Genomic DNA, 109658 nt, shown 5'->3' on the forward strand with positions numbered 1-109658 from the left:
TCATGCCGAGAAGCTGCGGGCCGATGAAGAGGTAGCCCCAGCGCCGGTCTCGTCGGCGCCAGGCCGACTCCCTCCTGGGAGTGGTCGCGGGCGGGGCGGATGCCGCAGGCAGTGCCTGCGGCATCCGCTCGCCGGTGGCGAGGTCGCTCACGCTACTTCCCCGACTTCTCCGCGAGGGCTGCGGCCGCGTCGAGCGTCTGCTGCGCGTCGGCCTTGCCCTGGTAGAGCTTCAGGAACTCGTCGCTGATGCCCGTCGAGAGGCCGGGCACGCGCGCCTCGGCGGCGTAGTTGGTGAAGCCGATGTCGCGCATGTCGAGGAACGTCTGGGCGTGCGCCGGGTAGCCGTCTTCGAGCACCACGTCATCGGCGCCCTTGATCGACGGCACGGCGTTGCCGCCGCCCTCGAGGCGGAACGTCTGCCCCTCCGCCGAGAGGAACTCGGTCCAGAAGGTGAACGCGGCGTCCTTCGCCTTCGTCTTGCCGTTGATCGCGAGGAACGACACGGCGACGCCGGTCGGCGCGGCCTGGCCGTCCAGGGTCGGCCAGCGCACGATGTCGTACGCGTCGGGCTCGCCCGCGGTCTGCACGGTGCCGATCGTGTAGCGGCCCTGCACGAAGAAGCCGGCCTTGTGCGTCACGAAGACGCTGTCGGCGCCGGCGCCGTCGGGCAGGGTGTCGGCCACGACGAAGGTGCCGTCCTGGAACTGCGCGCCGAGCTCGCCGATGGCGGCCACGCTCGCCGGGTCGCTGTTCGCGGTGAACGCGCCCGACTCGTCGTACGGTGCGGGCAGGCCCTGCGACGAGAGCCAGCTCCAGTGCGTCGCCCAGTAGTTCCAGAACATCGAGCCGGTGAGCCCGGCGTCCTTCAGCTTGGCGTTCATCTCGAGGTACTTCTCGGTCGTCCACTCCCCCTGCTCCGCGAGCTCGGCGGGGTCCTCGGTGATGCCGGCCGCCGCGAGCGCGGTCTTGTCGTACCAGAGCACGTCGGGGTTCGAGTCGTTCGGGGCGCCGTAGTACTCGCCGTCCTGCTCGGCCGCGCCGAACAGGCCGGGGAAGAAGTCGTCGGGCTTCGTCTGGCTGTCCTTCGACTCCATCAGCTCCTTGAGCGGCATGAGCCGGCCGGAGTCGACGAACTGCCCCATCTTGTCGTCCCCGACGTAGAAGACGTCGGGGGCCGTGTTGCTCGCGAGCTGGGCGAGGAGCTTCGAGTGATACTCCTCGTAGCTTGCGACCGGCTGGAGCTTGACCGTGATGTCGGGGTGACGCTTCATGAACTCTTTGTTGAAGTCCTGGTACCGGGTGAGCTCCTCGGCGGTTCCCCAGGTCGACCACACGACGGTGTTCGCGTCCGTTCCACCTCCCCCGCCGCTGCACGCTGCCAGGCCGATGGTGAGGGCGCTCGCTGCGCCGATCGCCAACAGCCGCCTCATCTTCGAGTTCGCGCGGGCCATTCCGCTACCTCTTTCGTCATTGCAGGAGGGAGCCGGCGACGGGCGCCGGTCGGGGGAACTGCTACCCAGTATTCTGTATACAAAACTCAGCTGCGTCAAGATCCCCACTCTCTCGCCTCCCACAACTCAGGAACATCCGGCAGTTATGGGCGTCGAGGGATTCGGAGATCGGCGGGAAGACGCGGATGCCGGTCGGGTTCTTCCTGAGTTGTGAGCGTGGGAGGCGGGAGGCGGGAGGTGGACGCACGAACGCCCCGGGGCCGGGAGGCCTCGGGGCGTTCGAACAGCGCGGTTCAGACGGCGGCGGGCAGCTTCGCGGCGACGAGCTCGGCGATCTGCACGGCGTTCAGCGCGGCGCCCTTGCGCAGGTTGTCGTTCGAGACGAAGAGCACGAGGCCCTTGCCCTCGGGCGCGGACTGGTCGGCACGGATGCGGCCCACGTAGCTCGGGTCGCTGCCGGCGGCCTGGAGCGGCGTCGGCACGTCGCTGAGCTCCACGCCGGGAGCCGCGGCGAGCAGCTCGGTCGCCCGCTCGGGGGTGAGCTCGTTCGCGAACTCCGCGTGGATCGAGAGCGAGTGCCCGGTGAACACCGGCACGCGCACGCAGGTGCCCGCGACGCGCAGGCCCGGCAGCTCGAGGATCTTGCGGCTCTCGTTGCGCAGCTTCTTCTCCTCGTCGGTCTCGTTGTCGCCGTCGTCGACGATCGAGCCGGCGAGCGGGATCACGTCGAAGGCGATCGGCCGGGGGAACTTCACCGCCTCGGGGAAACGCACCGCGTCGCCGCCGTGCACGAGCCCGATCGCGTCCTGCGCGACGACGGCGCGGGCCTGCTCGAGCAGCTCCTCGCCGCCGGCGAGGCCCGCGCCGGAGACCGCCTGGTAGGTCGAGATCATGAGCCGCTCGAGGCCGGCCTCCTCGTGCAGCACCTTCAGCACGGGCATCGCGGCCATCGTCGTGCAGTTCGGGTTCGCGATGATGCCCTTGCGCGCCTCGTCGATGGCGTGCGGGTTCACCTCGCTCACGACGAGCGGCACGTCGGGGTCCATCCGCCAGCCGCTCGAGTTGTCGATCACGGTGACGCCGGCCGCGGCGAAGCGCGGCGCCTGGGCCTTCGAGAGCGTGGCGCCCGCGGAGAAGATCGCGAGGTCGAGGCCCGTCGGGTCGGCCGTCGAGGCGTCCTCGACGACGATCTCCTCGCCCTTGAACGGCAGGGTCGTGCCCGCCGAGCGCGCGGAGGCGAAGAAGCGGATGCTCGCGACCGGGAAGTCCCGCTCCTCGAGCAGGCGGCGCACGACCGCGCCGACCTGACCGGTGGCGCCGACGACGCCGATGTTCACACCGTTGCTCATGTTGTCCCTCTTACTCGTGGCTCTTCAAGTGTGCCCGACATCGGGCGGCTGCCGGCCGGAAATCCGCCATCACCGGCGGGATTGGCAGGAACGTCACGCATTCCGGCCGGATGCTTCGGCTGGATGCCCCGGCGTGGCGCCGCGGCATCCGAGCCGAACGCCGGAGCTCAGCGGCCGGTGCCCGCGTGCACGACGGCGTCCTCGGCGGCGTCGAGGCCGAACGCCGTGTGCACGGCGATGGCGGCCTGGTTGACGCTGTCGGCGCGGGTGACGACCGAGATGCGGATCTCGGAGGTCGAGATCATCTCGATGTTGATACCGGCCTCGTAGAGGGCCTCGAAGAGCTTCGCCGAAACGCCGGAGGCGTTGCGCATCGCGTTGCCGACGATCGAGAGCTTGCCGATCTGGTCGTCATACTGCAGCGAGCCGAAGCCGATAGCCTCCTGGGCGCCGGCGAGGGCGGTGAGCGCCTTCTCGCCGTCCGCCTTCGGCAGCGTGAAGGAGATGTCGGTCTTGCCGGTGGCGGCCGCCGAGACGTTCTGCACGATGACGTCGACGTTCGCGTTCGTGGCGGCGACGATCTTGAAGATCTTCGCGGCGACGCCCGGCTTGTCGGGCACGCCGACGACCGTGATCTTGGCCTCGGAGAGGTCGACGGCGACGCCGGCGATGACGGATTCTTCCACTTCGGCTCCTTCGGGGGCGCGCGAGGGGTCGTACACGACGGTCCCCTCGGTGTTGTTGAACGACGAGCGCACGTGCAGGGTCACGCCGTGGCGGCGCGCGTACTCGACGGCGCGGATGTGCAGCACCTTGGCGCCGGAGGCGGCGAGCTCGAGCATCTCCTCGCTCGTCACCCGGCCGAGCTTGTGCGCGCGCTTCACGACGCGGGGGTCGGCCGTGAAGACGCCGTCGACGTCGGTGTAGATCTCGCAGACATCGGCCTCGAGCGCGGCCGCGAGCGCGACGGCGGTGGTGTCGCTGCCGCCGCGGCCGAGCGTCGTGATGTCGCGCGATTCGCGGCTGAAGCCCTGGAAGCCGGCGACGATGACGATGGCGCCGTCGTCGAGCGCTTCGCGCAGTCGCACCGGGGTCACGTCGACGATGCGGGCGGCGCCGTGCGTGGCATCCGTGATCATGCCGGCCTGGCTGCCGGTGAAGCTGCGCGCGTCGTGGCCCATGCTCTTGATCGCCATCGCGAGGAGCGCCATCGAGATCCGCTCACCCGCCGAGAGGAGCATGTCAAGCTCGCGCGGCGCCTGGATCGGCGTGACCTCGTTCGCGAGGTCGAGCAGCTCGTCGGTGCTGTCGCCCATGGCGGAGACGGCGACGACCACGTCGTTGCCCGCCTTGCGCGTCTCGACGATGCGCTTCGCGACCCGCTTGATGCTCTCGGCGTCGGCGACGGACGATCCGCCGAACTTCTGCACGATCAAGCTCACGTGGCCTCCCGGGGTTCTGGGCGCGCGCGGGCCGACGGGCCCGTCGTCGGAGTCTTCATCATACGGCTGGCGGCATTCCCCGATCGCCATGTGACACCGCCGGCGGGCGGCGGGCCCCGGGGCGCGACCGCCGGCGCGTCACCCCTCGTGCGGGCGCGCCAGGTACCACTCGGTGAACTCCTCGGCCCGGCCGTCGTCGGCGAATCGGATGACCCAGAGGTTCAAGTAGTCGCGCTCCGCGGGGTACTCGGTGCGCCCCTGCACGAACGCGATGTCGGGTCCTTCGTGCAGCACCCACCAGTCGAACGTCCACTCCCCCGGCGCGTCGGCGTCCTCGAGCCAGCCCGCGACGATCGCCTCGCGGCCGCGCCTCGGTTCCGCGTCGGGCGCGGTCAGGTACACCGCGTCGTCGCTGAACAGCGCACCGATGTCTGCCGCGTCGTTGCCGCGCCAGGCGCGCAGGTAGCCCGCCATCCATTCGGCCAGCCGATCGCTCGGCGCCGTCCGCTCCCCTGCCGCTCGTTCGTTCATCTCTCGTCCCCCTTCGACGCTCAGCCCACGACGCGGCGGCCCTCGAAGGCGCGGCCCAGGGTGACCTCGTCGGCGTACTCGAGGTCGCCGCCGACGGGGAGTCCGGAGGCGAGGCGCGTCACCCGGATCTCGAGCGTCGTGAGCAAGCGGCTCAAGTAGGTCGCGGTCGCCTCGCCCTCGAGGTTCGGGTCGGTCGCGATGATGACCTCGCGAACGGTGCCATCGGCGAGCCGCTGCATGAGCTGCCGGATGCGCAGCTCGTCGGGGCCGATGCCGTCGATCGGGCTGATCGCGCCGCCGAGCACGTGGTACAGCCCACGGAACTCCCGGGTGCGCTCGATCGCGACGACGTCCTTCGCCTCTTCGACGACGCAGATCAGGGTGCCGTCGCGTCGCGGGTCGCGGCAGATCGAGCACGTCGCCTGCTCGGACACGTTGCCGCAGATGTCGCAGAACCGCACCTTGTCGCGCACTTCGAGCAGCACCTCGGCGAGCCGGGTGACGTCGAAGTGCTCGGTCTGCACGATGTGGAACGCGATGCGCTGCGCCGACTTCGGCCCGATGCCGGGCAGGCGGCCGAGCTCGTCGATCAGTTCTTGGACGATGCCTTCGTACACGGGCTAGCCACGCTCCCCGTAGCCGCCGCGGCCGGGGGGCGGCGGCGCCTCGACCTCTTCGAGGAACGTCGCGCCGAGCACCTCGCGGACGACGGCCTCGCCGTAGCGCTGGAAGCCGCCGGAGGAACCGCCGGCACGCCCGCCGCGCGCCGCGGCGGAGGGGCGCTGGGCGGCGGGCGCGGGCGGCGCCTCGCCTGCCCGGGCCCCGGGCGCGCTCGACGCGGCCGCCTGCTCGGTGCCGGCGCGGTGCGGGGTCGGCTGGCTCGGCGTGGTCGCCTCACGCACCGGGGTGGCGTCGAGCTCGGGCTCGGGGCCCGGGTCGAACGGCGGCTCGTGGTCTTCCGGCGGCGCGTCGGCGTCGTCGGGGGCCGGGGGCTCGTCGTCGCGCGTCGTCGCCGGGGTCGCGGCCGGCCGCGCGGCGGGCGCGGGGAGCGACGCCGCGACGGCGCCGATCGGGGCGGGCTCGACCGTTGCGGGCTCTTCGCGCGGGATCGCCACCGTCGCCCAGGAATCGACGGGACCCGAGTCGACGGGCCCTGCGTCGACGGGCCCTGTGCCTGCGGGTGCTGCGACAGCGGATGCCGGGCGTGCGGCCGACTTCGGCGCGGGAGCGGCGACGGTCGTGGACGTCGCGGACAGCGAGGACGAGGCTGGCTGACGTGCACCGTCCGGCGCCGTGGCGGGCGCCCGCTCGGCCGGCGCCGCGGCGGGCGGGCGCTCGGCCGGCGCCGGTTCGCCCGCGAACGCGGCCTCGGGCTTCGCGATGTACTTCACGCGCACGCCGAGCACGTGCTCGATGGCCTCGCGCAGCAACTCGGCGACGCTCTGCCCGGGCGGGCCTCCGCGGAAGCCCTCGACGTCTTGCACGCTCGGGAACGAGAGCACAAGCACGTCGCCGTCGCGGTAGTCGCGCACCTTGGCGGTGAACGCGACCATCCAGGCCGTGCGCTTGCGGCTCTGCAGCACCGACAGCACCTCGGGCCACGCGTCGCGGAACTGCGGCAGCGAGATCGGGCCGCTCGGCTTGGGCGCGGGTGCCGTCGCCGCAGGAGCGGCGGACGACGCGGCGGCAGGCGACGCGGCGGCAGAGGCCTCGGCCGCAGCGGCCGGCTCGGCGGGCGACGCGGGCTCCGGTCGAGCCGGCTCACGCCTCGGAGCGGCAGCAGGAGAGGCAGCAGGAGCAGGAGAGGCAGCGGGAGCAGCGGCGGCAGCAGCGGCGGCAGCAGCGGCGGGAGCAGTAGCAGGAGCTGCGGCGGGCGCGGCCGCTTGCGCAGACGCGGCAACAGGCGCGCCGCCCACGGCGGCCGGCGGCACGAGCACGCGGGCGAGCATGAGCTCGAGGTGCAGCCTGGGCGAGGTGGCCCCGGTCATCTCGGTGAGCGTCTGGTTGACGAGGTCGGCGACGCGCGACAGCTCGGCCGGCCCGAAGGCACGGGCCTGCACGGCCATGCGCGCGAGCTCGTCGTCGGGTACCCCACGGAGCACCGCGGCGGCGGCCTCGGGCGACGACGCCGCGACCACGATGAGGTCGCGCAGGCGCTCGAGCAGGTCTTCGACGAAACGGCGCGGGTCTTGCCCCGTCTGCACGACGCGGTCGGCGGCGGCGAACGCCCCCGCGGAGTCGCGGGCGCCGATCGCGTCGATGACCTCGTCGAGCAACGCGCCGTGGGTGTAGCCCAGCAGCGCGACGGCGCGCTCGTAGTCGATGGTGGAGCCCTCAGACCCGGCGATGAGCTGGTCGAGGAGCGACAGGGTGTCGCGCGGAGAACCGCCGCCGGCCCGCACGACGAGGGCGAGCACGCCGGGCTCGACCTGGATGCCCTCTTCGGCGCAGAGCTGCTGCACGTACTCGAGCATCGGCGCGGGCGGCACGAGGCGGAACGGGTAGTGGTGAGTGCGCGAGCGGATGGTGCCGAGCACCTTCTCGGGCTCGGTGGTCGCGAAGACGAACTTGACGTGCTCGGGCGGCTCTTCGACGATCTTCAGCAGCGCGTTGAAGCCGCCGGAGGTCACCATGTGCGCCTCGTCGATGATGAAGATCTTGAAGCGGTCGCGCGCCGGGGCGAAGATGGCGCGCTCACGCAGGTCGCGCGCATCGTCGACGCCGCCGTGGCTGGCCGCGTCGATCTCGACCACATCGAGCGAACCGCCGCCGCCACGGGCGAGCTCGACGCAGCTCGGGCAGACCCCGCACGGCGAGTCGGTGGGACCCTCGGCGCAGTTCAGGCAGCGGGCGAGGATACGGGCCGAGGTGGTCTTGCCGCAGCCGCGTGGGCCGCTGAAGAGGTAGGCGTGGTTCACGCGATCGGTGCGCAGCGCGGTCATCAACGGCTCGGTGACCTGCGATTGGCCGATCATCTCGGCGAAGGTCTCGGGCCGGTAGCGGCGATAGAGGGCGGTGACCACCACACAATCGTAGCCACCCCCGCCGACACGCCTCCCGCATCGAGGCATCCGGCGGGCGTACCATGCCAGGACGCCGGATGCCATCGCCGGACCGGCGGAGAGGGGCGACGATGACCAGGCACTTCAGCGACTCCCGGCTGGCGAAGATCGAGGAGGCGCTCCGGGCCGAGCGCACCGAGGCCGAGGCCCGCCTCGCCGAGCATCGCGAGGGCATGGCCGAGGTCCGCAGCGCGCGATCGGATGCGTCGGCCGACGACGAGCACGACCCCGAGGGCCCGACGATGACGCAGGAGTGGTCGCAGCGGACGGCCGTGCTCGCCGACGCGGAAGTCGAGCTCGCCGAGGTCGACCGGGCCCTCGCCCGGCTTGCGGACGGCAGCTACGGCGTCTGCACGAACTGCGGCAAGCCGATCGCGGTCGCGCGCCTCGAGGCGCGGCCCACGGCCACCCTCTGCATCGACTGCGCCCGGCTGGCCGGCTGAGCGACACCGGCACGGCCTTGCGCCCCTGCCCGGGCATGAGAGCGGGGGCCGGCGCCGCGGCACCGACCCCCGATCCCGCTCCTGCTAGGCGCGGCGCCGCTTGCCTCGGAGCGCCACCAGGAGCGCACCGAACCCGGCGATCAGCGCCGCCACCCCGCCGAGCACCGCGGGGGCGGCGTCGAACCCGGTGGAGGCCATCGCGCCCGATCGGTACGTGTAGGCCTTCGCGAGCGTCGCCGTGCCGCAGTCGGCGCTGCCGACCACGGTGACGTCGACGACGCCGGTTCCGGCCGGGGCGACGGCGACGATCGTGCGGTCGTCGACCACCCGGAACGAGCTCGCGGGCTTGGAGCCGAACTTCACGGCGGTCGCGCCGGTGAAGCACTGCCCACTGATCGTCACCTCGGTGCCGCCGGTCGACGGTCCGCCGGGCGGGGTCACCGTGTCGATGCCGGCCGGCGTGTAGGTGTACGTCAGCGGCTCGCTCGTGCCGCCGGCCGCGGTGACCGTCACCTCGACGGGACCGACGGCGTGCGGCGGGGTCACGAAGTCGACCCGGCTGTCGCTCACCTGGGTGAACGGCACCGACTCGCCGTCGAGCAGCAGCTCGGTCGCGCCGCCGAGGCCCGTTCCGGTCACCTGCACGGCCGTTCCGCCGCTCGCCGGGCCGCGGTCGGGCATGAGCGCGAGCGCGTTCACCGGCGGCAGGTAGCTGTAGCCGTCGGGCAGCGTGCCGGTGCCGCAGTCCCCGACGCCGACGACGCTCACGTCGACGACGCCGGTGCCGGCGGGCACCACGGCCGTGATCTCGGTGTCGCTCACCACGGTGAAGCTCGTGGCCGAGGTCCCGCCGAACCGCACGTCCGTCGCTCCGGTGAAGCAGGAGCCGGTGATCGTCACCTCGGTGCCGCCCGCCTCGGGCCCGGTCGGCGGGTCGACCTCGTCGACCGTCGTGACCGGGTTGTAGGTGAACGGCAGCGACTCGGAGCCGAGCGGGTTGGTCACCACGACCTCCACCAGCCCGGGGGCGTGCGGCGGGGTGACGAACGTCACCGTGCCGTCGTCCTCGATCGTGAACGGCACCGACTCGCCGTCGACCGTGACCCCGGTCGTGGAGTCGAGGCCCGCCCCCGAGATCGTCACCGTGGTCCCGCCGGTCTCCGGCCCGTGGTCGGGGCTGAGCGCGGCGAGGCCGAGCGGGGGGACGAAGGTGAACGTCATCGCTTCGCTCTCGCCGCCGGCCGTCGTGATCGTGACGTCGGCGGGCCCGGCGGCGTGCGCGGCCGTCGTGAAGGTCACCTCGGTCCCGCTCACCTGGGTGAAGGGCAGGGATGCCCCGTCGACGGCGACCTCGGTCGCCCCCGCGAGGTCGGTGCCCGTGATGGTCACGGGCGTGCCGCCGGTGGTCGGGCCGTGATCGGGCGCGAGCGAGGTGATCGCCGGCGCCGGGACGAAGGTGAACGGCATCCCGTCGCTCTCCCCGCCCGCCGTCGTGATCGTGACGTCCACCGTCCCGGCCGCGTGCGGCTCGGTCGTGAACGTCACCTCGGTGCCGCTCACCTGGGTGAAGTCCACGGACGTCCCGTCCACCGACACTTCGCTCGCCCCCGCGAGGTCCGTGCCGGTGATCGTGACGAGCGTGCCGCCCGCCGTCGGCCCCTCGTCCGGAGCCAGCGAGGTGATCGCGGGCGCCGGGACGAAGGTGAACGTCATCGGGGCGCTCTCACCGCCCGCGGTCGTGACGGTCACGTCCACCGGGCCGGCGGCGTGCGCCGCCGTGGTGAACGTCACCTGCGTGCCGCTCAGCTGGGTGAAGGCGAGCGAGGCGCCGTCGACCGAGACCTCGGTGGCGCCGGCGAGCGCGGTGCCCGTGATCGTCACGAGCGTGCCGCCCGCCGTCGGCCCCTCGTCCGGGGCCAGCGAGGTGATCGCCGGCGCCGGGACGAAGGTGAACGGCAGCGCGTTGCTCGGCCCGCCGGTGGTGGTGACGACGACGTTCACGGTGCCGGCCGCGTGCGGCTCGGTCGTGAAGGACACCTCGGTGCCGCTCACCTGCGAGAAGGGCAGCGACGCGCCGTCGACCGTCACCTCCGTGGTACCCGCGAGGTCCGTGCCCGTGATCGTCACCACCGTGCCGCCGGCCGTCGGCCCCTCGTCGGGGTCGAGCGCGGTGAGCACCGGCGCCGGCACGTACGTGAAGGGCATCGCGTTGCTCGCCCCGCCCGGCGTCGTCACGATCACGTCGACCTGGCCCGCGGCGTGCGCCGGGGTGAGGAAGGTGAGCTGCGTCCCGCTCACCTGGGTGAACGGCACCGAGGCCCCGTCCACCGTGAGCCCTGTCGCACCGGCGAGGTTCGTGCCGTCGACCGTGACGAGCGTGAGCCCCGACGTCGGCCCGGCGGAGGGCGTGAGCGAGGCGATCACGGGCACGTCGTAGTAGGTGAACGTGAGCGGGTTGCTGACGCCCGTCGGAGTCGTCACGACGACGTCGACCGGCCCGGCGGCGTGCGGCGGGGTCACGATCGTGATCTCGCTCGATGTGACGCCGGTGAACGCCACCGGCACCCCGTCGACCGTCACCTCACTGGCATCCCCGAGGTCACTGCCCGTGATCGTCACGGGCGTACCGCCCGCGGTCGGCCCGGCGTCCGGGTCGAGCTCGGTGAGGAGCGGCGCGGGCAGGTAGGTGAAGGTGAGCGGGCCGCTCGTGCCGCCCGGGGTCGTGACGGTCACGTCGACCGGTCCGGCCGCGTGCGGCGGCGTCGTGAAGCTCAGCTGCGTGCCGCTCACCTGGGTGAAGGGCACCGTCGCGCCGTCGACCGTGACCGCGGTCGCACCCGCGAGATCCGTGCCATCGATCGTGACCGGCGTGCCGCCGGAAGCCGGCCCCTCGTCCGGGGTCAGCGTCGTGATCACGGGCGCCGGGACGTAGGTAAACGTCATCGGGGCGCTCGTGCCGCCCGGCGTCGTGATCGTCACGTCGACCGGTCCCGCGGCGTGCGGCGCGGTCGTGAACGTCACCTGCGTGCCGCTCACCTGGGTGAAGGCGACGGATGCCCCGTCCACCGACACCTCACTGGCATCCCCGAGGTCGGTGCCCGTGATCGTGACGGGCGTGCCGCCGGCGGTCGGGCCCTGGTTCGGCGCGAGCGAGGTGATCGTCGGTGCCGGCACGTAGGTGAACGTCATCGGGGCGCTCGTGCCGCCCGGCGTCGTGATCGTCACGTCGACCGGTCCCGCGGCGTGCGGTGCGGTCGTGAACGTCACCTCGGTGCCGCTGACCTGGCTGAAGGCGACGGACGTCCCGTCCACCGAGACGTCAGTGGCGCCGCCGAGGTCGGTGCCCGTGATCGTCACGGGCGTACCGCCCGCGGTGGGGCCGGAATCCGGTGCGAGGGAGGTGATCTCCGGCGCCGGGATGAACGTGAACGGCAGTGCATTGCTCGTGCCGCCCGGCGTCGTGATCGTCACGTTCACCGGACCGGGCGCGTGCGCCGCGGTGGTGAACGTCACCTGGGTGCCGCTCAGCTGCGTGAAGGGCACGGATGCGCCGTCCACGGTGATCTGGCTGGCATCGGCGAGGTCGGTGCCCGTGATCGTCACGAGCGTGCCGCCGCCCTCTGGCCCCTGGTTCGGCGAGAGGGTCGTGATGACCGGCGGCAGGGCCGCGGCCAGCACGGTCGAGGAGGCGAGGTCGAGCTTGGCGAGATCCGAGTCCGCGACGTTCGGCAGCAGCGTGACGCTGAGCGCTCGCACGGTGAACGAGCCCGGCCCGAGGTCGCCGCCGGATTCGTTCAGCGGGGCCTCGGTGGGTTGTTCGTTGATGCGGATGACGACGAGGTTCGCGAGCAGCCCGTCGAGGGCGGGCTCGAGGAGCGTGAGCACCGCGTCGACGACCCCGTCGAGCGCCGTCGTGATCTCCCCGCTCGTGCTGGTGAGCAGCGTCTGGATCGGGGCGACGACCCCGGCGAGGATGGTCGGCACGATCGTGTTCGTCACGGTGGTGAGCACCGAGGCGAGCAGCGTGTTGATGTCGACGCCCGTGCAGATCCCGCCGACCTCGACGCCGAGGCAGGTGGGCACGCCCGGCAGCAGCTGCAGCTGGGACAGGTCGGCGGTGGCGGTGCCGTTCAGGAACTGCGTGAGCGTGCCGTTGATGATGATCGGCGCGTTCACGAGCTGCAGGCCGCCGAGGGCGGGCAGGGCGACGACGCTGAGCCCGACGTTGAGCGAGATCTGGGTCGATTCGAGCAGCGCGTCGAGGCCGCCGGTGAGGTGACCGACGAGCTTGCCGAGGGCCTGATTGACGCCGTCGGTGATCATCCCGATGACCTCGGGCGTGAGCACGCTGGTGTTCGGGGGCAGCCCGTTCAGATTCGGCCCGCCAGGGTTGACCAGTTCGGCGAGGTCGACCGAGATCGTGCCGTCGGTGAGGTTCACCGAGACGGCCCCGTCGTCGCTGTACAGGATCGCGTTGGGCCCGCCGAGGAGCTGGTCCACGAGCTGGCTCAGGTTCGGCGGCGTCACGGCGATCGTGGCGTCGCCGAGACTCACGTTCGCGACCCCGAGGAGCTGGATGTCGGCGATCGCGTCGACCACGCCTTGCACGGCACCGCCCGGCCCGGCGAGCGCTTCGAGGTCGCTGGTGAGCTCGGTGGTCGCGGTGTTCAGCGTGCCGCGCAGCTGGGTCGCGAGGCCCGCGACCGCGGGGCTCGACAGCTCGAGGCCGAGGTCGGTGACGCGGTAGTCGCTCGTGATGCCGATGCCGCCGTTCTTCGCGGCGCGGGTGGCGAGAGCCCCGACTTCCAGGGATGCCTCGTCGATGAGCTCGTCGGTGACGGCGGCGACGCCGAGCTGGTCGAGCAGATCGGTCAGGTTCACCGTCGCGTTGCCGAAGTCCGCGGGGTCGGCGTCCTCGGACACGGAGATCGTGCCGTCGTCGGCGACCGCGCCGCTCGCGGCGACGGAGTCGGTCGTGGAAGCGGTGCCGGCGTAGCTGTTGACGACCCCGATCTCGCCGAGGTTCAGCAGGCCGGGCCCCGTGCCGTCGGTCAGCAGCGGCACCTGCACGAGCCCGTTGCCGATGAGGTCGAGCTGCAGCCCCAGGGCTTGCAGCACCGCGAGATCGAACGGGTCGGCCTCACTCGGCGGGCCGCCCGGATCGGAGGCGTAGGCGTAGGCCAGGTCCGCCGCCTGCAGTTGCAGCAGATCGGCTCCCAGGAACTGGCCGAGGGCTTGGGACGGATCCTCCGGCGCGGCCTGCGCACCGAGTGCGCCACCGCCCCCGACGACGAGCAGGGCCACGGTGCCGGCGGCAAGTCCGCGCACCACCCCCGCCCGCCCAGATCTTGACGAGGCATCCCCCCGTCGAAGCTTCCCGAACCCGGACATGCGTGTACGCGGACGCGACATTTTCCCTCCCCCGTGGGCGAAGCCGTTCCCCTCGGCTTCGTCGCCTTCCGACCCAGCGTGTCGATCGCTGCGGTCGATGGCGCACACGCTGCCACAGGAGCTGAGTCGGATTCAAGACTTGTCTGAAAAATCCTCGGCATCCCCCCGAATTGGGGTGAGCATCGCTCATCTCCACGCGCGCGGGCGCCCTCGCGCGGGCGCGCGCACGCCTCCGCACGCGTCCACGCGCACCCCCGCGCGAGGCGTCCACCCCGGGACCGCGTGGCCTCCGAAAGGGGGACACCAGTCCGACTGGCGAAGGAGTACGTTTCGGCGCAAGGGAAACCGTCGCGAATGCGGCACATCGGGGGAAACATGCATCAGGACACTGTTGCGACCGCTCCGGCGGCGGCTCGGGCTGGGGGGCCCGAGCAGCCGCCGGACGGCGCGGACGGGGCGCGGGGGCGCCGGAAGATCATGGCGATACTGGCCGGAGGGCTGGTGCTCGGCGTCGGCGCGGCGATCACGCTCGCCGCGTGGACGGATCGGGAGTTCGCGAGCGGCGCCTTCGGCTCCGGAGCGTTCTCACTCGTCGGAAGTCCGGACGGGACCGCGTTCAGCGAACATCCGACCGCGCCCGGCGCGGCACTCACCTTCGCCGTCGGGGCCGACCGTCTGACGCCGAACGCGACGGTGTACCACCTGTTCTCGCTGAAGCTCGGCACGGGATCGAACTACGGCGCCGACCTCACACTCACCTCGAGCGGCACCGGGACCATCGCACCCAATGTCAGCTACGGCATCGTCGACGTCGGCTCGGGAACCGACTGCGACGCCACGGCGTTCGCGGCGGGCACCTCGGTCGTGCCGAACGCGACCCCGCCCACGCTGACGACGCCCGCCGCGATCGGCACGCTCGCCTCGCTGACCGAACAGCGCAACTACTGCATCGCGGTCACCGCGAGCAGCGCGCTCGGCCAGTCGCAGACGGGCTCGATCACGTGGGAGTTCCTCGGCACCTCAGCGGCCCCGATCCCGTAGGCCGATCGTGCCGCGGCACCGCAACCGGCGCGGGCCGCACGGCGTCGCCCGCCGTCGGCTCCTCGCCATCCTCGCCTCCGGGCTCGTGCTCGGCGTCGGCGCCACCGCGACCCTGGCCGCGTGGAACGACGCCGAGGTCGGCACCGGCGGGTTCAGCGCGAGCGTCTTCGTCTCCGAGGCGAAGGACACCGCGTCGTCGAGCTACGCCCAGACGAGCGACGCCGCGCCGGCGACGCTGACCTTCGCCGTCGCCGGGCTCTCGCCGTCGGCGACCGCGACCGCCGGGCTCGACGTCCGGACGACCGCCGCGACGACCGTCGACGGCCAGGCCGTGCTGACGGCGATCGCGGCCGGCGGCGCAGGCACGCTCACGGCGCAGCTCGACTACAAGGTCGCGGTACTGGCCGGCACCGGCACGGCGTGCAGCGACTCCACGATCTACACCGACGCCACCTTCACCGACACGACGGCGGCCGTGCCGGCCGGCAAGTCCGCGGCGATCACCAAGGCCGCGGGCAACGTCGTGCGGTTCTGCTTCCAGGTGCGGATGAAACCGACCGCACCGAGCACGATCCAGGGGCAGAGCGGCACATTGAAGTGGACGGTCACGGCCACCTCGAACCAGTGAATCGCAGACCTCGACGGGGGACGGGGGCAGGAATGACGGGGACGACGTGAGCGCCGGGCGGGTCGGGCGCGCGGCGGGCGATGCGGTGCTGTTCCTGCTCGCCGCGGCGGGGGCGGTCTGCATCGCCCTCGTGGTCGCCGCGCTCGCGTTCAACGTCACGATCATGCTCTTCGCGACCGGCTCGATGAGCCCGACGATTCCGGCCGGCTCGGCCGCGCTCGTCCGTGAGATCCCGGTCGCCGAGGTGCGGCTCGGCGACGTCGTCACCGTCGAGCGCGACGGCCGGCTGCCCGTCACGCACCGCGTCGTCGGCATCGACGCCTCGCCGAGCGGCGACGGCGAGCGGCGGGCGCTCACGCTGCGGGGCGACGCGAATCCGGTCGACGATCCATCGCCGTACGACGTCGCCACCGTGCGGATCGTGCTGTGGTCGGTGCCGGGCGTCGCGGGCGTCATCACGGCGCTCCAGCAGCCGGTCGCGCTCGGCGGGCTCACGCTCGGGCTCACCGCACTCGTGCTCTGGGCGTTCTGGCCGCGCGGCCCCCGGGCGCCCCGGCCACCGCGACGACGCACCGGCGCGCCAGGTTCCGAGGCTTCGGTCCCGCGTGCACGGATCGGGGCCCTCGGCGCCGTCGCCGCGCTCGCGGTCGCGTCCGCCACGGCGCTCGGCGGCGCGCCCGCGCAGGCGGCGCCGGTCGAGCGGGTGGTGCAGGGCGAGTTCCTTCGGCTCGCGATCATCGGCGATCCGCTCGCCCTCGCGCGGATCGCCCCCGGGCAGTCCGCCACGCTGCTCCTCGGCGCGTCCACGGTCGCGCGCGCCACCGGCACGATCGAGCTCCGGCTCGACGTCGCGGTGCCGCAGCCGACGCCCCTGCTGCTGCGGGTGCTCGCCTGCGACGGCGCCCCCGTCGACGGCAGCTGCGCGCCCGGCCGCGAGCTCGTGTCCGAGCGCCGGCTCGACGCCTCGTTCACCGGTCTCGCCCTCGGCGAGGTCCCGGGTCACCCGGGCGGCTGGCTTCGCTTCGACGTGCGGATGCCGGAGCAGGACGCCGTGGCGGGCGCCCGCGCCGAGTGGCGGGTGCAGGCGGACGGCTTCGGGGAGCTGCTCGATACCGGGAGCGACGGCGGGCCCGGAGCGGCGAGCCCGGGGAGCGGGCTGGCGGCGAGCGGGGCCGCGCCCGAGCTCCGGCTGCTGCTGGCGGCCGGGCTCCTCGCGCTCGGGGCGGCGCTCAGCCTCCTCGGCGCGCAGGCGCGTCGACGACGAGGGCGGCCGTCGTGACCCGGCTCGGCGCGGCGCGGTCCCGGGCGGCGGTGGGACTCGCCGCCGTGGCCGTGCTCGCGCTGCTGGCCTTCCCCGCGCGGCCGACCGAGGCCGCCTGGAGCGACGCCGAGGCCGGCATCGGCACCGTCACGGCGGCGACGATCCCGGCCCCGACGGCCCTCGCGACCGCCTGCACCTCCTCGAACGTGCTGGGCTCCGCGCGCATCTCGATCACCTGGCAGCTGCCCGCCGGATACGCGATCGGCGAGGCCGTCTACAAGGCCGGGACGAACCCCCTGCTGCTCGAGGTCGTGCTGCTCGGCAGCACGCTCACCACGACCGGACCGAGCGGCGGCTCGTACACGACGACGTACACGGGCGGCCTGCTGAACGCCGCCCTGGGCGGCACCGGCTACCTCTCGGTCTCGATGCAGCGCTCCGGTTGGACCTCCGCGCAGCGGCTCGTCACGGCGAGCCTGCCCGCGCTGATCGGCACGGGCACGTGCACGGTCACGTGAGGGCTCAGGCGTCGCCCGCCGCCGCTCGGGCGTTCGCCGCGCGCAGCCCGCCGAAGGCCCGCAGGTAGAGCGGGCTCGACGCGAGCACGAGGTAGAGCGCGGCGCAGCCCGCCATCGTGCCGACGACGCCCAGCTGCTCGGCGGCGAGTCCGCCGAGGAACGCGCCGAGCGGCATCGTCGCGGTGACGCCCGCCGTGGTGACGCCGAAGACGCGCGCCCGCATGCCGTCGGGGATCAGGCCGTACATCGCCGTGGCGATCATCGGGTTGATCGCGCCCGCGGCGAAGCCCGAGACGGCGAGCACGGGCAGGAGCACCGGCGCGGGGGCGCCGAGCGCCATCGCCGCATACGGCACGGTGCCGGCGAGCATGAAGCAGGCGGCGAACAGCGCTCGCCCCGACCAACGATGGCCGACCGCGGCGAACACCGTCGAGCCGAGGAGCGCGCCGCCCGCGAAGCAGCCCACCATGAAGCCGAGCAGCGCCGGATCGCCGAGCACCTCCGTCGCGTAGAGCGGCTTCAGCACCATCATCCCGGCCGCGTCGATCGCGTTCGTCAGCGTCACGAGCAGCACGATCGCGCGCAGCAGCGGCGACCGCACGACGAAGCGCAGACCGGCGACGAAGCCGCGGCTGCCGGTGCCGTCCTCCTCGGTGGCCGAACTCGCCTCGCCCGACTCCCCCGCCGCGCCGGCCCCCGCTCGCAGCCGCCGCGGCACGAACAGCAGCACGAGCGCCGCCGAGATCACGAACCCGGCGGCGTCGACGAGCAGCGCCGGCATCGGCCCGAGGAACGCGATGAGCGCACCGGCGGTGGCCGCGCCGAGCATCGTCGCCGTGCGCTGGACGGCAGATTGGATGCCGGCGGCGCGCGCGATCGGCATCCCGGCGAGGGCGGCGAGATCCGGCGTGAGCGCGGTCTTCGCGGTGTCGCCGGGCGGGTCGAGCAGCCCGCCGAGGAAGACGAGCGCGAGCATCACCCCGAATTCGAGGCCGACCGTCGCGTGGAGGATCGGCAGGGCGAGCACGGTGACGGCGCTCGCGAGATCGGCAACGATGCTCGACGCGCGGTAGCCGAAACGGTCGACGAGCACACCGCCGAATGCGCCGCCGATGACGAGCGGCACCGTGGCGAAGACGCCCACGACGCCGGCCGCGAGCGGAGAACCGGTCTGCTGCAGCGCGATGATCGGGATCGCGACGAGTGCGATCGCGTTGCCGCCGAGCGAGAAGAGCGCGGCCGCGAAGGTCGCGAAGAGCGGGGCTCGTCGCCTCCGCGAGGGCGCGTCGACCACCGCATCGAGCGCGGCCGGGTCCGGCCCGCTCACGGCTCGCTCCGCACGAAGGTGTGGGTGATGATGCGCACGGGCCGGGTTCCGTCGCGGCGCTCGCGACCGCGGCGGAACCAGCGGTCGCGCACGGCGGCGAGCTCCGCCGAGAGCTCGGCGAGCTCCGGCGCGGTGAGGTGGGCGGCGGCGTCGGCCGACTCGGATGCCTCGACCCAATCCGTCTCGAGCCCCGGCTCGGCCGCGAGCGCGTCGAGCAGCTCCCGGTGATAGCCGTCGAGCACCTGGCGACGGAACTCGTCGAGGCCGGCCCGCGTCGCCGGGTCGTCGCGGAAGGCGAGCGGGTTCCAGCTGGTGTAGTCGTGGGCGGCGCGCCACCACCGCTCCCGGCGGTCGCGGGCGAGTTCCGGCGCCTCCTCGACGAAGCCGTGCTTGGCGAGGGTCTGCAGGTGGTAGCTCACCGAGCCCGGCGCCTCGCCGAGACGCTCGGCCAGCGCGCCCACGGTCGCGGGGCCGTCGAGTCGCAGCATCCCGAGCACCTGCATGCGCACGGGGTTCGCGAGCGCCCGCATTCGGCCGAGGTCGCGCAGTTCGATGCGGCTCGGTTCGCGGCCCGCGCTCTCATCACTCATATCGGCAGCCTAGTTCCACAAGAAGTGTTGCGCAATGGTTCTTGTGGAACTCGGGACGCAAACGCGGAACCGGCTGGACCGGCGCGGAACCGGCTGGACCGGCGCGGGACCAGCGCAGGCTCAGCCGATGCGGCCTGGCGCGACCACCTCGGCCGTCTGCCTGGCGATCTCGAGCTCCTCGTTCGTCGGCACCACGAGCACCTCGACGCGGGAATCGTCGGCAGAGATGCGACGTGCACCGCGCCCCGCAGCCCGGTTGCGGCCGGGATCGACGATGACGCCGAAGCCCTCGAGCCCCGCGAGGCACCACTCCCGCACGAGTGCGGCGTTCTCGCCGACCCCGGCGGTGAAGACGATCGCGTCGACCCGGCCGAGCTGGGCGGCGTACGCCCCGACGTAGGAACGCACCCGGTGCGCGTAGACCTCGAGCGCGAGCGCCGCCGCCTGCTCGCCGCCCTCGGCCGCGGCGACGAGGTCGCGCATGTCGGCGTGCCCGCCGAGGCCGAGCACCCCGCTGCGCTGGTTCAGCAGCTCGTCGACCTCGGCCACCGAGTAGCCGGCGCGCCGCTGCAGGTGCAGCAGCACCGCCGGATCGAGGTCGCCCGAGCGCGTGCCCATGACGAGCCCCTCCAGCGGCGTCATCCCCATGCTCGTCTCGACCGAGCGTCCGCCCGAGACGGCGCAGGCCGAGGCCCCGTTGCCGAGATGCAGCACGATGGTGCGCAGCTCCTCGAGCGGCCGGCCGAGGAACTCGGCGGTCGCGCGCGAGACGAAGCGGTGCGAGGTGCCGTGGAAGCCGTAGCGGCGGATGCGGTACTTGGCCGCCACCTCGCGGTCGATCGCGTAGCTGTAGGCGGCCGGCGGCATGGTCTGGTGGAACGCGGTATCGAACACCGCGACGTGCGGCACGTCCGGGAAGGCCCGCTGCGCCGCCTCGATGCCTGCGAGGTTCGCCGGGTTGTGCAGCGGCGCGAGCGACGACAGCTCGTCGATGTTGATCTTCACGAGCTCGGTGATGACGGTCGGCTCGAAGAAGCGCGCCCCGCCCTGCACCACACGGTGCCCGATCGCGACGGGCGGGAACTCCTCGAGCGACGGCCCGTGCGCGGCGAAGCCCTCGAGCATCACCGCGAAGGCCGCGAAGTGGTCCGGCACCTCGAACGCACCGTCCCAGTTCGAGCCGTGGCTCGTGTTCTCCGGGCCCCCGTGCCGGTGCTGGGCGTGTCCGACGCCGGCCCCGATGCGCTCCACGATGCCGCTCGCGAGCGTCTCCGAGCGGGCGACGTCGATGAGCTGGTACTTGAAGGAGGACGAACCGGAGTTGCAGACGAGCACGACGCTCATCGCACGTCGCCCTCGGCCGCCTGGATCGCGGTGATCGCCACGGTGTTCACGATGTCCTGCACCGTGGCGCCGCGGGAGAGGTCGTTGACCGGCTTGTTGAGCCCCTGCAGCACCGGGCCGATCGCGACGGCGCCGGCCGAGCGCTGCACCGCCTTGTAGGTGTTGTTGCCGGTGTTGAGGTCGGGGAACACGAAGACCGTGGCCCGCCCGGCCACCTCCGATTCGGGCAGCTTGGTGCGCGCGACCGCCGCATCGACCGCCGCGTCGTACTGGATGGGCCCCTCCACGGCGAGCGCGGGCTCCCGCAACCGCACGAGTTCGGTGGCCTTGCGCACCTTGTCGACGTCGGCGCCTTCGCCCGAGCCGCCTGTCGAGTACGAGAGCATCGCCACCCGCGGCTCGATGCCGAACTGCTCGGCCGTGCGCGCCGAGGAGATCGCGATGTCGGCGAGCTGGGCCGCCGTCGGATCGGGCACGATGGCGCAGTCGCCGTAGACGAGCACCCGGTCGGCGAGCGCCATCAGGAACACGCTCGACACGATGTCGACGTTCGGCCGCGTCTTCACGATCTCGAAGGACGGCCGGATGGTGTGCGCCGTCGTGTGCGCCGCGCCGGACACCATGCCGTCGGCCATGCCGAGCTCGACCATCATCGTGCCGAAGTACGAGACGTCCTGCACCCGCTCCCGCGCCTGCTCGAGCGTGACGCCCTTGTGCGCGCGACGGCGCTGGTACTCCTCCGCGAAGCGGGTGACGTAGACGAAGTCGTGGTTCGAGAGCACCGCCGCCCGGGAGATGTCGAGGCCGAGCCCGATCGCCCGCGAGCGGATCTCGATCTCCTCGCCGAGGATCGTGAGCTCCGCGACCTCGCGCGCGAGGAGGGTCGCGGCGGCGCGGAGGATGCGGTCGTCGTAGCCCTCGGGCAGCACGATGTGCTTCTTCGCCCGGCGAGCCCGTTCGAGCAGCCCGTACTCGAACATGAGCGGGGTGACGACGTCGGTGCGGGCGACGTCGAGGAGCTCGAGCAGGGCTTCGGCGTCGATGTGCTTCTCGAACAGCGCGAGCGCGGTGTCGCGCTTGCGCTGCGACTCGGCGGCGAGGCGGCCGCGGGTGCGCGTGATCGCGAGGGCCGTCTCGTAGCTCGACATCGGCGTGCGGATGATGGGCAGGCCGGCCTTCAGGCCCTGCACGAGGCGTTCGACCTGTTCCGAGAGCGGGAAGCCGCCGTTCAGCACGATGCCGGAGATCGACGGGAACGCCTGGCTGGAGTGCGCGGTGAGCACGCCGAGCAGTACCTCGCTGCGGTCGCCCGGCACGATCACGACCGCGCCCTCGGTGAGCCAGTTGAGCACATTCTCCATCGACATCGCGGCGATGACGACGCCGAGCGCCTCGCGGTCGAGCAGGTCGGGATCGCCGACGTAGAGCTCGCCGCCGACCGCCTCCATCACGGTGCGCATCGAGGGCGCGACGAGGTAGCGGTCCTCGGGGATCGCCCAGACCGCGGTCGGCGCCTCGCCGGCGACGGATGCCGCGGGCCGGCCGTGCCGACCCGGACCGCGCTGCACGGCGGTGCGCACCTCGGCGACGATGGCGTCGAGCTCGCCGGGGTCGGCGCGGTTCACGACGATGCCGAGGAGGCTCGCGTGCTCCCGCTCGAGCTCCTCGACCGCGAGCTCGGCGAGCTGCGCGAGCTCGGGCGCCGTGCGCGCCTCATCGCCCACGGCGTGGTCGGCGTGCCCGATGCGGTCGGCGCCCTGGAGCCCGGCGCGGCCGCCGAGCACGAGCAGCACCGGCGCGCCGAGATTCGCGGCGATGCGGGCGTTGAAGGCGAGCTCCGTCGGGCTCGCGACGTCGGTGTAGTCGGAGCCGAGGATGACGACGGTGTCGCAGCGCGCCTCGATGGCCTTGAAGCGCTGCACGATCGTCGCGAGCGCGCCGTCGGGGTCGGCGTGGACGTCGTCGTAGCCGACGCCGATCGCGTCTTCGTACGCGAGGTCGACGACGCCGTCGTGGCCGAGCAGCAGCTCGAGCACGTAGTCGCGTTCCGCGGTCGAACGCGCGACCGGACGGAACACGCCGACCCGGGTCGCCCGGTGGATGAGTGTGTCGAGGGTCCCGAGCGCGACGGTCGACTTGCCCGTGTTCCCCTCGGCGGAGCAGATGTAGATGCTGTGCGCCACGAACCCAGCCTATTGCGCGAGGCTGAGAGCCCGCGTTCATCGGGAGCCGTTCGCTCGGGTAGACTGTCCGAGGCTCCTCACGTGGCGCCATCCAGGCCAACTCCCCCAGGGCGGAAACGCAGCAAGGGTAACCGGGCTCTGGCGGGTGCGTGAGGGGTCTTTGGAGGATTCGCCTAGTGGCCTATGGCGCACGCTTGGAAAGCGTGTTGGGTGAAAGCCCTCGGGGGTTCGAATCCCCCATCCTCCGCCAGCACCACCGAACGCCCGCCCCGACCGGCGGGCGTTCGTGCATTGGTGACGCACGCACCACCGGGAAGCCCGAATCCCCCATCCTCCGCCAGCACCACCGAACGCCCGCCCCGACCGGCGGGCGTTCGTGCATTGGTGCAGGATGCAGCCGCACCTCCCGCGCCTAGGCTGGTCGCGAACGAACGGAGGGCTCCGATGACCGATTCCACCGTCGACGAGGTGCTCGCCGAACTGGCGGTACTCGAGGATCCGCGCATGCGCGAGGTGAACGCCCGGCACGGCGACGACCACGGCGTGAACCTCACGAAGCTCCGCGGCGTGGCCAAGCGCCTGAAGTCCGACCACGAGCTCGCGCTCCGACTCTGGGCCACCGGCGACACCGCCGCCCGCCTGGTCGCCATCCTGATCTCGAAGCCACGCGCCTTCACGCCGGCCGAACTCGACGAGATGCTGCGCGAGGCCCGGGCGGCGAAGGTGCACGACTGGCTCGTGAACTACGTCGTGAAGAAGGGGCCGCACGCCGAGGAGCTGCGGAAGGCCTGGCTCGCCGACGCCGACCCGATCGTGGCGAGCGCGGGCTGGGCGCTCACCTCCGACGCCGTGGCGAAGCGGCCAGAGGTGCTCGACCTTCCCGCCCTCCTCGACACGATCGAGGCGGAGATGCGGGATGCCCCGGACCGCCTGCAGTGGGAGATGAACACCTGCCTCGCCACGATCGGCATCCGCCGCCCCGAGCTGCGGGCGCGGGCGCTCGACATCGGCGAACGCCTCGAGGTGCTGAAGGACTACCCCACCCCGCCGAACTGCACCTCGCCCTACGCGCCGATCTGGATCGGCGAGATGGTGCGCCGGGAGCAGCAGGCGGGCTGAGCGCGCCGCGCGGCTCAGCCCTCGGCGCCCGCGGCGTAGGCCGCGAGGAACTCCTCGCTCGGCGGGATCGGCTGGATGACGTCGAGCAGCACGCCGTCCGGGGCGGCGACGATGAAGTGCCGCTGGCCGAATTCCTCGTCGCGGAGCGCGAGCACCGGTTCGAGGCCGCGTTCCCCCACGAGCCGGGCGTGCACGGCGTCCACGTCGTCGACCTCCAGATTCAGCAGCACCCCGGCGGCGGCCGCGCCGAAGCCGGCGGGGATCGTCTCGTGCGTGCGGTCGAGCACCGCGAGCTCCCACGCACCGAGCCGGAGGCTCACGTACCAGTCGCTCTCGAACGTCACCTCGAAGCCGAGTTCCTCCCGGTAGAAGCGGGCGGCGGCGACGACGTCGTCGCTCATCAGCACCGGATAGCAGCTCGTGACGGTCATGGCGCACTCCTTTACGTACACTAAGAATGTTTAACTCCAGTTTTACATACACAACGTACGTAAGGGAAGCCCCATGCCTCGCGCCTCCGCCGAAGACGCCGCCCGCACGGCCCGCTCGATCGTCGAGACCGCGACCGTGCTGTTCGCCGAGTCCGGCTTCGCCGCCGTCGCCCTCGAGGACGTCGCCGCCGCCGCCGGCGTCACGCGCGGCGCCGTCTACCACCACTACGGCAGCAAGCGCGGGCTCTTCACCGCGGTGGTCGCGCGCCTGCAGGAGCGGGTCGCCTCCGCCGTCGTCGCGTCCGCCGATCAGGCGGGACCGGATGCCGCAGCGCAATTGCGTGCGGGCTGCCTCGCCTTCCTCGATGCCGTGACCGATGCCGCAGCGGTGCGCACGCTGCTGGTCGACGCGCCCGCCGTGATCGGCTGGGCCGAATGGCGCCGGCTCGACGCCGAGCATTCGGTCGTGCACCTTCGCGATGCGCTCGCGGCGGCCGGCATCACGGGTTCACTGCTGGACCCACTCACTGCGATGCTGTCGGGGGCGATGAACGACGCGGTCCTGTGGCTGGCGGAGCATCCCGCCAACGCCGCCGCCCGAGCTGCCGCGCGTCGGAGCCTCGATCTCCTCGTCGACGCGGCGATCGCGCAGGCGAACGCCGGCGACCGCTGACGGCGACTCGGGCGAGGCTCAGTCGAGCAGGCCGGCGGCTCGGAAGGCGCGCTGGTAGATCTCCTGAATCACCTCGGCCTTGCGGGCGTTGTACTGCATGATCGTCTCCCCCGCCTCCGTCGCGGCCAGCGCCGCCCTGAACTTCACCTCGGCGTAGCGAGCGCGGTCCTCGGCGTCGCCGCGCAACCAGTCGCGGAAGATCCGGTGCTTGTACAGCTCGGGGCTCGTGGGGCCGAAGACGTGCAGGTTCGCGCGCGGCGAGTCCAGGGACAGGCAGCGATGGCCGTGCCACCACGGCTCCCGCACCGTGAGCTCGAACCCGGCGGCCTCGAGCTGCGGCAGCCACGCCTCCTCGCGGTCGGGGTCGGCGACGGTGAGGTCGAAGTCGATGACGGGCTTCGCCGGCAACCCCGGCACCGAGGTGGAGCCGACATGATCGAGCTGGATCGCCCGCGCGCCGAGCGCCCGGCGGATGCGCGCGTCGAGCTCCGCCGCGACCGCCGGCCAGCGCTCGTCGTATGCGACGACCTCGACGGGCGCGACGCGCTGCGGCCGTACGAACGGGGACCGCCCCTCGGGAGCCGGCGGCTCCGTGAAGTCGACGATCTGCTGCGGCGTGGGCACCCGGGCTCCTCTGTTCGGCGAAACGGCGGAGCCACCACCTTACGCTGGACCCGTGACCAGCTACGTCTTCTCGAACGCCACCGACCGCCTCGATCGCGAGCTCGTGCACCGCTGGCTCAGCGAGCTCTCCTACTGGGCGAAGGGCCGCAGCCGGGAGAAGCAGGACGCCGCGATCGACGCATCGCGCAACTACGGCGTCTACGACGAGGCGGACGGCACGCAGCTCGCCTACGCCCGAGTCGTGACGGACGGCGCGACCTTCGCCTGGCTCTGCGACGTCTTCGTCAGCCCGGAGGCCCGGGGCACCGGGATCGGCAAGCTCCTCATGTCGGGGGTGGTCGCCGACCTCGATGCGCTCGGCCTCCGGCGCACGCTGCTCGCGACCGCCGACGCGCACGGCCTCTACGAGCAGTACGGCTTCACCGGCCTCGCCGAGCCGCAGAAGTACATGGTGCGCGGCGCCGCCTGAACGCATCGGGCGATCCGACGCGGTTCAGGTGCTCCGACGCGCGGTTCAGGCGATTCGGCGAAGCGACGAGTCATCCACGCCCCCGCCGCCTCGGGGCATCCAGCTCTCCGGCGACTCGGCGATGTCCCACAGCACGCCGGCGATGATCGCGAGCCCCTCCTGCAGGACAGGGAGCAGCGCGTGCTCGTCCGGCGCGTGCTGCGCGGAGTCCGGGTACGAGTGCGGGATCCAGAGCGTCGGCAGGCCGAGGGTCTCGGCGAACACGGCGTTCGGGATGGTGCCGCCGATGTTCGGCAGTACCGCGGGGGTGCGCCCGGTGGTCCGCGCGACGGACTCCACGACGGTGCGCACGACGGGTGCGTCGGGCGAAAGGCGGGAGGCCGGAACGTCGCTGCCCGCGAGGATCTTGACGTCCGCGAGCCCGAGCTCGTCGAGCCTCGCCCGCATGGCCTGGAACGCGCGCCCGACGTCGGTGCCGGTGACGTAGCGGAGATGCAGATGCGCCCACGCCGCTCCTGGGATCGAGCTCACAGGCGCCGCGGGCTGGCCGGCGTCCAACGCGATCACCTCGAGCGTATTCCAGGCGAACACCCGCTCGTCCGGCGTCAATCCGGGTGCGCCCCAGCCCGGATCGGCGAGCGCCTGGCTCGGCGGCAGCGCGGCGATCGCCTCGCGCACGGCGGCGGGGATCTCCCCCGCGGGCAGCAGTTCCGGCACCTGGATGACGCCGCGCCCGTCGACGAGGGCGGAGATGGCCGCCGCGATCATCGTCGCGGGATTCCGCAGCCGCCCGCCCCAGTTGCCGGAGTGCGCGTCCTCTTCGCGCAGGTCGCACTCGAGCACGAACGCCGCGCAGCCGCGCGAGCCGAGGAAGACCGTCGGGTCCGTGCGCGTATAGCGCGGCCCGTCGGATCCGATGAACAGGTCCGCCGCCAGCAACTCGCGGTTCGCGGCCACCGTCTCCTCGAGCCCGATGGAACCGGTCTCCTCCCCCGATTCGAGCAGGACCGTCACGTTGTACCCGAGCACGGGTCGGCTCCGCAGCACCGAGCGCAGGGCGAGGAGGTTCACCGTGTGCTGGCCCTTGTTGTCGGCGGTGCCGCGCCCGTAGAGCCGCTCACCGGCGCGGGTCAGCTCCCACGGGTGCAGCCCCTCGCTCCAATTGGCCTCGTGGGCGAACTGCACGTCGGAGTGCCCGTACAGCAGCAGCGTCGGCAACGACTCGTCCTCGATCCTGCGAGCGACGAAGAGCGGATGGTCCGCGGAGACCACGTTCTCGAGCACCATCGCGACGAAGCCCAGCTCGGTGAGTTCGGGGCCCACGTCCTCGAGGAAGTACCGCTGCTGGGCGGCCCGGTTGCCCGGCGCCTGACTCTGCGTCCGGTGGGCGATGCGGCGCTTCAGGATGTGCTCGAGCTCGCCGCTCTCGATGCTGTGCTGCGCATCGGCCACGGCCTGCGCTCGCGTGCTCTGCATGGTTGGCTCCGTTTCGATCGTCCGGCGCTGCGTGCGCCACTGAGGGGGCTAGTCGAGGGGGACGCCCCGGGTCTCGGGCATGACGAAAGCGACGACGAGGAAGGCGAGCGCCCCGGCGATCGCGACGTACCAGAAGAAGAGCTGACCGAGCCCCTCGCCGCCGAGCCAGGTCATCACGAGGCCCGCGGTGCCGCCGAACGTCGCGACGGTGAGGTTGTACCAGGAGCCGATGCCCACGGCACGCACCTTCGTCGGGAACAGCTCGGACATGAACGCCGGGTTCAGCGCGGCGTGGCCGGCGTACAGGGTGAGCAGCACCCCGAAGACGAAGAGCATGCTCCAGAACCCGGGTGCCTCGACCAGCAGCGAGAGCGGCACGGTGAGCAGGGCGTACCCGCCGGTCATCACGAGCAGCGGGGGCTTGCGACCGATCCGGTCGGAGAGCGCGCCGATGGGGTACTGCAGCGCCACGAAGAGCGCCGTCGCGATCGAGAGCGCCCAGAACACCTGGGCCTTGTCGGCGTCGAAGAAGTTGATGACGTACGGGGTGAGCGCCGAGAAGTTCGTGTAGTACGCGAGCGTGCCGATCATGGTCAGAGCGACGATGATGAGCACCGAGCGCGGGTACTGGCGGAGCGTGGTCAGGAGCGGATGCCGCACCGCCCTGGCCGCGTCCTTGTGCGACTCGTAGTGGGCCGACTCGCGCAGGCTCCGACGCAGCCAGAGCCCGATGAACCCGAGCAGCGCTCCGACGAGGAACGGGATGCGCCACCCCCAGTCGGCGAGCGCCTGCTCGCTCAGCGTCGTCGTCATGAACGCGCCGAGCAGCGAGGCGAGGAGCACCATGCTGCCGGTGGAGATGTAGAAGAACGCCGAGTACCGGCCGCACCGCTCGGGTGGCGCGATCTCCGCGAGGTAGGAGGCGGCGTTCGACACCTCGCCCCCGAGCGACAGCGCCTGCGCGATCCGCGCCAGGAACAGCAGCGCGGGCGCGAGCCAGCCGACGGTCTCGAACGTGGGCAGCACGGCGATGAGCAGCGAGCCCACCGCCATCAGGGTGATCGTGAGCAGCATGCCGCTCTTACGACCCCGGAGGTCGGCGAAGCGGCCGATCAGGATGCCGCCGAGCGGGCGGAAGAAGAACGCGACCGCGTAGATGAGGAACGTCGACAGCAGCGCGCCCGTCGCATCGCCCGGGAACATCTGCGTGGCGAAGAAGACGGCGAACGTCGCGTAGATCGTCCAGTCGAACCACTCGACCGCGTTGCCGATGCTCGCCGCGGCGATGGTTCTGATCGGCATCCGGTGGCGGGTCGCCGGCGGGTGCTGCTGGCTCGTCTGACTCATGTGACCTCCTCGTCACTGCTGGGTTCGGGGTGAATCGGGGGAATCGGCGCGGCGGTCGCTCAGCGGGGCCGCCCGATCCCGACGTAGGTGGTCTCGAGGTATTCGTCGATGCCCTCGGCCCCGCCCTCGCGGCCGAGCCCGGACTCCTTCACACCTCCGAAGGGCGCGGCGGGATTTGCGATGACGCCCGCGTTCAGTCCGAGCATGCCGACCTCGAGCGCCTCGGCGAGGCGGAGTCCGCGGTCGAGGTCGCGCGTGAAGGCGTAGGCGATGAGGCCGAACTCGGTATCGTTCGCCAGGGCGATCGCCTCCGCCTCGCTCGCGAACGGGACGACCGGGGCGACCGGGCCGAAGACCTCCTCGGCGAGGATCCGCGCGTCGCGGGGCACGTTCGTGAGCACAGTGGGCGGATAGAAGGTTCCGGCGCCCTCGAGGCGCTCGCCGCCCGTGACGATGCTCGCGCCGCGCTCCACCGCGTCGCGCACCAGCGACTCGACCTTCTGCCTGGCCCGCTCATCGATCAGGGGGCCGAGCCGGGTGCCCTCGTCGAGTCCGTGCCCGATGGGCAGCGCCGACATCCGCTCGGCGAGGGCGCGCACGAAGTCCGCCACGATCGCCTCGTGCACGTACAGGCGATTGGCGGAGGTGCACACCTGTCCCGCATTGCGCGCCTTCGCGAGCATCGCCCCGTCGACGGCGGCGTCGAGATCGGCGTCGTCGAAGACGAGGAACGGCGCGTTGCCGCCGAGCTCCATGGACGTGCGCAGCACCCGGGTGCTCGCCTGGGCGAGCAGCATGCGGCCCACGGGCGTCGAGCCCGTGAAGGACAGCTTGCGCAAGCGCCCGTCGCCGAGCATCGGCTCGACGAGCGCGCCCGGCGTCGAGGTCGGCAGCACGCTGAGGACGCCGTCCGGCAGCCCGGCCTCGAGCAGCACCTCGCCGAACAGCAGCGCGGTGAGTGGCGTCGCCTCGGCGGGCTTGAGGATCGCGGTGCATCCCGCGGCGAGCGCCGGTGCCACCTTGCGCGCCGCCATCGCCAGCGGGAAGTTCCATGGCGAGATGAGCAGCGACGGCCCGACCGGCCGGCGGGTCACGAGGAACCGCGACGCGCCGTCGGGGGCCACCGTGTAGCGCCCGTCGATCCGCACCGCCTCCTCGGAGAACCAGCGCAGGAACTCGGCGGCGTAGCTCACCTCGCCCCGAGCCTCGGCCAGCGGCTTGCCCATCTCGAGGGTGATCACCGTGGCGAACTGCTCCGTCCGCTCGAGCAGCAGCTCGAAGGCCCGCCGGAGCACCTCGCTGCGCACGCGCGGCGGTGTGGCCGCCCATGCCGCCTGCGCGTCGTCGGCGAGCGCGAGCGCCACGGCTCCCTCCGCCGGGCCGGCGTCGGCGACCTCCGCCAGGACGGAGCCGGTCGCCGGATCGAGGACCGGGAACACCCGGCCGTCGCGGGCGTCCCGCCAGGAGCCGCCCAGCAGGAGGCGGGTCGGGGCGTCGGGCAGTCCGGTCGACGCGGTCGAATTCGTGGTCACGCGGCGAGAGTACCCACGCGCCCCGCTCGGGGGCCATCGATGTGTTCGATCGAGAACACGGCGATGCCGATTCGACAACGGCGACCCGCGCCTCCCGGCGGGTGCGCGTCGGCGCGCGGCGGCCCCCTATGCGCCGGAGGCCTGCTCCAGGGTCTCCACGACCAGACCGGCGAGCACTTCGGCCGCCGGATGCAGCGCCCGGCCGACCGGGATCTGCACCTGGATGCTGCGCGCCTGGAACTCGGGCTCGCGCATCGGCACCGTCGCCACCGCCGCGGCATCGAGCGCACCGAGGCTGACGCGGCTCAGCAGCGCGACGGCGTCCGTCGCGGTGACGAAGCGGATGGTGGCGGCGGTGTCGTCCGTCTCGAACACCGGGTCGATGCTCGTCTCGATCCGCGCGGCGAACGCATCGACCAGTGCCCGGCTCGTCGCCCCCTGCGGGCTGAGCACGAGCGGGAACGCCGAGAGCTCCTGGAAGGACAGCCCCGCTTTCCCGGCGAGCGGATGTCCCGGACGCAGGAGGGCGTGCACGGGCGCACCGAACGCGTGCCGCACCTGCACGCCGGCCGCGAGGCTCAGGTTGAACGTGACGCCGAGGTCGACGACGCCGTCGCGCACCATCTCGCTCACGGCGCTCGCCGTCGCGCGCCGCAGCCGGATTCGGAGCTTCGGGTAGCGCAGGGACGCGCGCGCGGCGACGGCCGGGAGGAGTTCATGCACGGTCCCCTCCGACCCCGCGATCGAGACGATCGAGCTCGCCTCACCGGCCCGCAGCTCCGAGGCGATCTCCGCCGCCTCCGCGATGGTCCGCCGCGCGTAGGCGGCGAAGGCGTTGCCCGCCGCCGTGGCCTTGAGCCCGGTCGGCAGCCGCTCGAAGAGAGCCGTGTCGAGCTCCCGCTCGAGACGCGCGAGCTGCCGGCTGATCGCGGAGCCCGCGATGAAGAGGCGCCGGGCGGCCCCGTTGACCGACCCGGTCTCGTAGACGGCGACGAAGTACTCCAGCGCCGGATCGACGAGCCCCATGCCGCACCTCCGCCCCCGGAGTTCGATCGAGGCCGCTTCGGCGGCCGGCGCGGGGAGCAGCACCAGTATGCCTTGCCGGGCTCGGTGACGACGGCATGGAAAAGGCTCGAACCCCGGCCGATGTTTCCATCGACCGGGGTTCGAGCCTTGCGTGGTGGACCCAGGGGGATTCGAACCCCCGACCTTCTCATTGCGAACGAGACGCGCTACCAACTGCGCCATGGGCCCGAGCCGTGAACGAGCCTATCACTTCTGGAAGCGTGGTGGTGACCACCGCGGTCGCGGGTCGAGCAGCGCGATCAGACCGCGCGGCGACGCCGCAGCACCGTGTCGAGATCGTTGAATCCGGGCTCCGCGCTGCCGACGATCCCCATCGCGGCGTACGGGTTCGGCGCGGACTCCTCGCGGGCCCGGTCGGATGCCGCGGGCCGGGCGGCCTCGGCCACCGGACGCAGCACGGGCACCTTGGGCGCCATCCGCTCGGCCTTCGCCGCCATCGCCTCGCCCGCTGCGGCGCGCTGCAGCTTGGCCGCAGCCTCCACGGAGGCCATCGCCGTCGCCGCGATCGTGCCCCGCGACAGGTGCAGCGGACGGGGCAGCGGCTGCGGCGTCCACTCGGCCGAACGCGGCGTCGCCGTCGGCAGCTCAATCGGTTCGAACGCCGGAGCGGCGGGAGGCGTCGTGACGGCGCCCACGGCGGGCGCCGGGGTCGGCACCGCGGGCCGCGCCAGCCGAACGAGCCCTGTGGCCGCCGCGATCCCCGCAGCGGCCGCCACGAGCACCGTCACGATCGGCCAGGCCAGCGCGAGACCGGCGAGCACGACGGCGGTCGCGATGAGGACGACCGAGGAGCAGAAGGCACGGCCCCGGCGACGGGCCGCTCGAGCCGCAGCGCTGGAGAGCGGCGCGGCCGGTGCACCGTTCTCGGCCTGCGCGACGGCCGGCATCGACTGCGTGATCGCGAGGCGCGTGGCACGCTCACGGGCGGCGGCGACGGCTTCCTCGGCCGCGCGGCGCTCGACGAGCGCGATCTGCGCCTCCGCCTCCGCGGCGAGACGCGCAGCCTCGGCCTGATGCGCGGCGGCCTGCTCCTGCGCCGCGAGGATCCGCCGCTGAGCCACGACCTCTCGCGCCGTGGCCTCGAGGCGCACCGCCTCGGGCGTCTCGGCGGTCTCGGCCAGCACCCGGAGGGTCTGCTGGAGCCGGATCGCGTGCCGTTCGCTCGCCTCGTACTGGCGCCGCCGGAACCAGTTGGGCAGCAGATAGACGATCCACAGCGCGGCGGCCACCGCCACCAGCACGCCCCCGCCCACCACGTCCATGCATCAACGGTAGGGCACAGACACCCGAGGTCCCGCGAGATTCGCGGGTGTGTCAGCGAGGGATGCCAGAGCGAGCGGACGCGCGCGGCATCCGCGCTCAGCGTCCGTCGAGCTGGAGCGGATGCAGCGCCGCGACCCGGTCGGCCGGGTGCACCTCGGCGGCGCCGAGCGGGACCCGCCCGTCGCGCCAGCGCTGCAGCACGCCGCGCGGCACCTCCTCGGCGACGAGGCCGAACGCGAAGTGATCGCGCCAGTCGCCGTCGATGTGGATGTACCGGCGGCGCAACCCCTCGTAGCGGAAGCCGAGCTTCTCGACGACCCGGAGCGAGGGCCCGTTCTCCGGGCGGATGCAGATCTCCATCCGGTGCAGGCGCAGCGTGCGGAAGCAGTAGTCGGTCGCGAGCGCGACCGCGGCGGGTGTGAGCCCTCGTCCGGCGACCCCCTGAGCGACCCAGTATCCGATCGTCGCGGACGACAGCGAGCCGTAGGAGATCGAGGACACGTTCAGCTGGCCGACGAGCTGTCCGTCGACCTCGAGCACGAACGGCAGGCCGTGCCCGGCCCTGGCGTGCGAGAGCAGGTTGCGGATCGAGCTCTTCACGTCGATGGCGAAGCCACCGCCGGGATAGCTCGCTTCCCAGCGGCGCAGCCACGCCCGGTTCTCGACGAGGACGCGCTCGAGTGCGCGCGCGTCGCGCACCCGGATGCCTCGGAGCACGAGCTCGCCGTCGCGGAGCGTGGGAAGGGCGGCTGCAGCCATGCTCAGAGAGTAGCGGCCCGGCGGGCGCGTCGGCGGTCAGAGCGGGTCAACGCGGCGCCCGGAACGCCGGAACCGCTACTTGTCGAGCCCGGCGACGTAGCCGCGCAGCCAGTCCTTGAGCTCGGCGCCCAGGTCGTCGCGGTCGCTGGCGAGCTGCACGACGGCCTTGATGTAGTCGAGCTTGTCGCCCGTGTCGTAGCGACGGCCACGGAACACGACGCCGTAGACGCCGCCGGTGGCCTCCACGTCGCCCGCCATCTCCATGAGCGCGTCGGTGAGCTGGATCTCGCCGCCCTTGCCGGGCTCGGTGCGCTCGAGCACCTCGAAGACCTCGGGCTTCAGCACGTAGCGGCCGATGACGGCGTAGTTCGAGGGCGCGACCTCCTTGGCCGGCTTCTCGACGAGCCCGGTGATGCGCACCACCTCGGGGTCGTCGGTGGGCTCGACCTCGGCCGCGCCGTAGAGGTGGATGCTGTCGGGATCGACCTCGAGGAGGGCGACGATCGAGGCGTCGCGCTTGCCCTGTTCGACGAGCATGCGGGTGAGCAGCTCGTCACGGGCGTCGATGATGTCGTCACCGAGCAGCACGGCGAACGGCTCGTCGCCGACGTGCATGCTCGCGCGCAGCACCGCGTGCCCGAGCCCGAGCGGGTCGCCCTGGCGCACGTAGTGCATGTCGGCGAGGTCGGTCGACTCGTTGACCTTCTCGAGCTTGGCGGTGTCGCCCTTCGCCTCGAGGGTGGCTTCGAGCTCGGCGACCCGGTCGAAGTGGTTCTCGAGCGCGTACTTGTTGCGGCCGGTCACCATGAGCACATCGGTGAGCCCGGCGTTCACGGCCTCTTCGACGACGTACTGGATCGCCGGCTTGTCGACGACCGGGAGCATCTCCTTCGGCATCGCCTTGGTCGCCGGCAGGAAGCGAGTTCCCAGACCGGCCGCGGGAATCACGGCCTTCGTAATACGCTCGGTCATCCGCCAAGCCTATCCGAACGCCCGCGCTGTCTAGGATGTTGAACATGCCCGACGACCCGGACGTCCAGAAGCGCATCCTCCGCGCCGAGCTCCGCGAGCGCCGGCAGAACCGCTCGAACCATGAGCGCGAGCTCGCCACCGAGGGGTTCACCGCCCGCCTCCAGGAGCTCGTCGCCCAGACCGGCGCGACCTCGCTCTCGTGCTACCTCTCGATGCCGAGCGAGCCGAACACCCGCCCGTTCGTGAACTGGGCCGAGGCGCGAGGCATCCGCGTGCTGTTCCCGGTCACGCGTGAGGACGGGCTCCTCGACTGGACCGTCGGCGAGGACGACACCGAGCAGCTCGGCCTGCACGGCACCCCCGAGGCGGTCGGCGAGCTGCTCGGCCCCATGGCGATCAACGACGTCGACCTCATCGTCGTCCCCGCCGCGGCGGTCGACGCGAGCGGCATGCGGCTCGGCTGGGGCCGGGGCTACTTCGACAAGACCCTCGGTTCGATGGCAAAATGCCCCCCGGTGTACGCCGTCGTCTACGACAGCGAATTCGTCGAGCGCGTGCCGCACGAGCGCCACGACCAAGGCGTGAACGGCGTCATCACCCCCACCCGCATCGTCGCCTTCTGAGCGTCGGCGCCCCGCACCATCCGGAGACCCCCATGCCCACCTATTCCTACCGCTGCACCGAGTGCGGGAACGCCTTCGACATCCACCAGGCCTTCAGCGACGACGCGCTGACGGTCTGCGAGGTCTGCGGCGGCAAGCTGCGCAAGCTCTTCAACACCATCGGGGTGACGTTCAACGGCTCCGGCTTCTACCGCACCGATTCCCGCTCCGGCTCCGGCTCCGGCTCCGGTGACGGGAGCTCGTCGAAGGCCGCGGCTGCGAGCAGCGGCAGCTCGACGACGGCGGGCAGTTCGTCGGGCGGCAGCGGCGCCGCCAAGTCCGCTTCGACGAGCCAGGGAACCGGCGGCGGCACCTCCTCGGCATCCGCCTGAGCCTGCGTTATCGTGGCGACGACCAGCCACCCCGGAGGGAGCGAGCCATGATCAACGGCTTCAAAGAATTCATCATGCGCGGCAACGTCATCGACCTCGCCGTCGCCGTCGTCATCGGCGCCGCGTTCACGGCCGTCGTGAACTCGATCGTCGAGAACCTCATCAACCCGCTGCTCGGCCTGCTCTTCAAGGCCGACAGCCTGAACAACGCCCTCGTCTGGCAGGTCGGCGACGCGAAGTTCTCCTTCGGTGCCATCATCGGCGCGATCATCTCCTTCCTCGCCGTCGCGGCCGTCGTGTACTTCGTCTTCGTGATGCCGATGAACCATTTCAAGGCGCGCGCCGAGGCGAAGCGCAAGGCCGGCCAGCCCGACCCCGAGACGCCCGAGACCGAGCTCGACGTGCTCGCCGAGATCCGCGACCTGCTCGCGGCGCAGAACGGCGGCGCCCCGGCTCCCGGCGGTTCGGGCCGTCACAGCGGCTGACGGGCCTTCGCCCGACGCGTCGAACGCCCGCTGCACCTCGGTGCAGCGGGCGTTGCTCGTGCCTCGGATGCCTCGCCGCTCACCAGTGCGGCGGGCGCTCCCTCGTGATCCGCTCGTCGTCGGGGCCGGCAGGCCGAATGGCCTCCCGTTCCACCGGCGACTCCGGCGAGGGGTCGCTGCCCGGCGCCGGCGTGAGCTTCGCCCGCCGGGCGCCCCGGGCGCGAACGACGCGCTGACGCCCCGGCTTCGGGGACTCCTCGACCTCGTCGTCAGTCCCGGCCGCCTCCGGCCGCTCCCCCGACGTCGGCGGCGGCGTCCCGGTCACCGGCTCGCGCCCGTCACCGCTGGGCGGCGGCGCGGCGCGGGCTCGGCTTGCCGAGCAGCGTCGCGACCCGCTCGGCCACGGCGTCGGGGTTGCTGAACAGTTCGAAGCTGTGCACGCGGAGGTAGTGCCAGCCGAGTCGGCGCAGCACCTCGGGGCGGAGTCGCAGCGACTCCCGGAGGCTCATCCCGCCGAGCGAGGCATCCGTCTCAACGACGACCGCCTTGCCGGCGTTCGCCGCCGCGAGGGCGAGGCTGCCGCGGTGGCCGACGCTCACCCGGATGCCGCGCCGCTCGAGCCGGGCGCCGAGGTCGGCCAGCATCGCATCGCCCGTCTCGGACTCCGCGGGGGCGGCCTGCCGCTCCTCGGTCTGCGCGAGCACGTTCGCGAGTGCGAGCACGCCGTGCGACTGCCGGTCCTCGTCGATGTGCTCGGGCCGGAACGCCGACACGATGTCCATCGAGCGACGGGCCCGCGTCATGCCGACGGCGAGCAGGCGGTCGCCGCCGGGCTCGCCGAGCGCGCCGAAGTTCGACAGCAGCCGGCCGTGCGGCGTGCGGCCGTAGCCGACCGAGAAGATCACCCGGTCGCGGCTCTGCGCGACGGCCTGCTCGAGCGTGAGCACGGTGAACGGTTCGGCCCGGTCCTTTAGGATGAAGTCGGAGAGGTCGCTGCGCTTCGCGAACGCCGCGAGCACCGCCTGGTAGACGCGGGAGGCGTGGCGCTGGCTCGCGGTGATCACCATGAGCGACTCGCGGGGCCGCTTGACGGCGTGCTCCATGACGAGCTCGACGACCTTCGCGACCTCGGTGTCGATCGACTCGACCGTGCCGGTCACTGGGTCGGGCAGCCCGTTGCCCGGCACGTAGTGCAGGCCCAGGCTGCCGTGTCCGAGGAAGCTCCCCGCCCACGGCATGGACACGATGCGCCCGCCGTAGAACCAGGTGTTCACGAGCTCGGCGAGGTCCTCGCCGCCGGCACGGTAGCTGCGGGTCAGGGTCATCGTCGGCAGCAGCTCGCCGAGCCGTGCCAGCGCGGAGTCCGCGTGCGCGGCGTCGACGCCGTGCTCGGGCGCCCCCTGCTGGTCGCGGTCGAAGATGCCCGTCTCGAAGAGCGTGGGCGTCTGCGTCACCGGATCGCCGAACGCGACGATCTGCTTCGCCCGCCGGATCGCCCCGAGGTTCTCGGCGATCGTCGTCGCGCCGGCGTCCACGAGGATGACCGTGTCGAAGCCGATGCCGTCGTCGATCGTCGGCACCTCGTACGGGGAGGCGAGCCAGACGGGCGCCAGCACCCGGAACAGCGTCGGCGCCTCGGCCTGCAGCTGCTGGGACCGCACGCGGTCGCTGCGCAGCAGCTTCTTCAGCCGCTCGGCCTCGTCGGGGTGGTCGACGAGCGCGACCTTCCAGTTCTCGGCGAGGCGCCAGGCGGCGAGCGGCCCGGCGGCGGCGGCGTGCGCCTCGTCGACGAGCCGGAAGTCCGCCTCGAGCCGGTCGAGCACGGTCGTGTTCGCGCCGAGCAGGGCCTTCTCGCGGGCCAGCATCGTCTCGAGCACCGACTGCCACCAGGCGAGCTCGAGCTCCGCTGCGACCCGGAGCTCCGGCACGTGCCGCTTCGACAGGTCGAGCAGCAACGGGTCGAGCCCGAGGTCGCGGAGGCGCGACAGCAGCGCCGTGCGCTCCTGCAGGTTCAGCAGCACCTCCGACTCCTCGGCGAGACCCGCGAGGGTGGACTGCAGTTCGCGGATGGGGCGGGCGGCGAGCTGACGCGGCGTGCCCGCCACGCCGAGCGGACCGTCGAGCGAGGCCAGGTCGGCCGCCACCGTGCGGTACGCGACGTGCACGTCGTCGATGCCGGCGGGCACGCCGGGGATCGCGCCGGCCTCGGAGTAGCGCTGCCAGAGCGTGCGCTGCTGCTGGATGCCGCGGAGCGCCGCGTTCAGGTCGGACACGTGCACGCCCGGCCGGAGGAACTCGCTCGCGTGCCGGCGGAGTCGGCGGCGGTTCGCGGCGCTCATCCCCTCCGAGTCGCGCCGGGAGCCGGTCGCCGCGATGAGCTCGCCGAGCGGCCGGTCGTAGACCGAGGGCTGGAACTTGTCGAGCGTCTCGCGCACGTCGAGCAGCAGCCGCAGGAAGACGCCGAGCTCGGCCACCGACTCGAAGGGGCGCAGCCGGGTCTGGGCGATGAGCGCGCGGCCGCGCTCGAGCAGGCGCGGCACGTCGCTGCGGCTCAGCCGCTTCGCGAGCTCGTGGGCCTGCGCGGCGTCCTCGGAGTTCGAGAAGGAGGCGCCGTACCACGGCGAGTCGCCCGGACCGTAGCGGAACTCGCCCAGCGCGGCCGCGCGGGCGAGGTCCTGCGCGGCGCGGGAGCGGTCGCCGGAGAGTGCGACGAGCGCGGCATGGTCGAGCCGCGCCGTCGTGTCGGGCGCGGCGGGCAGCGCAGCGAGATCGGCGAGCGCGCTCAGCGCCTCGAGCACGGACGCGCCGAACTCGGGATCGCGCCGGGTCAGCGCGCTGCGGTAGTCGAGCAGCACCTTGCGGAGGCGGACGAGCGCGTCGTCGACGTCGGTGACGCGCGGGCGCTCGGCCTTCTCGTTGCGGGAGATGGACTGGATGAGCTCGCGCCGGAGCCCCTCGCTCGTGACCGCCATGCCGCCGAGGCCGACCTGGCCGAGCCGGTGCGCGATGCCGTCGAGGCTGGCCTTGCGGGCGCCGGCGACGAGCACGCGCTTGTCGGCGGCGACGAGCGCCCCGATCGCGTTGACGATGGTCTGCGTGCCGCCCGTGCCGGGCAGGGTCTTCACGACGATGGAGGCCCCGGCGGCGACGGCCGCGACGACCTGCTCCTGCTCCTGGTCGGCGTCGAGGAGGAGCACGTCGGTGGACGGCGGTCGCTCGTCCTGCGGCACCGGACGCGGCAGCTCCGGCAGCGCGGCGAGCGAGGCGCGGGCCGCCTTGTTGCCGGCGATCGCGTCGACCACGGGATGCCCCGTGCCGTCGACGTCCGCGGCGAGCGCCGGGCCGACCTCGGCGAAGGAGGAGACGACGAGCCGCGGGGCGACGCTGAACCACGGCAGGTGCGAGGTCAGGCCGCGCAGGCGGTCGATGACCGGCTGCGGCTTGAACACGCCGTTGGTGATCGCGAGCGCGACGAACGCGTCGGCGTCGAGCGTGATCTTGAACTGCTCGTGGAGCTCGCGCGCGAGCGCCGGGTTGAGGAACGGCTGGCCCTTGAGCTTCAGCTCGAAGTCGCGCCCGTAGCGCCGGATGGCGAGCGGGCGCAGCAGCACGGGGGCGGTGTACTCCTGGCCGTTGTGCCGCCACGAGGCGAGCCCGATGGCGAGGTGCACCGACTCGATGCCGCGCACCGAGCGCAGCTCGATGCCCTTCTGGGTGATCTCGGCGGCGGCCAGGCGCGCGTTGCGCAGGGCGAGCTCGTCGCGGATGAGGCTCGACAGCAGCGTCGACTTGCCGGTGATGAACTGCGGCAGGCCGCCGGGGTGCGTCGTCGAGAGCTCGATGCGGGTGCGCGGCGTGTCCTCGAAGCGCACGAGCGGGGAGCGTCCGCCCGCGGCGCGCAGCTCCTCCTGCCATCTCCGCCAGGTGGGCTCGGCGACATTGCCCGCGACGAGGGCGGGATCACCGAGGCTGAGGCTCGTGGGCCGCCCGGCCTCGTGGGGAACGGGGTCGGGGGTGAGCTCGTCGGCCGCGGCATCCGTCTCGCGCGCGAGCAGTTGCTCGTCTCCTTGATCGCGTTCCAGCCGTTGCACAGGGCCACCTTATGTCGCACCTCCCCGGATTCCCCGCAGCGACGCCCGGAACCTCGCGGTTTGCCGCGGCTCGGGTATCGTGACGGGGGTCGAGAGGCCCATCATGCAGTCCAGCTCCCCCGCCGAGGTCCACGCCACGGCCGACGCCTACCTGATCGACGTGCGCGAGGCCGCAGAGCTCGCGCAGGCGCGGGTCGAGGGCGCGCACCACGTCCCACTCGGCGAGCTCGTCGCCCGGCTCGACGAGGTGCCCCGCGATCGCACGGTCTACGTCATGTGCCACGTCGGCGGTCGCAGCGCGCAGGCGGTGCAGTACCTGGAGCAGCAGGGCATCGACGCGGTGAACGTCGAGGGCGGCATCCTCGCCTGGTATCAGAGCGGGCTGCCCGTCGTCCTCGGCGACGACTGACCCGCGAGCGGGCCGGGTCCGGAACGGACGGATGCCCCGACCGCATCGTGTGCAGTCGGGGCATCCGGTCGCGGCGGGCGCTGGGAGTCGGCCCGTCGCGACGTTCCGTCACCCCTCGCGACCGCGCGAGGCGGTCGATCGGCTGCGAGGGGCGAGGTCGTGCGGCGCGGTTCAGCGCGCCTGGTAGTCGATCCCGAGGGCGACGGCGACGGGCTCGTTCGTGAGCTTGCCCGCGGTCGCGTTGAGGCCCTTGGCGAGCGCCGGGTCGGCGTCGAGGGCGGCCTCCCAGCCGAGGTCGGCGATCTTCAGCGCGTACGGCAGCGTCGCGTTCGTGAGCGCGGGCGCCGAGGTCGCGGGGACCGCACCGGGCATGTTCGCGACGCAGTAGAAGATCGCGTCGTGCACCTTGAAGGTGGGGTCGGCGTGCGTCGTCGGGCGCGAGCCCTCGAAGCAGCCGCCCTGGTCGATCGCGATGTCGACGAGCACGGCGCCCGGCTTCATCGTGGCGACCATCTCGTCGGTGACGACCTTCGGCGCCGCGGCGCCCGGGATCAGCACGGCGCCGACGACGAGGTCGGCATCCTTCACCTGGCGGGCGATCTCGTAGGGCGAGGAGGCGAGGGTCTTGATGCGGCCCTGGTAGCGCGCGTCGATCTCGCGCAGCTTCGGCAGCGAGATGTCGAAGACGGTGACGTCGGCACCGAGGCCGAGCGCGGTCGCGGCCGCCTGCTCACCGGCGACGCCGCCGCCGATGACGACGACCTTCGCGGGGCTCGTGCCGGGCACGCCCGCGAGGAGCACGCCGCGGCCGCCCTTCGAGGCGTGCAGCGAGGCGGCGCCCACCTGCGGGGCGAGCCGGCCGGCGACCTCGCTCATCGGGGTGAGCAGCGGCAGCGAGCGGTCGGCGAGCTGCACGGTCTCGTAGGCGATCGCCGTGACGCCCGAGGCGAGGATCGCGTCGGTGAGCGGGCGGTCGGCCGCGAGGTGGAGGTAGGTGAACAGCGTGAGGTCGCTACGGAGGTAGCCGTACTCCGGCTCGATGGGCTCCTTGACCTTGAGGACGAGCTCGGCGCTCCAGGCCTCGTCGGCGGTCGCGACGATCGTCGCCCCGGCCTCGCGGTAGTCCTCGTCGGTGTAACCGGCACCGACGCCGGCCCCCGCCTGCACGTCGACGCGGTGACCGCGCTGCGCGAAGGCGTGGACGCCGGCCGGGGTGATGGCGACGCGGAATTCGTTGTTCTTGATCTCAGCGGGCACGCCGATGTGCATTTCAGACTCCGAATGCTGTTGGGTGGGTACGCTCAATGGTCGCCGCTTATTCGTCGGAACGAAAGCTCTTCCGCACAGAATTCGGTAGTCTTGATGACTGCTGAGCATTCATGCGATTCGGAGGCCGATCATGAGCGATGCGCCGCAGATCCGCGACCAGGGGCCCGTCGCGCTCGACGAGCTCGACCGGGCGATCATCGCCCGACTGCACGAGAACGCCCGCATCCCGAACGTCGACCTCGCCCGGGCGGTGGGCATCTCGCCGTCCACGTGCCTCGCCCGCGTGCGCTCGCTGCGCGAACGGGGCGTCATCACCCGCTACACGGCGGAGATCGACCCGGTGGCCCTCGGCTTCACCCTGCAAGCGCTCGTCAGCGTGCGCATCCGCCCCGGCGCGCGCCACCTCATGGAGCAGATCTCCGACGAGCTCCGCCGTGAGCCCGAGGTCGCGCAGCTGTTCTTCCTCGGCGGCACCGAGGACTTCCTCATCCACGTCCGCGTCCGCGACAGCGCGCACGTGCGCCAGTTCGTGCTGAAGAACCTCTCGGCGAACCCCGCGGTCGCGCTCACCGAGACGAACCTCGTGTTCGAGCACCACACCGCGCTCTCCGCCGGCATCGGCGTCGTGCTCTGAGCCGGGCGCTCAGCTCCTGAGCGGCAGGATCTCGCCAAGCTCGAGCGCGCCGGGCGTCTCCAGCTGGCCGTAGTCGCAGCTCGCCGGGTCGCGGTCGGGCCGCCAGCGGCGGAACTGCGCCGTGTGCCGGAACCGCTCGCCCTCCATGTGGTCGTACGCGACCTCGACGACGCGCTCGGGTCGCAGCAGCACGAACGACAGGTTCTTGCCGGCGCTCCAGCGGCTCACCGCCCCCGGCATCCGCGTCTGCTCGTGCGCGGACTGCTCGGCCCACTCGCCCCAGGGATGCCGGGACGGATCCGTCTCGACGAGCGGCTCCAGCTCCGCGACGAGCTCGGCGCGCCTCGCCATCGAGAACGCGGCCACGACACCGACGTGATGCAGTCGCCCGTCGTCGCCGTAGAGGCCGAGCAGCAGCGAGCCGACCACGTCGCCGCTCTTGTGCCAACGGAAGCCCGCCACGACGCAGTCCGCCGTGCGTTCGTGCTTGATCTTGAACATCGCGCGCTTGTCCGGCTGGTAGACGCCGTCGAGCGGCTTCGCGACGACGCCGTCGAGGCCGGCGCCCTCGAAGCGTTCGAACCAGTCGCGGGCCTCGGCCGGATCGGTGGTCGCCGGGGTGAGGAACACCGGGTCGGATGCCCCGGCCAGCACCTCCTCGAGCCGACGACGCCGCTCGCGGAAGGCGACACCGGTGAGGTCCTCGTCGCCGATCGCGAGCAGGTCGAACGCGACGAAGGAGGCGGGCGTCTCCCCCGCGAGCAGCTGCACCCGGCTCGCGGCGGGATGGATCCGCTGCTGCAGGGCCTCGAAGTCGAGCCGGCCGTCGCGCATCAGCACGATCTCGCCGTCGAGCACGCAGCGATCGGGCAGCTCCCGGCGGAGCGCTTCGACGAGCTCCGGGAAGTACCGCGTCATCGGCTTCTCGTTGCGGCTGCCGAGCTCGACCTCGTCGCCGTCGCGGAAGACGATGGTGCGGAAGCCGTCCCACTTCGGCTCCACGTGCCCGATATCGGGGATCTCCTTGACCGACTTCGCGAGCATCGGCGCGACGGGCGGCATCACCGGCAGGTCCATGCGACCCATCATGCTCCGGCGGAACCGGCGGCACCAGCGGCTTGCGGCGTGGCCGACGGTGTCGAAGTGAGGCGCAGCCGTTCGTGGTCTTGATAGCCGGACGCACCGATTCCGGCCAGATCCGGAAGGACATCCTCCATGCACATCGATCCGCTGGTGCTGCTCGGCTCCCAGCAGGCCGAGCAGCAGCGGGCCGCGGTCGAGGCGGAACGCCATCGCATCGCCGCCGAACGCCGGGAGGCCGACGAGGCCGAGGGCTCGCTGCGGACGGCCTCCGACCGCGCGCCGTTCCGACGCCGTTTCCGAAAGACTGTCGAAAGTTGAACCGCCCATTCGTAGCGCAGACGGAGAGAGGAGCGATGCCCATGCCCACACGTCGGGACGACACCCGGGAGGTCGCGACCATGCTCTCGCGCACGCATCGCGAGGAGTGGGCGCGGATCGTCGCGGGACTCGCGCGGCGGTTCGGGGACCTCGACCTGGCCGAGGAGATGACCGCGGAGGCGTTCGCGATCGCCGTCGAGCAGTGGCCGGCGCACGGCATCCCGCCGAACCCGGCCGGGTGGGTGACCACGACCGCGAACCGCAGGGCGATCGACCGGCTGCGACGCGAGGCGCGCCGGGACGAGAAGCACCGCGAGGCGCTGACGATGCCCGATCCCGATCCCGCCGGCCCGACCGGCGCCGTCGAGGACGACCGCCTCCGGCTGCTCTTCATCTGCTGCCACCCGGTGCTCTCCCTCGACGCGCGCGTCGCGCTCACCTTGCGGATCGTCGGCGGGCTCACCGTCGCCGAGATCGCCCATGCCTTCCTCGTGCAGGACACGACCATGGGACAGCGGATCAGCCGGGCGAAGGCGAGGATCAAGGCGGCCGGCGTCCCCTTCGCGGTGCCCGCGGCGGAGGACCTTCCCGCGCGCCTCGACGCCGTCCTCGCGGTGCTGTACCTCGTCTTCAACGAGGGGTACCTCGCGTCCGGTCCCGACTCGCCCGTGATCCGGCGCGAGCTGACCGCGGAGGCGATCCGTCTCACCCGGCTCGCCCGCGAGCTCCAGCCCGACGACGGCGAAGTCGCCGGCCTGCTCGCGGTGATGCTGCTGACGGAGGCCCGTGCCCCGGCCCGCCTCTCGGCCGACGGCGAACTGCTGCGGCTCGACGAGCAGGATCGCGGGTCCTGGGACCGGGAGCTCATCGCCGAGGGCGTGCAGCTGCTCGCATCGCGGGAAACCGATGAGCCCCCAGGCCGGTACCGGCTGCTCGCGGAGATCAACGCCGCGCACGTCACCGCTCCGCATGCGCGCGACACCGATTGGGCGCGCATCGCGAGCCTCTACTCCCGGCTCGAGGAGCTCGACCCGAATCCGCTCGTCAGCCTCAACAAGGCCATCGCGGTCTCCGAGCACGACTCCCCCGAGCTCGCGCTCGCGATCGTCGAGCGGCTCAGCGAGCAGCTCGACGGCCACCACGCCTTCCACGTCACCCGGGCGGAACTGCTGCGCGCCATCGGCCGCTCAGCCGATGCCCGGGCGGCCTACGACCGCGCGATCGAACTGGCCGGCACCACCGCCGAGACCAGACACCTCATCCGCCGACGAAATCAGCTCGCACCATCGAAAGGACCACGCTCATGAGCAACACGTACCTCGTCATCCACATGTCCGACCCCACCGGCACCGAGCTGCCCCAGTCCGAGGACCGGGCGATGCTCGAGCGCTGGGCGGCCGAGGGCGAGCACGCCGAGCGGCTCACGCTGGGCGGCCCGGTCGCCGGCCCGGAACTGGCGAGGTCCGTCGCCGTCCGCGACGGCCGGATCCTCGTCACCGACGGCCCGTTCCCCGAGTTCAAGGAGTGGTTCGCCGGCTACGACCTGATCACCGCCGAGTCGATCGACGAAGCAGCCGAGTACATGGCGAAGCATCCGGTCGCCGTCCTCGGCCGGATCTACATCCTCCCGTTGGTGGAGCTCCCGTGGGACCAGGAGTGACCGCTCGGAGCAGTCGAATCGTGCCCCCGACAGGACTCGAACCTGCGACGCACGGTTTAGGAAACCGACGCTCTATCCTCTGAGCTACGGGGGCGGCCTAGCGAGTCTACCGGCTCGCGATACCCTGGCGGTCGGCGCCGGGAGCGCCCCGACAGCGGTCCGCCGCGGAATGGAGCAGCATGCGCGGCGAAGCGACGGTCTTCTGGGTGGGCGCGTCGACGACGGGCGGCCTCGGCAGCCCGGCGGCGGGCGTCCGCCGCCTCGAGGTCGACGCGCAGGGCGGCTGGGAGCTCGACGAGCCGATCCCGGTCGGCGGGAACCCGATGTTCCTGGCGCTCCGCGGCGATCGCCTCGCCGTCGCCCACGAGCTCGCGCCGGGCGGCGTCTCCGCGTGGTCCGTGCAGGCCGACGGGCGCCGCCTCGCCCCGCTCGCCGAACTCGGCCCCGCCGACGGCGACCCCTGCCACCTCGCGATCAGCCCCGGCGGCACCTGGGCGCTCGCCGCGAACTACTCCGGCGGTTCGGTGACGTCCCATCCGATCGGCGGCCCCGCGGCCGCCGGCGCGGTCGGGCGCGCCGCGTTCACCGGCCGAGGCCCGGACACCGGGCGGCAGGAGGCGTCCCACCTGCACCAGCTCGTCTTCGACGGTGCGACGGCGCTCGGCCCCGATCTCGGGGCCGACCGCATCCGGCTGCTCGAGCTCGACGAGACGAGCGGCGCCCTCGGCGAGCTCGGCGAGATCGCCGTGCACGCCGGGGCCGGCCCGCGCCACCTCGTGGTGAGCGGTCGGCTCGCCCTCGTCGCGAACGAGCTCGACCGCACGGTCTCGGTCCTCGACCTCGACGCACGCGAGGAGCTCGGCTGGTACCCGGTGGACGGACGGGTCACCCCGCGAGCCCTCGGCGTCTCCGCCATCCGGCTGACGCGCGGCGACGTCGTGCTCGTCGGCGACCGCGACGCCGACGCGCTCGCCGGGCTGCGGTTCGACCGTGCGGCGCGGACGCTCCTGCACGTGGCGAGCGTGCCGACCGGCGGCATCCATCCCCGCGACCTGGAGCTCACGCACGACGAGCGGTTCGCGCTCGTCGCCGATCAGGGCTCCGACTCGATCGCGATCGTCGCCCTCGACGCCGAGGGCGTGCCGCAGGAGCTCGTCGACACCGTGCCGACGCCCGCGCCAGCCTGCCTCGCCCGCGTGCCCCGCTGAGGCGCCGCCGGCCCGCAGCAGCAGCGTCGGACCGGTCTCAGGCCGGCGGGTAGAGGTACAGCGCCTCGCCCGCCGGGATGGTGCGCCGGTGGTACGAGTGGTCGGAGTTCTGGTTGTACTCCTCGATGTTGACGCTGCCGTCGCCGTTGATCGACTGCACGTAGGCCACATGGTTGTACGGGAACCACGCGACGGCGCCCACGACGGGCGTCGAGGAGGTGGGCCAGCCCTTGGCCGCCCACTCGTCGGCCCAGACGTAGGCGCTGCCCGAGGCGAGGTTCGACCAGTCCCACTTCCACGGGGCGCTCGTCACGCCCGCGTCGCGGTTGAGCCGCCACGCGACGAAGTCGACACACTCCCGGTAGTAGTAGCGGAGCGGCGAGAGGCCGCCGCCGTAGTCGTCGGGGAGCTGGTCCCACCACGGGTAGTCGTCGCCCTCGGCCTTCACCGTGTAGACGGCGTAGTCGCCGTTGCCCGCGCGGGAGGCGAGCTCCGCGGCCCAGGCGGCCTGCTGGGCCTCCTCGGCCTCGCGGGCCGCGCGGTCGATCTCTTCCTTGGTGGTGACCTCGTAGCTGTCGGCCGCGACCGTCGCCTGGTTCACGAGGCCCGGCACCACGAGGTCCTGCGCCTCGCTCTGCGTCAGGCTGTAGTTCGCCGAACTCACGTGGTCCTCGACGCCCGGCATCATCGCGTAGGCGGGAATCGCGACCGTTCCGATGATCGCCGGCACCACCACGACGGTGCCGAGCACCCGGAGGGGGCCGCGCCGGCGCACTCGGCCGGCGGTCGACGGAGCGGGGTGAGCCTCGGGGGCCGTCGGCGCGCTGCGCCGACGGTCGCGCGGCCGCTGGAGCGCGTCGCGCGTGGTGTCACCGTTCACGTGAAGTTCCTCCGGATCCCGCAGGGAAAGGGGGGTCTGCGGGGTGGTCTCGGGCGACCGGAGGGCGTGCACCCCACCGGACTCGTTCCACCATAGGGCACGCTGTGCCGGATGTCACGATCAGATCACGGAGCACCTGGACGAGCCGAGCGGCAACGACCGCTCACCCGGCCAGGAGCGTCGGCTGCGGCATCGATCCGAGGTACTGCGCCCACTCCGGGTGGCGCGCCGACCAGAGCCCGGCGCGCGCCTGGGGCGTCGGGTTCGGCTCCGTCAGCTCGAACGGCAGCCGCCAGCCGATCTCGGCCAGCATCTTGTCGGCCTTCTTGTGGTTGCAGCGACGGCAGGCGACGACGACGTTGCCCCAGCTGTGGCCGCCGCCCCGGGATCGCGGCACGACGTGGTCGAGCGTGTCGCCGTAGCCGCGGCAGTACGCGCAGCGGTAGCCGTAGCGCTGCAGTGCCGCGCGGCGGGTGAGCGGAACGGGCCGCAAGGGGATGCGGACGTAGTGCTGCAGCAGCACCACGCTCGGCACGGCGTACCGCGCCGACCGCGAGTGCAACCAGCCCTCGGCCGCCTCGACGACCGAGGCCTTGCCGTTCAGCACCAGGAGCATCGCCCGGCGCATCGGGACCACGGCGAGCGGTTCGTAGCTCGCGTTCAGGATGAGGGTGCCGCTCATGACGTCACCTTTCGTACGGGGCCGGGTGGCTTCCGGCCGCGGGATACGGGACGGCGAATCGAGGCCTGCGGGGGTCGCTGGAACGAAAAACGGGCACCGTCCAGAGGACAGTGCCCGTGCAGCGCGTCGGCGCTCAGGTCGTTCGGCTGATGACTCGACCGTTGGTGGACGTGCGCGCGCGCGTTCCTGGCATGGACGCGCTCGCGCTGCACCATCGGCCTCCCCGTTCGGTTCGGTTCGTCAGGCCTCCAGGGTACGACAGGAAACGGCGCGCAGGATGCCTCCGGCGCGCCGTTTCCTCGGGCGGTCACCCGACGTTCATCTCAGATGCCGATGCGGACGATCGAGTAGTCGCTCGTCCAGATGGGCTGCACGCGCACCGAGGCGCCCTCGTACGGCGCATGCAGGATCATGCCGTCGCCGGCGTAGAAGCCGTCGTGGCCGGACATGATGACGAGGTCGCCCGGCACGGCGTCCGCCTCGGAGATGGGCGTGCCCATCGCGCCCTGCCCGGAGGAGGAGTGCGGCATCGAGACGCCGAACTGGGCGTACACGTACATGACGAAGCCGGAGCAGTCGAAACCCGCGGGCGTCGCGCCGCCGTAGACGTACGGCACGCCGATGTACTGCGTCGCGACGTTGTACACGCTCGCGAGGTCGAAGTTCGGGTACGGCGGGCTGGCGAGCAGCTCGCCGACCGACGGCCCGTCGTAGGAGGCGGCGTAGGAGGCCATCTCGGCCTGCGCGGCCTGGCGGGCGGCCTCGGCTTCGGCCGCCTCGCGGATCGACGCACCGGTCGTGACCGCGAGGGAGTCCTGCGAGACCGGGGCGGCCGAGGCATCCGCGTCGACGGCGACCGACTGCGGGTCGGCCTTGGTGAGGGCCGCGCTCGCGCTCGTGGCGAACTCCGGGTCTTCGCTGCCCGGGGTGAACGCGTAAGCGGGGATCGCGAGCGTGCCGACGATGCCGGCCGAGATCGTCATGACGACCAGGTTCGCGACGCCGCCGCGGCGGAACCGACGGCTGGAGATCGTCGAGACCGGCGCGATGGCCGACTCGGAATCCTCCGCCCTGGTCTTCGCCTGCACGATGGCCTTGGTCGCAGCTTTGCTGACGCGACCGCCGGGAAGACGACGCTTGGGGGAACGAGCCAAAACACTACCTCCGTCGCCCACGGCCGGAAGCGGCGTTCCACCTGGCTGCGCCGGAGCGCTTCACGGGTTTCAGGATCGAGCGGTGGACGTCGGGGGCGTCTCGATCTCGGTTCCGCCGACTGGCTTCTCGCCAGCGGACTCGAACGAGAATACGCGAGGGCTTTGGGAATGTCACATTCCGATCACGACGGACGCCGACTCACAGCGAATCCCAAGCTCCGCCCGCGGAACTCCGCGGGTGCGGCCGATGCGCTCAGTCGCCGATGCGCTCAGTCGCCGATGAAGAGGTGCGCGGCGACCTCGACCGGGAGCTCGAGCCCGCCGTCGACGTCGTCGACCTGCACGAGCACGTAGCCGCCGTTGACGCTGAACGTCGCCGTCGCGCCGGGCATGATGCCGGCCTGCTTGAGCTGGGCGAGCAGCTCTGGGTCGAACTGGACGGGCTCGCCCAGCCGGCGGACGACGCCGCGAATGGGCTCCGTGGTGTCGCCGAGGGCCTGCACGAGGTTGCGGACCCCGGTCATGAAGGGGGCCGCGGCGGGGACGCCGAGCTCCTCGAGGCCGGGGATCGGGTTGCCGTAGGGCGACTCGGTGGGCTGGCCGAGGAGCTCGATGAGCCGGCGCTCGACCTGCTCGCTCATGACGTGCTCCCAGCGGCAGGCCTCGTCGTGCACGTACTCCCACTCGAGCCCGATGACGTCGGAGAGGAGGCGTTCGGCGAGCCGGTGCTTGCGCATGACGTGCACCGCCTTGCTGCGCCCTTCCGGCGTGAGCTCGAGGTGTCGGTCGCCGGAGACGACGACGAGCCCGTCGCGCTCCATGCGCGCCACGGTCTGCGAGACGGTCGGGCCGGAGTGGCCGAGGCGCTCGGAGATGCGAGCGCGCAGCGGCACGATGTTCTCCTCCTCGAGGTCGAGGATCGTGCGGAGGTACATCTCCGTCGTGTCGATGAGGTCGGTCACGCTGCTTCCTCCCCGTGTCGTCACAGCCCGCCTTCCAGCCTAGTGGGCCCGCCGCCATCGATAGACTCATCGGCATGCCGAGCCTCGTGATCCCCGCTGAACTCCTGCCCGCCGACGGTCGATTCGGCTGCGGCCCCTCCAAGGTGCGGCCCGAGCAGCTCGCCCACCTCGCCGAGTTCGGCCCGGCCATCCTCGGCACCTCGCACCGCCAGGCCCCCGTGAAGGACCTCGTCGGCCGCGTCCGTTCGGGCCTGTCCGAGCTGTTCTCGCTGCCCGACGGCTACGAGGTCGTGCTCGGCAACGGCGGCTCGACCGCCTTCTGGGACGCCGCCGCCGTCTCGCTCGTCGAGCGCCGCGCGCAGCTCGCCGCCTTCGGCGAGTTCGGCGCGAAGTTCGCCAAGGCCGCCGCCGCCCCCTGGCTCGAGGCGCCCGACGTGCGCACCGCCGCGCCCGGCACGAGCGCCCGCGCCGAGGCCGTCGCCGGCGTCGACGTCTACGCCTGGCCGCAGAACGAGACCTCGACCGGCGTGCAGGCCCCCGTCCGCCGCGTCACCGGCGACGCGGGCGCGCTCACCGTCATCGACGCCACGAGCGCCGCGGGCGGCATCGCCGTCGACCCGAACGAGTTCGACGTCTACTACTTCGCTCCGCAGAAGAACTTCGCCGCCGACGGCGGCCTCTGGTTCGCCATCCTCTCCCCCGCCGCCATCGAGCGGGTCGAGCGCATCGCTGCGAGCGATCGATACATCCCCGAGTTCCTCTCGCTGAAGAACGCGGTCGACAACTCGCGCCTCAACCAGACGCTGAACACGCCCGCGCTCGCGACGCTGCTGCTGATGGAGAACCAGATCGACTGGATGAACGCCTCGGGCGGCCTCGCCTGGGCCGACGCGCGCACCCGCGAGTCGTCGTCGGTGCTCTACGACTGGGCCGCCGCCTCGCCGGTCGCGACGCCGTTCGTCGCCGACCCGGCCGATCGCTCGCAGGTCGTCGTCACGATCGACTTCGACGAATCGACGGATGCCTCCGCCATCTCGAAGGCGCTCCGGGCGAACGGCGTCGTCGACACCGAGCCGTACCGCAAGCTCGGCCGCAACCAGCTGCGCATCGCGACGTTCACCGCCATCGAGCCCGACGACGTCCGCGCCCTCACCTCGGCGATCGACTACGTGCTCGGAGAGCTGGGCTGACGTGCGGCTCTGGCTGCCCGAGCAGGAGCGTCGGCCCGACCCGGCGCCCGCCCGGGCCGATGCGCGGAAGGCGCTGCTCGTCGGCACGGTCGGCTGGCTCGTCGCCCTCGGCGTCGTGCTCGCCCTCGGCGGCACGCTCGACGCGCGCGCGAGCGCGCTGCTCGTGCCGACCACGCTGATCGGCGCCGGGCTGGGCGTCGCCGGCCTCGTCGCCGTGCAACTGCTCAGGCGGCGTCAGTCGCGCTCGTGATCCGCGGAGTCCTCGTCGTCGTCGCCTGACTCGTCGTCGGCGTCGTCCTCGTCCGACTCGTCCTCGTCCGCGTCGTCGCCGGGCTCCTCGCTGAGCGCGTCGATCTCGATGCCGTCGAAGGCGTCGTCGTGATCGTCGTGATCGTCGTGGTCGTCGAAGCCGTCGTCGTCCGAGTCCTCGTCGGAATCGTCGTCGTCCTCGAAGTCTTCGTCGTCGAGTTCGTCCCCGGCGTCCTCGCCGGCCAGCGCCGCCGCCTCGGCCGCGGCGGCCTGCGCGGCCCGGTACTCGGCGAGCCGCTCGGACCACGGCACCCACTCAGGGGCGAGCAGGGCACGCTCGCCCGGCATGAGCTCGGTCTCGAGCACGGTCGGCTCGGCGTCCTCGACCCGGGCGATCGTCACGCTCCAGTGCCAGCCGGGATAGCCGGCGAGGTCGGCAGCGAAGAGCAGCGACAGCACGTGCTCGCCCTCGACGATGTGCCCGACGACGGAGCCGACCGTCTCGGGCGGGGTGACCTCGAGCAGCGCCCGCTGCGCGAGCGCGGCGGAGGCGAGCAGCACCTCGTCGGCGACGAACGCCGGCTCCTCGGCGACGGTCGATTCCTCTGCGGCGGTCGACTCGTCGACCAACGCGAGCTCGGTCTCGCTCGTCCCGGTTCCGGCCGCGGTGGGCTCGGTTTCAGCTTCGGTCGACTCAGGCATCCAGCTCGTCAGCCACCTTCCGCAGCAGCGTCGCGATCTGCCGGCCGCGCGCCTTGTCGGGGTAGCGGCCGCGGCGCAGGTCGCTGCCCGCCGCATCGAGCCACTTCACCAGGTCTTCGACCACGACCGCCATGTCGTCGGCGGAGCGGCGGTTGATGCGGGCGAGGCTCGGCGGCGTCTCGAGCACGCGCACCGAGAGGGCCTGCGGCCCGCGCTTGCCGTCGGCGATGCCGTACTCGACCTTCGACCCGGCCCGGACCACGGCCCCGGCGGGGAGTGCGGAGGCGTGCAGGAAGACCTCCTGGCCGTCATCACCACTGATGAAGCCGAACCCCTTCTCCTCGTCGTAGAACTTGACCTTGCCGCTGGGCATCGCGTGACCTCGCTCGTGTCCATGCGGGCGCGCCGGAACGCGTCGCCCTCGGGTCCCCAGTCTAGTTGCGGCCGACGCACTCGGCTCGCCCTGGCTATCCTGGGAGGGTGAGCACCGATCGCCCCACCTCCGAGAACCGCCTCGAGCGCGTCCTCGCCTTCATGGTCGCCGGCTCGGTCGGCCTGTCGGTGCTGTGCATCTTCGCCGTACTGATCGCGACCGCCGCCGGCGCCGGAGCCGGCGACGGCTTCAGTCGCGGCGTCTGGCCGGTCGTCTTCTTCATCCCGGTCGTCGGGCTGCCGCTCGGCTTCCTCCTGCTCGTCGTCCTCCTCATCGTCAACGCCGTGCGCCGCTCGCGCGAGGCGCGAACCGGGAGCTGAGCGGGCCTATGCTGCAGCTCGCCGCACAGCTCCGGGGCATGGGCCGCGACGAGCTGCGCGACGCGCTCGCCCTCCGCGAGTTCTCGACCGACGGCATCGCCGACCTCTTCGACCTGGCCGAGGCGCTCCTGCACCAGGACTCGCTCGATCACGTCATCGGCCGCCTCGACCGGCCGCACCTCGCGGTGCTCGCCGCGCTCGCGAGCGCCGAGCATCAGCTCGACGAGCACGGGCTCGCCGACCGCGTCGCCGAGCTCGGCGCCTCCGCGGAGCTCCGGCGCGGGCTGCCCACCCTCCTCGCCGGGCTGCGCGCGCGCCTGCTCGTCGTCGACGCGGAGGGCGGCCCGGAAGGCGCCCTGCACGTGCCGGCGGCGGTCACGGCCCGGCTCGTGCCCCGCCTCGGCGACGAGCTGCCGAGCATCGAGGAGCTCCTCGCCCCGGCGCCCCCCGTGCTGCACGCCGTCGACGAGGTCGACCGCTCCCTGCTGGCGCGGCGCGCCTCGGAGCAGGCGTACGCGACCGTCGCCGCCACCGCCGAGCTGCTCGCCGCCCTCGGCGCCCAGCCCGCGCGGGAGCTCGCGAAGGGCGGGCTCGCCCTGCCCGACGCGCGCCGCCTCGCCGAGGTCGCCGGCGTCGCCCTCGACGAGGTGCCGCGCCTGTTCGGCCGCGCGGTCGAAGCCGGCCTGGTCGTGCGCGACGGCGCGTACTGGCTCGAGTCCGACGCGGGCGCGGCCTGGTCGCTCTCCGGCCCGGCGGAGCGCTGGGCCGCCCTCGCCGAGTGCTGGCGCGAGCGGGTGCCCGCCGCCCTGCGCGAACTCGTGACCCGTCGCAGCGAGACGCTCTCCGCGGCGGCGTTCCGCGAGGACGTCCGCTGGCTCTACCCCGTCGGCGGCGACTGGCTCGACGCGGGCCTCGCCAGGCTCGCGGGCGAGGCGGAGGCCCTCGGGCTCGCGGTCGCCGGCGAGCCCGTGGAGCCGGGCCGGCTCGTGCTCAGCGGGCGGCTCGACGAGGCCGCCGCCCTGCTCAGAGCGCACTTCCCGGCGCAGGTCGACCGGGTCTACGTGCAGCACGACCTCACGATCGTCTCGCCCGGGCCCCTCGAGCCCGCGCTCGACGCCAGGCTGCGGGGGTTCGCCGACGTCGAGGGCCGCGACCTCGCCTCGAGCTACCGGGTCACCGCGGCGTCCGTGAACCGCGGCCTCGCGGCCGGCGAGACCGCGGAGTCGATCCGCGAGTTCCTCGGCGTGCTCTCGCTCACCGGCATCCCCCAGCCCCTCGAGTACCTCGTCGCCGAGGCGGCGGCGCGCTTCGGCGCGGTGCGGGTCTCCGCCGCCGACGACGGCGACGCGCCGGCGAAGAGCTCGGTGCGCTCCGACGACGAGCAGTTGATCGGCACCCTCGAGGTCGACCAGTCGCTGAGCGCGATCGGGCTGCGGCGCACCGGCCCGCACCGGCTGCTGTCGAGGTTCGCGCCGGACGTCGTGTTCTGGGCCCTCTCCGACGCCAGGTACCCGGTCGCCGCGGAAGACGCGGACGGGCGCATCCTCCGCCTGCAGCGGCACCGTCTCGCCCCGGCCCCGACGCCCGCCCCGGCCGGCGATCCGGTCGGCAAGCTGCTCGACGTGCTGCTCGCCGCACCGAGCGACGGCCCGGCGACCGAGCAGGCGTGGCTCGCCCGGCAGCTCGAGGCCGCAGCCCGGGCGAAGGAGACGCTGACCGTGACGGTCCGGATGCCCGGCGGCCAGACCGCCGACTACCTGCTCGCGCCGGCGAGCGTCGCGAACGGCCGGCTGCGCGCGCGCGACCGCAAGGCCGACATCGAGCGCACGCTGCCGATCTCCGCCATCGCCTCGGTCGCCCCCGCGCCGGAGTTCTGAGCGCCTGTTCCGGCGATGCGGCCGTGGGATGCCGGAACGGGCGTAGACTTGACGGTCATGTCAGACGGCCCCCTCATCGTGCAGAGCGACCGCACCGTGCTGCTCGAGGTCGCGAACCCGCTCGCCGAGGATGCGCGGCACGACCTCGCAGTCTTCGCGGAGCTCGAGCGCGCCCCCGAGCACATCCACACGTACCGCATCACGAGGCTCGGCCTCTGGAACGCGCGGGCCGCGGGGCACACCGCCGACGACATGCTCGGCACGCTCGAGCGCTACGCGAAGTTCCCGGTGCCGCAGACTGTCTCGGTCGACATGCGCGAGACCGTCGGCCGCTACGGCCGGCTCGTGATCGACCGCACCGACGACGGCGAGCTGCGTCTGCGCAGCGACGACCTCGCGGTGCTGACCGAGGTCGTCGGCGCGAAGCGCATCTCCCCGCTGATCGGGGAGCGCATCGACGACACGAGCTTCCTCGTCGAGCCCTGGGCGCGCGGACAGCTGAAGCAGGAGCTCGTGAAGCTCGGCTGGCCGGCCGAAGACCTCGCCGGCTACACGCCCGGCACCCCGCACGTCATCGACCTGGCCGAGAACGGCTGGCACCTGCGCGACTACCAGCAGAAGGCGGTCGACAACTTCTTCGACGGCGGCTCCGGCGTCGTCGTGCTCCCCTGCGGCGCGGGCAAGACGCTCGTCGGCGCGGGCGCGATGGCCACCGCGAAGACCACGACGCTCATCCTCGTCACCAACACGGTCTCCGCCCGGCAGTGGCGCGACGAACTGCTGCGCCGCACGAGCCTCACCCCCGAGGAGATCGGCGAGTACTCGGGCCAGACCAAGGAGATCAAGCCGGTCACGATCGCGACGTACCAGATCCTCACCGCCAAGCGGAAGGGCGAGTACGCCCACCTCTCGCTGCTCGACGCGCTCGACTGGGGCCTCATCGTCTACGACGAGGTGCACCTGCTGCCGGCGCCCGTGTTCAAGCTGACGGCCGAGCTGCAGGCCCGCCGCCGGCTCGGGCTCACCGCGACGCTCGTCCGCGAGGACGGCCGCGAGGGCGACGTGTTCAGCCTGATCGGCCCGAAGCGCTTCGACGCCCCGTGGAAGGAGATCGAGGCGCAGGGCTTCATCTCCCCGGCAGCCTGCTACGAGGTGCGCATCGACCTGCCGCAGTCCGAGCGGCTCGCGTACGCGGCATCCGCCGACGACGAGCGTTACCGGCTCGCCGCGACCGCGCCCGCGAAGCTCGGCGTCGTGAAGCAGCTCGTCGAGCGGCACGCGGGCGAGCGCATCCTCGTCATCGGGCAGTACCTCGATCAGATCGACGAGCTCGCCGAGACGCTCGGCGCCCCGCAGCTCACGGGCGCCACGCCGGTCGACGAGCGCGAGCGGCTGTTCCAGGCGTTCCGCGACGGCCGCACGCCGGTGCTCGTCGTGTCGAAGGTCGCGAACTTCTCCGTCGACCTCCCCGAGGCGACCGTGGCGATCCAGGTGTCCGGCTCGTACGGCTCGCGCCAGGAGGAGGCGCAGCGGCTCGGCCGGCTGCTGCGGCCGAAGGAGTCCGGGCTCTCGGCGAACTTCTACACCCTCGTCTCGCGCGACACCGTCGATCAGGACTTCGCCCAGAACCGGCAGCGCTTCCTCGCCGAGCAGGGCTACTCGTACACGATCCTCGACGCGCACGCCCTCGACGCCGCCGCCTGAGCTCGCGGCCGGGGTCGCCGCCCGATCCGGCTAGCGTGCGCTCGCGTACCTGAGCAGGAGCAGGTCGCCCGCCGGGATCGCGTGCACGAGGTGCATCCGCCGGGCGTGCTGGGTGAGGCCCTGCGCGATGCGCCCGGCGCTGCCGGACACGAGCAGCGGGCTGAGACTCAGGCAGAGTTCGTCGACGAGGTCGGCGTCGAGCAGCGCCCCGAACAGGTGCGGCCCGCCCTCGCAGAGGATCTGCGGCATCCCCCGATCGGCGAGCGCGTCGCGCACGAGCGCGGGCTCCACCCGCTCGGCCCCGCAGTCGACGAGCTCGGCGACGTCGGCGAGGGCCGCGCGACGAGCGGGGTCGGATGCCTCGTGCGTGAGCACGAGGGGCCGCCCCTCGGCCTCGGTGAACACCTCGTGGGCCGGGTCGAGCTCGAGCGCCGAGGACACGATCGCGATGCGGGGCGCGTCGGGCAGCCCGTGCTCGCGGCGCCAGGCGCGGTTCTCGGCGCGCAGCCGCAGCCCGCCGTAGCCCTCGGCCCGCACCGTGCCCGCCCCGACGAGCACGACGTCGGCGAGCGTGCGCAGCACGCCCATCGCGAGCCGGTCGGCGGGATCGCCGAGCCCGCCGCTGCGGCCGTCGAGGGTGACGGCCCCGTCGAGGCTCATCACGAAGTTCATCCGGATCCTGGGCGTCGCCCGCTCGGGGAGCGCGTAGGCGTCGAGCAGCTGCGCGCGGGTCACGCCGGGGTTCTCGCTCATGCGCTCTCCTCGTTCGGACCGTCGACCAGGTTGTGCTTCAGGTAGGCGGGCTCGCGCCAGCCCATGATCGCCTCGACCATCCGGGCCGCGTCGACCGACTCGGCCACGTTGTGCATGCGCAGGATGCGCGCGCCCTGCGCCGCGCAGAACACGGCGGCGGCGATCGAGCCGGCCAGCCGTCCGTCGCGCGGGCGGTCGAGCGACTCCCCGATGAAGTCCTTGTTCGAGACGGCGGCGACGAGCGGGAAGCCGAGGGCCGCGAACTCGCCGAAGCGACGGGTGAGCTCGAGCGTGTGCCGGGTGTTCTTGTTCAGGTCGTGCCCCGGGTCGAGCACGATCCGCTCCTCGGGCACCCCGAGCGAGACGGCGAGCGCGACGCGCTGCTCGAGGAAGGCGCGGACCTCGTCCACCACATCGGCGTACTCGGGCTTGGGGAACCACTGCCGGGGCTCGGCCCGGCTGTGCGTGATCACGAGGGTCGCGTCGGAGGCGGCGACCGCTTCGGCGAGCGCGGGGTCGTGGATGCCTGTGGTGTCGTTGATGACGTGCGCGCCCGCCGCGATGGCCGCCCGCGCGACCGCGCCGTGGAAGGTGTCGACGGAGAGGGCGGCGCCCTCGTCGCGGAGCGCCTCGACGACGGGCACGACCCGGTCGATCTCCTCGGCGACCGGGATGGCCGGGCCGGGCCCGAACTTCGCGCCGCCGATGTCGATCCACGCGGCGCCGGCGGCGATCGCGCGGCGGCCGGCTTCGACCGCCGCGTCGAGCCCGAACGTGGCGCCGCGGTCGTAGAACGAGTCGGGGGTGCGGTTCACGACCGCCATGATCTGGATCTCGCGCCGGTAGTCGACGTCGCGCCCGGCGATGCGGCGCACGGGGTGGCGGTACTGGGGCTCGACCCAGCCGAGCGCTCGAGTCGAGGGGGCAGCCATACCCCGAATCGTAGCCCGGCACGGGCGCGCAACTGACTCCCAGGCAGCTTCCAGCGAACGCTAAGAGAATGTGGCCATGAGCGACGGACCCCGAATTCTCATCGTCGACGACGAGCCCAACATCCGCGACCTGCTGACCACGAGCCTGCGTTTCGCCGGCTTCGCCGTCCGGGCGGTCGGCAACGGCGCCCAGACCATCTCCGCCGTGCTCGAAGAAGAGCCCGACCTCATCATCCTCGACGTCATGCTGCCCGACATGAACGGCTTCGGCGTCACCAAGCGCCTGCGCTCCGCGGGCTACACCGCGCCCATCCTGTTCCTCACCGCGAAGGACGACACGGAGGACAAGATCACCGGCCTCACGGTCGGGGGCGACGACTACGTGACGAAGCCCTTCTCCCTCGACGAGATCGTCGCCCGCATCAAGGCGATCCTCCGCCGCACCATGCACGCCGAGGAGGACGCGGTCATCCGCACCGGCGAGCTCACCATGGACCAGGACACGCACGAGGTGCTCGTCGGCGACGTGCCCGTCGAGCTGTCCCCGACCGAGTTCAAGCTGCTGCGCTACCTCATGCTGAACCCGAACCGGGTGCTCTCGAAGGCGCAGATCCTCGATCACGTGTGGGAGTACGACTTCAACGGCGACGCCGGCATCGTCGAGAGCTACATCTCCTACCTGCGCCGCAAGCTCGATCAGCACTCGGCCGAACCGCTCATCCAGACCAAGCGCGGCTTCGGCTACATGCTGAAGAGCTCCAAGCCGTGATCAGCGCTCGGCCAGGCTCGTCGGCGTAGGCTCGTCGTGCCATGAACCAGACGATCTTCGAGCGGTGGAACCGCATCTCGCTGCGCACGAAGATCACGGGCGTGACGGTGCTGATGCTCACCCTCGGGCTCCTGGTCTCCGGCATCGGCACGGCCGCGATGCTGCGCAGCTACGCCGAGCAGCAGCTCGAGAGCCGACTGCGCACGATCGCCTCCGGCGACGTGGTCTCGCGCTACTTCTACGGCGAGGACGGCGACTCGAGCGCCGACGGCCTCGACGTGCGCCCCTCCGACGACGTGTTCGTCGCGAAGTACGACCCCGAGACCGGCGACTTCCTGGCGCACAACTGGGAGGGGCGGCCCCGCGACGAGGTGCCGCTGTTTCCCTCGCAGCTCAGCATCGCCAAGGTCAACGAGATGAACGCCAACGGCTACGTCGTGCTGCCGTTGCCCGACCAGCACGGCGACCAGACCTTCCGCGCGGTGACGGCCCTCATCGACACGCACGGCAGCTTCATGCCGATCCTCATCGCGGTCTCGACCGCCGAGACCGAACGGCTCCTCGCCGCCTACCTCACGATCTTCCTCGGCTTCGGCCTCGGCGTCGTCATCGTCGGCGCGCTGCTCACCCGCATGCTCGTGACCTCGACGTTCACCCCGCTGCGAGAGGTCGAGCGCACCGCCGCGGCGATCGCCGACGGCGACTTCAGCCAGCGCCTCGACGGGGCGACCCCGAACACGGAGGTCGGCCGGCTGAACCGCTCGCTCAACACGATGCTGAACCGCATCGACCGGGCCTTCCGCGACCGCGCCCGCACCATCGACCAGATGCGCCGTTTCGTCGGGGATGCCTCGCACGAACTGCGCACCCCGCTCGTCTCCGTCCGCGGCTACGCCGAGCTCTACCGCATGGGTGCGCTGCAGACCCCGGAGGACGTCGGCCAGGCGATGGACCGCATCGAGAAGGAGGCCATCCGCATGGGCCTCCTCGTCGAGGATCTGCTCGCGCTCGCGCGCCTCGACGAGGCGAAGCCGCTCACCCTGAGCGAGGTCGATCTCGTCCCGCTCGCGCGCGACGCCGCCCTCGACGCCATGGCGGCGGCGCCCGCACGCACCGTCACCGTGATCGCCCCCGAGGCGAACGGCGACGAGCGCGGCGAGGAGCCCGCCGAGCTCGCGGTCGACCTCGACTCGCCGAACATGCGGGCCACGGGGCCGATCGCCTTCGCCGGCGCGACGCTCGCGCGCCTCCGGGGCCGGCGACTCTCCCAGCCGGCCCGGCGCCCGGCGGCGAAGCAGCCCGCCCGCGAGACGCGCGAGGCGCAGCGCCGACGCCAGCTCGACGCCGCGAGCGACCGCGGCGTGGTCGTCGATCCGGCCCCGACCGTGCCCGTGCCGATCGGCTCCGGCACGCCCGCCCCGGTGCAGCGCGCGATCGTGCTCGCCGAGGAGAACAAACTGCGCCAGGTCATCACGAACCTCATGGGCAACGCCATGCGCTTCACCGCCGACGACTCGCCGATCGAGATCCGGGTGAGTCTGGATGCCGCCGCCGAACGCGCCATGCTCGAGGTCGTCGACCACGGCGAGGGCATTCCGCCGCAGATCCGGGAGAAGATCTTCCAGCGCTTCTGGCGCGCCGACACCTCGCGAGCGCGCGAGACGGGCGGCACGGGCCTCGGGCTCGCGATCGTGTCCTCGATCGTGGCCGCGCACAACGGCACCGTCGACGTCGTCGAGACGCCGGGCGGCGGCGCCACCTTCCGCGTCTCGCTGCCGCTCGCCGATTCGGCCGCGGCACCGCAGCGCGTCGGCGCCCCCTGAGCACTGCGCGCACGGCCGGAGCGGGCGGGCCCGCGCAACGCCCCTCCTCCCCCGCCCCGTTCGGCGCCCGGGCATCCACCGTTCGCGGGCTCCGAGCCCCCGAGCCCTGCCGACGCGCCTACCGTCGAATCGCGTCCGGCGGCATCCCGCCGTCGGCGTCCGACCGGAGGGAGCACGATGACCAGTTACGCCGTCGACAGCGGCCAGGTGCTCGGCGCCACGCACGTGGTGCAGGGGACGATCGATCGCCTGCAGGGCGAGGTGGGCGCCCTGATGGGCCAGCTCACCGGACTGCAGTCGGTGTGGAGCGGGGCGGCGTCGGCCGCGTTCCAGGGTGCGGTCGCCGATTGGCGCGCCACCCAGCAGCAGGTCGAGGCGAACCTCGCCGCCCTGCGTCAGGCGCTGGCGCACGCCGGCGCCGCCTACGCCGAGGCCGAGCAGGCGAACACCAGGCTGTTCCTGCGCTGAGCCGGACGCGCAGCCGCGCCGCGAGCGGGAACGACGAAGGGCGCCTCCGGAACGGAGGCGCCCTTCGCGCGCTGCGGGGTGCTGGCACCCCGGTGCGGTGCGCTCGCAGTGAGCGCCCGCGTTCGGACTAGAAGTCCATGCCGCCCGTCGGGTCGGCGACCGGAGCGGCCGCCTTCTCGGGCTTGTCGGCGACGACGGCCTCGGTCGTAAGGAAGAGGCCGGCGATCGACGCGGCGTTCTGCAGCGCCGAACGGGTCACCTTGGCGGGGTCGATGATGCCCTGGGCGAGCAGGTCGCCGTACTCGCCGGTCGCGGCGTTGAGGCCGTGACCCGCGGGCAGCTCCGAGACCTTGTTCGCGACGACGCCCGGCTCGAGGCCCGCGTTGAGGGCGATCTGCTTGAGCGGCGCCTCGATCGCGACCTTGACGATGTTCGCACCGGTCGCCTCGTCGCCGACGAGCTCGAGCTTCTCGAACGCCGCCTTGCCGGCCTGGATGAGCGCGACGCCACCACCGGCGACGATGCCCTCCTCGACGGCCGCCTTCGCGTTGCGGACGGCGTCCTCGATGCGGTGCTTGCGCTCCTTGAGCTCGACCTCGGTCGCCGCGCCCGCCTTGATGACGGCGACGCCGCCGGCGAGCTTGGCGAGGCGCTCCTGGAGCTTCTCGCGGTCGTAGTCGGAGTCGGTGTTCTCGATCTCCTGGCGGATCTGCGCGACACGGCCGGCGATCTGCTCGGCGTCGCCCGCGCCCTCGACGATGGTCGTCTCGTCCTTGGTGATGACGACCTTGCGCGCCTGACCGAGCAGGTCGAGCGTGACGTTCTCGAGCTTGAGGCCGAGCTCCTCGCTGATGACCTGGCCACCGGTGAGGATGGCGATGTCCTGCAGCTGGGCCTTGCGGCGGTCGCCGAAGCCGGGAGCCTTGACGGCGACCGACTTGAAGATGCCGCGGACCTTGTTGACGATCAGGGTCGCGAGCGCCTCGCCGTCGACGTCCTCGGCGATGATGAGCAGCTGCTTGCCGGTCTGGATCACCTTGTCGACGATGGGCAGCAGGTCCTTGATGTTCGAGACCTTGCTGTTCGCGATGAGGATGTACGGGTCCTCGAAGACCGCTTCCTGGCGCTCGGGGTCGGTGACGAAGTACGCCGACAGGTAGCCCTTGTCGAAGCGCATGCCCTCGGTCAGCTCGAGCTCGGTGCCGAAGGTGTTCGACTCCTCGACGGTGACGACGCCCTCCTTGCCGACCTTGTCGATCGCCTCGGCGATGATCTCGCCGATCTGGGGGTCGGCGGCGGAGATCGACGCGGTGGCGGCGATCTCGTCCTTGGTCTCGATCTCCTTCGCGGCGGAGAGGAGCTCCTCCGAGACGGCCGAGACGGCCTTCTCGATGCCGCGCTTCAGCGAGATGGGGTCGGCGCCGGCGGCAACGTTGCGGAGACCCTCGCGCACGAGCGCCTGGGCGAGGACGACCGAGGTGGTCGTGCCGTCACCGGCGACGTCGTCGGTCTTCTTCGCGACCTCCTTGACGAGCTCCGCACCGATCTTCTCGTACGGGTCGTCGAGCTCGATCTCCTTCGCGATCGAGACGCCGTCGTTCGTGATCGTGGGGGCGCCCCACTTCTTCTCGAGGACCACGTTGCGGCCGCGCGGGCCGAGGGTGACCTTGACCGCGTCGGCGAGCGTGTTCAGGCCGCGCTCGAGCCCACGACGGGCTTCCTCGTCGAAAGCGATGATCTTTGCCATGAGTTTCCTCTCGTCCCTTCACGGACGTCAAAAGAATGGTGGTTAGCACTCGAAACGACTGAGTGCTAAGACGATTCTGGCACTCTGCGTTCGAGAGTGCAAGGCGAGCGGATCACCGCCGACATCCCGCCGGGCGGACACGACAGAACGCGCCCCCGCCGACCGGGAGCGCGTTCTGGAACGGTCGCGACTCAGACGGCGCGCACCGATTCGGCCTGCGGGCCCTTCGATCCGGTGCCGAGCTCGAAGGCGACCTGCTGGCCCTCCTCGAGCACCTTGTACCCGCTCATGTCGATCGCGGAGTAGTGGACGAAGACGTCCTGCCCACCTCCATCGACCGTGATGAAGCCGTACCCCTTCTCAGCGTTGAACCACTTGACGGTTCCGTTCGCCATGCTCACTCCCAGATTCGCACTCGAACGACGGCAGAGTTGCGCGTCGGCTCAGCATGCTCACAGAGCCGGCGGGCGCGCGCAAGAGCCTGAATGGCGGGAAAGGTCGCAGAATGGCAACGATTCTCCGCTTCAGCCGGGACCCGGCAGCCGGCGTCCGCCAGGTCAGCCGGCGTTCGCCGCCGCGTAGTCCGCGCCGAGGACGACGGTAATCGTGCCGCCGGTCTCCGCGATGGAGGGATCGAGCCCGACGTCGCCGACTCCGAGCGCGCCGAGCACGCCGCGCGCCGCGCCCTCGAGCTCCTCGCTCGCGTAGTAGACGATCGTCGTCTCGATGGTGTCCTCGCTCGCGTTCGCCGCCGAGGACACGGGCACACCGGCGGCCTGCAGCGCCTCGGAGGCCGTCGCGGCGAGCCCGCTCGTGTCCGTGCCGTTCAGCACGAGCACCGGCACATCGGGGGCGACGGTCGGCGCGGCGGTCTCGACCGGCTGATCCGACTGGGGCGGCGTCGAGGGCTCGGCGAAGTCGAGGCGGCCGTTGAAGATCATGAGGCCGATGATCCCCGCCGCGACGAGGACCAGGGTCACCAGTGCGGCGATGCCGAAGGCGAGCCATCCGCGGCCGCGCCGCTCGGGAGCACGGTGGGCGCCGACGCGGTCGATGCCGTTCGGCAGGCTGTCGAATCGGTCGCGGGGAAAGTTCTGCGCCATGGGTCCAGTTCGATCGTCGGGGCCGCGCTCAGTCGAGCGGCCGGCCGGGCGTGGGAGTCCGGAGCGCCCGTGCGGCGACGCGGGCGTCGCGCAGGCGCAGGAGGCGGTTCACGAGGAGCGGATCGTGTCGCAGCGCGGCGGGCTGCTCGATGATCCCGCTGAGGAGCCGGTAGTACCTGGCGCCGCTCAGCCCGAGCTCGTGGCGGATGGCCTCGCTCTTGGCGTCGGCGTCGGGCCAGGACCGCGCCTCGAAGGCGAGGATGCGCACGGAGCGGTCGTCGAGCGCGGCGTCCGCGCCCGTCGTGCCGCTTGCGCCCATCGTCTCGCCTCCAGCTCTCGCCGCGCGGTGCGCGCCTCGAAGCACATCCTAGGCTCGGGCCGCCGAGAGGAGGCCGCGCGCACGGCGTGTGTTCGGCATCCAGCGGCCCTCGGGGCGCCGGGAACAGCACCGCACCCGCGCACGTTGTATGACGATGCCGGGTTTGCCCGGCGCGCCGAGCCTGCCACGATGGAGCTGGCGGCGATCGCGCGAGCCACCCCGGCTCGCGGATCCGCCCGGCGCGGAACGAATCGAGAGGATTCCGAGAATGAGCTATCGGGTCGACAAGAGCGACGAGCAGTGGCGCCAGGAGCTCGACCCCGAGCAGTACTCCGTGCTGCGCGAGGCGGCGACCGAGCGTCCGTGGACGGGCGAGCTGCTCGACGAGCACCGCGCCGGGGTCTACCAGTGCGCCGCGTGCGGCGCCGAGCTGTTCAAGAGCGGCACGAAGTTCGACTCCGGCTGCGGATGGCCGAGCTTCTACGAGTCCGTCCGGCCGGAGGCGGTCGAGCTGATCGAGGACACGAGCCTCGGCATGGTGCGCACCGAGGTGCGCTGCGCGAGCTGCGGCTCCCACCTGGGGCACGTCTTCCCCGACGGCTTCGGCACCCCGACCGGGGATCGCTACTGCATGAACTCGATCGCGCTCGACTTCACGCCGGAATCCTGAGCGTGGCCTCGGCGAGGGAGGCGGCGCTCCGGCGCCGCTCCTCCCCCAAGGTGACCGAGCGCGCGCCCGACGACGCCGAGCTGCTCGAGCTGCTCGCGGCCGCCGGGCGGGTGGCCGACCACGGCTCCCTCGCGCCCTGGCGGGTGATCGCCCTCCGCGGCGACGCCCGCGCAGGGCTCGGCCGGGCACTCGGCGAGGCGGCATCCGCCCGGGGCGCCGACCCCGAGAAGGTCGCCGCGAAACCGCTGCGCGCACCGCTGCTCGTCGCGGTCGTCGCGACAACCCGCCCGCACTTCAAGGTGCACGCCTGGGAGCAGGAGGCGGTCGCGTCCGGCGTCGCCCACGTGCTCAGCCTGCTGCTCGATGAGGCCGGCTGGGGCGTCATGTGGCGCTCCGGGCCCTACACGCGCGATGCGGCCGTGGCCGAGTTCCACGGGCTCGCCGAGGGCGAGCTCCTGCTCGGTTGGCTCTACGTCGGCGGTCGCCCGGAGGAGCCCCGGCCCGAACGGCGTGATCCCGACGTCGCGGAGCGCTTCGAATCGCGCGGCTGAGCCGTTACGCGCCGCCGCTCTTCGCCGCGTGCGCGTGCCGCGACCAGCGGACGCTCGCGACGATCACGGCGACGAGGGCGAGCACGGTGCCGCCGACGGTGGCGAACTCCAGCGGACGCTCGGCCGTGGGCAGCAGCAGGTCGAGCGCGAGGGCTGCGGCGAGCTGCCCCGCCACTCCGCACAGGGCGAGCAGGAGCACGCCGATCGTGCGGACGACGGCCGCCTGCGCCCCGATGAAGACGCAGCCGAGCGCCCCGCCGACGTAGAGCCACCAGGTGCCGGGCAGCGCCGGGAACCCCGCGATCGCGCCATGCACGACGGCCGCGACGACGAGCGCGATCGTGCCGCCCAGGAAGTTGCCGAAGGTGGCCGTCAGCGCGCTCCCCGCGGCCTGCTTGACCCGCCCGTTCACGGCCTGCTGCCAGCCGACACCGACGCCGGCCGTGAACGGCAGCAGCATGAGCAGGAGCGGCACGTCGTGCGCGAGCTGCGCCGAGACGGCCCAGGCGATCGCGCCGAGCGCGAGGAGGGCGCCGAGCACCCGGGTCGGCGTCAGCCGTCGACGGCCGCCCGGGCCCAGCCCGATGAGGTCGAACAGGATGCCGCCGACGGTCTGCCCGGCGACGATCGCCACGGTGAACAGCGCCACCCCGAGCGTCGCGGCGGAGAGCCCCTGCGTCGTGACGAACCATGCTCCGGCGAGCCCGCCGAGGAGCATCCACCAGGCGAGCCGACGGTCCGCGAGCGCCGCGCGCACCCGGCCGAGGCCGACGCGGCCCGGCTTCCACACGCACAGCGCGAGCGAGAGGATCACGAGCCCGCTGCCGAACGAGATGGCGGCGGCCGTGTACGGGTCGCCGACCACGCGGGCGAACTCGCCGTTGATGCGCGACTGCACGGCGGTGAGCCCGCCCGCGGCGACGGCGATGACGAGTGCGAGCACCACGGGCAGCTGACCGCGCTCGAGGTGCTGGTGCTCGGCGGGGCCGGCCGAGGAGCCGGCGCCCGCTGACTGGGAACGGTCGATGGAGGTCAAGTGCCGGCTACAGGACTTGAACCTGCAACCCCCGTATTACAAGTACGGTGCGCTACCAATTGCGCCAAGCCGGCGGGCGAGTGGCCACGCCCATCCTAGCGGCGGGCACCGCCGGACGGCCGCGCCGGGCGCAGACGCCGAACGGCCCGCCCCGCGCGGTGCGGGGACGGGCCGTTCGAAGGCGGATGCCTCGACGCGAACGCTACTGGGCGGGCGTCGGGGTGGGCGTCTCGCTCGGGCTCGGCGTCGAGTTCGTGAAGCTCTGGCTCGCCGCCTGGGTGACGAAGGCCTGGAACTCGGTCGGCTCCGAGAGCGAGCCGGTGTACTGCTTGCCGTTCACGAGCACCGTCGGGGTGCCCTTCACGGACTCGACCTCGGTCGTGTTCGGCAGCGGGCCGCTCAGGGCGCGGTTCGTCGCGTCCTGCACCCAGCTCTTGAACTGGACGTCGTCGATGCACTTCTCGACCTTCGACAGCGAGCCGACGCCGGCCTGCTTCGCCAGCTTCTTGATGTCGTCGTTGCTGAGACCGGTCGAGCCCTCGGCGGGCTGGTTGTCGAAGAGGGCGTCGTTGAAGTCGAGGAAGTTCTCGGGCGACAGGTCGGCGACGCACGCGGCCGCGTTGGCGGCGCGGAGGGAGTACTGGGTGCCCGCCGAACGGTTCGTGAGGATCGCGATGGGGTGCACCTCGAGCGTCGCGGCGCCCTGCTCGACCATCGTCTTGATGGCGTCACGGTTCGTCTGCTCGAACTGGCCGCAGTAGGGGCACAGGTAGTCGATGTACGTCACGATGTTCGCGACCTCGCCCGAGTCGTCCTGCTTCGTCGGCGTGGGCTTGCCGCCGGCCGGGGTCGCGGGCGTCTCGCTCGGGGTCACCGCGCCGTCGGTGCCCGTGAACACGATGCCGTCGCTCGCCATGTTGCGCGGACCGGGACCAGCCGGCTTCATGCTGCTGAAGATCAGCCCGCCGATGAGCGCCGCGATCGCGACGACGGCCACGATGATGCCGCCCTGGAGCAGGACCTTGTTGCGGCGTTCCCGCTTCTTCTGCTCCTCGCGGAGGGCCCGGGCCTTCTCACGCGCCGCCTCTCGGCGGTCATTCTTGCTGGGGCGAGGCTGATTCGATCCGCCGTTGCTCATCGATGGTCACTCCGGGTCGCTGTGGGGGCGCACGTCTGCATGCGAACGCACCCACGATAGTAGGAACGGTGCCTGGGAATCACCCAAACGGCGGCTGGACGCGCACGGAGCCCGCCGGGACTCCCCCGCTCGGGGGCCGGGTCGGCACCCCCTCCACCGTGTGCGATACTGAGCGGGCGTCATCGTCGACGCGTTTCCATCACTACGGATCGTCCGGCACGTACCTGCCGGTGAAGGAGAACCATCATGGCATCTGTCACGTTCGACCAGGCCACCCGCCTGTACCCGGGCGGCACCCGCCCGGCCGTCGACAAGCTCGACCTCGAGATCGCCGACGGCGAGTTCCTCGTCCTCGTCGGCCCGTCCGGCTGCGGAAAGTCCACCTCGCTGCGCATGCTCGCCGGCCTCGAAGAGGTCAACGACGGCAACATCTTCATCGGCGACCGCAACGTCACCGACGTGCCGCCGAAGGACCGCGACATCGCCATGGTCTTCCAGAACTACGCGCTCTACCCGCACATGACCGTCGCCGAGAACATGGGCTTCGCGCTCAAGATCGCCGGCGTCGGCAAGGAGGAGCGCGCCGCGCGCGTCCTCGAAGCCGCCAAGCTCCTCGACCTCGAGCCCTACCTCAGCCGCAAGCCGAAGGCGCTCTCGGGCGGCCAGCGCCAGCGCGTCGCCATGGGCCGCGCGATCGTGCGCCAGCCGCAGGTCTTCCTCATGGACGAGCCGCTGTCGAACCTCGACGCCAAGCTCCGCGTGCAGACGCGCACCCAGATCGCCTCGCTGCAGCGCCGCCTCGGCGTCACCACGGTCTACGTCACCCACGACCAGACCGAGGCGCTCACCATGGGCGACCGCATCGCCGTGCTGAAGGACGGCCTGCTCCAGCAGGTCGGCACCCCGCGCGACCTCTACGAGAAGCCCGCCAACGTCTTCGTCGCCGGCTTCATCGGCTCGCCCGCGATGAACCTGTTCCAGGCCGACATCGCCGACGGCGGCATCCGCTTCGGCACCGCCGTCGTGCCGGTCGAGCGCGACGTGCTCGCCCACGCGAGCGGCTCGCAGGTCACGATCGGCGTGCGCCCCGAGGACATCCAGGTGTCCACGACCGCCGGCGAGGGCCTCGAGGTGAAGGTCGACCTCGTCGAGGAGCTCGGCGCCGACGGCTACCTGTACGGCCACTCGGAGATCGAGGGCAAGCGAACCGACATCGTCGCCCGCGTCGACGGCCGCGCCCACCCCTTCGCCGGCGACACCGTCTACCTCACGCCGACCCCGCACCACGTGCACGTCTTCGACGCGGAGTCGGGCGAGCGCCTCGGCGCGCGCGTCGTGGCCGGCTGAGCCCGACCGACGAACACCGGATGCCGGTCGGGAGCGATCCCGACCGGCATCCGCCGTTTCCGGGCCGCACCGGCCGGGGACGGCACGCACCTGGAAGGATGGGCTCATGAGCGGCTCCCTCTCGATCACCTCGGCGATGGCCGATCCGGCCCTGCTCGACCTGCCGTGGGACCTCCCGCTCGAGTCCTGGCCGAGCGACACCATCGCGGCGCTCCCGAAGGGCATCTCGCGCCACCTCGTGCGCTTCGCGCACCTCGGCGAGCACATCGTCGCGATCAAGGAGACCACCGCTGAGATGGCGAAGGGCGAGTACGAGATGCTGCGCACGCTGCAGCGGCTCGAGATCCCCTGCGTCGACCCCGTCGCGGTCATCACGAACCGCACGGATGCCGAGGGCGAGGAGCTGAAGCCGGTGCTCGTCACCCGGCATCTGCGTTTCTCGCTCCCGTATCGGGCGCTGTTCTCGCAGACGCTCCGGCCGGACACGGCGACGCGGCTCGTCGACGCCCTCGCGGTGCTGCTCGTGCGCCTGCACATCGTCGGCTTCTTCTGGGGCGACGTCTCGCTCTCGAACACGCTCTTCCGGCGCGACGCGGGCGCCTTCGCCGCGTACCTCGTCGACGCCGAGACCGGAAAGCTCTACGAGGGCGGGCTGTCGAACGGGCAGCGCGAGAACGACCTCGAGATCGCCCGGGTGAACATCGCCGGCGAGCTCCTCGACCTCGAGGCCGGCGGCCGGGTGGCCGACGAGCTCGACCCGGTGCGCATCTCGAACGGCATCGTCGACGCGTACCGCGCCCTCTGGACCGAGCTCACGGGCTCCGAGTCCTTCGAGGCGGCCGAGCGCTGGCGCATCAACGAGCGCGTGCAGCGCCTGAACGCCCTCGGCTTCGACATCGAGGAGCTCGCGATCAAGACCGACGAGTCCGGCACGACCGTGCGGATCCAGCCGAAGGTCGTCGACGCCGGGCACCACCAGCGCCGGCTGCTGCGCCTCACCGGCCTCGACACGGGCGAGAACCAGGCCCGCCGGCTCCTGAACGACCTCGACTCCTACCGCGCGAGCTACGGCAAGACGGAGCTCGACGAGGAGATGGTCGCGCACGAGTGGCTGATGCGGGTGTTCGAGCCGGTGGTGCGGGCGATCCCGAGCGAGCTGCGCGGCAAGCTCGAACCGGCCGAGGTCTTCCACCAGCTGCTCGAGCACCGCTGGTTCATGGCGCAGCGGGCCGGCCACGACATCCCGCTCGCCGAAGCCGTGACGAGCTACATCAACACCGTGCTGCGCCACCGCCGCGACGAGGCGACCGTGATCGGGCCGCCAACCGACGCCTTCACGGCCGCGATCGAGGTCGTGCCGGACACGGCCTCCATCGCCGCCGTCGACCCGGACGACGAGCGCGACTGGCGCCTCAACGTCTGAGCCGGGCCATCCGCCCGCCGGGGCTCAGCGCTCGATGACGCTTCAACGCTCGATGACGTCTCAGAGCTCGACGACGCGGTTCTCGCCGATCTCGGGCTGCTCCTTCGTGAAGAAGGCCTTGACGGCCTTGGCCGCCGCGACGACGCCCGGCTCGGTCAGCGCCCAGTACTCCGCGCTCGCCGGCAGCACTTCGAGCACGACGAGCTCGGGGTCCTCCCGACCGCCGGGGAACCAGGCCTCGGCCGCGGGCCCCCAGAGCTCGTCGACCGCGCCCGCTTCCCCCTCGACCACCCGCGCGACGCCCGCGATGGAGAGGTAGCCGCGCTTCGACGAGTACGCGACGTTCACCCGGGGGTGCTCGCGGAGCTCCTCGAGCTTCGGGCTCGGGTCCTCGACGAGGAAGCGGAGCGTGCCGTCGAAGCGCTCCTGCAGCGCCGCGAGCGGGCGCGCGTGCAGCGCGCCGCCCTCCCCCACCGTGGTGAGCATGGCCACGTCGGCGGCGTGGACAAGGTCGGAGATGCGGTCGTATGCGTCCTGTTCCATGCCTCGACGCTACGGAGGGGGACGCTGCGGCGCCGCCCCCTTGACAGCCGCCCGGCGGGGCGCGACCCTATGCCGACTCGGCGGCGCGGAGCCGAGCGACCTCGTAGAGCGCGACCGAGACGGCGATGCCGGCGTTGAGCGACTCCGTCGCCGCGCTGATGGGGATCGAGACGATCGCGTCGCAGGTCTCGGTGACGAGCCGCGAGAGGCCCTTGCCCTCCGAGCCGACCACGATGACGACGGGGCGGTCGGCGAACTCGAGCCCGGGCAGCGACACGTCGCCGCCGCCGTCGAGGCCCAGCACGAAGACGCCGCGCTCCTTCAGGGCCTTGAGCGTCTGGGTGAGGTTCGGCGCCATCGCGACCGGGATGCGCGCCGCGGCGCCCGCCGAGGTCTTCCAGGCGGCCGCGGTCACGCCGACCGAGCGGCGCTGCGGCACGATGACGCCCTGGCCGCCGAACGCGGCGGTCGAGCGGATGATCGCCCCGAGGTTGCGCGGGTCGGTGATGCCGTCGAGGGCGACGAAGAGCGGCGTCTCGTCGCCGGCGAGCACCTCGTCGAGCAGCTCGATCGGGTGCGCGTACTCGTAGGCCGGCACCTTCAGCGCGAGGCCCTGGTGCACGCCCCCGTCGCCGGCGAGGCGGTCGAGCTCGGGACGGGTGACCTCGAGCACGGGGATGCCGCGGTTCGTCGCCATCTTGAGCGATTCGCGCACCCGGTCGTCCATCTCGACGCGCTGCGCGAGGTAGAGGGTCGTGGCGGGCACCTTGGTGCGGAGCGCCTCCACGACCGCGTTGCGGCCCGTCACGATCTCGGACTCGTCGCCCGAGCGCGAACGCTGCGAGGCGCCCGAGGCGCCGCGCGGGGCGCCCGGGCGCTGCGAGCGGCCCTTCTGGCCGGCGCGCCCCTTGCCGCCGGCGGCTTCGTACCGCTCCTGGGCGGCCTTGCGCTTGCCGGCGACGTGCCAGCTCCGGTCTTCGGCCTTCGGCGTGGGGCCCTTGCCCTCGAGCGCCTTGCGCCCGTGTCCGCCGGTGCCGACCTGCTTCGAGTGCGCGGCCTTGCGGACGGCTCCGGCGCGCGGCTTTCCGCTGCTGCCCTTCATGAGAGGCTCCAATGGGTCGAGGTCTGACTGTCTTCGATGGTGATGCCCGCCTCGGCGAGCTCGGTGCGGATGCGATCGGCCGCCGCCCAGTCCTTCGCGTCGCGGGCGGCGCGTCGGTCGTCGAGCAGGCGTTCGACGAGCACGCCGAGCGCGGTGGCCGCAGGGCCCGCGTCGTCGCTCGCCCAGTGCGGGTCGCGCGGGTCGATGCCGAGCACCTGCACCATGGCGGCGACCTGCCCGTGCGCGACGGCGGCCTCGTGCAGCTCTTCGGCGTCGAGGGCGTTGTTGCCCGCCCGGACGGTGTCGTGCAGCACGGCGAGCGCCTGGGGCACGCCGAGGTCGTCGTCCATCGCCTCGGCGAAGGCCTCGGGCACGACGGGCGCGCCGACCCCGGCGAAGCGGGTGCCGGCGAGCCGGCGCTCCACCCGGGCGAGGAAGGTGCGGATGCGATCGACCGCCGCCTCCGCGACGGTGAGCGACTCCGGGCTGTAGTCGAGCGTCGAGCGGTAGTGCGCCTGGCCGAGCAGGTACCGGATCGCGAGTGGGGAGGCGAGCGCGAGCAGCTCGGCCGCGTAGACCGAGTTGCCGAGCGACTTCGACATCTTCTGGCCGCCGATGTTCACGAGGCCGTTGTGCACCCAGTAGCGGGCGAAGCCGTCGCCCGCCGCGGTCGACTGGGCGAGCTCGTTCTCGTGGTGCGGGAAGCGCAGGTCGAGCCCGCCGCCGTGGACGTCGAACTCGGGGCCGAGGTAGCGCGCCGCCATCGCCGAGCACTCGATGTGCCAGCCGGGGCGGCCCTCCCCCCACGGCGAGGCCCAGGCCGCCGAGTCGGGCTCGTCGGCCTTGCGCCCCTTCCAGAGCGCGAAGTCGCGCGGGTCGCGCTTGCCCCGGGGGTCGGCGTCGGCCGCGGCCTCCATGTGCTCGCGCGACTGCCGGGTGAGCGAGCCGTAGTCGGCCCAGCTCGCGGTGTCGAAGTAGACGTCGCCCGAGCCGTCGGCGGCCGGGTAGGCGTGGCCGCGCTCGATGAGCCGGGCGATGAGCTGCTGCATCTGCTGCACGCTCGCGGTGGCGCGCGGCTCGTAGCTCGGCGGCAGGATGCCGAGCGCGGCGTAGCCCGCGGTGAACTCGAGCTCGATCCGGTACGCGAGCGCCCACCACGGCTCGCCCGCCCCGCCCTGGCCCTCGCGGTGGGCGGCGTCGAGGATCTTGTCGTCGATGTCGGTGACGTTGCGCACGAAGGTCACGTCGAAGCCGCGGTAGGCGAACCAGCGGCGCAGCTGGTCGTAGACGAGTGCGCTGCGCAGGTGGCCGATGTGCGGGCTCGACTGCACGGTGGGGCCGCACACGTACATGCCGACGCGTCCCTCGTGGAGGGGGACGAAGTCGCGCAGCGCCTGGGCCTTCGTGTCGTAGAGTCTGAGCGTCACCGCTCCAGCCTACCGGCGGGCGGGCGCGGGAACCTGGGCGGGCGGGCCGGAGCGTCAGGCGGGCAGCAGCAGCGCGGTTGCGATCGCGGCGATGCCCTCGCCGCGGCCGGTGAAGCCGAGCCCGTCGCTCGTCGTCGCCGAGACGCTGACCGGCGCGCCCACGAAGCGGCTGAGGAGCGCCTCGGCCTCCTCGCGGCGGGGCGCGAGCTTCGGCCGGTTGCCGACGAGCTGCACGCTCACGTTGCCGACGACGAAACCCGCCTCGCGGACCCGCCGCACGGTCTCGCGGAGGAACACCTCGCCGTGCGCGCCGCCGAGCTCGGGGTCGGCGGTACCGAAGATGCGGCCGACGTCGCCGAGCCCCGCCGCGGCGAGCAGGGCGTCGCAGATCGCGTGGCTCGCGGCATCGCCGTCGCTGTGCCCCGCGAGGCCGCGCTCCCCCGGCCACTCGAGCCCGGCGAGCCAGAGCGGCGTGTCGTCGTCGGCGAAGGCGTGCACGTCGACGCCCGTGCCGACGCGGGGCACGAGGACGCGCGGCTCCACGACGGGCTCGGGCGGGAGGATGGACGGCTCGGGTTCGACGGCATCCGGCGCGGGGACGGCGGAGGCCTCGTCGCCCGAGGCCGCGTCGCCGGCCGTCTCGGCGACGAGCTGCTCGGCCCGGCGCAGGTCGGTCGGCACCGTGATCTTGAACGCCCGCACGTCGCCGGGTACGACGTCGACCTGCACGCCGGCCGCCGCGGCGAGGGCGGCGTCGTCGGTGAACTCGCCGCCCGCGAGGCGGTAGGCCCGCTCGATGGCGCCGCGCGGGAAGCCCTGCGGGGTCTGCACCGCGGCGAGTTCTGCGCGATCGACGGTCTCGACGACGCTGCCGTCGGCGACCCGCTTGACCGTGTCGACGACGGGAAGCCCCGGCACGACGCCGTGGCCGCGGGTGCGCACCGCGGCGGCGACCTCGTCGAAGAGGAGCGAGGGGGTGAGCGCCCGTGCCGCGTCGTGCACGAGCACGACGCCGATCTCGGGGGCGAGCTGGGCGAGCCCGGCGGCGACGGAGTCCTGCCGGAGTTCGCCGCCGGCGACGACGACGAGCGCGGCCGAGGCATCCGCGCTCGCGAGCAGCTCGGCCCGGGTCTGGTCGACGCGCTCGGCCGGCACCACGACGACGAGCTGCACGGGCTCGCGCATGCCGAGCACGCCGCGGACGGCGTGCGAGAGCAGGGTGCCGTCGCCGAGCGGCACGAAGGCCTTCGGCTCCGGGCGGCCGAGCCGGGTGCCGCTGCCCGCGGCGACGACGATGACGGCGACGGAGGGTGTGCTCACCCTCCGAGCGTACCGCCAGCGCACGGCGGCCGGACGGCGGGCGTCCGCCGCCGAGCGCGGCCGTGGCTCAGGAGGCGAGGACCTCGTCGAGCACGACCGAGGCCTGCTCCTCGTCGGTCTTCTCGGCGAGCGCGAGCTCCGAGATGAGGATCTGCCGGGCCTTCGCGAGCATGCGCTTCTCGCCGGCCGAGAGGCCGCGGTCCTGATCGCGGCGCCACAGGTCGCGCACGACCTCGGAGACCTTGATCACGTCGCCCGAGGCGAGCTTCTCGAGGTTCGCCTTGTAGCGGCGCGACCAGTTGGTCGGCTCCTCGGTGAACGGCGCGCGCAGCACCTCGAACACGCGGTCGAGGCCCTCCTTGCCGATGACGTCGCGGACGCCGACCAGATCGACGTTCTCAGCGGGGACCTCGATGACGAGGTCGCCCTGCGTGACGTTCAGCTTGAGGTAGAGCTTCTCTTCGCCCTTGATGATCCGTTTCTTCACCTCGGTGATCGTTGCAGCGCCGTGGTGCGGGTAAACGACGGTCTCGCCAACCTCAAAAAGCATGAATGATAGTCCTTTCGGCAACTTTCAGGATATCACATCGAGGATCGTGCTAAGGTATGCGGCCCTCCACGGGCATGCACTTCCGTAGGCTATGCTCGACACGATTCCCACGCGTGCGCGACGGCCGATCCGCGCGCACGGCTTCGGACTTGGAGGTTCTGTGAAGGCGCGTCTCGCGGCATCCGCCGCTCTCGCTCTCGGTATCGTCATCGGCGCCAGCGGCTGCTCGATGCTCACCTACCAGGCGACCACCGAGCACTACGACGCGAGCGACGGCGTCTCCGTCAACGTCGGCGACCTCGACCTCCGCAACGTCCTCGTCGTGAGCGACGACGGCGAGCAGGGCAACCTCGTGATGACGGTCGTGAACCGCGGCGACGACGACGCCGAGCTGAACGTCGAGTTCGGCGACGGCAGCACCGTCACCGAGCCGATCACGATCGCCGCCGGCAGCACGGTCGCGTTCGGCGTCGACGACATCGAGGGCCTCGAGGTGCAGGAGCCCGTGCTGCTCGACGGCATCGACTCGATCCCCGGCTCGCTCATGCCGATCTTCTTCCAGTACACCGGCGCCGAGGGCCAGGAGATCAACGTCCCCGTCCTCGACGGCGCGCTCAAGGAGTACGCCTCGCTCGTGCCGTAAGGCGCCCGCGAACGAGACCCCGGCTTGCCGCTTCGCACGAAGCGGCGAGCCGGGGTCTTTCGCGCGGCGGCGCGGCCGCCCGGCCCGGCTCAGGCCTCGAAGCGGTAGCCGAGGCCGCGCACCGTCACGAGCTGCACCGGCTCGGACGGGGAGACCTCGATCTTCGAGCGGATGCGCTTGATGTGCACGTCGAGCGTCTTCGTGTCGCCGAAGTAGTCCGACCCCCAGACCCGGTCGATGAGCTGACCGCGGGTGAGCACGCGACCGGCGTTGCGCATCAGCAGCTCGAGCAGCTCGAACTCCTTCAGCGGCATCGGCACCGCGGCCCCGTCGACCTCGACGGTGTGCCGGTCGACATCCATCCGCACCCGGCCCGCCTCGAGCACGGCGTCGTCGAAGTCCGCGGCATCCACCCGGCGGCGCAGCACGGCGCGCACCCGGGCGAGCAGCTCCCTCGTCGAGTACGGCTTCGTGACGTAGTCGTCGGCGCCGAGCTCGAGGCCCACGACGATGTCGATCTCCGAGTCCTTCGCCGTCAGCATGATGATCGGCACGCTCGAGCGGTTGCGCAGCTCGCGGCAGACCTCGGTGCCCGGCAGGCCCGGCAGCATGAGGTCGAGCAGCACGAGGTCGGCGCCGTCGCGATCGAAGGCCTCGAGGGCGTCGCGGCCGTCGGCGGCGACCTCCACCTCGTAGCCCTCGCGCTCGAGCAGGAAGCCGAGCGGGTCGGACAGGGCGATCTCGTCTTCGACGAGCAGGATTCGAGTCACGTGACGGCTCCTCGGGATGCGGGGGCGGGATCGATCGAGGCGGGCGACGGGCCCGCCTCGTCCTGGGGCTCGACGGCCGCGGCGAGCGGCAGCCGGATCGTGAAGGTCGAGCCGCGGCCGGGCTGCGACCAGACGCGGACGTCGCCGCCGTGGTTCTGCACGGTGTGCTTCACGATGCTGAGGCCGAGGCCGGTGCCGCCGGTGTTGCGGCTGCGAGCCTGGTCGACGCGGTAGAACCGTTCGAAGACGCGGTCGAGCTCGTCGGCGGCCATGCCGACGCCCTGGTCCGTCACGGAGATCTCGACGGCGCCCTTCTTCGTCGAGACGCCGACGCCGACCCGGCCGCCCTCGTTGGAGTAGGCGATCGCGTTCGCGATGAGGTTGTGCACGGCCACCGCGAGGAGCGCCCGGTCGCCGTAGACCTCGGCCCGCTTCGCACCGCGCACCGCGACGTCGATGTCCTTCGCCTGCGCGACCACCCGGTTCTGGTCGACGGCAGCGGCGACGACCTCGTCGATCCGCACGATCTCGTCCGGCCGCAGGGCATCCTTCGCCTGGAGCTTCGAGAGCTCGATGATCTCGCCGGTGATGCGGGCGAGGCGCTGCGCCTCGACCTCGAGCCGCCCGGCGAAGCGCTGCACCTGCGCGGGTTCGTCGGCGGCCTCGCCGAGGGCCTCGGCGAGGAGGCCGACCGAGGCGATCGGGGTCTTCAGCTCGTGGCTGATGTTCGCGATGAAGTCGCGGCGCACCTCGTCGAGGCGGTGCGCCTCGGTACGGTCCTCGACAACGATGAGCACGAAGCGGGCTCCGAGCCGGGCGACCCTGACGCTCACGAGCATGGTCTGCTCGCCGAACGGGCCGCGGGCGAGCTCGAGCTCCTCGGCGATCGGGTCTCCCGTGCGGCGCACGCGCCCGGCGAAGTCGAGCAGATCCTGGTGGGCGAGCGTCTGCCCGCGCACGAGCCCCATGGCCAGCGCGCCGGGCGAGGCCCGCAGCACGTTGTTCGACGGGTCGACCACGACGCCCGCCGAGTCGAGCACCTCGAGCACCTGGTCGACGCCCTCGGGCACGCTCGGGGTCGCGACGTTCGCCGCGCTCTGCCCGCGTCGTTCGGCCATGTGCAGCACGACCATGAAGGCGGCGCCGAGGAAGAGGCCGAGGGCGAGCGCTGCGACCACCACCCAGGTGGAGTCCATGGCTCCCACACTAACGATGCGTGAAGGGTGCCCGTCGCCGATCGGGCCGAATACGACGGTACGTTGGTCAGTGTTCAGGAGAACGGCACCTGCTGTTCACCTTCGATCGGGAGGATTGCCGCGCCGGTCGGAACCGGTGCATCGGCGCGTCCGTGCCGAGGCAAGAGAGGTGTGAGGATTCACAGTCATGCGTGAGGTGTTCCAGCAGGAGCTGCGCGAGGTCCAGGACCGGCTCGTCGAGATCGCCGGTCTCGTCGCGGAGTCGATCGACAAGGCCACCCGTGCGTTCAACGAGTCCGATGTGGCGCTCGCGGAGGAGGTCATCGCCGACGACCACGGCATCGACCAGGCGGCGCTCGCCCTCGACGAGCTCGCGATCACGATCCTCGCCCGGCAGCAGCCGGTCGCCCGCGACCTGCGCATCGTCGTCAGCGCGCTGCGCATCAGCGCCTCGCTCGAGCGGATGGGCGACATGTCCACGCACATCGCGCAGCTCGCGCGCTACCGCTTCCCCGACAAGGTCGTGCCGAAGACGCTCCGGCCGACCTTCGCCGAGATGGGCCGGCTCGACGTCGAGATCGCGAAGAAGCTCACCGAGCTGCTGACGACCGAGGACGTGGAGCTCGCCGAGCAGATCCGCAACGAGGACGACGAGATCGACGCCCTGCACCTGCAGGTGTTCGACAAGGTGCTCGGCGAGACCTGGAAGGGCGAGGCCGTCGACACCGTCGACGCGACGCTCGCCAGCCGCTACCACGAGCGCTTCGCGGACCACGCGGTGTCGATCGCGAAGAAGGTGCAGTACCTCGCGACGGGCGACTGGGCTCCCGACGCGCCGTAGCGCCGCACCGGCGCAGATGCCGAGGGCCGGTGGATCGGATGATCCACCGGCCCTCGCTGCGTCGTGCGCTCGGTTCCGCCCGGCGCCGGGCTCCTTCTTGCCCTGCGTTACTTCTTGCCCTGGGCGGCGACGGCGGCCGCGCCGGCGGCAGCCGCCTCTGGGTCGAGGTAGCGGCCCGGGCCGGTCGGGCGGAAGTCGTCGTCGAGCTCGTAGACGAGCGGGATGCCGGTCGGGATGTTGAGCTCGGCGATGTCGGCGTCGCTGATGCCGTCGAGGTGCTTCACGAGTGCCCGCAGCGAGTTGCCGTGCGCGGTGACGAGCACCGTCTTGCCGGCCGCGAGGTCGGGGATGATGTCCTGCTCCCAGTACGGCAGCATGCGGGCGATGACATCCTTCAGGCACTCGGTGCGGGGCAGCTCGTCGTCGGCGAGCTCGGCGTAGCGGGGGTCGCCGACCTGCGAGTACTCCGCGTCGTCGGCGAGCACCGGCGGCGGCACGTCGAAGGAGCGGCGCCAGAGCTGGAACTGCTCGGGGCCGTACTTCTCGAGCGTCTCGGCCTTGTCGAGGCCCTGCAGGGCGCCGTAGTGGCGCTCGTTCAGCCGCCAGCTGCGGCGCACGGGGATCCACAGCCGGTCGGCGACGTCGAGCGCGATGTTCGCGGTCTGGATGGCCCGGCTCAGCACCGAGGTGTGCAGCACGTCGGGCAGCACGCCCTCGGCGGCGAGCAGCTCGCCGGCGCGGGCGGCCTCGTCGAGGCCGAGCTCGGAGAGCCGGACATCGACCCAACCGGTGAAGAGGTTCTGCTGGTTCCATTCGCTGTTGCCGTGGCGAAGCAGCACGAGGGTGTGAGGCATGCTCCCAGCCTAGCGGCGGCGATCGGGGCCGCGACGAACCGGGTCGAGCCCTGCGAGACTGGAGGAATGCCGCCCTCCCCGTCCGCCCGCCGCGCCTCCGCGGGACCCGAGGGCGCGATCACCCGCGGCACCACGAACACGAACCGGCTGCGCCGGGTGGACCGCTGGATCGCCGAGCAGTCGGCGTTCCGCCGCGCCGCCGATCCCTTCGTGGTCGACCTCGGCTACGGTGCGAGCGGGGTCACCGCCTTCGAGCTCGCCGCGCGGCTCCGGCGCCGCCGCCCGGACGTCGAGGTGCTCGGCCTCGAGATCGACCCCGCCCGGGTGCGCACCGCCGACGCCCAGCTCGCCGAGGTGCGAGCCGGCCGCACCACCTTCGCTCCGGAGCTGCCGGTCGCGTTCGCCCGGGGCGGCTTCGAGGTACCCACCGGGCCGCGCCGACCCGCCGTCATCCGCGCCTTCAACGTGCTGCGCCAGTACGAGGAGCGCGAGGTGGCCGCGGCCTGGGCGCGGATGACCGCCCGGCTCGCGCCCGACGGCCTGCTCGTCGAGGGCACCTGCGACGAGCTCGGCCGCATCGCCAGCTGGGTCGGCGTCACGGCCGAGGGCCCGCGCAGCTTCACGATCAGCCTGCGCCTGCGTGAGCTCGAGCACCCCTCCGTCGTGGCGGAGCGGCTGCCGAAAGCGCTCATCCACCGCAACGTCCCGGGCGAACGCGTGCACGCGCTCGTCGCGGACCTCGACCGGGCCTGGGCGCAGGCGGCGCCGCTCTCGGTCTACGGCCCATCGCAGCGCTGGATCGACGTCGTCGGCCGGCTGCGCGCCGCGGGCTGGCCCGTGCGGGACGGCGTGCGCCGCTGGCGCCTCGGCGAACTCACGGTCGACTGGGCCGCGGTCGCTCCGCTGCCCTGAGCGGGCGTGTGCGCAGCAGCCGGCAGGCGGCCCGGCTCGGCTCGGCTCGGCTAGGGGCGGACGCCGAGGCGCGGCAGGCGGGGCAGGTCGACCGCGGAGCGCGCGTCGGCCGGCACGATCTCGACCTGCGCCGCCGCGACGTCGATGCCGTGGCTCTCGACGATGAGCTCGAGCGCGGCCGGCACCGCCCGCTTCACGACGGCCAGGGCGATCGGGCCGAGCTCGTAGTGCATCGCGCTCGAGGTGATGCGGCCGACGACCCGGCGCTCGGGCTCCTCGCCCTCGGCGGGTTCCGGCCGGACCTTGAGCGCGACGATCTCGTCACCGGCCGCCGGCAGCACGGTGTCACTGCCGTCGAGGTGCAGGAGCACGAGGCGCCGGGGCGGACGGCCGAGGTTCAGCACCTTGGCGACGGTCTCCTGCCCCTTGTAGCAGCCCTTGCCGAGGTCGACGGCGCTGCGCAGCCAGTCGAGCTCGTGCGGGATGGCCTTCTCGTCGACCTCGGTCGCCCGGCGCGGGCGCCAGGCCGCGATGCGCAGCGCCTCGGCCGCGAGCGATCCGGCGGCGGCGATCCGGCCCGCGGCGACGGCGGCCGCGGCATCCGCGAGCGCGGTGCGCGGGACGATGCGCTCGACCCAGCTCCAGGATGCCCCGGGGTGCCCGGCCTCGGGCGCGTAGCGATGCCCGCCGGGGCTGCCGGCAGCCCAGGGATCGCGCCAGTCGAGCGCGACGCCGGCCGGGGCCGCGGCGGGGACCGCGGCGTCGAGCGCCTCGGTCGAGAGCGCGCCCAGCACGGCGAACTCGGTGCTGGCATCGGCGACCTCGACCCGCAGCATGAAGCGCATGCGATCGAGGAACGCGGCGAGCGCGGCGGCCTCGTCGCCCTCGACGATGAGCCAGCTGCGCTCGCCGTCGTCGATGACGTGCGCGACGTGCTCGATGTGCCCGTTGGCGTCGAGGAAGAGCGCCTCGGCGCTGCCCCCCGGCGCCAGCCGGTCGAGCGCCTGACTCGCCATGGAGTGCAACCAGCTCAGCCGGTCGGGCCCGGACACCGTGACGATGCCACGGTCGCCGAGGTCGACGACGGCCGTGCCGCGCTCGAGGGCGCGCTGCTCGCGCATCGGCTCGCCGTAGTGCCCCGGCACGCCGGCGTCGACGCCCTCGGCGACGACAGCGCCGGGCAGGGCGAGGAACGGGTCGCTCATCACTCAGCCTTCGCGAGTCGTGCGGAGGCGTGGGTGCGCAGGTCCTGCCCGAGCGCCGCGATGTCCCACGCCCAGAGCAGGTGTCCGTCGACCAAGCCGTAGAGCCGCGTGGCCGCCGCGTAGGGCTTCGCCCCGCTCGTGCGGATCACGGCGTCCGTCGCGAGGTCGATGCGCGGGCCCTTGACCTGGCCGAGGTACAGCTCGGTGACGCCGTCGGGATGCACGATCGGCACCTCGAGGTCGAAGCCGCCCTCGGCGTTGCGGAGCGCCTCGACCTGCTCGGCGTCGGTGTACGCGGACTCAGCGGCGGCGGGCAGCATCGCCGGGCCGGGGTCGCCCTCGCCGCGGGGACGGGCGAGCCGCCAGTAGCCGGTCTCGGTCGTGAGCGGCACCGGGTCGCCGCCCGCTTCGGCCGGGAAGAGCCAGGTGTACGAGGTGTAGTTCAGGTGCGGCAGGCCGTCGTGGCTGAAGCTCACGCGCTGGCCGAACTCCCGCGTGACCGACTCGTCGCCGACCTGGTAGTCGATGACGCCCGAGCCCTCCCAGACCCCGAGGAGCCAGGACAGCGGCACGAGCTCGGCGGGCAGGCCGACGGGCAGCTCGATCATCGCGATGCCTCGGCGCCTAGCGCTGGCCCTTGAAGAGCTTGTAGACCACGACGCCCGAGATCCAGGCGATCGTGACGGTCGCGAGGCCGAGCAGACCGATGAAGAGGAGTTCGAGAGCGACCAGCTGATCCATGCCCAGCAGTCTACCCGCTGAGACCGGCGGCGAGGGGCGCGACCGCCGCGGCGGCGAGCGCGACGAGCACGGCGGCCCCGCCGACCGAGGCGCTCGCCCTGGCCACGTAACCGACCGGGCGTCGCGACGCGAGCTGCGCGAGCAGCGCGCCGAGCACGGATGCCGCGAAGACGACGCCGAGCGCCCGGTACACGCCGAGCGCGCTGCTGTCGCCGAACCAGACCCGCTGGCCGCCGTACGCGAGGGCGACGACGAGCACCGAGCCCGCGAGCGCGATCAGCCAGATCAGGACGATGCCGACTCGTCCGCCCTCGGCCTCGCTGGTGTCCATGCCGTTCCGTCTCCCCATTCGCGGCGACCGCTCGCCGATGCCCGTAGTATTGACCGCACCTTACTACTGGAGGGTGTGCGTGGCGCAGCTGCTGATCTTGTCGCCGGCCGCCGACGATGACGTCCTCCCGGCTCTGGCGCTCCTGGCGCATCGGACGAGGGTGATCCCCGCCTCGCCCGAGCAGCTCGTCAACGCGCCCGACTGCGACCTCATCCTGCTCGACGCCCGCACGAACCTCGCCGGCGCCAAGGCCCTCGCCCAGATCCTGCGCACGACGGGCCTCTCGGTGCCGCTCATCCTGATCTGCACCGAGGGCGGGCTGCTGGCCGTCACGCCGGAGTGGGGCGTCGACGACCTCGTACTCGAGGGCGCGGGGCCCGCCGAGCTCGACGCGCGCATCCGGCTCGCCCTCGGCCGCAGCCGCGACGCGCTGCCGAGCGAGAAGATCCAGGCCTCCGGCGTCGTCATCGACGAGGCGAGCTACTCGGCGAAGGTGCACGGGCGCCCGCTCGACCTCACCTACAAGGAGTTCGAGCTGCTCCGCTTCCTCGCGGCGCACCCCTCGCGGGTCTTCACCCGTGAGCAGCTGCTCAGCGAGGTGTGGGGCTACGACTACTTCGGCGGCACCCGCACGGTCGACGTGCACGTCCGGCGGCTCCGGGCGAAGCTCGGCGAGCTCGAGAGCCTCATCGGCACCGTGCGCAACGTCGGCTACCGATTCAACGTGCACGAGGACGACGAGCCCGCCGGCGAGCAGGTCACCGCGCGTTGACCGGCGGGATGCCTGGCGGACACCGCCCGGTGGCATGATGGCGGGATGACGGACATGATCGACGAGGACCGCACGTCGAGCGACTTCGACGACGACTTCGAGCCGTTCGACCTCGAGGGCGCCCCCGAGCTGCCCGCGGAGCGCTACCTCGATCGCGAGCTCAGCTGGCTCGCCTTCAACCAGCGCGTGCTCGAGCTCGCCGAGGACCCGTTGCAGCCCGTGCTCGAGCGCGCGAACTTCCTCGCGATCTTCGCCTCCAACCTCGACGAGTTCTTCATGGTGCGGGTCGCCGGGCTGAAGCGCCGCATCGACACCGGGCTCGCGGTGCCGACGAACGTCGGCCGCTCCCCCGTCGACGTGCTCGAGGACATCTCGCGGGCCGCGCACGAGCTGCAGGCGCGGCACGCCGCGGCGTACCAGGAGCTCGTGCGCCCGGCCCTGGCGGAGCAGGGCGTCCGGGTCGTGCGCTGGACCGAGCTCGCCGACGACGAGCGGGCCCGGTTGCGCGAGTACTTCTCGCTGCAGATCTTCCCCGTGCTGATGCCGCTCGCGGTCGACCCGGCGCACCCCTTCCCGTACATCTCGGGGCTCTCGCTGAACCTCTCGGTGCGCGTGCGCAACACGAAGACGGGCCGCCAGGAGTTCGCCCGCGTGAAGGTGCCGCAGATGCTGCCCCGCTTCGTGGCGGTCGGCACGGGCGACGGCTCCGACGACGGGCGCTACCTCACTCTCGAGGACCTCATCGCGAACCACCTCGGCGACCTGTTCCCCGGCATGGAGATCGTGGAGCACCACGTGTTCCGGGTGACCCGCAACGAAGACGTCGAGGTCGAGGAGGACGAGACCGAGAACCTCATCCAGGCGCTCGAGAAGGAGCTCCGGCGGCGCCGCTTCGGCCCGCCGATCCGGCTCGAGGTGACCGACGACATGGACGACGTCACCCTCGGCCTCCTCGTGCGCGAGCTCGACATCACCGAGCGCGAGGTCTACCGCCTACCCGCGCCGCTCGACCTCGGCGGCCTGTTCGACCTCGCGCGGATCGACCGCCCGGAGCTGCACTACCCGCCCCGCGTGCCGACGACGCATCCGCAGCTGCAGCCCAGCGAGCCGAACCGTCCGGCCGACATCTTCAAGGCCGTGTCACGCCGCGACGTGCTGCTGCACCACCCCTACGAGTCGTTCTCGACGAGCGTCGTCGCCTTCCTCGAGCAGGCGGCCGCCGACCCCGACGTGCTCGCCATCAAGCAGACCCTGTACCGCACCTCCGGCGACAGCCCCATCGTCGAGGCGCTCATCGACGCCGCGGAGGCCGGCAAGCAGGTGCTCGCCCTCGTCGAGATCAAGGCGCGCTTCGACGAGCAGGCGAACATCAGCTGGGCGCGCAAGCTCGAGAAGGCGGGCGTGCACGTCGTCTACGGCCTCGTCGGGCTGAAGACGCACTGCAAGCTCGCGCTCGTGATCCGCCAGGAGAAGGGCGGGCTGCGCCACTACAGCCACATCGGCACGGGCAACTACAACCCCAAGACGAGCCGCATCTACGAGGACCTCGGGCTGCTCACCGCCGACGACCAGGTCGGCAAGGACCTCACCCGGCTCTTCAACGAGCTCTCCGGCTACGCGATCGAGAAGAAGTTCAAGCGACTGCTCGTGGCGCCGCTGCACCTCCGCAAGGGCCTGCTGAAGCTCATCCAGGCCGAGACCCGCGCGGCCGAGGCGGGGCGGCCCAGCCGGATCCGCATCAAGGTGAACTCGATGGTGGACGAGGCGATCATCGACGCGCTCTACCGGGCCTCGAACGCCGGGGTCCCCGTCGAGGTCTGGGTGCGCGGCATCTGCAGCCTCCGGCCCGGCATCCCCGGGCTCAGCGAGAACATCACGGTGCGCTCGATCCTCGGCCGCTACCTCGAGCACTCGCGCATCTTCTCCTTCCTCGGCGACGGCGACCCGCAGGTCTACATCGGCTCGGCCGACATGATGCACCGCAACCTCGACCGCCGCGTCGAAGCACTCGTGCGGCTCGTCGACCCCGAGCACCTCGTGGAGATCGAGTCGCTGTTCGACCGCGGCATGGACGAGCGCACGAGCTCCTGGCACCTCGACGGCGAGGGGGTGTGGACGCGCCATTCCCTCGACGCCGACGGGCGACCGCTCGAGGACCTGCAGAATAGCCTCATGCAGCAGATCGCCCAGCGCCCGCGCCCCGGGAAGCGCCGGTGAGCCCGGCCGTGCAGACGGCGGTGTACGCGGCGGGGGCCGTGTGCTGGCGCCTCATCGACGGCCGGGTGCACGTGCTCGTCATCCACCGCACCGTCTACGGCGACGTGACCATCCCGAAGGGCAAGGTCGACCCGGGCGAGACGCTGCCGCAGACCGCGGTGCGCGAGATCGCGGAGGAGACGGGTCTCGGCGTCTCGCTCGGCGTTCCGCTCGGCATCTCCCGCTACCCGCTGCCCTCCGGTCGTGAGAAGGTCGTGCACTACTGGGCCGCGGAGGTCAGCGAGCGGGCCGTGCAGCGCTCGACGTTCCGCCCCAACGGCGAGGTCGCCGCGCTCGAGTGGGTCACGATCAAGCGCGCGCGCGGCTACCTCAGCTACGAGCCGGACGTCGAGATCCTGGATGCCTTCGCGGCGCTCGTCGACCAGGGGGTGCTCGGCACCGTGGCGCTCACGGTGCTGCGCCACGCGAAGGCGGTCGGCCGGAGCGAATGGGACGGCCCCGACGAGGCGCGCCCGCTCGCGGAGCGCGGCGTGCAGCAGGCCGCCGGCCTCGCCGCCACGCTCGCGGCCTGGGGGCCGAAGCGGATCGTCTCGAGCCCCGCCGTGCGCTGCGTCACCACCGTCGCCCCGCTCTCGGCCGCGATCGGGGTGCCGATCAAGCGCGACGCCGGCCTCTCCCAGGACGCCTGGGACGCCGGCACCGCCGAGATCCGCCGCGTCGTCGGCAAGCGCGTGCGCGTCGGCAAGCCGGCCGTGCTGTGCACGCACCGGCCACTGCTGCCCGACATGCTGCGCGAGTTCGCGCTCGCCACCGGCACTCCGATCGGCGACTACGCGAGCGACGCCGCGAAGCTCGAACCGGGCGCCTTCAGCGTCGTCCACCTCTCGGCGACGAACCCGTCGTCGGGCATCATCTCGATCGAGACGCACACGCCGCGCGGCTGAGCCGCATCGCGCGTTGACGTCCCGTTCACCTGCCGTTCACCAATGGGGCGGATGCTCGTCATCCGAGGCGCTTAGCGTCACCAGCATCGGGCCGGAGCACCGACCCGGAACCTGCAAACGATCCCCTGAAGGGAACACAGTGAACGTCTCACGTCTCGGCCGCGCCGCGGTCGTTGCCGCTGTCGCCGCCGTTGCGCTCAGCTCCTGTGCCGCGAACGAGGGCGGCTCGACCGCTCCCTCGGAGTCGGCCTCGTCGCTCTCGGGCACCATCAACGCTGCGGGCGCCTCGTCGCAGGGCTCGGCCCAGGAGGCATGGGTCGCCGCCTTCCAGACGGAGAACCCCGACGTCACCATCAACTACGACCCCTCGGGCTCGGGTGCGGGCCGCGAGGCCTTCATCGCCGGCGGCGTCGACTTCGCCGGCTCCGACTCGTTCCTGAACGACGACGAGCTCGCCGGCACCTTCGCCGCGTGCGCCCCCGACACCAAGGCCATCGACCTGCCGGTGTACATCTCCCCGATCGCCGTGATCTACAACGTGGAGGGCGTCGACGAGCTGAACCTCGACGCGGTCACCCTCGCGAAGATCTTCAAGGGCGAGATCACCACCTGGAACGACCCGGCGATCGCCTCGCTCAACCCGGGCGCGACGCTCCCCGCCGCGAACATCACCGCCGTGCACCGCTCGGACGACTCGGGCACCACGAAGAACTTCGCGGACTACCTGAACCAGAACGCCCCCGAGGCGTGGGACCAGAAGCCGTCCGACACGTTCCCGTACCAGGCCGGTGAGGGCGCCCAGGGCACCTCGGGCGTCGTCGACGCCGTCACCAACGGCGTGAACACCATCGGCTACGCGGACGCCTCGCGCGCCGGCGACCTCGGGGTCGCGAACATCAAGGTCGGCGACGAGTTCGTCGGCTACACCGCCGAGGCCGCCGCCGCGGTCGTCGCCGAGTCGCCCCTCGTCGAGGGTCGCGAGGCGAACGACCTCGCCATCGCGCTCGACCGCAAGACCACGGACCCGAGCCACTACCCGCTCGTGCTCGTGAGCTACGCGATCGTCTGCCAGGAGTACGCGGACGCCGAGCAGGGCGAGCTCGTGAAGAACTACGTCGGCTACCTGGCGAGCGAGGCCGGCCAGGCCACCGCCGCCGAGCAGGCCGGTTCCGCCCCGCTCTCGAGCGAGCTGGCCGAGAAGGTCGCCACCGCGCTCGAGTCGGTCAAGTAACGCGATCGCCGGTCCGGTCGGGGCAGCAGCCCCGGCCGGACCGGCTCGCCGCGGTCACGCGGCACCTCCCCCGACGGCCCACCTCCTGGAAAGAACCCGGCCATGACGACAGCCCCCGCGGCCCCCGCCATCAAAGCGAAGCAGCGCCCCGGCGACCGTGTGTTCTCCACCGCGACCGTCGTGTCCGGCAGCCTCATCCTCGTCACCCTCGCCGCGGTGGCGATCTTCCTCGTCGCTCAGGCCCTGCCCGCCTTCACCGCGGAGCCGACGGCCTTCAAGGGCGACGCCGAGAACTTCTGGCAGTACGTCGGCCCGCTCGTCTTCGGCACCCTCTGGGCCGCCGCCCTCGCCCTGCTCATGGCCGTCCCCGTCGCGATCGGGATCGCGCTGTTCATCTCGCACTACGCGCCGCGCCGGCTCGCCCAGGCGCTCGGCTACGTCATCGACCTGCTGGCCGCCGTCCCCTCGGTGGTCTTCGGCCTCTGGGGCATCACCGTCCTCGCCCCGGCCGTGCAGCCCTTCTACACCAGCCTGACCGAGTGGTTCGGCTGGTTCCCGCTCTTCGCCGGGCCGGTCTCCGGCACCGGCCGCACGATCCTCACCGTCGCGATCGTGCTCGCGGTGATGATCCTCCCGATCATCACCGCCCTCAGCCGCGAGGTGTTCCTGCAGACGCCCGTGCTGCACGAGGAGGCGGCGCTCGCGCTCGGCGCGACCCGCTGGGAGATGATCAAGCTCGCGGTGCTGCCGTTCGGCCGCCCCGGCATCATCTCGGCCTCGATGCTCGGCCTCGGCCGCGCGCTCGGCGAGACGATGGTCGTCGCGATGGTGCTCTCGCCCGCCGCGGTCATCAGCTTCGCGGTGCTGCAGTCGCAGAACCCGACCACGATCGCCGCGAACATCGCCCTGAACTTCCCCGAGGCCCACGACATCGGCGTCAACATCCTCATCGCGACGGGTCTGATCCTCTTCGTCATCACCCTCGCCGTCAACATGCTCGCGCGGTACATCGTCGAGCGCCGCAAGGACTTCTCGGGAGCCAACTGATGAGCCTCACCGTCACCCCGCAGCAGGCGCCGACGGGCCGCAGCACCGGCCCCATCGCCAACACCCTCACCGCGGGCAAGCTGCCCCGCTTCGCCGCCCTCTGGGTGCTGCTCGGCTGCCTCGCCGTGACCACCGCCTTCTTCGTGATCCTGGCGGTGGCGAGCGAGACCGGCTTCAACATCGCGGCCGCGGTGTTCCTCGGCGTCGTGCTGTACGGCGTCGTGATCTGGGTGCTCTCCCGCGTCGTCGAGGGCACGCGCAAGGCGAAGGACCGCCTCGTCACCGCGCTCGTCTCGACCGCGTTCACGATCGCGCTGCTGCCGCTCATCTCGGTCGCGTACACGACCGTCGCGAACGGCATCCCCCGCTTCGACCTGCAGTTCTTCAGCGAGTCGATGCGCAACGTCGTCGGCGCGGGCGGCGGCGCCCTGCACGCCATCATGGGCACGCTGCTGATCACCGGCATGGCCGCGCTCATCTCGGTGCCGGTCGGCCTGCTCACCGCGATCTACCTCGTCGAGTACGGCCGCGGCAAGCTGAAGCACGGCATCACCTTCTTCGTCGACGTGATGACCGGCATCCCCTCCATCGTCGCCGGCCTCTTCGCCTTCGCGCTCTTCGCGCTGTTCACCGGCGACCCCGGCATCCGGATGGGCTTCGGCGGCGCGGTCGCGCTGTCGGTGCTGATGATCCCGGTCGTCGTGCGCTCCTCGGAGGAGATGCTGAAGCTCGTGCCGAACGAGCTGCGCGAGGCGAGCTACGCGCTCGGCGTGCCGAAGTGGCTGACGATCGTGAAGGTCGTGCTGCCCACCTCGATCGCCGGCATCATCACGGGCGTCATGATCGCCATCGCCCGCGTCATCGGCGAGACCGCGCCGCTGCTCATCATCGCCGGCTTCACGACCAGCATGAACTACAACCTCTTCGAGGGCCGGATGATGACGCTCCCCGTCTTCGTCTACACCCAGTACATGAACCAGGGCACCGACGTGCAGGCGTACATCGACCGCGCCTGGGCGGGCGCGCTGACCCTCATCCTCATCGTCGCCCTCCTGAACATCGTCGCCCGCGTCGTGTCGAAGCTCTTCTCGCCGAAGACCGGCCGCTGACCGGCCGCCCACCGCCACCCGCCCGAGCCCCAGAGAGAATCGAAGCCACGTGTCCAAGCGCATCGAAGTCAACGACCTGAACGTGTACTACGGCAGCTTCCGCGCCGTCGAGGGCATCACCCTCGAGATCGAGCCGCGCACCGTGACGGCGTTCATCGGCCCGTCCGGCTGCGGCAAGTCGACCTTCCTCCGCACCCTGAACCGCATGCACGAGGTCATCCCCGGCGCCCGCGTCGAGGGCGAGGTGCTGATCGACGGCAACAACCTCTACGGCCCGGGCGTCGACCCCGTGCTCGTGCGCCGCCAGGTCGGCATGGTGTTCCAGCGGCCGAACCCGTTCCCGACGATGTCGATCAAGGAGAACGTGCTCGCGGGCGTGCGCCTGAACAACCGCAAGCTGAGCAAGTCGGACGCCGACGACCTCGTCGAGAAGTCCCTGCAGGGCGCGAACCTCTGGAACGAGGTCAAGGACCGCCTCGACCGCCCCGGTTCCGGCCTCTCCGGCGGTCAGCAGCAGCGCCTCTGCATCGCCCGCGCGATCGCCGTGTCGCCCGAGGTGATCCTGATGGACGAGCCCTGCTCGGCGCTCGACCCGATCTCGACCCTCGCCATCGAGGACCTCATCGAGGAGCTGAAGCAGGAGTACACGATCGTGATCGTGACCCACAACATGCAGCAGGCCTCGCGCGTGAGCGACAAGACCGCGTTCTTCAACATCGCCGGCACCGGCAAGCCGGGCAAGCTCATCGAGTACGCCGACACCACGACGATCTTCTCGAACCCGACCGTGAAGGCGACCGAGGACTACGTCTCGGGCCGCTTCGGCTGAACCGGGCGGTGCGTCGCGACGGGCGCGAGCGCGTCCGTCGCGACGGGCCCGTCAGTCGCGCGGGCTCAGCAGGTAGGCGTTGAAGGCGCGGGTCTCCTCGGCGTCGAACGGCACCGGCGCGCCGTCGAGCGCGGTGAGCCCGGCGGCGAGCCGGACGCTCGAGACGAGCCAGATCGCGTCGGCGCTCGCGAGCTCGTCGACCGGGATGTCGCGGTAGGCGGTGCGGTGGCCGAGCTCGCCGAGGTGCTCGAAGAGGCTCAGCTGCGTCGTGCCGTGCAGGATGGCCCCGCTCGGCGCCGGGGTCGAATACTCGTCGCCGTGGCGGAGGATGACGCTCGACGTCGGCCCCTCCATGACGAAGCCGTCCGAGGAGACGAAGATCGCGTCGTCCGCGCCGCGGCGCTTGGCTTCGCGCAGCGCCGCCATGTTCGTCGCGTAGCTCAACGTCTTCGCGCCGAGCAGCAGCCACGGGGCCGTCGCCGCCGCGTCGTGCGCGAGCCCGCGGTCGAGCGTGACGGCGCGGATACCCTGCTCGCGCGGCGCGCTGAAGTCCGCCGCGGGGGCCGCGGAGAGCCAGGCGGTCGGCGCGGGGCCGTGTTCGACCCCGCGGCTCAGCACGAGCTTCATCGCGAACTCGCCCTCGGCGGGCAGCGCCGCGGTCGCGCGCTCGATCGCCGCGTGCCACTGGGCCAGGTTCGGCTCGGGGAGCTCGCAGATCGCGGCGGAGTTGCGCAGGCGCTGCAGGTGGGGCTCGGCCTCCTGGGCGTGCCCGTTCACGACCGCGAGGGTCTCGAAGATGCCGTCGCCGCGCTGCGTGGAGAGCTCGCCGACGCGGAGCGCGGGCGCCAAGGCGTCCACCTCGCGGAAGGTCGAGGCGAGGTCGGAGCTGAGGTCGTCGGCGGCGAGCGGCTCGATGAGGAGCGTCACGGTGGCGGGCATGCTCCGATGGTACGCGCGCGCCGGGGCCTGAGGGCACCGGGCCCGCAGGACGCAGCCCCGAAGACGGGAAATGCCGGGCCGCAGAACGCCTCTCGGCGCGAGGCCGCTCGAAGCGGCGAATATTGGAGCCCGGGGTTACTGCGGCCCGGCACATCGAGTGTAACGGACGCGGGCGGGCGGGTATTCCGCCTCTCGGGCTCTCAGTCGAGCGCGTCGCGGCGCCAGAGCTTCGCGCACGCCGTCAGCTCGTCGGAGAGCTCGGTGAGGCGCAGCGCGCGTCGGGTGAACGACGCCGGCCGATCGGGGTGCACGGCGTCGGCGGCGTCCGCGTCGTCGGCGAGGCTCGCGAAGCCGGCCGCGCTCACCCGACCGAAGGCGGCGGCTCGGTCGAGGGCGACGGCGAAGTCGCCCGCGAAGACGCCGTGCAGGATGCGGTCGGCGAGCTCGATGACCTCACCGGGGCCGGCCGGGGTCGGCGCACCGGCCACGACCTGGTCGATGGTGTGCGAGACCTCGCTGCCGCGCCGGTACGCGAGGCTCAGCGTCTCGGAGTCCTGCCGGATGAGCGTGCGCAGCAGGTAGATGCGCCAGAGCGCCCCGGGGAGGCTCTTCGCCGACGACCGCGACCACAGCTCGGCGATCGCGTCGATGCCGTGCCGGTCGGTGTAGGCCACGAGGCGGGACACGATCTCGGGGTCGGGGTCGCTACGCACCCGGGCGAGCAGGGCGACCGCGGTGTCGTGTGCGACCCGGTTCAGCTGCGCCGGGTCCTCACCGCCCAGGAACGCCTCGAACATGCCGGGCGGGAACTTGGTGGGGCGGTGGAAGCTGGAGGCCATTCCGGCAAGGATACTCGCCGCAGCCGGCCGCTCACCCGGGATCGGGGAGATCGCGGAGCTCGTCGTCGCGTTCGCCCTCCTCGGACGCGGCCTCGCCTTCGCCCTCGTCGGCCACCCGCTGCATGAGCGCCGTGCGCCAGTCGTTGCCGAGCCGCTCGTAGGTGACCTTGGCGTGGCAGTTCCGGCAGCGCACTTCGCACTTCGCGATCTCCACCATGACCCGCGCGACGGAGTAGCCGTTCTGCGCCAGGCGCATGACGTCGGCAGACTTGTCGCAGTCCTCGCGATGATCGAAGTCGAGCACGCGAACATCGCCCTCGCCGCAGTCGACGCAGGGGTTCGCCAGTAGATACGCTCCCACCGCGTCGAGCGCGAGGCTCCGCTGCACCGCCTTTCGCGCCATGATCACACGGACGTGGTATTCGCGGTTCTTCGCGTAGTACCGGCGGGCCTTCAGCCGATTGCACTCGCGACAGATCGTCGCGAGCCCGTCTCTGGACGCCCGGCGAACGGTGAACTCGGCGAGTGGCTTAGACTGCTTGCAGCTCGTGCAGGTCTTCTGCGCCATGCATCAGCCCCCGTAGCTCAGAGGCAGAGCAACTGACTTTTAATCAGTGGGTCGGGATGTCGGAATTCCCCGGGGGCACCGAGTATCACCCGAATCCGGCGATCGGACTCCGATCGCGTCGATGCGTCTTCGACCCTCTTGCAGTCGTCCAAAGCGACCACCTCCTGGATCGAACGTACCTTCGATCACTGACATCGTCCGTCAGCCGACGAGGCGTCGGAAGCCGGCCATGAGCGCCACCCGCTCGGCCGAGCTGCGCGCGAGCGGTGTGACGGTCAGCGTCGTCACCCCGGCCTCCGCGAACGCGGCGACCCGTTCGGCGACGTACGAGGCCGGGCCGATGAGCGAGATCGCGCGCACGAGCTCGTCGGGCACCGCGGCGACCGCCTCCTCCTTGCGACCGGCGAGGTAGAGCTCCTGGATGCGCGCCGCCTCCTCGGCGAAGCCGTAGCTCGCCACGAGGTCGTTGTAGAAGTTCTTGCCCTTCGCGCCCATGCCGCCGACGTACAGCGCGAGCTGCGGCTTCACGAGCGGCAGCACCTCCTCCGGCCGATCGGTGATGGCGAGTGCCGGGCTCGCGAACACGTCGAGCGGGCCGAGCTCCGCCGAACGCCGGGCCGTGCCCGCGGCGAGCGCGTCGCCCCAGACCGCGCCCGCCCGCTCCGGGTGGAAGAACATCGGCAGCCAGCCGTCGGCGATCTCCGCGGTCTGCTCGACCGACTTCGGCCCGAGCGCGGCCACCGTGATCGGGATCCGCTCGCGCACGGGGTGGTTGATGAGCTTCAGCGGCTTGCCGAGGCCCGTGCCCTCCCCCGCCGGGAGCGGGATGCGGTAGTGCCGCCCCTCGTGCACGACGGGCTCGCGCCGCCAGGTCGCCCGGCAGATCTCGATGATCTCGCGGGTGCGGCCGACCGGCGCGTCGTAGCGCACGCCGTGGAAGCCCTCGATGACCTGCGGCCCGGAGGCGCCGATGCCGAGCTCGAAGCGGCCGCCGGAGACGTAGTCGAGCCCGGCGGCGGTCATCGCGGTGAGCGTCGGCGTGCGGGTGTACAGCTGCAGGATGCCGGAGGCGAGCGTGATCGTCGAGGTGCGCGCCGCGAGGAAGCCGAGCTGGCTGACTGCGTCGAAGGAGTACGCCTCGGGGACGGCGACGAGGTCCACGCCGGCGGCTTCGAGCTCGCCGACCTCGTCGCCGACCTCCGCGAATCCGCCCGCGTAGTTCAGGAACATGCCGACCCGCATCCAAGCCTCCTCGCCCGGTGCCACCCCGGGCGGTCCGGGGCGCGCCCGAGGTGTGCGACCCCGGGCACCACGACGATAGCCGAGCGCCGGGGGCGAGGCATCCGCCTTGTCGACCGCCGCGTCCTCAGCGGTTCCGGAGCCGGGTGCGAGAGGGTGGAATCCACAACTGCGCCGCGTGCGCGACGGAGGTGACGGATGGGCTGGAGCCTGGTGCTCGACGTGCTGCTCGTGGTGATCGGCATCGCCGCGCTCGTGAACGGCTGGCGCGCGGGGCTCCTGCGCACGGCCGCCGGGCTCGTCGGGCTCGTCGCGGGCGGCGTTGCCTCGTGGTTCGCGATGCCGTGGGTCGGCTCGCTCGTCGCGGCGCCCGAGTGGCGGGCGCCCGCGGTCATCGCGACGGCGGTGCTGCTGCTCGCGGTCGGCGCCTCGCTCGGCGCGGCGCTCGGCCGGCTGCTGCGCCGCGGCGCCCGGGCCGTGAAGCTCGGGGTGGTCGACCGCATCCTCGGGGCGCTCGGCAACCTGCTCGTCACGGCCTTCGTCGTCGCGCTGCTGGGCTCGGCCGTCCAGTCGATGGGCGTGCCCGTGCTCTCGCCTGCGGTGGCGGGCTCGCAGATGCTCCGCGGGCTCGAACGGGTCACGCCCGAGCCCGCCCGGGCGCTCCTCGCGGAGATCCGCACCGCGGCGCTCGGCCAGGGGGTGCCCTGGCTCGTCGACGTGATCGGCGGGCCGACGGCGGCGCCGGCGCTGCCGAGCGAGGGGCCGTCGGGCGACGCGGTGAACGCGGCGACGGCCTCGGTGGTGCGCATCACGGGCACCGCGTACCAGTGCGGCAGCACGCTCACCGGCTCCGGCTTCGTCGTCGCCCCGAACCGGGTCGTGACGAACGCGCACGTCGTCGCCGGCATCGACGAGCCGATCGTCGAGGCGCCGGGCCGCGGCGCCGTCGCCGGCCGCGTCGTCGCCTTCGACCGGGAGGCCGACCTGGCGCTCATCGCGACCGATCCGCTCGACGTCGCCCCGCTCCCGCTCGCCGGCACGCCTGATCCCGGTACGGCGGTCGGCGTCGCGGGCTACCCCTTCGGTGGCCCGTTCACGCTGCGCTCGGGCGAGGTGATGTCGACGGGACCGCTCACCATCGTCGAGGGCGACCGCACCTCCACCCGCGAGGTCACGACGTTCGCGGCCCAGGTCGACCACGGCAACTCGGGCGGCCCGCTGCTCACGGGGGCCGGCGAGGTCGCGGGCATCGTCTTCGCGAAGTCGGAGTCGGTGGCGAACGTCGGCTTCGCCGTGCCGATCGACGTGCTGACCCCGCTCGCCGATGCGGCCCCCTCGCTCGACGAGGCGGTCGGCACGGGCAGCTGCGCGCGCTGAGGAGCCGGGCGCGCGCAGCGTCGGGCGCCCGGGGCGTGGGGGTCCGGATCAGTCGGCGGTGAAGCCCCGGAAGCGGATGCCCCAGCTGAGCTCCCACTGCTCGCCCGGCCCGAGCCAGCGCAGCCCGCGGCCGGAGTTGAACGCCTCGGCGGGGGCCGTCATCGGCTCGATCGCGATCGCGAGCTCCTCGCCCGGGAAGCGGTCGGTCGTGTAGGCCTGCACGTAGGCGAAGTCGTCGTCGGCCCAGACGGCGACGCTGCGGCCGTCCGGCGCGGTCAGCACGTGCTCGATGACGCCTTCGCCGTCGGAGGCGAGCTCGCCGAAGGCGTCGTCGAGCGAGAGCTCGCCGACGCGACGACCGCCGCGGAGGTCCCACGGCGTGCCGTCGACGGGCACCTCGCCCGTGGGCAGCTTGCGCTCGTCGACCTCGATGTGGCTGTCGGCCTCGATGCGCAGCTCGAGCTCGGCCGTGGGCACCCCGCCGATCTTCACGTAGGGGTGCGCGCCGAGCGCGACGGGGGCCGGCTCGGCTCCCACGTTCTCGAGGCGGTGGGTGACCCGCAGCCCGTCCGAGACGAGCTCGTAGTGCACCGCGGTCTCGATGAGGAACGGGTAGCCGGTCTGCGGGAAGATCGTCGCCTCGAGGGTCACCGAGTCGCGGTCCTGCGCGACGACCCGGTACTCGGTGAAGCGGAGGAGGCCGTGGATGGCGTTGCCGAGCGCCGGCTCGGTGATGGCGAGCTGGTGGTCGACGCCGTCGTGGCTCCAGCGGCCGTCGCGGATGCGGTTCGGCCACGGGGCGAGCACGATGCCCGCCGCGGCCGGCGGCGTGCGGTCCTCGCCGAAGGTGGGCACCAGCTCCACCCCGTCGAGGCTGAGTGCGCGCAGCCCGGCTGCGACGGTGGTGACGACGGCGGTGAGCTCTCCGCTCGACGTCGAGGTCTCGAGGACGAGCTGTGCGCCCGTGGGGAGGGTCATGCTTCCACCATATGCGGAGCGGCCGGGTCAGCGCCGCCCTGCGCCGGTTCGCCGGTTCAGCCAGCGAGCTGCACCGGGAGCCCGGTCGCCTCCAGCTCGGCGACGAGCGCGGGGGGCGCCGAGGCATCCGTCACCAGCGCGTCGAAGGCCTCGAGCGGCGCGATGCGGCCGAGGTGCACCTCGCCGAGCTTGGAACCGTCGGCGAGCAGGATGCTGCGCGCCGAGGCCCGCACCATGAGCGCCTTCACCTGCGCTTCCGGCAGGTTCTGGTTCGTGGCCCCGCGGTCGGGGTGCACCCCGTTGCAGCCGATGAAGGCGAGGTCGACGTGCACCTCGTCGAGCATGGAACCGGCGAGCGGATGCACGAGCGAGTGCTGCCTGGGCCGGAGCGTGCCGCCGGTGACGACGACGGTGAACCGCGGGATCTCGGCCTCGAGCTCGAGGGCGATGGCGAGCCCGTTGGTGAAGACCGTGACGTCCTCGAGGTCTCGGCGGGCCCGCAGGGCGCGCGCGAACTGCAGGCACGTCGAGCCGACGTCGAGCAGCACGCTCTGGCCGCTCGTCACGAGTGCGACCGCCGCCTCGCCGATGCGCTGCTTGGGTGCGACCGAGGTCTCCAGGGCCTCCTCGAGGCTCGGCTCGCGGGCGGCCCGCACGGTCTCTCCCGCCGGCACCGCGCCGCCGTGGACGCGGCGCACGGCGCCGGCGCGTTCGAGCGCGTCGAGGTCGGCGCGGGCGGTCACGCTCGTGACGCCGAATGCGGCGGCGAGGTCGGCGACCCGCACGAAGCCGCGCTCGTCGAGCAGCGCGCGGGTGAGCTCGCGGCGCTCGGCGACGTCGTGTCGGTTCGCGGCGTCGCTCGGCTCGGCTGGCATGGCCGCCATTCTTCCGCGTGCGCCATCCCTTTGCAATACGAAAGCTACTTGTTTGCCAAACGAAAGTTCCGTACAGTGGCGCCGTGACCGCTCTCGCCATCGCCGATCCGCGCATCGCCGTGCACCGCAGCACCCTCGCCGACGGCCGTGAGCTGCTCTACTTCGACGACGCGGACACGGCCTTGCCGCCGGACCGCGCCGTCGACGAACGCGAGCTCGCCCCTCGCCCGGCGACCGCCGAGATGCGACAGGACCCCCTGAGCGGCGACTGGGTCTCCGTCGCCGCCGCCCGACAGCACCGGGTCGTGCTGCCGCCCGCCGAACTCGACCCGCTCGCCCCGCAATCGCCGGGCAACCCCTCGGAGATCCCGAGCCGCTACGACGTCGCGGTCTTCGAGAACCGCTCCCCCGCGTTCGGCCCCGCGCTCGCCGCGCCCGACGCCGACCCGGCGGCCGCCCTCGCCGCCGTGCGCGACATCGGCGTCGAACGCACCCTGCCGGCCCTCGGCCGCTGCGAGGTCGTCTGCTTCAGCCCCGAGCACGAGGGCTCCTTCGGCACGCAGTCCGTCTCCCGCGCTCGCACCGTCATCGAGGCCTGGGCGCATCGCACGGCCGAGCTGGGGGCGCTGCCCGGCGTGCAGCAGGTGTTCCCCTTCGAGAACCGGGGCGAGGCGATCGGCGTGACGCTCGGCCATCCGCACGGGCAGATCTACGCCTACCCCTACGTGACGCCCCGCACCCAACGGCTGCTCGACGCGATCGCGACCGCGGGCCGCGGGCTCGTCGCCGAGGTCGTCGCCCGCGAGCTCGACGGACCGCGCGTCGTGCTGCGCGGCGAGCACTGGAGCGCCTACGTGCCGTTCGCCGCGCGCTGGCCGATCGAGGTGCACCTCGTGCCGCACCGGCACGTGCCCGACCTCGCCGAGACCTCGCTCGCCGAGCGCGACGAGCTCGCCGTGCTCTACCGCCGCCTGCTGCGCGGCGTCGACGCCCGCTATGCGACGCCGACGCCGTACATCGCGGCGTGGCACCAGGCGCCGGTGCACGAGCACCGCGACGAGGTGCGGCTCACCCTGCAGCTCACGAGCCCGCGTCGTGCCGCCGACAAGCTGAAGTTCCTCGCCGGCTCGGAGGCCGCGATGGGAGCATGGATCGGCGACGTGCCGCCGGAGGCGCAGGCCGAGGCCCTGCGCGCCGCGATCGAGGGAGTGGATGCATGACCGGGAACCGGGTCGTCGAGCGCGCCGCCGCCGGGCTGAAGGACCGATCGGGCCGGCTCCCCGCGGGCGTGTGGAGCGCCCCCGGCCGGGTGAACCTCATCGGCGAGCACACCGACTACAACGACGGCTTCGTGTTCCCCTTCGCGATCGACCGCCGGACCGCCGTCGCGCTCGGCGACCGGGACGACCGCGCGGTGCGGGTCTCGAGCGCGTTCGCCCCCGACCCCGTGGTCGTGCACCTCGACGAGCTCGGCCCCGACGCGCTGCACGGCTGGTCCGCCTACCCGCTCGGCGTGGTGTGGGCGCTCCGCGAGTTCGGCGCCGATCTCGCGCACGCCCGCGGCGTCGACCTGCACCTCGAGTCCGACGTGCCCGTCGGCGCCGGGCTGAGCTCCTCCGCCGCACTCGAATCGGCCGTCGCGCTCGCGCTCACCGAGCACTGGGGCCTCGGCTTCGACCGGCCGACCCTGGCGAAGGTCGGCCGGCTCGCCGAGAACCGCGTCGTCGGCGCGCCCACCGGCATCCTGGACCAGTCCGCCGCCCTGCTGGCGGAGGCCGACGCGGGCGTCTTCCTCGACTGCCGCAGCCTCGACGCGGAGATCGTGCCGCTGCACTTCGCCGAGGCCGGGCTCGCCGTCCTCGTCGTCGACACCCGCGTCGAGCACGCCCACGCCACCGGCGGCTACGCGGCGCGGCGCAGCTCCTGCGAGGCCGGCGCCCGGGCGCTCGGCGTGCCGAGCCTGCGCGAGCTGCCCGCCCGCGAGCTGGCGCGCGCGCGCGAGCTGCTCGACGACGAGACGTACCGCCGGGTGCGGCACGTGGTCACCGAGAACCAGCGTGTGCTCGACACGGTGCGCGCCCTGCACGAGGGCGGGCCGGCCACGATCGGCGGGCTGCTCGACGCCTCGCACGCCTCGATGCGCGACGACTTCGAGATCTCGACGCCCGAGCTCGATCTCGCCGTCGAGACGGCGCGCGCGGCCGGGGCGATCGGTGCGCGGATGACGGGCGGCGGCTTCGGCGGCTCGGCCATCGCGCTCGTGCCGCTCGCCCGCGTCGACGCGGCGGCGGAGGCGGTCCGTGCCGCGTTCGCGGCGGCCGGGCACCGGGAGCCGGGCACCTTCACCGTCGTGCCCGCGCCGGGCGCGCGGCGCGACCGCTGACCGGCGCCGTCAGGCCCGGGGCGGCTCGACCGCGTGCGGCGTGCCGCCGGTGATGCGCACGAGCTCCTCGAACGTCGTCGGGAACACGGTCTTCGCGTGGCCTGCGGCGGCCCAGATCTCCGGGTACTCGGCCAGGTGCACGTCGACGACGGTGCGCACCGGGGCCGGGTGACCGAGCGGGGCGACCCCGCCGATGACCTGCCCCGTGGCCTCCTTCACCGTCTCCTTCGACGCGCGCCGGATCGTGCCGCCGAGCGCCTCGCCCAACCACTCGGTGTCGACCCGGTGCGCCCCCGAGGTGAGCACGAGGATCGGCTCGTCGTCGATCGTGAAGACGAGCGAGTTCGCGATCTGGCCGACCTCGATGCCGAGGGCGTCGGCGGCGAGCTGGGCGGTCGTGACGGCGTCGTCGAACCACTGGATGCGCGGCTCGACGCCCTGGGCGGCGAGGGCCGCGGCGACGCGGTCGACGGCGGGATGCGTGGGGTCGGTCATGGCACGATCCTACGGACGCCGCCCCGCCTGCCGGATACCTCCGTGCACTAAGGTGCCAGCGTGACCGCCCCCTCGCCCCCGCCCCTCGCCCGCCGGCTCGGGCTCCGCGACGCCGTGGTGATCGGGCTCGCCTCGATGATCGGCGCCGGCGTGTTCGCGGTCTGGGCGCCCGCCGCCAGAGCCGGCGGGGACTGGCTGCTGCTCGGTCTCGCGCTCGCCGCGCTGGTGGCCTACGCGAACGCCAGCTCGACGGGGCGGCTCGCGGCCCGCTACCCCGAGTCCGGCGGCGCCTACCGCTACGGCCGGGAGGAGCTCGGCGCGTGGCCGGGCTTCCTCGCCGGGTGGGGCTTCGTCATCGGCAAGACGGCGAGCTGCGCGGCGATGGCCATGACCGCCGCCGCGTACCTCGTCCCCGCCGACTGGCAGAAGCCCGTCGCGATCGCCGCCGTCGTCGTGCTCTCCGGGCTCAACCTGCTCGGCATCACCCGCACCGCGCGGGCGGCGACCGTCATCGTCACCGCCGTGCTCGCCGTGCTCGCCCTCGTCGTCGTCGCCGGCCTCAGCGGGCTCGCCTCGGGCGACGCGGCGGAACCGCTCGCCGCGGCGGCCGCCCCAGGGCCGTACGGGGTACTGCAGTCGGCCGGGCTGCTGTTCTTCGCCTTCGCCGGCTACGCCAGGATCGCGACCCTCGGCGAGGAGGTGCGCGCCCCCGAGCGCACCATCCCACGGGCCATCGCGATCGCTCTCGGCACCGTCGTCGCCCTGTACGCGCTGCTCGCCGTCGTGCTGCTGCAGGCGCTCGGCGCCGGCGGGCTCGCCTCGGGCGGTGCGGCCCCGCTGGCCGAGCTCGTCGGGCGGAGCGGCTGGGAGTGGGCCGTGCCCGTCGTCGGGGTCGGCGCCGGACTCGCCGCCCTCGGCGCCCTGCTCGCGCTCATCGCCGGCGTCGGGCGCACCGCACTCGCGATGGCCCGCGACGGCGAGCTGCCGCGCGGCCTCGCCGCGGTACAGCCGGGGACGCACGTGCCGTACGTCGCCGAGCTCGTCGTGGCGACGGCGATCGTCATCGTGCTGCTCGTCGCCGACCTCCGCGAGGCCATCGGCTTCAGCTCCTTCGGCGTGCTCGTCTACTACCTCGTCGCCAACCTCGCGGCGCTGCGCCTGCTCGGCCGGTCCACCGGATCGCCCGCCGCACGCCGCGCCCGCCGGGGCCTCGCACTCCTCGGCGCGATCGGCTGCGTCGTCCTCGTGCTGACGCTGCCCCCGCTCGCCGTTGCCGGCGGGGTCGCCGTGTTCGCCCTGGGGGCGCTGTTCCGGGCCCTCCGGCTCCGCCTCGCCCGCCTGGCCCCGTAGGATTCGAGCATGCCCGTCGACGTCGCCGCCCTCGTCCGCCCGCTCGCCGGAATCGGCAGCCCCTCGATCGACGACACCGCGTTCGTCGCGGCTGGCGCCGTGATCGTCGGCGACGTGCGCCTCGAGGCGCAGTCGAGCGTCTGGTACAACGCGGTGCTCCGCGCCGAGGCCGCCCCGATCGTGCTCGGCGCGCGGGCGAACCTGCAGGACACCGTCGTCTGCCACGTCGACGCCGGCTTCCCGCTCACCGTCGGCGAGGGCGTCTCCGTCGGGCACGGCGCCGTGCTGCACGGCTGCACGATCGAACGGGACAGCCTCGTCGGCATGAACGCGACGGTGCTGAACGGCGCCGTCATCGGCGAGGGCTCGCTCGTGGCCGCCGGCGCCGTCGTGCTCGAGGGCACGGTCGTGCCGCCGGGCTCCCTCGTCGCCGGCGTGCCCGCGAAGGTGCGCCGGGAGCTCAGCGAGGAGGAGCGCGCGGGCATCCGCCGGAACGGCGACGCCTACCTCACGCACCTCGCGGAGCATACGGCGCCCGGCGCGTGACGGCGGCGCGCAGCCGCCGCGCCCGCCGCAGCAGCCAGCGCGCCGGGGGCGCGACGACCATCGCCGCCGCTCCCGCGGCCGTGCGGTCGTAATCGCCGAGCATCCGCTTGCGCTCGTACGCCCGACGGAGCGCCCCGCCGACGAGGTTGTGCCGGCGCCTGGGCACGGGCAGCGACCCGCGCTCGCGGGCGGCGACGAGCCGGGCGAGCTCGTCCTCCCAATCGTCGTGCTCCTCGCCGTGGAAGTAGTTGTCGTCGAGCCATCCCGGTTCCGGCCTGCGCCAGCGGCCGGCGACGAGCTCCCCCGCGTCGCCGAAGAGCCCGCTGCCCTCGAAGACCGAGTTGATCTGCTTCGGGCCGATGCCGAACTCGTCGAGCAGCAGCACGGGCACACCCACCGCGATCGCCTCGAGCACCGCCGTCGAGCTCACCGCGACGAGCGCCGCCGCCGACTCGAGGTGCCCCGACATGGGGCCGTCGCGGACGACGAGGTTCGGCGGCAGCCCGCCACCGCTCAGCGCCAGGAGTTCCGGGGGCGGGTCGGCGACGAGTTCACCGAGATCGAACTCCTCGGCGTGCGTCTGCGCCTCGCCGGGGCGCGCCCGCACCTTCAGCACGACGCGATGGTCGGGGTGGGCGCGGGCGGCGCGGGCGAGCATGCCGAGCAGGCGCACCCGCTCCTCGAAGCCGGCCGGCACCTTCGCCTGCGCGGCGAACACGAGCTCGTCGCGCTCGGGCCCGACCCAGGCGCTCGGCGGCACGGCCGCGAGGAACGGCAGCGTGGCGAGGCCGAAGCGCACCGCGACGCCGAGTGCCCGCGCGTTGGCGTCGAACTCGCGGACCTCCCGCCGGCTGTGCAGCACGACGAGGTCGACGAGTTCGCGGTAGACGATCGCCTTCGGCTCGGCCGGGATGGTGAGGCCGGGGAAGCCCGAGACGAGCACCGGCCGGTCCGGCAGCGTGGCGATGCGCCCCGCGACGACGCGCACGAGCGGTCCGCGCAGGGCGAGCAGCACCGCGTCGGGCGGATCGACCGCGAGCCGGGCGAGCAGCGCGTCGAGCTCCAGGGTGCGCACCTCGGCCGGGGCGAAGCCGGAGCCGGCGAGTGCGGCGTCGAGCTGCCGGGCGCTCGGCAGCACGGGCGAGGCGAGCAGGACGACCTCGCTCGCCCACGCGCCGGCGACGCGCCCGGCGAGGGCGGCGCCCCATTTCACGTAGGAGTCGCTGTCGGCGACGACGAGCAGCCGGCGCGCCGGCGCCGCCCCCTCGTCGCGGCTCACACGAGCACCCGGCGGAGCTTCGCCTTCGGCGCCTCCTCACCGGGGAAGACGCGCTTCACGCCGTCACCCATCGCGGTCTCGATGATGCGGATGTCGCGGACGAGGTGCTCGAGGCCCTGCGGCTCGAGGGACGCCGCGTGATCGCTCCCCCACATCGCCCGGTCGAGCGTGATGTGCCGTTCGACGGCGACGGCGCCGAGGGCGACCGCGGCGAGCGAGATCTGCAGGCCGCGCTCGTGCCCCGAGTAGCCGACGGGCACCGGGTAGCGCAGGGCGAGGGTGTCGATCGTGCGCAGGTTCGCCTCCTCGGCCGGCATGGGGTAGCTCGAGGTGGCGTGCATGAGCAGCAGCTGCGAGGTGCCGAGGGTGACGACCGCGCGGTCGATCTCCTCGAGCGTCGACATGCCGGTCGAGAGGATCACCGGCTTGCCGGTCGCGGCGATCGCGCGCAGGAGCGGGACGTCGGTCACGGACGCGGAGGCCACCTTGAAGGCCGGCACGTCGAGTTCGTCGAGGAAGGCGACGGAGGGCTCGTCCCAGGGCGAGGCGAACCAGTCGAGGCCGCGCAGGTCCGCGTAGCGGGCGATCTCGAGGTAGTCGTCGCGGGAGAGCTCGACCCGGCGACGGTAGTCGAGGTAGCTCATGGTGCCCCAGGGCGTCTCCCGCGGCACGTCCTTCATGTGCTCCGGCGTCGCGAGCTCGGGCGTGCGCTTCTGGAACTTCACGGCCTGGCAGCCGGACTCGGCGGCGACGTCGATGAGCCGCTTCGCGAGCTCGAGCTCGCCGTTGTGGTTCAGGCCGATCTCGGCGATGACGTAGACGGGCAGGCCGGTGCCGACCTCGTGACGGCCGATGCGCACGCTCATGTCGGGGCTCCTTCGTTGGTTGGGACGGGCGCGGCCTCGGCGGCCGGCCCCTCGGACGGGGTGGGCGGGGCGGCGGGGGCGTCGGCGGCCGCCCCCACGGCCGCGCGCCCGGCCAGGACGGCGTCGGCCAGCTCTCGGACCGCGCCGTCACCACCCCGCCGGCTGAGGACGAGGCGCGCCAGGCGGCGCACCTCGGGGATCGCGTCGGCGACCGCGACCGGCCAGCCCGCGAGGGCGAGGGCCGGCACGTCGCCGAGGTCGTTGCCGAGATAGGCGATGCGGTCGAGCCGGATGCCTCGGCGTTCGGCCCAGTCGGCGAGCGCGGCGCCCTTGTCGGCGACGCCCTGCAGCACCTCGACGCCGAGCTTCGCGGCACGTGCCCCGACAACGGGGTGCCGTTCGGCGGAGAGGATGAGCACGGGGACGCCCGCCGCGCGGAGCCGGGCCACACCGGCCCCGTCGCTGCGGCTCACCCGCACGAACTCGACCCCGTCGCCGCCGACAATCGCGGTGTCGTCGGTGTGCACGCCGTCGAAGTCGGTGACGACGGCGTCGACGTCGAGCCGCGGCCGCCAGGCGCCGCCGTCGAGCGTCGGCGCGAGCGCCTCGGCGATGGCGAGCTCGGCAGGGCCGTCGATCTCGAGCGCGTGCGCCTCGGGCACGAGCTGCACCTCGACGCGGCCGAAGAAGCGGTGGCCCGCCGCACGGAAGCCGTCGACCCGGAGCACGTAGAACGCGCCGGTCTCGCGGAACTCAGGCGCACGGTCCTGCCGCCGGAGTCGCCGGGCGGCGTCGTGGTTCACGCCCGTCGCCCCGGCCGAGGCATCCCGCCGCCAGAGGAAGGCGTGGCTCTCGACCGCGGAGAAGACGACGTCGGCCTCGCCGGCGAGCACGCGGGCGATGGCGAGGTCGAGGTCGTCCGGGTCGATGAAGGGCGAGGTGGCCTGGATGAAGACGAGCACCTCGGGGTCGCTGCCCGCGAGGGCGAGCTGGTCGAGCGCGTGCAGCAGCGCGCGCTCGGAGCTCGCGGCGTCGCCGGCCAGCTCGATCGGCCGAGCGATGGTCTCGGCGCCGGCGTCGCGGGCGACCTCGGCGATCGCCGCGTCGTCGCTCGTCACGGCGACCCGGTCGATGAGCGCGGCCGCAGCGGCGGCGCGCACGGCGCGGGCGACGAGCGGGATGCCGCCGACGGGCGCGAGGTTCTTGCCGGGCAGGCCCTTCGAGCCGCCGCGAGCCGGGATGACCGCGACCACCGCGGGGCGGTCGGCGGGGTCGGTGCGCTCGCGTGCCATGGGGCGACCGTACGTCGCCGTCGTGGCGGTGGGGTGGCCGCCCGGTGAACACTCGACGCCCCTGGTTCGCTGAGCCCGTCGAAGCGAGCCCGTCGAAGCGCCCTCGCCGAAGCGCCGCTTAGCCCCCCGGCAGGCTCCGCTCGACCGCGTCGAGCACGGCGCCGTAGACCTCGTCCCAGGACGTGCCGTGCCCGGCCATCCCGGTGAGTTCGAGGCTCACGGCGCCATGCACCTGCGCCCAGATGGCGACCGCGCTCACCCCGACGTCGGCCGCGCCGCGCTCGGCGATCGCCGCGTGCAGCGGGGCGAGCGAGGCGGATGCCGAGGCCGGGTCGGGTTCGCAGTCGGCCACCGACTCGAGCGCCCCGCCGAACATCAAGCGATACAGCGCGGGATGCCCGAGCGCCCACTCGCGGTAGGCGACGCCGAGCGCGCGCAGCCCGGCCGGGGCGGCCTCGCGCTGGGCCGCTCCGAACGAGGCGAAGCCGTGCTCGATGACAGCGGCCAGCAGTTCGCCCTTGCCACCGAACAGGGCGTACACGGCCGAGGTCGAGGTGCCGGCCGCGCTCGCGATGTCGCGGAGCGCCGCGCGGGATGCCCCGTCGCGGGCGACGATCTCGGCGGTGACCTCGAGCAGCCGCTCGCGGAGCGCATCGTCGTACACGGGGGGTCTTGCCATGCCGACAGTCTAGCCATAACATCGTTTCGTAACGACGTTATGGAGCTGGAGATGACTCGAACGGTGTTCCCGGGGCGCTACACGGCCGCGCCCGAGCGGGAGACGATCACGGTGTTCCTCATCGGCATGCGCGCGAACCGCTGGTGGCGCCTGCCCCGGGTGCAGCGGGTGGCGAAGCAGATGCCGCGCATGCTCCGCCACCTCGCGACCCACCCGGAGTCGGGCATGCTCGGCTTCGAGAGCTGGGTCGGCCGCACGACGATCCTGCTCTCCTACTGGGAGAGCCCGGAGCACCTGCAGCGCTTCGCCGCCGACCGCGAGGCGCCGCACCTCGAACCCTGGCGCGAGTTCATGCGCACGGCGCTCGGCACCGGGCACGTCGGGGTGTGGCACGAGACCTACGAGGTGCCCGTCGCGGACGCCGAGGCCGTCTACGCCGACATGCCCGCGTTCGGGCTCGCCAAGGCGACCGCGCACGTCCCCGTCGGGCCGGGGCAGAACACGGCGAGGCAGCGGCTCGGGCGCTCGGGGCAGCGGACGGCCTGAGGGCGCTTCGACGGGCTCAGCGAACCACGGCGCGCTTCGACGAGCTCAGCGAACCACAGGGCGCTTCGACGAGCTCAGCGAACCTCGGCGGGCCAGGCTCAGGCGAGACGCAGCTCGGCGGCCTTCACGACGTTGGCGAGCAGCATGGCCCGGGTCATCGGGCCGACCCCGCCGGGGTTCGGCGACAGGTGCCCGGCGACCTCGGCGACCGCCGGATCGACGTCGCCCGTCAGGCGGCCCTTGCCGGTCTCCTCGTCCTGCACGCGGGTGATGCCGACGTCGAGCACGGCGGCGCCGGGCTTGATCCAGTCCGGCTGCACGAGGTGCGGCACCCCGACCGCCGCGACGACGATGTCGGCACGGCGCACCTCGGCCGCGAGGTCGCTCGTGCGCGAGTGCGTGAGCGTCACCGTGGCGTCGAGACCCTTGCGGGTGAACAGCAGGCCGAGCGGCCGGCCCACCGTGAGCCCGCGACCGATGACGGTCACGTGGCGCCCGCGGATCGGCACCTCGTAGCGGTGCAGCAGCTCCACGATGCCGGCCGGCGTGCAGGGCAGGGGCGAGGCGAGCTCGCCTTCGATGCCGAGCACGAGCCGGCCGAGGTTCGTCGGGTGCAGGCCGTCGGCGTCCTTGGCCGGGTCGATGGCCTCGAGGGCGGCGTGCTCGTCGAGGCCGGCCGGCAGCGGCAGCTGCACGATGTAGCCCGTGACCTCGGGGGCGTGGTTGAGCTCCCGGATGGCCGCCATCACGTCGGCCTGCGTCGCCGAGGCGGGCAGGTCGATGCGGATCGACTCGATCCCCACCTCGGCGCAGTCGCGGTGCTTGCCCGCGACGTACGAGCGCGAGCCGGGGTCGTCGCCGACGAGCAGCGTGCCGAGGCCCGGCACGATCCCGTGGCTGCGCAGGCTCGCGATGCGGCCGGCCAGCTCGGACTTCACGGCGGTCGCGGTCGCGACGCCGTCGAGGGTGATGGCGGTCATCCGGAGCGCCCCTTACTGCTGGAGGCCGGGGTACAGCGGGAACCCGGCGGTGAGCTTCTGCACCCGCTCGCGCAGCGCGGCGACCTCCGCACCACCCTTGAGCACCTCGGCGATGACGTCGGCGACCTCGGTGAACTCGGCGTCGCCGAAGCCGCGGGTCGCGAGCGCCGGCGTGCCGATGCGCAGCCCCGAGGTGACCATCGGCGGGCGCGGGTCGAACGGCACCGCGTTGCGGTTGACGGTGATGAGCGCCTCGTGCAGCAGGTCCTCGGCCTCCTGGCCGTTGATCTTCGAGTTGCGGAGGTCTGCGAGCACGAGGTGCACGTCGGTGCCGCCCGTGAGCACGTCGATGCCCGCGGCGCGCGAGTCCTCGGCGGTGAGGCGGTCGGCGAGGATCGCCGCGCCGCGCAGGGTGCGCTCCTGACGGTCCTTGAACTCCGCGGAGGCGGCGATCTTGAACGCCGTCGCCTTGGCCGCGATGACGTGCATGAGCGGGCCGCCCTGCTGGCCGGGGAACACGTTGGAGTTCAGCTTCTTCGCGAGCTCGGTGTCGCGCGAGAGGATGAAGCCCGAGCGCGGGCCGCCGATGGTCTTGTGCACCGTGGAGGAGACGACGTCGGCGTACGGCACGGGCGAGGGGTGCAGGCCCGCGGCGACGAGGCCGGCGAAGTGCGCCATGTCGACCCAGAGCTTCGCGCCGACCTCGTCGGCGATCTCGCGGAACGCCGCGAAGTCGAGGTGGCGGGGGTAGGCGGACCAGCCGGCGATGATGACCTGCGGCTTGTGCTCGAGCGCCTTCTCGCGGACGACGTTCAGGTCGACGAGGAACGACTCGGGGTCGACGCCGTACGAGACGGCGTTGTAGAGCTTGCCCGAGAAGTTCAGCTTCATGCCGTGGGTGAGGTGGCCGCCGTGGGCGAGCTCGAGGCCGAGGATGGTGTCGCCCGGGGTGGCGATGGCGCTCAGCACGGCGGCGTTCGCCGTGGCGCCCGAGTGCGGCTGGACGTTGGCGTATTCGGCGCCGAAGAGGCTCTTCGCCCGCTCGATCGCGAGCGACTCGGCGACGTCGACGTACTCGCAGCCGCCGTAGTACCGGCGGCCGGGGTAGCCCTCGGCGTACTTGTTCGTGAGCACGGAACCCTGCGACT

Annotated in this window: 106 protein-coding genes, 5 tRNA genes, 1 other RNA gene and 1 pseudogene (2 of these 113 only partly in view); 48 read left to right on the top strand and 65 right to left on the bottom strand. The window is 72.6% G+C overall.

Annotated elements, in window-relative coordinates; translation table 11 throughout:
- From ACFWE1_RS03610 to ACFWE1_RS03640, 7 genes are all read right to left on the bottom strand, one after another.
- Positions 1-151: the 5' end (the start) of a carbohydrate ABC transporter permease gene (locus ACFWE1_RS03610; protein WP_376932166.1), read on the bottom strand. Its footprint begins 821 nt before the window's first position; the window shows 151 of its 972 coding nt (coding positions 1-151); its start codon is at positions 149-151; its stop codon lies off the left edge, out of view.
- Between the two features lies 1 nt (position 152).
- Entirely contained in the window at positions 153-1418 is a 1266-nt protein-coding gene (locus tag ACFWE1_RS03615; protein WP_376932167.1) for an ABC transporter substrate-binding protein, read from the bottom strand.
- Between the two features lie 326 nt (positions 1419-1744).
- Entirely contained in the window at positions 1745-2800 is a 1056-nt protein-coding gene (locus ACFWE1_RS03620; protein WP_376932168.1) for an aspartate-semialdehyde dehydrogenase, read from the bottom strand.
- Positions 2801-2967: 167 nt separating this feature from the next.
- The gene (locus tag ACFWE1_RS03625; protein ID WP_189084400.1) at positions 2968-4242 is read right to left on the bottom strand and encodes an aspartate kinase; all 1275 of its coding nucleotides are present in this window, start codon (positions 4240-4242) and stop codon (positions 2968-2970) included.
- Between the two features lie 138 nt (positions 4243-4380).
- Positions 4381-4773 carry a YybH family protein gene (locus tag ACFWE1_RS03630; protein WP_376932169.1) on the bottom strand — a complete coding sequence of 131 codons (393 nt, stop codon included), beginning with the start codon at positions 4771-4773 and terminating at the stop codon, positions 4381-4383.
- Between the two features lie 20 nt (positions 4774-4793).
- Entirely contained in the window at positions 4794-5390 is a 597-nt protein-coding gene (recR, locus tag ACFWE1_RS03635) for a recombination mediator RecR (RefSeq protein ID WP_376932170.1), read from the bottom strand.
- A gap of 3 nt (positions 5391-5393) precedes the next feature.
- Positions 5394-7796 carry a DNA polymerase III subunit gamma and tau gene (locus ACFWE1_RS03640; RefSeq protein ID WP_376932171.1) on the bottom strand — a complete coding sequence of 801 codons (2403 nt, stop codon included), beginning with the start codon at positions 7794-7796 and terminating at the stop codon, positions 5394-5396.
- Between the two features lie 110 nt (positions 7797-7906).
- On the opposite strand from ACFWE1_RS03640, the gene ACFWE1_RS03645 reads away from it, so the two are divergent.
- Complete coding sequence (locus tag ACFWE1_RS03645) at positions 7907-8278, top strand: TraR/DksA family transcriptional regulator (RefSeq protein ID WP_376932172.1); 372 nt, start codon at positions 7907-7909, stop codon at positions 8276-8278.
- An 84-nt stretch (positions 8279-8362) separates the two neighbouring features.
- Here ACFWE1_RS03645 and ACFWE1_RS03650 read toward each other — a convergent pair whose 3' ends face one another.
- The gene (locus ACFWE1_RS03650) at positions 8363-13609 is read right to left on the bottom strand and encodes an IPT/TIG domain-containing protein (RefSeq protein WP_376932173.1); all 5247 of its coding nucleotides are present in this window, start codon (positions 13607-13609) and stop codon (positions 8363-8365) included.
- 537 nt (positions 13610-14146) lie between these two features.
- Here ACFWE1_RS03650 and ACFWE1_RS03655 point away from each other — a divergent pair.
- From ACFWE1_RS03655 to ACFWE1_RS03670, 4 genes are read left to right on the top strand one after another with little or no spacing between them, the layout of a single operon-like run.
- Entirely contained in the window at positions 14147-14710 is a 564-nt protein-coding gene (locus tag ACFWE1_RS03655) for a SipW-dependent-type signal peptide-containing protein (RefSeq protein WP_376932174.1), read from the top strand.
- Between the two features lie 7 nt (positions 14711-14717).
- Positions 14718-15338 carry a SipW-dependent-type signal peptide-containing protein gene (locus ACFWE1_RS03660; RefSeq protein WP_376932175.1) on the top strand — a complete coding sequence of 207 codons (621 nt, stop codon included), beginning with the start codon at positions 14718-14720 and terminating at the stop codon, positions 15336-15338.
- 46 nt (positions 15339-15384) lie between these two features.
- A complete protein-coding gene (locus ACFWE1_RS03665) occupies positions 15385-16617 on the top strand; it encodes a signal peptidase I (protein WP_376932176.1) in 1233 nt (410 codons plus the stop codon).
- Positions 16614-17117, top strand: a complete 504-nt coding sequence (locus ACFWE1_RS03670; RefSeq protein WP_376932177.1) for a hypothetical protein — start codon at positions 16614-16616, stop codon at positions 17115-17117. Before ACFWE1_RS03665 ends, ACFWE1_RS03670 begins: the two co-directional genes overlap by 4 nt.
- Positions 17118-17121: 4 nt before the next feature.
- On the opposite strand, the gene ACFWE1_RS03675 is transcribed toward ACFWE1_RS03670, so the two are convergent.
- From ACFWE1_RS03675 to pta, 4 genes are all read right to left on the bottom strand, one after another.
- On the bottom strand, positions 17122-18444 hold the full coding sequence (locus ACFWE1_RS03675) for an MFS transporter (protein ID WP_376932178.1): 1323 nt from the start codon (positions 18442-18444) through the stop codon (positions 17122-17124).
- Entirely contained in the window at positions 18441-19034 is a 594-nt protein-coding gene (locus ACFWE1_RS03680) for an ArsR/SmtB family transcription factor (protein ID WP_376932179.1), read from the bottom strand. The genes ACFWE1_RS03675 and ACFWE1_RS03680 overlap by 4 nt, the downstream gene beginning before the upstream one ends.
- 120 nt (positions 19035-19154) lie before the next feature.
- The gene (locus ACFWE1_RS03685; RefSeq protein WP_376932180.1) at positions 19155-20378 is read right to left on the bottom strand and encodes an acetate/propionate family kinase; all 1224 of its coding nucleotides are present in this window, start codon (positions 20376-20378) and stop codon (positions 19155-19157) included.
- Positions 20375-22561 carry a phosphate acetyltransferase gene (pta, locus tag ACFWE1_RS03690; protein ID WP_376932181.1) on the bottom strand — a complete coding sequence of 729 codons (2187 nt, stop codon included), beginning with the start codon at positions 22559-22561 and terminating at the stop codon, positions 20375-20377. Before pta ends, ACFWE1_RS03685 begins: the two co-directional genes overlap by 4 nt.
- 68 nt (positions 22562-22629) lie before the next feature.
- Between pta and ffs the strand changes: the two genes are divergently transcribed.
- The 3 genes from ffs (at position 22630) to ACFWE1_RS03705 (ending at position 23680) form a co-directional block, all read left to right on the top strand.
- Positions 22630-22726, top strand: an RNA gene (gene ffs / locus ACFWE1_RS03695) — signal recognition particle sRNA small type.
- Positions 22724-22811 (top strand) — tRNA-Ser (locus ACFWE1_RS03700). Before ffs ends, ACFWE1_RS03700 begins: the two co-directional genes overlap by 3 nt.
- A 194-nt stretch (positions 22812-23005) precedes the next feature.
- A complete protein-coding gene (locus ACFWE1_RS03705) occupies positions 23006-23680 on the top strand; it encodes a DNA alkylation repair protein (RefSeq protein WP_376932182.1) in 675 nt (224 codons plus the stop codon).
- A 14-nt stretch (positions 23681-23694) separates the two neighbouring features.
- Here the strand turns inward: ACFWE1_RS03705 and ACFWE1_RS03710 are convergent, their stop codons facing one another.
- Complete coding sequence (locus ACFWE1_RS03710) at positions 23695-24111, bottom strand: VOC family protein (RefSeq protein ID WP_376932183.1); 417 nt, start codon at positions 24109-24111, stop codon at positions 23695-23697.
- A 73-nt stretch (positions 24112-24184) separates the two neighbouring features.
- Between ACFWE1_RS03710 and ACFWE1_RS03715 the strand changes: the two genes are divergently transcribed.
- Complete coding sequence (locus ACFWE1_RS03715; protein ID WP_376932184.1) at positions 24185-24784, top strand: TetR family transcriptional regulator; 600 nt, start codon at positions 24185-24187, stop codon at positions 24782-24784.
- Between the two features lie 18 nt (positions 24785-24802).
- On the opposite strand, the gene ACFWE1_RS03720 is transcribed toward ACFWE1_RS03715, so the two are convergent.
- Complete coding sequence (locus ACFWE1_RS03720; RefSeq protein WP_376932185.1) at positions 24803-25408, bottom strand: GrpB family protein; 606 nt, start codon at positions 25406-25408, stop codon at positions 24803-24805.
- Between the two features lie 52 nt (positions 25409-25460).
- On the opposite strand from ACFWE1_RS03720, the gene ACFWE1_RS03725 reads away from it, so the two are divergent.
- Positions 25461-25877, top strand: coding sequence for a GNAT family N-acetyltransferase (locus tag ACFWE1_RS03725; protein WP_376932186.1), 417 nt, complete (start codon positions 25461-25463; stop codon positions 25875-25877).
- Between the two features lie 45 nt (positions 25878-25922).
- Here the strand turns inward: ACFWE1_RS03725 and ACFWE1_RS03730 are convergent, their stop codons facing one another.
- From ACFWE1_RS03730 to galU, 8 genes are all read right to left on the bottom strand, one after another.
- Complete coding sequence (locus tag ACFWE1_RS03730; protein WP_376932187.1) at positions 25923-27353, bottom strand: M20/M25/M40 family metallo-hydrolase; 1431 nt, start codon at positions 27351-27353, stop codon at positions 25923-25925.
- 48 nt (positions 27354-27401) lie between these two features.
- Positions 27402-28700, bottom strand: coding sequence for an MFS transporter (locus ACFWE1_RS03735; RefSeq protein ID WP_376932188.1), 1299 nt, complete (start codon positions 28698-28700; stop codon positions 27402-27404).
- A 59-nt stretch (positions 28701-28759) separates the two neighbouring features.
- Positions 28760-30232 carry an NAD-dependent succinate-semialdehyde dehydrogenase gene (locus tag ACFWE1_RS03740; protein ID WP_376932189.1) on the bottom strand — a complete coding sequence of 491 codons (1473 nt, stop codon included), beginning with the start codon at positions 30230-30232 and terminating at the stop codon, positions 28760-28762.
- Between the two features lie 126 nt (positions 30233-30358).
- A complete protein-coding gene (locus tag ACFWE1_RS03745) occupies positions 30359-31258 on the bottom strand; it encodes a LysR substrate-binding domain-containing protein (protein ID WP_376932190.1) in 900 nt (299 codons plus the stop codon).
- A 152-nt stretch (positions 31259-31410) separates the two neighbouring features.
- Positions 31411-31486 (bottom strand) — tRNA-Ala (locus ACFWE1_RS03750).
- Between the two features lie 71 nt (positions 31487-31557).
- On the bottom strand, positions 31558-32580 hold the full coding sequence (locus ACFWE1_RS03755; RefSeq protein WP_376932191.1) for a hypothetical protein: 1023 nt from the start codon (positions 32578-32580) through the stop codon (positions 31558-31560).
- 97 nt (positions 32581-32677) lie between these two features.
- Entirely contained in the window at positions 32678-33340 is a 663-nt protein-coding gene (locus ACFWE1_RS03760) for a GNAT family N-acetyltransferase (RefSeq protein ID WP_376932192.1), read from the bottom strand.
- Between the two features lie 75 nt (positions 33341-33415).
- The gene (gene galU, locus ACFWE1_RS03765) at positions 33416-34312 is read right to left on the bottom strand and encodes a UTP--glucose-1-phosphate uridylyltransferase GalU (protein ID WP_376932193.1); all 897 of its coding nucleotides are present in this window, start codon (positions 34310-34312) and stop codon (positions 33416-33418) included.
- Between the two features lie 44 nt (positions 34313-34356).
- Between galU and ACFWE1_RS03770 the strand changes: the two genes are divergently transcribed.
- Genes ACFWE1_RS03770 through mscL form a run of 3 tightly spaced genes read left to right on the top strand, consistent with a single transcriptional unit; the run spans position 34357 to position 35791 of the window.
- The gene (locus ACFWE1_RS03770) at positions 34357-34935 is read left to right on the top strand and encodes a 5-formyltetrahydrofolate cyclo-ligase (RefSeq protein ID WP_376932194.1); all 579 of its coding nucleotides are present in this window, start codon (positions 34357-34359) and stop codon (positions 34933-34935) included.
- A gap of 32 nt (positions 34936-34967) precedes the next feature.
- Entirely contained in the window at positions 34968-35306 is a 339-nt protein-coding gene (locus tag ACFWE1_RS03775; protein ID WP_376932195.1) for an FmdB family zinc ribbon protein, read from the top strand.
- A gap of 47 nt (positions 35307-35353) precedes the next feature.
- Positions 35354-35791 carry a large conductance mechanosensitive channel protein MscL gene (gene mscL / locus ACFWE1_RS03780; RefSeq protein ID WP_376932196.1) on the top strand — a complete coding sequence of 146 codons (438 nt, stop codon included), beginning with the start codon at positions 35354-35356 and terminating at the stop codon, positions 35789-35791.
- A 338-nt stretch (positions 35792-36129) separates the two neighbouring features.
- Here mscL and ACFWE1_RS03785 read toward each other — a convergent pair whose 3' ends face one another.
- Positions 36130-39882, bottom strand: coding sequence for an AAA family ATPase (locus ACFWE1_RS03785; protein WP_376932197.1), 3753 nt, complete (start codon positions 39880-39882; stop codon positions 36130-36132).
- Between the two features lie 103 nt (positions 39883-39985).
- Between ACFWE1_RS03785 and ACFWE1_RS03790 the strand changes: the two genes are divergently transcribed.
- Entirely contained in the window at positions 39986-40291 is a 306-nt protein-coding gene (locus tag ACFWE1_RS03790; RefSeq protein WP_243567647.1) for a rhodanese-like domain-containing protein, read from the top strand.
- Positions 40292-40462: 171 nt separating this feature from the next.
- On the opposite strand, the gene ald is transcribed toward ACFWE1_RS03790, so the two are convergent.
- Positions 40463-41560: an alanine dehydrogenase gene (gene ald, locus ACFWE1_RS03795; protein ID WP_243567646.1), complete on the bottom strand. Its 1098-nt coding sequence runs from the start codon at positions 41558-41560 to the stop codon at positions 40463-40465.
- Between the two features lie 130 nt (positions 41561-41690).
- Here ald and ACFWE1_RS03800 point away from each other — a divergent pair, with 130 nt between their 5' ends.
- Positions 41691-42194 carry an Lrp/AsnC family transcriptional regulator gene (locus ACFWE1_RS03800; RefSeq protein WP_376932198.1) on the top strand — a complete coding sequence of 168 codons (504 nt, stop codon included), beginning with the start codon at positions 41691-41693 and terminating at the stop codon, positions 42192-42194.
- Positions 42195-42203: 9 nt separating this feature from the next.
- Here the strand turns inward: ACFWE1_RS03800 and ACFWE1_RS03805 are convergent, their stop codons facing one another.
- Positions 42204-43271 carry an ATP-dependent DNA ligase gene (locus tag ACFWE1_RS03805; protein WP_376932199.1) on the bottom strand — a complete coding sequence of 356 codons (1068 nt, stop codon included), beginning with the start codon at positions 43269-43271 and terminating at the stop codon, positions 42204-42206.
- Between the two features lie 138 nt (positions 43272-43409).
- On the opposite strand from ACFWE1_RS03805, the gene ACFWE1_RS03810 reads away from it, so the two are divergent.
- From ACFWE1_RS03810 to ACFWE1_RS03820, 3 genes are read left to right on the top strand one after another with little or no spacing between them, the layout of a single operon-like run.
- Positions 43410-43595, top strand: coding sequence for a hypothetical protein (locus tag ACFWE1_RS03810; RefSeq protein ID WP_376932200.1), 186 nt, complete (start codon positions 43410-43412; stop codon positions 43593-43595).
- Positions 43596-43636: 41 nt separating this feature from the next.
- Positions 43637-44902, top strand: coding sequence for an RNA polymerase sigma factor (locus ACFWE1_RS03815; RefSeq protein WP_376932201.1), 1266 nt, complete (start codon positions 43637-43639; stop codon positions 44900-44902).
- Positions 44899-45255, top strand: coding sequence for a YciI family protein (locus ACFWE1_RS03820; protein ID WP_376932202.1), 357 nt, complete (start codon positions 44899-44901; stop codon positions 45253-45255). Before ACFWE1_RS03815 ends, ACFWE1_RS03820 begins: the two co-directional genes overlap by 4 nt.
- Before the next feature lie 21 nt (positions 45256-45276).
- Here ACFWE1_RS03820 and ACFWE1_RS03825 read toward each other — a convergent pair.
- Positions 45277-45349: transfer RNA gene (locus ACFWE1_RS03825), tRNA-Arg, on the bottom strand.
- A gap of 85 nt (positions 45350-45434) precedes the next feature.
- On the opposite strand from ACFWE1_RS03825, the gene ACFWE1_RS03830 reads away from it, so the two are divergent.
- Entirely contained in the window at positions 45435-46463 is a 1029-nt protein-coding gene (locus tag ACFWE1_RS03830; protein WP_376932203.1) for a lactonase family protein, read from the top strand.
- A gap of 37 nt (positions 46464-46500) precedes the next feature.
- On the opposite strand, the gene ACFWE1_RS03835 is transcribed toward ACFWE1_RS03830, so the two are convergent.
- The 4 genes and pseudogenes from ACFWE1_RS03835 to ACFWE1_RS03850 form a co-directional block, all read right to left on the bottom strand.
- Positions 46501-47343, bottom strand: coding sequence for a CHAP domain-containing protein (locus tag ACFWE1_RS03835; RefSeq protein ID WP_376932204.1), 843 nt, complete (start codon positions 47341-47343; stop codon positions 46501-46503).
- Between the two features lie 125 nt (positions 47344-47468).
- Positions 47469-48025, bottom strand: a pseudogene (locus ACFWE1_RS03840) (HNH endonuclease).
- Between the two features lie 323 nt (positions 48026-48348).
- A complete protein-coding gene (locus ACFWE1_RS03845; RefSeq protein WP_376932205.1) occupies positions 48349-49113 on the bottom strand; it encodes a C40 family peptidase in 765 nt (254 codons plus the stop codon).
- A 335-nt stretch (positions 49114-49448) separates the two neighbouring features.
- Positions 49449-50141: an iron dependent repressor, metal binding and dimerization domain protein gene (locus ACFWE1_RS03850; RefSeq protein ID WP_376932206.1), complete on the bottom strand. Its 693-nt coding sequence runs from the start codon at positions 50139-50141 to the stop codon at positions 49449-49451.
- 74 nt (positions 50142-50215) lie between these two features.
- Here ACFWE1_RS03850 and serC point away from each other — a divergent pair, with 74 nt between their 5' ends.
- Both serC and ACFWE1_RS03860 read left to right on the top strand, forming a co-directional pair.
- Complete coding sequence (serC, locus tag ACFWE1_RS03855; protein ID WP_376932207.1) at positions 50216-51331, top strand: phosphoserine transaminase; 1116 nt, start codon at positions 50216-50218, stop codon at positions 51329-51331.
- 1 nt (position 51332) lies between these two features.
- Entirely contained in the window at positions 51333-51581 is a 249-nt protein-coding gene (locus ACFWE1_RS03860; protein ID WP_376932208.1) for a DUF2530 domain-containing protein, read from the top strand.
- Here ACFWE1_RS03860 and ACFWE1_RS03865 read toward each other — a convergent pair.
- Both ACFWE1_RS03865 and ACFWE1_RS03870 read right to left on the bottom strand, forming a co-directional pair.
- On the bottom strand, positions 51566-52282 hold the full coding sequence (locus ACFWE1_RS03865; RefSeq protein ID WP_376932209.1) for a DUF3027 domain-containing protein: 717 nt from the start codon (positions 52280-52282) through the stop codon (positions 51566-51568). The two genes, ACFWE1_RS03860 and ACFWE1_RS03865, sit on opposite strands and share 16 nt — an antisense overlap.
- On the bottom strand, positions 52275-52655 hold the full coding sequence (locus ACFWE1_RS03870; RefSeq protein ID WP_189083866.1) for a cold-shock protein: 381 nt from the start codon (positions 52653-52655) through the stop codon (positions 52275-52277). The genes ACFWE1_RS03865 and ACFWE1_RS03870 overlap by 8 nt, the downstream gene beginning before the upstream one ends.
- Before the next feature lie 107 nt (positions 52656-52762).
- Between ACFWE1_RS03870 and ACFWE1_RS03875 the strand changes: the two genes are divergently transcribed.
- Genes ACFWE1_RS03875 through ACFWE1_RS03885 form a run of 3 tightly spaced genes read left to right on the top strand, consistent with a single transcriptional unit; the run spans position 52763 to position 56616 of the window.
- A complete protein-coding gene (locus ACFWE1_RS03875) occupies positions 52763-53035 on the top strand; it encodes a hypothetical protein (RefSeq protein ID WP_243567626.1) in 273 nt (90 codons plus the stop codon).
- Positions 53036-53043: 8 nt separating this feature from the next.
- Entirely contained in the window at positions 53044-54912 is a 1869-nt protein-coding gene (locus ACFWE1_RS03880) for a helicase-associated domain-containing protein (RefSeq protein WP_376932210.1), read from the top strand.
- A 57-nt stretch (positions 54913-54969) separates the two neighbouring features.
- Complete coding sequence (locus ACFWE1_RS03885) at positions 54970-56616, top strand: DNA repair helicase XPB (RefSeq protein WP_376932211.1); 1647 nt, start codon at positions 54970-54972, stop codon at positions 56614-56616.
- Between the two features lie 30 nt (positions 56617-56646).
- Here ACFWE1_RS03885 and ACFWE1_RS03890 read toward each other — a convergent pair whose 3' ends face one another.
- The gene (locus ACFWE1_RS03890; RefSeq protein WP_376932212.1) at positions 56647-57369 is read right to left on the bottom strand and encodes a pyrimidine reductase family protein; all 723 of its coding nucleotides are present in this window, start codon (positions 57367-57369) and stop codon (positions 56647-56649) included.
- Positions 57366-58301 carry a dihydropteroate synthase gene (gene folP / locus ACFWE1_RS03895; RefSeq protein ID WP_376932213.1) on the bottom strand — a complete coding sequence of 312 codons (936 nt, stop codon included), beginning with the start codon at positions 58299-58301 and terminating at the stop codon, positions 57366-57368. The genes ACFWE1_RS03890 and folP overlap by 4 nt, the downstream gene beginning before the upstream one ends.
- 76 nt (positions 58302-58377) lie before the next feature.
- Here folP and ACFWE1_RS03900 point away from each other — a divergent pair, with 76 nt between their 5' ends.
- From ACFWE1_RS03900 to ACFWE1_RS03910, 3 genes are all read left to right on the top strand, one after another.
- Positions 58378-59070: a response regulator transcription factor gene (locus ACFWE1_RS03900; protein ID WP_022894322.1), complete on the top strand. Its 693-nt coding sequence runs from the start codon at positions 58378-58380 to the stop codon at positions 59068-59070.
- Between the two features lie 41 nt (positions 59071-59111).
- Positions 59112-60893, top strand: coding sequence for a sensor histidine kinase (locus ACFWE1_RS03905; protein ID WP_376932214.1), 1782 nt, complete (start codon positions 59112-59114; stop codon positions 60891-60893).
- Positions 60894-61070: 177 nt separating this feature from the next.
- Positions 61071-61361 carry a WXG100 family type VII secretion target gene (locus ACFWE1_RS03910; protein WP_376932215.1) on the top strand — a complete coding sequence of 97 codons (291 nt, stop codon included), beginning with the start codon at positions 61071-61073 and terminating at the stop codon, positions 61359-61361.
- 127 nt (positions 61362-61488) lie between these two features.
- On the opposite strand, the gene groL is transcribed toward ACFWE1_RS03910, so the two are convergent.
- The 4 genes from groL to ACFWE1_RS03930 form a co-directional block, all read right to left on the bottom strand.
- On the bottom strand, positions 61489-63108 hold the full coding sequence (groL, locus tag ACFWE1_RS03915; RefSeq protein ID WP_376932216.1) for a chaperonin GroEL: 1620 nt from the start codon (positions 63106-63108) through the stop codon (positions 61489-61491).
- Positions 63109-63299: 191 nt separating this feature from the next.
- Positions 63300-63503 (bottom strand): cold-shock protein, encoded by a 204-nt coding sequence (locus tag ACFWE1_RS03920; protein ID WP_243567617.1) that lies wholly within the window; start codon positions 63501-63503, stop codon positions 63300-63302.
- A 162-nt stretch (positions 63504-63665) separates the two neighbouring features.
- A complete protein-coding gene (locus ACFWE1_RS03925) occupies positions 63666-64211 on the bottom strand; it encodes a LytR C-terminal domain-containing protein (RefSeq protein ID WP_376932217.1) in 546 nt (181 codons plus the stop codon).
- 28 nt (positions 64212-64239) lie between these two features.
- A complete protein-coding gene (locus tag ACFWE1_RS03930) occupies positions 64240-64530 on the bottom strand; it encodes a DUF3263 domain-containing protein (RefSeq protein ID WP_376932218.1) in 291 nt (96 codons plus the stop codon).
- 268 nt (positions 64531-64798) lie between these two features.
- Here ACFWE1_RS03930 and msrB point away from each other — a divergent pair, with 268 nt between their 5' ends.
- Together msrB and ACFWE1_RS03940 are read left to right on the top strand one after the other, a co-directional pair.
- The gene (msrB, locus tag ACFWE1_RS03935) at positions 64799-65200 is read left to right on the top strand and encodes a peptide-methionine (R)-S-oxide reductase MsrB (RefSeq protein WP_376932219.1); all 402 of its coding nucleotides are present in this window, start codon (positions 64799-64801) and stop codon (positions 65198-65200) included.
- A 2-nt stretch (positions 65201-65202) separates the two neighbouring features.
- On the top strand, positions 65203-65751 hold the full coding sequence (locus ACFWE1_RS03940; RefSeq protein WP_376932220.1) for a nitroreductase family protein: 549 nt from the start codon (positions 65203-65205) through the stop codon (positions 65749-65751).
- Between the two features lie 4 nt (positions 65752-65755).
- Here ACFWE1_RS03940 and ACFWE1_RS03945 read toward each other — a convergent pair whose 3' ends face one another.
- From ACFWE1_RS03945 to ACFWE1_RS03955, 3 genes are all read right to left on the bottom strand, one after another.
- Positions 65756-66787, bottom strand: coding sequence for a DMT family transporter (locus tag ACFWE1_RS03945; protein ID WP_376932221.1), 1032 nt, complete (start codon positions 66785-66787; stop codon positions 65756-65758).
- 1 nt (position 66788) lies between these two features.
- Positions 66789-66861 (bottom strand) — tRNA-Thr (locus ACFWE1_RS03950).
- A 128-nt stretch (positions 66862-66989) separates the two neighbouring features.
- On the bottom strand, positions 66990-67925 hold the full coding sequence (locus tag ACFWE1_RS03955; RefSeq protein ID WP_376932222.1) for a DsbA family protein: 936 nt from the start codon (positions 67923-67925) through the stop codon (positions 66990-66992).
- Positions 67926-68171: 246 nt separating this feature from the next.
- Between ACFWE1_RS03955 and ACFWE1_RS03960 the strand changes: the two genes are divergently transcribed.
- Both ACFWE1_RS03960 and ACFWE1_RS03965 read left to right on the top strand, forming a co-directional pair.
- The gene (locus ACFWE1_RS03960; RefSeq protein ID WP_376932223.1) at positions 68172-69272 is read left to right on the top strand and encodes an ABC transporter ATP-binding protein; all 1101 of its coding nucleotides are present in this window, start codon (positions 68172-68174) and stop codon (positions 69270-69272) included.
- Between the two features lie 106 nt (positions 69273-69378).
- A complete protein-coding gene (locus ACFWE1_RS03965; RefSeq protein WP_376932224.1) occupies positions 69379-70695 on the top strand; it encodes a DUF4032 domain-containing protein in 1317 nt (438 codons plus the stop codon).
- Between the two features lie 60 nt (positions 70696-70755).
- Here ACFWE1_RS03965 and ACFWE1_RS03970 read toward each other — a convergent pair whose 3' ends face one another.
- The 5 genes from ACFWE1_RS03970 to ACFWE1_RS03990 form a co-directional block, all read right to left on the bottom strand.
- The gene (locus ACFWE1_RS03970; protein ID WP_376932225.1) at positions 70756-71238 is read right to left on the bottom strand and encodes a pyridoxamine 5'-phosphate oxidase family protein; all 483 of its coding nucleotides are present in this window, start codon (positions 71236-71238) and stop codon (positions 70756-70758) included.
- Positions 71239-71305: 67 nt separating this feature from the next.
- Positions 71306-72340: a 23S rRNA (guanosine(2251)-2'-O)-methyltransferase RlmB gene (gene rlmB, locus ACFWE1_RS03975; RefSeq protein WP_376932226.1), complete on the bottom strand. Its 1035-nt coding sequence runs from the start codon at positions 72338-72340 to the stop codon at positions 71306-71308.
- The gene (cysS, locus tag ACFWE1_RS03980; protein WP_376932227.1) at positions 72337-73767 is read right to left on the bottom strand and encodes a cysteine--tRNA ligase; all 1431 of its coding nucleotides are present in this window, start codon (positions 73765-73767) and stop codon (positions 72337-72339) included. The genes rlmB and cysS overlap by 4 nt, the downstream gene beginning before the upstream one ends.
- A gap of 54 nt (positions 73768-73821) precedes the next feature.
- Positions 73822-75087 (bottom strand): 2-C-methyl-D-erythritol 4-phosphate cytidylyltransferase, encoded by a 1266-nt coding sequence (gene ispD, locus ACFWE1_RS03985; protein ID WP_376932228.1) that lies wholly within the window; start codon positions 75085-75087, stop codon positions 73822-73824.
- A 67-nt stretch (positions 75088-75154) separates the two neighbouring features.
- Positions 75155-75637, bottom strand: coding sequence for a CarD family transcriptional regulator (locus ACFWE1_RS03990; protein WP_189083844.1), 483 nt, complete (start codon positions 75635-75637; stop codon positions 75155-75157).
- Between the two features lie 160 nt (positions 75638-75797).
- Here ACFWE1_RS03990 and ACFWE1_RS03995 point away from each other — a divergent pair, with 160 nt between their 5' ends.
- Positions 75798-76280: a hypothetical protein gene (locus tag ACFWE1_RS03995; RefSeq protein WP_376932229.1), complete on the top strand. Its 483-nt coding sequence runs from the start codon at positions 75798-75800 to the stop codon at positions 76278-76280.
- Between the two features lie 89 nt (positions 76281-76369).
- On the opposite strand, the gene ACFWE1_RS04000 is transcribed toward ACFWE1_RS03995, so the two are convergent.
- Entirely contained in the window at positions 76370-77050 is a 681-nt protein-coding gene (locus tag ACFWE1_RS04000; protein ID WP_376932230.1) for a response regulator, read from the bottom strand.
- Positions 77047-78246 carry a sensor histidine kinase gene (locus ACFWE1_RS04005; protein ID WP_376932231.1) on the bottom strand — a complete coding sequence of 400 codons (1200 nt, stop codon included), beginning with the start codon at positions 78244-78246 and terminating at the stop codon, positions 77047-77049. Before ACFWE1_RS04005 ends, ACFWE1_RS04000 begins: the two co-directional genes overlap by 4 nt.
- Positions 78247-78433: 187 nt before the next feature.
- On the opposite strand from ACFWE1_RS04005, the gene phoU reads away from it, so the two are divergent.
- On the top strand, positions 78434-79087 hold the full coding sequence (gene phoU, locus ACFWE1_RS04010; RefSeq protein ID WP_376932232.1) for a phosphate signaling complex protein PhoU: 654 nt from the start codon (positions 78434-78436) through the stop codon (positions 79085-79087).
- A 107-nt stretch (positions 79088-79194) separates the two neighbouring features.
- Here phoU and ACFWE1_RS04015 read toward each other — a convergent pair whose 3' ends face one another.
- Entirely contained in the window at positions 79195-79941 is a 747-nt protein-coding gene (locus ACFWE1_RS04015) for a phosphoglyceromutase (protein ID WP_376932233.1), read from the bottom strand.
- A 66-nt stretch (positions 79942-80007) separates the two neighbouring features.
- On the opposite strand from ACFWE1_RS04015, the gene ACFWE1_RS04020 reads away from it, so the two are divergent.
- On the top strand, positions 80008-80853 hold the full coding sequence (locus ACFWE1_RS04020) for a class I SAM-dependent methyltransferase (RefSeq protein WP_376932234.1): 846 nt from the start codon (positions 80008-80010) through the stop codon (positions 80851-80853).
- A 50-nt stretch (positions 80854-80903) separates the two neighbouring features.
- On the opposite strand, the gene ACFWE1_RS04025 is transcribed toward ACFWE1_RS04020, so the two are convergent.
- From ACFWE1_RS04025 to ACFWE1_RS04035, 3 genes are all read right to left on the bottom strand, one after another.
- Positions 80904-82058 carry a YgfZ/GcvT domain-containing protein gene (locus tag ACFWE1_RS04025; RefSeq protein ID WP_376932235.1) on the bottom strand — a complete coding sequence of 385 codons (1155 nt, stop codon included), beginning with the start codon at positions 82056-82058 and terminating at the stop codon, positions 80904-80906.
- Positions 82058-82666: an FABP family protein gene (locus ACFWE1_RS04030; RefSeq protein ID WP_376932236.1), complete on the bottom strand. Its 609-nt coding sequence runs from the start codon at positions 82664-82666 to the stop codon at positions 82058-82060. The genes ACFWE1_RS04025 and ACFWE1_RS04030 overlap by 1 nt, the downstream gene beginning before the upstream one ends.
- Before the next feature lie 143 nt (positions 82667-82809).
- A complete protein-coding gene (locus ACFWE1_RS04035; RefSeq protein WP_376932237.1) occupies positions 82810-83130 on the bottom strand; it encodes a hypothetical protein in 321 nt (106 codons plus the stop codon).
- Between the two features lie 79 nt (positions 83131-83209).
- Between ACFWE1_RS04035 and ACFWE1_RS04040 the strand changes: the two genes are divergently transcribed.
- The 7 genes from ACFWE1_RS04040 to pstB all read left to right on the top strand — a co-directional run bounded on the left by ACFWE1_RS04040 (position 83210) and on the right by pstB (position 91279).
- Positions 83210-83902, top strand: coding sequence for a winged helix-turn-helix domain-containing protein (locus ACFWE1_RS04040; protein ID WP_376932238.1), 693 nt, complete (start codon positions 83210-83212; stop codon positions 83900-83902).
- Between the two features lie 45 nt (positions 83903-83947).
- Complete coding sequence (locus ACFWE1_RS04045; RefSeq protein ID WP_376932239.1) at positions 83948-86119, top strand: RNA degradosome polyphosphate kinase; 2172 nt, start codon at positions 83948-83950, stop codon at positions 86117-86119.
- Positions 86116-87063 carry an NUDIX domain-containing protein gene (locus tag ACFWE1_RS04050; protein ID WP_376932240.1) on the top strand — a complete coding sequence of 316 codons (948 nt, stop codon included), beginning with the start codon at positions 86116-86118 and terminating at the stop codon, positions 87061-87063. Before ACFWE1_RS04045 ends, ACFWE1_RS04050 begins: the two co-directional genes overlap by 4 nt.
- A 139-nt stretch (positions 87064-87202) precedes the next feature.
- Entirely contained in the window at positions 87203-88294 is a 1092-nt protein-coding gene (gene pstS, locus ACFWE1_RS04055; protein WP_376932241.1) for a phosphate ABC transporter substrate-binding protein PstS, read from the top strand.
- Positions 88295-88396: 102 nt separating this feature from the next.
- Positions 88397-89341, top strand: a complete 945-nt coding sequence (gene pstC, locus ACFWE1_RS04060) for a phosphate ABC transporter permease subunit PstC (protein ID WP_376932242.1) — start codon at positions 88397-88399, stop codon at positions 89339-89341.
- On the top strand, positions 89341-90450 hold the full coding sequence (gene pstA / locus ACFWE1_RS04065; RefSeq protein WP_376932243.1) for a phosphate ABC transporter permease PstA: 1110 nt from the start codon (positions 89341-89343) through the stop codon (positions 90448-90450). The genes pstC and pstA overlap by 1 nt, the downstream gene beginning before the upstream one ends.
- Positions 90451-90499: 49 nt before the next feature.
- Positions 90500-91279 (top strand): phosphate ABC transporter ATP-binding protein PstB, encoded by a 780-nt coding sequence (pstB, locus tag ACFWE1_RS04070; protein WP_189083829.1) that lies wholly within the window; start codon positions 90500-90502, stop codon positions 91277-91279.
- 51 nt (positions 91280-91330) lie between these two features.
- On the opposite strand, the gene ACFWE1_RS04075 is transcribed toward pstB, so the two are convergent.
- From ACFWE1_RS04075 to ACFWE1_RS04085, 3 genes are all read right to left on the bottom strand, one after another.
- Complete coding sequence (locus ACFWE1_RS04075; RefSeq protein ID WP_376932244.1) at positions 91331-92218, bottom strand: aminodeoxychorismate lyase; 888 nt, start codon at positions 92216-92218, stop codon at positions 91331-91333.
- Positions 92219-92418: 200 nt separating this feature from the next.
- Complete coding sequence (locus tag ACFWE1_RS04080; RefSeq protein ID WP_376932245.1) at positions 92419-93057, bottom strand: DNA-directed RNA polymerase subunit beta; 639 nt, start codon at positions 93055-93057, stop codon at positions 92419-92421.
- Positions 93058-93088: 31 nt separating this feature from the next.
- Positions 93089-93625, bottom strand: coding sequence for a hypothetical protein (locus ACFWE1_RS04085; protein ID WP_376932246.1), 537 nt, complete (start codon positions 93623-93625; stop codon positions 93089-93091).
- 6 nt (positions 93626-93631) lie between these two features.
- On the opposite strand from ACFWE1_RS04085, the gene ACFWE1_RS04090 reads away from it, so the two are divergent.
- Positions 93632-93703 (top strand) — tRNA-Lys (locus tag ACFWE1_RS04090).
- A 123-nt stretch (positions 93704-93826) separates the two neighbouring features.
- On the opposite strand, the gene ACFWE1_RS04095 is transcribed toward ACFWE1_RS04090, so the two are convergent.
- Complete coding sequence (locus ACFWE1_RS04095; RefSeq protein ID WP_376932247.1) at positions 93827-94867, bottom strand: LLM class F420-dependent oxidoreductase; 1041 nt, start codon at positions 94865-94867, stop codon at positions 93827-93829.
- A gap of 195 nt (positions 94868-95062) precedes the next feature.
- Between ACFWE1_RS04095 and ACFWE1_RS04100 the strand changes: the two genes are divergently transcribed.
- On the top strand, positions 95063-96241 hold the full coding sequence (locus ACFWE1_RS04100) for a MarP family serine protease (RefSeq protein ID WP_376932248.1): 1179 nt from the start codon (positions 95063-95065) through the stop codon (positions 96239-96241).
- Positions 96242-96289: 48 nt separating this feature from the next.
- On the opposite strand, the gene ACFWE1_RS04105 is transcribed toward ACFWE1_RS04100, so the two are convergent.
- Both ACFWE1_RS04105 and ACFWE1_RS04110 read right to left on the bottom strand, forming a co-directional pair.
- On the bottom strand, positions 96290-97219 hold the full coding sequence (locus ACFWE1_RS04105) for an aldose 1-epimerase family protein (protein WP_376932249.1): 930 nt from the start codon (positions 97217-97219) through the stop codon (positions 96290-96292).
- Between the two features lie 56 nt (positions 97220-97275).
- Complete coding sequence (locus ACFWE1_RS04110; protein ID WP_376932250.1) at positions 97276-98094, bottom strand: DeoR/GlpR family DNA-binding transcription regulator; 819 nt, start codon at positions 98092-98094, stop codon at positions 97276-97278.
- A gap of 83 nt (positions 98095-98177) precedes the next feature.
- Here ACFWE1_RS04110 and galT point away from each other — a divergent pair, with 83 nt between their 5' ends.
- Together galT and galK are read left to right on the top strand one after the other, a co-directional pair.
- Positions 98178-99314, top strand: coding sequence for a galactose-1-phosphate uridylyltransferase (gene galT / locus ACFWE1_RS04115; protein ID WP_376932251.1), 1137 nt, complete (start codon positions 98178-98180; stop codon positions 99312-99314).
- Positions 99311-100477 carry a galactokinase gene (gene galK, locus ACFWE1_RS04120; protein ID WP_376932252.1) on the top strand — a complete coding sequence of 389 codons (1167 nt, stop codon included), beginning with the start codon at positions 99311-99313 and terminating at the stop codon, positions 100475-100477. Before galT ends, galK begins: the two co-directional genes overlap by 4 nt.
- A 9-nt stretch (positions 100478-100486) precedes the next feature.
- Here galK and ACFWE1_RS04125 read toward each other — a convergent pair whose 3' ends face one another.
- A complete protein-coding gene (locus ACFWE1_RS04125) occupies positions 100487-100972 on the bottom strand; it encodes a YbaK/EbsC family protein (protein ID WP_376932253.1) in 486 nt (161 codons plus the stop codon).
- Positions 100973-101032: 60 nt separating this feature from the next.
- Here ACFWE1_RS04125 and ACFWE1_RS04130 point away from each other — a divergent pair, with 60 nt between their 5' ends.
- Positions 101033-102322, top strand: a complete 1290-nt coding sequence (locus ACFWE1_RS04130) for an APC family permease (protein WP_376932254.1) — start codon at positions 101033-101035, stop codon at positions 102320-102322.
- Between the two features lie 9 nt (positions 102323-102331).
- Positions 102332-102868: a gamma carbonic anhydrase family protein gene (locus ACFWE1_RS04135; RefSeq protein WP_376932255.1), complete on the top strand. Its 537-nt coding sequence runs from the start codon at positions 102332-102334 to the stop codon at positions 102866-102868.
- Here ACFWE1_RS04135 and ACFWE1_RS04140 read toward each other — a convergent pair.
- The 4 genes from ACFWE1_RS04140 to ACFWE1_RS04155 form a co-directional block, all read right to left on the bottom strand.
- A complete protein-coding gene (locus ACFWE1_RS04140) occupies positions 102831-104147 on the bottom strand; it encodes a DUF6716 putative glycosyltransferase (protein ID WP_376932256.1) in 1317 nt (438 codons plus the stop codon). The two genes, ACFWE1_RS04135 and ACFWE1_RS04140, sit on opposite strands and share 38 nt — an antisense overlap.
- Positions 104144-105013: an N-acetylneuraminate synthase family protein gene (locus ACFWE1_RS04145; protein ID WP_376932257.1), complete on the bottom strand. Its 870-nt coding sequence runs from the start codon at positions 105011-105013 to the stop codon at positions 104144-104146. Before ACFWE1_RS04145 ends, ACFWE1_RS04140 begins: the two co-directional genes overlap by 4 nt.
- Positions 105010-106305, bottom strand: a complete 1296-nt coding sequence (locus ACFWE1_RS04150) for a cytidylyltransferase domain-containing protein (RefSeq protein ID WP_376932258.1) — start codon at positions 106303-106305, stop codon at positions 105010-105012. Before ACFWE1_RS04150 ends, ACFWE1_RS04145 begins: the two co-directional genes overlap by 4 nt.
- Positions 106306-106423: 118 nt before the next feature.
- On the bottom strand, positions 106424-106984 hold the full coding sequence (locus tag ACFWE1_RS04155; RefSeq protein WP_376932259.1) for a TetR/AcrR family transcriptional regulator: 561 nt from the start codon (positions 106982-106984) through the stop codon (positions 106424-106426).
- A gap of 51 nt (positions 106985-107035) precedes the next feature.
- Here ACFWE1_RS04155 and ACFWE1_RS04160 point away from each other — a divergent pair, with 51 nt between their 5' ends.
- A complete protein-coding gene (locus ACFWE1_RS04160) occupies positions 107036-107530 on the top strand; it encodes a DUF4188 domain-containing protein (RefSeq protein ID WP_376932260.1) in 495 nt (164 codons plus the stop codon).
- A 98-nt stretch (positions 107531-107628) separates the two neighbouring features.
- On the opposite strand, the gene ACFWE1_RS04165 is transcribed toward ACFWE1_RS04160, so the two are convergent.
- Positions 107629-108510, bottom strand: a complete 882-nt coding sequence (locus ACFWE1_RS04165) for a bifunctional methylenetetrahydrofolate dehydrogenase/methenyltetrahydrofolate cyclohydrolase (protein ID WP_376932261.1) — start codon at positions 108508-108510, stop codon at positions 107629-107631.
- A gap of 12 nt (positions 108511-108522) precedes the next feature.
- A protein-coding gene (gene glyA / locus ACFWE1_RS04170; protein WP_376932262.1) for a serine hydroxymethyltransferase crosses the window boundary here: on the bottom strand, positions 108523-109658 show its 3' portion. 139 nt of this gene lie beyond the right edge of the window; only the last 1136 of its 1275 coding nucleotides appear in the window; its start codon lies beyond the right edge, outside the window; the stop codon is at positions 108523-108525.

The organism is Agromyces sp. NPDC060279 (genome assembly GCF_042726785.1).
Taxonomy (GTDB): domain Bacteria; phylum Actinomycetota; class Actinomycetes; order Actinomycetales; family Microbacteriaceae; genus Agromyces.

What these genes read in the sequence shown, in the direction of transcription:
- ACFWE1_RS03620 (WP_376932168.1), bottom strand. Translation starts at nt 2,800, where the DNA reads ATGAGCAACGGTGTGAACATCGGCGTCGTCGGCGCCACCGGTCAGGTC.
- ACFWE1_RS03630 (WP_376932169.1), bottom strand. Translation starts at nt 4,773, where the DNA reads ATGAACGAACGAGCGGCAGGGGAGCGGACGGCGCCGAGCGATCGGCTG.
- ACFWE1_RS03645 (WP_376932172.1), top strand. Translation starts at nt 7,907, where the DNA reads ATGACCAGGCACTTCAGCGACTCCCGGCTGGCGAAGATCGAGGAGGCG.
- ACFWE1_RS03655 (WP_376932174.1), top strand. Translation starts at nt 14,147, where the DNA reads ATGGCGATACTGGCCGGAGGGCTGGTGCTCGGCGTCGGCGCGGCGATC.
- ACFWE1_RS03680 (WP_376932179.1), bottom strand. Translation starts at nt 19,034, where the DNA reads ATGAGTGATGAGAGCGCGGGCCGCGAACCGAGCCGCATCGAACTGCGC.
- ACFWE1_RS03685 (WP_376932180.1), bottom strand. Translation starts at nt 20,378, where the DNA reads ATGAGCGTCGTGCTCGTCTGCAACTCCGGTTCGTCCTCCTTCAAGTAC.
- ACFWE1_RS03705 (WP_376932182.1), top strand. Translation starts at nt 23,006, where the DNA reads ATGACCGATTCCACCGTCGACGAGGTGCTCGCCGAACTGGCGGTACTC.
- ACFWE1_RS03710 (WP_376932183.1), bottom strand. Translation starts at nt 24,111, where the DNA reads ATGACCGTCACGAGCTGCTATCCGGTGCTGATGAGCGACGACGTCGTC.
- ACFWE1_RS03715 (WP_376932184.1), top strand. Translation starts at nt 24,185, where the DNA reads ATGCCTCGCGCCTCCGCCGAAGACGCCGCCCGCACGGCCCGCTCGATC.
- ACFWE1_RS03730 (WP_376932187.1), bottom strand. Translation starts at nt 27,353, where the DNA reads ATGCAGAGCACGCGAGCGCAGGCCGTGGCCGATGCGCAGCACAGCATC.
- ACFWE1_RS03735 (WP_376932188.1), bottom strand. Translation starts at nt 28,700, where the DNA reads ATGAGTCAGACGAGCCAGCAGCACCCGCCGGCGACCCGCCACCGGATG.
- ACFWE1_RS03745 (WP_376932190.1), bottom strand. Translation starts at nt 31,258, where the DNA reads ATGGGGCTCGTCGATCCGGCGCTGGAGTACTTCGTCGCCGTCTACGAG.
- ACFWE1_RS03755 (WP_376932191.1), bottom strand. Translation starts at nt 32,580, where the DNA reads ATGGACGTGGTGGGCGGGGGCGTGCTGGTGGCGGTGGCCGCCGCGCTG.
- ACFWE1_RS03760 (WP_376932192.1), bottom strand. Translation starts at nt 33,340, where the DNA reads ATGGCTGCAGCCGCCCTTCCCACGCTCCGCGACGGCGAGCTCGTGCTC.
- galU (WP_376932193.1), bottom strand. Translation starts at nt 34,312, where the DNA reads ATGACCGAGCGTATTACGAAGGCCGTGATTCCCGCGGCCGGTCTGGGA.
- ACFWE1_RS03770 (WP_376932194.1), top strand. Translation starts at nt 34,357, where the DNA reads ATGCCCGACGACCCGGACGTCCAGAAGCGCATCCTCCGCGCCGAGCTC.
- ACFWE1_RS03775 (WP_376932195.1), top strand. Translation starts at nt 34,968, where the DNA reads ATGCCCACCTATTCCTACCGCTGCACCGAGTGCGGGAACGCCTTCGAC.
- mscL (WP_376932196.1), top strand. Translation starts at nt 35,354, where the DNA reads ATGATCAACGGCTTCAAAGAATTCATCATGCGCGGCAACGTCATCGAC.
- ACFWE1_RS03790 (WP_243567647.1), top strand. Translation starts at nt 39,986, where the DNA reads ATGCAGTCCAGCTCCCCCGCCGAGGTCCACGCCACGGCCGACGCCTAC.
- ald (WP_243567646.1), bottom strand. Translation starts at nt 41,560, where the DNA reads ATGCACATCGGCGTGCCCGCTGAGATCAAGAACAACGAATTCCGCGTC.
- ACFWE1_RS03800 (WP_376932198.1), top strand. Translation starts at nt 41,691, where the DNA reads ATGAGCGATGCGCCGCAGATCCGCGACCAGGGGCCCGTCGCGCTCGAC.
- ACFWE1_RS03805 (WP_376932199.1), bottom strand. Translation starts at nt 43,271, where the DNA reads ATGGACCTGCCGGTGATGCCGCCCGTCGCGCCGATGCTCGCGAAGTCG.
- ACFWE1_RS03810 (WP_376932200.1), top strand. Translation starts at nt 43,410, where the DNA reads ATGCACATCGATCCGCTGGTGCTGCTCGGCTCCCAGCAGGCCGAGCAG.
- ACFWE1_RS03815 (WP_376932201.1), top strand. Translation starts at nt 43,637, where the DNA reads ATGCCCACACGTCGGGACGACACCCGGGAGGTCGCGACCATGCTCTCG.
- ACFWE1_RS03820 (WP_376932202.1), top strand. Translation starts at nt 44,899, where the DNA reads ATGAGCAACACGTACCTCGTCATCCACATGTCCGACCCCACCGGCACC.
- ACFWE1_RS03830 (WP_376932203.1), top strand. Translation starts at nt 45,435, where the DNA reads ATGCGCGGCGAAGCGACGGTCTTCTGGGTGGGCGCGTCGACGACGGGC.
- serC (WP_376932207.1), top strand. Translation starts at nt 50,216, where the DNA reads ATGCCGAGCCTCGTGATCCCCGCTGAACTCCTGCCCGCCGACGGTCGA.
- ACFWE1_RS03865 (WP_376932209.1), bottom strand. Translation starts at nt 52,282, where the DNA reads ATGCCTGAGTCGACCGAAGCTGAAACCGAGCCCACCGCGGCCGGAACC.
- ACFWE1_RS03870 (WP_189083866.1), bottom strand. Translation starts at nt 52,655, where the DNA reads ATGCCCAGCGGCAAGGTCAAGTTCTACGACGAGGAGAAGGGGTTCGGC.
- ACFWE1_RS03880 (WP_376932210.1), top strand. Translation starts at nt 53,044, where the DNA reads ATGCTGCAGCTCGCCGCACAGCTCCGGGGCATGGGCCGCGACGAGCTG.
- ACFWE1_RS03885 (WP_376932211.1), top strand. Translation starts at nt 54,970, where the DNA reads ATGTCAGACGGCCCCCTCATCGTGCAGAGCGACCGCACCGTGCTGCTC.
- ACFWE1_RS03890 (WP_376932212.1), bottom strand. Translation starts at nt 57,369, where the DNA reads ATGAGCGAGAACCCCGGCGTGACCCGCGCGCAGCTGCTCGACGCCTAC.
- folP (WP_376932213.1), bottom strand. Translation starts at nt 58,301, where the DNA reads ATGGCTGCCCCCTCGACTCGAGCGCTCGGCTGGGTCGAGCCCCAGTAC.
- ACFWE1_RS03900 (WP_022894322.1), top strand. Translation starts at nt 58,378, where the DNA reads ATGAGCGACGGACCCCGAATTCTCATCGTCGACGACGAGCCCAACATC.
- ACFWE1_RS03905 (WP_376932214.1), top strand. Translation starts at nt 59,112, where the DNA reads ATGAACCAGACGATCTTCGAGCGGTGGAACCGCATCTCGCTGCGCACG.
- ACFWE1_RS03910 (WP_376932215.1), top strand. Translation starts at nt 61,071, where the DNA reads ATGACCAGTTACGCCGTCGACAGCGGCCAGGTGCTCGGCGCCACGCAC.
- groL (WP_376932216.1), bottom strand. Translation starts at nt 63,108, where the DNA reads ATGGCAAAGATCATCGCTTTCGACGAGGAAGCCCGTCGTGGGCTCGAG.
- ACFWE1_RS03920 (WP_243567617.1), bottom strand. Translation starts at nt 63,503, where the DNA reads ATGGCGAACGGAACCGTCAAGTGGTTCAACGCTGAGAAGGGGTACGGC.
- ACFWE1_RS03925 (WP_376932217.1), bottom strand. Translation starts at nt 64,211, where the DNA reads ATGGCGCAGAACTTTCCCCGCGACCGATTCGACAGCCTGCCGAACGGC.
- ACFWE1_RS03930 (WP_376932218.1), bottom strand. Translation starts at nt 64,530, where the DNA reads ATGGGCGCAAGCGGCACGACGGGCGCGGACGCCGCGCTCGACGACCGC.
- msrB (WP_376932219.1), top strand. Translation starts at nt 64,799, where the DNA reads ATGAGCTATCGGGTCGACAAGAGCGACGAGCAGTGGCGCCAGGAGCTC.
- ACFWE1_RS03955 (WP_376932222.1), bottom strand. Translation starts at nt 67,925, where the DNA reads ATGAGCAACGGCGGATCGAATCAGCCTCGCCCCAGCAAGAATGACCGC.
- ACFWE1_RS03960 (WP_376932223.1), top strand. Translation starts at nt 68,172, where the DNA reads ATGGCATCTGTCACGTTCGACCAGGCCACCCGCCTGTACCCGGGCGGC.
- ACFWE1_RS03965 (WP_376932224.1), top strand. Translation starts at nt 69,379, where the DNA reads ATGAGCGGCTCCCTCTCGATCACCTCGGCGATGGCCGATCCGGCCCTG.
- ACFWE1_RS03970 (WP_376932225.1), bottom strand. Translation starts at nt 71,238, where the DNA reads ATGGAACAGGACGCATACGACCGCATCTCCGACCTTGTCCACGCCGCC.
- rlmB (WP_376932226.1), bottom strand. Translation starts at nt 72,340, where the DNA reads ATGAAGGGCAGCAGCGGAAAGCCGCGCGCCGGAGCCGTCCGCAAGGCC.
- ACFWE1_RS03990 (WP_189083844.1), bottom strand. Translation starts at nt 75,637, where the DNA reads ATGCTTTTTGAGGTTGGCGAGACCGTCGTTTACCCGCACCACGGCGCT.
- ACFWE1_RS04005 (WP_376932231.1), bottom strand. Translation starts at nt 78,246, where the DNA reads ATGGACTCCACCTGGGTGGTGGTCGCAGCGCTCGCCCTCGGCCTCTTC.
- phoU (WP_376932232.1), top strand. Translation starts at nt 78,434, where the DNA reads ATGCGTGAGGTGTTCCAGCAGGAGCTGCGCGAGGTCCAGGACCGGCTC.
- ACFWE1_RS04015 (WP_376932233.1), bottom strand. Translation starts at nt 79,941, where the DNA reads ATGCCTCACACCCTCGTGCTGCTTCGCCACGGCAACAGCGAATGGAAC.
- ACFWE1_RS04020 (WP_376932234.1), top strand. Translation starts at nt 80,008, where the DNA reads ATGCCGCCCTCCCCGTCCGCCCGCCGCGCCTCCGCGGGACCCGAGGGC.
- ACFWE1_RS04025 (WP_376932235.1), bottom strand. Translation starts at nt 82,058, where the DNA reads ATGAGCGACCCGTTCCTCGCCCTGCCCGGCGCTGTCGTCGCCGAGGGC.
- ACFWE1_RS04030 (WP_376932236.1), bottom strand. Translation starts at nt 82,666, where the DNA reads ATGATCGAGCTGCCCGTCGGCCTGCCCGCCGAGCTCGTGCCGCTGTCC.
- ACFWE1_RS04035 (WP_376932237.1), bottom strand. Translation starts at nt 83,130, where the DNA reads ATGGACACCAGCGAGGCCGAGGGCGGACGAGTCGGCATCGTCCTGATC.
- ACFWE1_RS04045 (WP_376932239.1), top strand. Translation starts at nt 83,948, where the DNA reads ATGACGGACATGATCGACGAGGACCGCACGTCGAGCGACTTCGACGAC.
- pstC (WP_376932242.1), top strand. Translation starts at nt 88,397, where the DNA reads ATGACGACAGCCCCCGCGGCCCCCGCCATCAAAGCGAAGCAGCGCCCC.
- pstA (WP_376932243.1), top strand. Translation starts at nt 89,341, where the DNA reads ATGAGCCTCACCGTCACCCCGCAGCAGGCGCCGACGGGCCGCAGCACC.
- ACFWE1_RS04075 (WP_376932244.1), bottom strand. Translation starts at nt 92,218, where the DNA reads ATGCCCGCCACCGTGACGCTCCTCATCGAGCCGCTCGCCGCCGACGAC.
- ACFWE1_RS04080 (WP_376932245.1), bottom strand. Translation starts at nt 93,057, where the DNA reads ATGGCCTCCAGCTTCCACCGCCCCACCAAGTTCCCGCCCGGCATGTTC.
- ACFWE1_RS04085 (WP_376932246.1), bottom strand. Translation starts at nt 93,625, where the DNA reads ATGGCGCAGAAGACCTGCACGAGCTGCAAGCAGTCTAAGCCACTCGCC.
- ACFWE1_RS04095 (WP_376932247.1), bottom strand. Translation starts at nt 94,867, where the DNA reads ATGCGGGTCGGCATGTTCCTGAACTACGCGGGCGGATTCGCGGAGGTC.
- ACFWE1_RS04100 (WP_376932248.1), top strand. Translation starts at nt 95,063, where the DNA reads ATGGGCTGGAGCCTGGTGCTCGACGTGCTGCTCGTGGTGATCGGCATC.
- ACFWE1_RS04105 (WP_376932249.1), bottom strand. Translation starts at nt 97,219, where the DNA reads ATGACCCTCCCCACGGGCGCACAGCTCGTCCTCGAGACCTCGACGTCG.
- ACFWE1_RS04110 (WP_376932250.1), bottom strand. Translation starts at nt 98,094, where the DNA reads ATGCCAGCCGAGCCGAGCGACGCCGCGAACCGACACGACGTCGCCGAG.
- galK (WP_376932252.1), top strand. Translation starts at nt 99,311, where the DNA reads ATGACCGGGAACCGGGTCGTCGAGCGCGCCGCCGCCGGGCTGAAGGAC.
- ACFWE1_RS04125 (WP_376932253.1), bottom strand. Translation starts at nt 100,972, where the DNA reads ATGACCGACCCCACGCATCCCGCCGTCGACCGCGTCGCCGCGGCCCTC.
- ACFWE1_RS04135 (WP_376932255.1), top strand. Translation starts at nt 102,332, where the DNA reads ATGCCCGTCGACGTCGCCGCCCTCGTCCGCCCGCTCGCCGGAATCGGC.
- ACFWE1_RS04145 (WP_376932257.1), bottom strand. Translation starts at nt 105,013, where the DNA reads ATGAGCGTGCGCATCGGCCGTCACGAGGTCGGCACCGGCCTGCCCGTC.
- ACFWE1_RS04150 (WP_376932258.1), bottom strand. Translation starts at nt 106,305, where the DNA reads ATGGCACGCGAGCGCACCGACCCCGCCGACCGCCCCGCGGTGGTCGCG.
- ACFWE1_RS04155 (WP_376932259.1), bottom strand. Translation starts at nt 106,984, where the DNA reads ATGGCAAGACCCCCCGTGTACGACGATGCGCTCCGCGAGCGGCTGCTC.
- ACFWE1_RS04160 (WP_376932260.1), top strand. Translation starts at nt 107,036, where the DNA reads ATGACTCGAACGGTGTTCCCGGGGCGCTACACGGCCGCGCCCGAGCGG.
- ACFWE1_RS04165 (WP_376932261.1), bottom strand. Translation starts at nt 108,510, where the DNA reads ATGACCGCCATCACCCTCGACGGCGTCGCGACCGCGACCGCCGTGAAG.